At 66.6% G+C, this 102,685-nt stretch carries 73 protein-coding genes and 1 pseudogene; 45 read left to right on the forward strand and 29 right to left on the reverse strand.

Annotated features, from left to right (window positions below):
- Positions 1–180: 180 nt before the first annotated feature.
- From RUU78_RS05360 to RUU78_RS05375, 4 genes are all read left to right on the forward strand, one after another.
- Entirely contained in the window at positions 181–630 is a 450-nt protein-coding gene (locus RUU78_RS05360; RefSeq protein WP_313914436.1) for an AraC family transcriptional regulator, read from the forward strand.
- 37 nt (positions 631–667) lie between these two features.
- Positions 668–1,075 carry a VOC family protein gene (locus RUU78_RS05365; protein ID WP_313914438.1) on the forward strand — a complete coding sequence of 136 codons (408 nt, stop codon included), beginning with the start codon at positions 668–670 and terminating at the stop codon, positions 1,073–1,075.
- 142 nt (positions 1,076–1,217) lie between these two features.
- On the forward strand, positions 1,218–1,445 hold the full coding sequence (locus RUU78_RS05370; RefSeq protein WP_313914440.1) for a hypothetical protein: 228 nt from the start codon (positions 1,218–1,220) through the stop codon (positions 1,443–1,445).
- Positions 1,446–1,516: 71 nt separating this feature from the next.
- Complete coding sequence (locus RUU78_RS05375; RefSeq protein ID WP_313914442.1) at positions 1,517–3,904, forward strand: excinuclease ABC subunit UvrA; 2,388 nt, start codon at positions 1,517–1,519, stop codon at positions 3,902–3,904.
- Between the two features lie 151 nt (positions 3,905–4,055).
- On the opposite strand, the gene RUU78_RS05380 is transcribed toward RUU78_RS05375, so the two are convergent.
- Positions 4,056–10,340, reverse strand: coding sequence for a pectinesterase family protein (locus tag RUU78_RS05380; RefSeq protein WP_313914443.1), 6,285 nt, complete (start codon positions 10,338–10,340; stop codon positions 4,056–4,058).
- Between the two features lie 634 nt (positions 10,341–10,974).
- On the opposite strand from RUU78_RS05380, the gene RUU78_RS05385 reads away from it, so the two are divergent.
- The 11 genes from RUU78_RS05385 (at position 10,975) to RUU78_RS05435 (ending at position 19,622) form a co-directional block, all read left to right on the forward strand.
- Positions 10,975–12,501, forward strand: coding sequence for a phospholipid carrier-dependent glycosyltransferase (locus tag RUU78_RS05385; RefSeq protein ID WP_313914445.1), 1,527 nt, complete (start codon positions 10,975–10,977; stop codon positions 12,499–12,501).
- A gap of 1 nt (position 12,502) precedes the next feature.
- Entirely contained in the window at positions 12,503–13,075 is a 573-nt protein-coding gene (locus RUU78_RS05390) for a hypothetical protein (RefSeq protein WP_313914447.1), read from the forward strand.
- Between the two features lie 354 nt (positions 13,076–13,429).
- Positions 13,430–14,713, forward strand: a complete 1,284-nt coding sequence (locus RUU78_RS05395) for a trypsin-like serine protease (RefSeq protein WP_313914449.1) — start codon at positions 13,430–13,432, stop codon at positions 14,711–14,713.
- A gap of 139 nt (positions 14,714–14,852) precedes the next feature.
- Positions 14,853–15,605, forward strand: coding sequence for a hypothetical protein (locus RUU78_RS05400; protein ID WP_313914451.1), 753 nt, complete (start codon positions 14,853–14,855; stop codon positions 15,603–15,605).
- Between the two features lie 43 nt (positions 15,606–15,648).
- Positions 15,649–15,984: a hypothetical protein gene (locus tag RUU78_RS05405; RefSeq protein ID WP_313914453.1), complete on the forward strand. Its 336-nt coding sequence runs from the start codon at positions 15,649–15,651 to the stop codon at positions 15,982–15,984.
- Positions 15,985–16,217: 233 nt separating this feature from the next.
- A complete protein-coding gene (locus RUU78_RS05410) occupies positions 16,218–16,850 on the forward strand; it encodes a hypothetical protein (protein WP_313914455.1) in 633 nt (210 codons plus the stop codon).
- A 237-nt stretch (positions 16,851–17,087) separates the two neighbouring features.
- Positions 17,088–17,591, forward strand: a complete 504-nt coding sequence (locus tag RUU78_RS05415; protein ID WP_313914457.1) for a hypothetical protein — start codon at positions 17,088–17,090, stop codon at positions 17,589–17,591.
- Between the two features lie 158 nt (positions 17,592–17,749).
- Entirely contained in the window at positions 17,750–18,130 is a 381-nt protein-coding gene (locus RUU78_RS05420; RefSeq protein ID WP_313914460.1) for a hypothetical protein, read from the forward strand.
- A 95-nt stretch (positions 18,131–18,225) separates the two neighbouring features.
- A complete protein-coding gene (locus RUU78_RS05425) occupies positions 18,226–18,603 on the forward strand; it encodes a VOC family protein (protein ID WP_313914462.1) in 378 nt (125 codons plus the stop codon).
- 3 nt (positions 18,604–18,606) lie between these two features.
- A complete protein-coding gene (locus tag RUU78_RS05430; protein ID WP_313914464.1) occupies positions 18,607–19,035 on the forward strand; it encodes an HD domain-containing protein in 429 nt (142 codons plus the stop codon).
- A gap of 41 nt (positions 19,036–19,076) precedes the next feature.
- Entirely contained in the window at positions 19,077–19,622 is a 546-nt protein-coding gene (locus RUU78_RS05435; RefSeq protein ID WP_313914466.1) for a hypothetical protein, read from the forward strand.
- Positions 19,623–20,051: 429 nt separating this feature from the next.
- On the opposite strand, the gene RUU78_RS05440 is transcribed toward RUU78_RS05435, so the two are convergent.
- Complete coding sequence (locus tag RUU78_RS05440; protein WP_313914468.1) at positions 20,052–20,294, reverse strand: hypothetical protein; 243 nt, start codon at positions 20,292–20,294, stop codon at positions 20,052–20,054.
- A gap of 222 nt (positions 20,295–20,516) precedes the next feature.
- On the opposite strand from RUU78_RS05440, the gene RUU78_RS05445 reads away from it, so the two are divergent.
- The 3 genes from RUU78_RS05445 (at position 20,517) to RUU78_RS05455 (ending at position 23,274) form a co-directional block, all read left to right on the forward strand.
- Positions 20,517–22,217 carry a hypothetical protein gene (locus RUU78_RS05445; protein ID WP_313914470.1) on the forward strand — a complete coding sequence of 567 codons (1,701 nt, stop codon included), beginning with the start codon at positions 20,517–20,519 and terminating at the stop codon, positions 22,215–22,217.
- Between the two features lie 63 nt (positions 22,218–22,280).
- A complete protein-coding gene (locus RUU78_RS05450) occupies positions 22,281–22,652 on the forward strand; it encodes a DUF5329 domain-containing protein (RefSeq protein ID WP_313914472.1) in 372 nt (123 codons plus the stop codon).
- 148 nt (positions 22,653–22,800) lie between these two features.
- On the forward strand, positions 22,801–23,274 hold the full coding sequence (locus RUU78_RS05455; protein WP_313914474.1) for a zinc-ribbon domain containing protein: 474 nt from the start codon (positions 22,801–22,803) through the stop codon (positions 23,272–23,274).
- A gap of 759 nt (positions 23,275–24,033) precedes the next feature.
- On the opposite strand, the gene RUU78_RS05460 is transcribed toward RUU78_RS05455, so the two are convergent.
- Positions 24,034–24,792, reverse strand: coding sequence for an SDR family oxidoreductase (locus RUU78_RS05460; RefSeq protein WP_313914476.1), 759 nt, complete (start codon positions 24,790–24,792; stop codon positions 24,034–24,036).
- A gap of 128 nt (positions 24,793–24,920) precedes the next feature.
- Between RUU78_RS05460 and RUU78_RS05465 the strand changes: the two genes are divergently transcribed.
- A complete protein-coding gene (locus RUU78_RS05465; RefSeq protein ID WP_313914478.1) occupies positions 24,921–25,823 on the forward strand; it encodes a LysR family transcriptional regulator in 903 nt (300 codons plus the stop codon).
- An 82-nt stretch (positions 25,824–25,905) separates the two neighbouring features.
- On the opposite strand, the gene RUU78_RS05470 is transcribed toward RUU78_RS05465, so the two are convergent.
- From RUU78_RS05470 to RUU78_RS05485, 4 genes are all read right to left on the reverse strand, one after another.
- The gene (locus RUU78_RS05470; protein WP_313914480.1) at positions 25,906–27,066 is read right to left on the reverse strand and encodes a GGDEF domain-containing protein; all 1,161 of its coding nucleotides are present in this window, start codon (positions 27,064–27,066) and stop codon (positions 25,906–25,908) included.
- Positions 27,067–27,270: 204 nt separating this feature from the next.
- On the reverse strand, positions 27,271–27,822 hold the full coding sequence (locus tag RUU78_RS05475) for a lipocalin family protein (RefSeq protein WP_313914481.1): 552 nt from the start codon (positions 27,820–27,822) through the stop codon (positions 27,271–27,273).
- Between the two features lie 10 nt (positions 27,823–27,832).
- Positions 27,833–28,306: a hypothetical protein gene (locus RUU78_RS05480; protein WP_313914484.1), complete on the reverse strand. Its 474-nt coding sequence runs from the start codon at positions 28,304–28,306 to the stop codon at positions 27,833–27,835.
- 275 nt (positions 28,307–28,581) lie between these two features.
- Positions 28,582–30,459: an ATP-binding cassette domain-containing protein gene (locus RUU78_RS05485; RefSeq protein ID WP_313914486.1), complete on the reverse strand. Its 1,878-nt coding sequence runs from the start codon at positions 30,457–30,459 to the stop codon at positions 28,582–28,584.
- Between the two features lie 319 nt (positions 30,460–30,778).
- On the opposite strand from RUU78_RS05485, the gene RUU78_RS05490 reads away from it, so the two are divergent.
- From RUU78_RS05490 to RUU78_RS05500, 3 genes are all read left to right on the forward strand, one after another.
- Positions 30,779–35,998 (forward strand): proprotein convertase P-domain-containing protein, encoded by a 5,220-nt coding sequence (locus RUU78_RS05490; RefSeq protein WP_313914488.1) that lies wholly within the window; start codon positions 30,779–30,781, stop codon positions 35,996–35,998.
- A 157-nt stretch (positions 35,999–36,155) separates the two neighbouring features.
- Positions 36,156–38,588 (forward strand): zinc-dependent metalloprotease, encoded by a 2,433-nt coding sequence (locus tag RUU78_RS05495; protein ID WP_313914490.1) that lies wholly within the window; start codon positions 36,156–36,158, stop codon positions 38,586–38,588.
- 164 nt (positions 38,589–38,752) lie between these two features.
- Positions 38,753–40,438 (forward strand): hypothetical protein, encoded by a 1,686-nt coding sequence (locus tag RUU78_RS05500; protein ID WP_313914492.1) that lies wholly within the window; start codon positions 38,753–38,755, stop codon positions 40,436–40,438.
- 314 nt (positions 40,439–40,752) lie between these two features.
- On the opposite strand, the gene RUU78_RS05505 is transcribed toward RUU78_RS05500, so the two are convergent.
- Positions 40,753–41,238, reverse strand: a complete 486-nt coding sequence (locus RUU78_RS05505) for an 8-oxo-dGTP diphosphatase (RefSeq protein ID WP_313914494.1) — start codon at positions 41,236–41,238, stop codon at positions 40,753–40,755.
- Between the two features lie 36 nt (positions 41,239–41,274).
- Positions 41,275–42,132, reverse strand: coding sequence for a DMT family transporter (locus RUU78_RS05510; RefSeq protein WP_313914495.1), 858 nt, complete (start codon positions 42,130–42,132; stop codon positions 41,275–41,277).
- 248 nt (positions 42,133–42,380) lie between these two features.
- Between RUU78_RS05510 and RUU78_RS05515 the strand changes: the two genes are divergently transcribed.
- The 5 genes from RUU78_RS05515 (at position 42,381) to RUU78_RS05535 (ending at position 45,267) form a co-directional block, all read left to right on the forward strand.
- A complete protein-coding gene (locus RUU78_RS05515; protein ID WP_313914496.1) occupies positions 42,381–43,073 on the forward strand; it encodes a PDZ domain-containing protein in 693 nt (230 codons plus the stop codon).
- Between the two features lie 199 nt (positions 43,074–43,272).
- The gene (locus RUU78_RS05520) at positions 43,273–43,647 is read left to right on the forward strand and encodes a hypothetical protein (RefSeq protein ID WP_313914498.1); all 375 of its coding nucleotides are present in this window, start codon (positions 43,273–43,275) and stop codon (positions 43,645–43,647) included.
- Positions 43,648–43,657: 10 nt separating this feature from the next.
- Positions 43,658–43,963, forward strand: coding sequence for a hypothetical protein (locus tag RUU78_RS05525; protein WP_313914500.1), 306 nt, complete (start codon positions 43,658–43,660; stop codon positions 43,961–43,963).
- A 32-nt stretch (positions 43,964–43,995) separates the two neighbouring features.
- Positions 43,996–44,364: a DUF4398 domain-containing protein gene (locus RUU78_RS05530; protein ID WP_313914502.1), complete on the forward strand. Its 369-nt coding sequence runs from the start codon at positions 43,996–43,998 to the stop codon at positions 44,362–44,364.
- A gap of 3 nt (positions 44,365–44,367) precedes the next feature.
- Positions 44,368–45,267 (forward strand): OmpA family protein, encoded by a 900-nt coding sequence (locus tag RUU78_RS05535; protein ID WP_313914504.1) that lies wholly within the window; start codon positions 44,368–44,370, stop codon positions 45,265–45,267.
- 276 nt (positions 45,268–45,543) lie between these two features.
- Here the strand turns inward: RUU78_RS05535 and RUU78_RS05540 are convergent, their stop codons facing one another.
- Positions 45,544–47,592 (reverse strand): multicopper oxidase family protein, encoded by a 2,049-nt coding sequence (locus RUU78_RS05540; RefSeq protein ID WP_313914506.1) that lies wholly within the window; start codon positions 47,590–47,592, stop codon positions 45,544–45,546.
- Between the two features lie 149 nt (positions 47,593–47,741).
- A complete protein-coding gene (locus tag RUU78_RS05545; RefSeq protein ID WP_313914507.1) occupies positions 47,742–48,176 on the reverse strand; it encodes an Lrp/AsnC family transcriptional regulator in 435 nt (144 codons plus the stop codon).
- Between the two features lie 446 nt (positions 48,177–48,622).
- On the opposite strand from RUU78_RS05545, the gene RUU78_RS05550 reads away from it, so the two are divergent.
- On the forward strand, positions 48,623–51,475 hold the full coding sequence (locus RUU78_RS05550; protein WP_313914509.1) for a collagenase: 2,853 nt from the start codon (positions 48,623–48,625) through the stop codon (positions 51,473–51,475).
- Between the two features lie 42 nt (positions 51,476–51,517).
- Here RUU78_RS05550 and RUU78_RS05555 read toward each other — a convergent pair whose 3' ends face one another.
- A complete protein-coding gene (locus tag RUU78_RS05555) occupies positions 51,518–52,303 on the reverse strand; it encodes a hypothetical protein (protein WP_313914510.1) in 786 nt (261 codons plus the stop codon).
- Between the two features lie 128 nt (positions 52,304–52,431).
- Here RUU78_RS05555 and RUU78_RS05560 point away from each other — a divergent pair, with 128 nt between their 5' ends.
- Together RUU78_RS05560 and RUU78_RS05565 are read left to right on the forward strand one after the other, a co-directional pair.
- Entirely contained in the window at positions 52,432–53,700 is a 1,269-nt protein-coding gene (locus tag RUU78_RS05560; RefSeq protein ID WP_313914512.1) for a TIGR03862 family flavoprotein, read from the forward strand.
- A gap of 807 nt (positions 53,701–54,507) precedes the next feature.
- Positions 54,508–56,556: a glycosyl hydrolase family 18 protein gene (locus RUU78_RS05565; protein ID WP_313914515.1), complete on the forward strand. Its 2,049-nt coding sequence runs from the start codon at positions 54,508–54,510 to the stop codon at positions 56,554–56,556.
- 140 nt (positions 56,557–56,696) lie between these two features.
- On the opposite strand, the gene RUU78_RS05570 is transcribed toward RUU78_RS05565, so the two are convergent.
- Together RUU78_RS05570 and RUU78_RS05575 are read right to left on the reverse strand one after the other, a co-directional pair.
- Positions 56,697–57,974, reverse strand: coding sequence for a DUF5074 domain-containing protein (locus RUU78_RS05570; protein WP_313914517.1), 1,278 nt, complete (start codon positions 57,972–57,974; stop codon positions 56,697–56,699).
- A gap of 255 nt (positions 57,975–58,229) precedes the next feature.
- Positions 58,230–58,727, reverse strand: a complete 498-nt coding sequence (locus tag RUU78_RS05575; RefSeq protein WP_313914519.1) for a hypothetical protein — start codon at positions 58,725–58,727, stop codon at positions 58,230–58,232.
- A 359-nt stretch (positions 58,728–59,086) separates the two neighbouring features.
- Here RUU78_RS05575 and RUU78_RS05580 point away from each other — a divergent pair.
- Positions 59,087–59,284: pseudogene (locus tag RUU78_RS05580) on the forward strand (transposase domain-containing protein); the annotation flags it as partial.
- Between the two features lie 346 nt (positions 59,285–59,630).
- Here RUU78_RS05580 and RUU78_RS05585 read toward each other — a convergent pair.
- Both RUU78_RS05585 and RUU78_RS05590 read right to left on the reverse strand, forming a co-directional pair.
- Positions 59,631–59,915, reverse strand: a complete 285-nt coding sequence (locus RUU78_RS05585; RefSeq protein WP_313914521.1) for an immunity 53 family protein — start codon at positions 59,913–59,915, stop codon at positions 59,631–59,633.
- A 471-nt stretch (positions 59,916–60,386) separates the two neighbouring features.
- The gene (locus RUU78_RS05590; RefSeq protein WP_313914523.1) at positions 60,387–69,491 is read right to left on the reverse strand and encodes an RHS repeat-associated core domain-containing protein; all 9,105 of its coding nucleotides are present in this window, start codon (positions 69,489–69,491) and stop codon (positions 60,387–60,389) included.
- A gap of 661 nt (positions 69,492–70,152) precedes the next feature.
- Here RUU78_RS05590 and RUU78_RS05595 point away from each other — a divergent pair.
- Complete coding sequence (locus tag RUU78_RS05595; RefSeq protein ID WP_313914575.1) at positions 70,153–71,019, forward strand: DMT family transporter; 867 nt, start codon at positions 70,153–70,155, stop codon at positions 71,017–71,019.
- A gap of 24 nt (positions 71,020–71,043) precedes the next feature.
- Here RUU78_RS05595 and RUU78_RS05600 read toward each other — a convergent pair whose 3' ends face one another.
- Both RUU78_RS05600 and RUU78_RS05605 read right to left on the reverse strand, forming a co-directional pair.
- Positions 71,044–71,748 (reverse strand): pseudouridine synthase, encoded by a 705-nt coding sequence (locus tag RUU78_RS05600; RefSeq protein ID WP_313914525.1) that lies wholly within the window; start codon positions 71,746–71,748, stop codon positions 71,044–71,046.
- Positions 71,745–72,794, reverse strand: a complete 1,050-nt coding sequence (locus RUU78_RS05605; RefSeq protein ID WP_313914527.1) for a methyltransferase — start codon at positions 72,792–72,794, stop codon at positions 71,745–71,747. The genes RUU78_RS05600 and RUU78_RS05605 overlap by 4 nt, the downstream gene beginning before the upstream one ends.
- A gap of 142 nt (positions 72,795–72,936) precedes the next feature.
- Between RUU78_RS05605 and RUU78_RS05610 the strand changes: the two genes are divergently transcribed.
- On the forward strand, positions 72,937–74,115 hold the full coding sequence (locus RUU78_RS05610) for a hypothetical protein (protein WP_313914529.1): 1,179 nt from the start codon (positions 72,937–72,939) through the stop codon (positions 74,113–74,115).
- 58 nt (positions 74,116–74,173) lie between these two features.
- Here the strand turns inward: RUU78_RS05610 and RUU78_RS05615 are convergent, their stop codons facing one another.
- Positions 74,174–74,593, reverse strand: coding sequence for a DUF1801 domain-containing protein (locus tag RUU78_RS05615; RefSeq protein ID WP_313914532.1), 420 nt, complete (start codon positions 74,591–74,593; stop codon positions 74,174–74,176).
- Positions 74,594–74,848: 255 nt separating this feature from the next.
- Here RUU78_RS05615 and RUU78_RS05620 point away from each other — a divergent pair, with 255 nt between their 5' ends.
- Positions 74,849–75,634: a hypothetical protein gene (locus RUU78_RS05620; protein ID WP_313914534.1), complete on the forward strand. Its 786-nt coding sequence runs from the start codon at positions 74,849–74,851 to the stop codon at positions 75,632–75,634.
- A gap of 9 nt (positions 75,635–75,643) precedes the next feature.
- On the opposite strand, the gene RUU78_RS05625 is transcribed toward RUU78_RS05620, so the two are convergent.
- Positions 75,644–76,162: a DUF1697 domain-containing protein gene (locus RUU78_RS05625; protein ID WP_313914536.1), complete on the reverse strand. Its 519-nt coding sequence runs from the start codon at positions 76,160–76,162 to the stop codon at positions 75,644–75,646.
- A 119-nt stretch (positions 76,163–76,281) separates the two neighbouring features.
- On the opposite strand from RUU78_RS05625, the gene RUU78_RS05630 reads away from it, so the two are divergent.
- Complete coding sequence (locus RUU78_RS05630; protein ID WP_313914538.1) at positions 76,282–76,950, forward strand: hypothetical protein; 669 nt, start codon at positions 76,282–76,284, stop codon at positions 76,948–76,950.
- Between the two features lie 109 nt (positions 76,951–77,059).
- On the opposite strand, the gene RUU78_RS05635 is transcribed toward RUU78_RS05630, so the two are convergent.
- Positions 77,060–77,647, reverse strand: coding sequence for a hypothetical protein (locus RUU78_RS05635; RefSeq protein WP_313914539.1), 588 nt, complete (start codon positions 77,645–77,647; stop codon positions 77,060–77,062).
- 342 nt (positions 77,648–77,989) lie between these two features.
- Here RUU78_RS05635 and RUU78_RS05640 point away from each other — a divergent pair, with 342 nt between their 5' ends.
- Positions 77,990–79,678, forward strand: a complete 1,689-nt coding sequence (locus RUU78_RS05640) for a PHB depolymerase family esterase (protein WP_313914541.1) — start codon at positions 77,990–77,992, stop codon at positions 79,676–79,678.
- Between the two features lie 293 nt (positions 79,679–79,971).
- On the opposite strand, the gene RUU78_RS05645 is transcribed toward RUU78_RS05640, so the two are convergent.
- Positions 79,972–80,565 (reverse strand): hypothetical protein, encoded by a 594-nt coding sequence (locus RUU78_RS05645; RefSeq protein ID WP_313914542.1) that lies wholly within the window; start codon positions 80,563–80,565, stop codon positions 79,972–79,974.
- Positions 80,566–80,771: 206 nt separating this feature from the next.
- Here RUU78_RS05645 and RUU78_RS05650 point away from each other — a divergent pair, with 206 nt between their 5' ends.
- The 3 genes from RUU78_RS05650 to RUU78_RS05660 all read left to right on the forward strand — a co-directional run bounded on the left by RUU78_RS05650 (position 80,772) and on the right by RUU78_RS05660 (position 82,577).
- The gene (locus tag RUU78_RS05650; RefSeq protein WP_313914544.1) at positions 80,772–81,077 is read left to right on the forward strand and encodes a putative quinol monooxygenase; all 306 of its coding nucleotides are present in this window, start codon (positions 80,772–80,774) and stop codon (positions 81,075–81,077) included.
- A gap of 349 nt (positions 81,078–81,426) precedes the next feature.
- Positions 81,427–81,840 (forward strand): hypothetical protein, encoded by a 414-nt coding sequence (locus RUU78_RS05655; protein ID WP_313914547.1) that lies wholly within the window; start codon positions 81,427–81,429, stop codon positions 81,838–81,840.
- A 284-nt stretch (positions 81,841–82,124) separates the two neighbouring features.
- Entirely contained in the window at positions 82,125–82,577 is a 453-nt protein-coding gene (locus RUU78_RS05660) for a hypothetical protein (RefSeq protein WP_313914548.1), read from the forward strand.
- Between the two features lie 160 nt (positions 82,578–82,737).
- On the opposite strand, the gene RUU78_RS05665 is transcribed toward RUU78_RS05660, so the two are convergent.
- From RUU78_RS05665 to RUU78_RS05675, 3 genes are all read right to left on the reverse strand, one after another.
- The gene (locus RUU78_RS05665) at positions 82,738–83,433 is read right to left on the reverse strand and encodes a hypothetical protein (protein ID WP_313914550.1); all 696 of its coding nucleotides are present in this window, start codon (positions 83,431–83,433) and stop codon (positions 82,738–82,740) included.
- A gap of 93 nt (positions 83,434–83,526) precedes the next feature.
- Complete coding sequence (locus RUU78_RS05670; protein ID WP_313914552.1) at positions 83,527–84,927, reverse strand: pectin acetylesterase-family hydrolase; 1,401 nt, start codon at positions 84,925–84,927, stop codon at positions 83,527–83,529.
- A gap of 291 nt (positions 84,928–85,218) precedes the next feature.
- Positions 85,219–86,259: an AraC family transcriptional regulator gene (locus RUU78_RS05675; RefSeq protein ID WP_313914554.1), complete on the reverse strand. Its 1,041-nt coding sequence runs from the start codon at positions 86,257–86,259 to the stop codon at positions 85,219–85,221.
- Positions 86,260–86,371: 112 nt separating this feature from the next.
- On the opposite strand from RUU78_RS05675, the gene RUU78_RS05680 reads away from it, so the two are divergent.
- From RUU78_RS05680 to RUU78_RS05690, 3 genes are all read left to right on the forward strand, one after another.
- On the forward strand, positions 86,372–87,592 hold the full coding sequence (locus tag RUU78_RS05680; protein WP_313914556.1) for a parallel beta-helix domain-containing protein: 1,221 nt from the start codon (positions 86,372–86,374) through the stop codon (positions 87,590–87,592).
- 5 nt (positions 87,593–87,597) lie between these two features.
- On the forward strand, positions 87,598–88,737 hold the full coding sequence (locus tag RUU78_RS05685; protein WP_313914558.1) for an SO2930 family diheme c-type cytochrome: 1,140 nt from the start codon (positions 87,598–87,600) through the stop codon (positions 88,735–88,737).
- Positions 88,738–88,853: 116 nt separating this feature from the next.
- A complete protein-coding gene (locus RUU78_RS05690) occupies positions 88,854–91,271 on the forward strand; it encodes a TonB-dependent receptor (RefSeq protein WP_313914560.1) in 2,418 nt (805 codons plus the stop codon).
- A 171-nt stretch (positions 91,272–91,442) separates the two neighbouring features.
- On the opposite strand, the gene RUU78_RS05695 is transcribed toward RUU78_RS05690, so the two are convergent.
- Positions 91,443–96,800 (reverse strand): proprotein convertase P-domain-containing protein, encoded by a 5,358-nt coding sequence (locus RUU78_RS05695; protein WP_313914562.1) that lies wholly within the window; start codon positions 96,798–96,800, stop codon positions 91,443–91,445.
- Positions 96,801–97,151: 351 nt separating this feature from the next.
- On the opposite strand from RUU78_RS05695, the gene RUU78_RS05700 reads away from it, so the two are divergent.
- Positions 97,152–98,090, forward strand: a complete 939-nt coding sequence (locus RUU78_RS05700) for a hypothetical protein (RefSeq protein WP_313914564.1) — start codon at positions 97,152–97,154, stop codon at positions 98,088–98,090.
- Positions 98,091–98,331: 241 nt separating this feature from the next.
- A complete protein-coding gene (locus RUU78_RS05705; RefSeq protein WP_313914566.1) occupies positions 98,332–99,207 on the forward strand; it encodes a YihY/virulence factor BrkB family protein in 876 nt (291 codons plus the stop codon).
- 19 nt (positions 99,208–99,226) lie between these two features.
- Here RUU78_RS05705 and RUU78_RS05710 read toward each other — a convergent pair whose 3' ends face one another.
- The 3 genes from RUU78_RS05710 to RUU78_RS05720 all read right to left on the reverse strand — a co-directional run bounded on the left by RUU78_RS05710 (position 99,227) and on the right by RUU78_RS05720 (position 101,601).
- Positions 99,227–99,490: a hypothetical protein gene (locus tag RUU78_RS05710; RefSeq protein WP_313914568.1), complete on the reverse strand. Its 264-nt coding sequence runs from the start codon at positions 99,488–99,490 to the stop codon at positions 99,227–99,229.
- 264 nt (positions 99,491–99,754) lie between these two features.
- A complete protein-coding gene (locus RUU78_RS05715) occupies positions 99,755–100,495 on the reverse strand; it encodes a response regulator (RefSeq protein WP_313914570.1) in 741 nt (246 codons plus the stop codon).
- On the reverse strand, positions 100,492–101,601 hold the full coding sequence (locus tag RUU78_RS05720) for a histidine kinase (protein WP_313914571.1): 1,110 nt from the start codon (positions 101,599–101,601) through the stop codon (positions 100,492–100,494). The genes RUU78_RS05715 and RUU78_RS05720 overlap by 4 nt, the downstream gene beginning before the upstream one ends.
- Positions 101,602–101,746: 145 nt before the next feature.
- Between RUU78_RS05720 and RUU78_RS05725 the strand changes: the two genes are divergently transcribed.
- Positions 101,747–102,484 (forward strand): hypothetical protein, encoded by a 738-nt coding sequence (locus RUU78_RS05725; RefSeq protein WP_313914573.1) that lies wholly within the window; start codon positions 101,747–101,749, stop codon positions 102,482–102,484.
- The last annotated feature ends 201 nt before the right edge of the window (positions 102,485–102,685 follow it).

Genomic DNA, 102,685 nt, shown 5'->3' on the forward strand with positions numbered 1-102,685 from the left:
CCCAACGGGCCGGACGAAGAGTGATCGCTCAGAACCGCAGGTTCTGATCACTCTGCACGCCCAACGGGCCGGGCGGCCAAACGCGCAGCGTTTGGCGGATTTGTGAGGATCAGGTGTAGATCATCGCAACGACACTGACAGGCTTGAGCGCCGCCAACGTGAGATGGCACGATCGTGCCGATGACCAGCAAACCAACGCCGGCGCAGACCCAGCGCGACCTCGCCCGCCTGCGCCGCGTGCGCGACCGGATCGACCGCGAATATGCGCAGCCGCTCGACGTCGAGGCGCTGGCCCGCGGCGTGGCCATGTCGGCCGGGCATCTGAGCCGCCAGTTCCGCCTCGCCTACGGCGAATCGCCGTATTCCTACCTGATGACGCGACGCATCGAGCGCGCGATGGCGCTGCTGCGTTGCGGCGACCTCAGCGTCACCGAGGTCTGCTTCGGGGTCGGCTGTTCGTCGCTGGGCACGTTCAGCACGCGCTTCACCGAACTGGTCGGCGTGTCGCCGAGCGCGTATCGGCGTGACCGCGCGGACGAAACCGCCGGGATTCCGCCGTGCGTGGAGAAACAGGTCACGCGACCGATCAGGAATCGAGAAGCAACCAGCGGCGAGCCGCCACTAGACTGATCGCCGTGGACTTCTCCACTTGATCAGGACCAACCCCATGGGCATCCGCATTCACTCGACTTTCCTGCCGCACGATGATCCGGAGGCCGCGCTGGCGTTCTATCGCGATGTCCTCGGCTTCGAGGTGCGCAAGGACGTCGCCTACGGCGGCCTGCGCTGGATCACGGTGGGTCCGCCTGGGCAACCCGACACGTCCATCGTCCTGCAGCCACCGACGGCCAATCCCGGCATCACCGACGACGAGCGCCGCACCATCGCCGAGATGATGGCCAAGGGCACGTACGGCATGATCATCCTGGCCAGCAAGGATCTCGACCGCACCTTCGAGCGGATCCAGGCCACCGGCGCCGAAGTCATCCAGGAACCGACGAAGCAGCCCTACGGCGTGCGCGACTGCGCCTTCCGTGATCCTGCGGGCAACCACGTCCGCATCAACGAGGAATGACGCGGGGCCGGCCCCGCGGGCCGGCGCCGCATCGATGGCGGCGTGAACGATGTGCGCGCACCTCGGCGCGCGTCGCCGAGTCGCCACCGCAACGACCCGCGCTTCCGCTGTACGGCGGCGCGCCTTCCGACCGGAGAATGCCGTGAACACGAATCACTGGATTCGGCAATTCCACCGCTGGGTGGCCATTGCCTTTACGCTGAGCGTCATCGTCACGTCCGTCGCGCTGGCGCAGGAGGAACCCGTCGCCTGGGTGTCCTACCTGCCGCTGCTGCCGCTGCTGCCGCTCGCGCTGCTCGCGCTGACCGGGCTGTATCTGTTCGCGCTGCCGTATTTCGGCAAGGGACGAGACGCCGCCAGCGGACACTGACGCGGCATGACGTGAATCGCATCCGCGGGCGCAGGTCGCGCCGGCTGCAGCGCCACAACCCGGGAGACACGATGAGCAAGGCCCCGAAGAAGGACCCACCGACGTCCGCACCGCGCGTCGCCGACCGCCATGATCTGATCCGCGTCCAGGGCGCGCGCGTGAACAACCTCAAGGACGTCAGCGTCGAGATCCCGAAGCGCCGGCTGACCGTGTTCACCGGCGTTTCCGGCTCGGGCAAGAGCTCGCTGGTGTTCGGCACCATTGCCGCGGAATCGCAGCGGCTGATCAACGAGACCTACAGCGCGTTCGTGCAGGGCTTCATGCCGACGCTGGCGCGGCCCGAGGTCGATGTGCTCGATGGCCTGACGACGGCGATCATCGTCGACCAGGAACGCATGGGCGCCGATCCACGCTCCACGGTCGGCACCGCCACCGACGCCAACGCGATGCTGCGCATCGTCTTCAGCCGCCTCGGCAAGCCGCAGATCGGGCCGCCGAGCGCCTTCGCCTTCAACGTTCCGTCGGTCCGCGCCAGCGGCGCGATCACGGTCGAGCGCGGCGGCGGCAAGACGGTGAAGCAGAGCTTCACCCGCACCGGCGGCATGTGTCCGCGCTGCGAAGGCCGCGGCGCGGTGACGGACTTCGACCTGACCGCGTTCTACGACGACAGCAAGTCGCTCAACGAAGGCGCGTTGACCATCCCCGGCTTCAGTACCGAAGGCTGGTACGGCCGCATATTCAACGGCTGCGGTTTCCTCGACCCGGACAAGCCGATCCGCAAATTCACGAAGAAGGAGCTGCACGACCTGCTGCACAAAGAGCCGACCAAGATCAAGGTCGACGGCATCAACCTCACCTACGAGGGTCTGATCCCGCGCGTGCAGAAGTCGTTCCTGGCCAAGGACGTCGACGCGATGCAGCCGCATATCCGCGCGTTCGTCGAGCGGGCGGTGACTTTTTCCACCTGTCCCGACTGCGACGGCACGCGCCTGAGCGAAGCGGCACGGTCGTCGAAGATCGGGAAGATCAACATCGCCGACGCTTGCGCGATGCAGATCAGCGATCTGGCCGCGTGGGTGCGCGGCCTCGACGCGCCCTCGGTGGCGCCGCTGCTGAGCAAGCTCGCGCAGTCGCTCGATTCGTTCGTGGAGATCGGGCTGGGCTATCTCTCGCTGTCGCGGCCGGCCGGCACGCTGTCGGGCGGCGAGGCGCAGCGCGTCAAGATGATCCGCCATCTCGGCTCCTCGCTCACCGACGTCACGTATGTCTTCGACGAGCCCACCATCGGCCTGCACCCGCACGACATCCAACGCATGAACGAGCTGCTGCTGCGTCTGCGCGACAAGGGCAACACGGTACTGGTGGTGGAGCACAAGCCCGAGACGATCGTGATCGCCGACCATGTCGTCGACCTCGGTCCGGGCGCGGGCACGGCCGGCGGCACGATCTGCTATGAAGGAAGCGTCGACGGGCTGCGCGGCAGCGGCACCGTCACCGGGCGGCATTTCGACGACCGGGCCGCGCTGAAGACCGCTGTGCGCAAGCCCGCCGACACGCTGAAGATCCGCGGCGCGACCGCGAACAACCTGCGCAAAATCGACGTCGACATTCCGCTCGGCGTGCTCGTCGCCGTCACCGGCGTGGCCGGTTCCGGAAAAAGTTCACTCGTACACGGTTCCATCCCCGCGGGCGCGGCGGTGGTGTCGATCGACCAGACGGCGATCCGCGGCTCGCGGCGCAGCAGTCCGGCCACGTATACCGGCCTGCTCGACCCGATCCGCAACGCATTCGCGAAGGCCAACGGCGTGAAGCCGGCGCTGTTCAGCGCCAACTCCGACGGCGCCTGCCCGACCTGCAACGGCGCGGGCGTGATCTACACCGATCTGGCGCTGATGGCCGGCGTCGCCACGACCTGCGAGGACTGCGAGGGCAAGCGCTTCCACGCCTCGGTGCTGGAGTACCGGCTCGGCGGCCGCAACATCAGCGAGGTGCTCGCCATGCCGGTGACCGAGGCAACCGCGTTCTTCGCCGACGGCGAGGCCAGGACGACCGCCGCGCACGCGATCCTTGCGCGGCTCGCGGACGTGGGCCTGGGCTACCTCAGCCTCGGCCAGCCGCTCACGACGCTGTCCGGCGGCGAGCGGCAGCGGCTCAAGCTCGCCACCCAGATGGCCGGGAAAGGCGGCGTCTACGTACTCGACGAACCGACGACGGGCCTGCACCTCGCCGACGTCGCCCAGCTGCTCGGCCTGCTCGACCGGCTCGTCGACGCGGGCAAGTCGGTCATCGTCATCGAGCACCACCAGGCCGTCATGGTCCATGCGGACTGGATCATCGACCTCGGTCCCGGCGCCGGCCACGACGGCGGCCGCGTGGTCTTCGAAGGCACGCCGGCCGATCTCGTCAAGGCGCATTCGACGCTGACCGGCAAGCACCTGGCGGCTTATCTGGGTCAGTAGTGTGCCGTGTGACGCCTGCGGGAACGACTGACGCGTCGTCGATGCGCGGACCCGGCCGTTGCGCATTCGTCGGAGACAGCAATGGCGCTGAGCACGCCGTGAAAACGTGCGCGCCATCCCTGGCGCGCGCGGCGGGAAACCTTTCGCTATCTCAGGGCAGCTTGCCTGCCCCCGCCGTGGCCGGAATGCCACTGCCGAGCAATGGCGGATCGGAACTCAGCGTGTACGCGTAGGGCGGCTGCCAGTTGCCGAGCGGCAAGCCGTCGCAGCCGGCGAGGTAAGCGTCGACGAGCTGCGGTGTGAGCGCCGAGGCATGATCGCTCTGGAACCACAGGTTTTCGCCGCGGAAGCCGCTGCCGCCGCCATGGTTCATCACGAGCTTGCCGCAGATCTCGTTGCTCGAATTGATCTTCACGCCGAGCACGTGGAAGAAATTGCCCTGCGCGAGTATGTCGCCCAGCGTACCCACGGCCATGCCGCTGCCCCATTTCTGATTGGGCACCGAAGCGGTGCTGCCCTGGTAGAAATTGTTGTAAAGGTGCACTTTTCCATAACGAACCCGTGGCATGCGCGACTGGTTGAAGTACCAGTGGTTGCCGGTCATGGTCACCTTGAGCCGGCCCTGGTCGCTCCAGGCGCGGCCGCTGTCGCCGTTGCCGATCAGGTTGGTCTTGTCGCTGGTCTCGAAGCGGCTGTTGGCCACGGTGACGTAGTTCGACGCGCGCACGATGTCGAGCGAACCGTCGCGCCGTGTCGCGGTGTAGGTGCCGTTGTACTGGCCGGGTCCGACGCTGACGTGATCGACCCAGACCTGCTGCGCCCACGACACGACGATGCCATCGAACTCCGAATCGGCCGAGCCCGGGTTCACGTCCCAGGGATTCTCGATCTGCAGGTTGCGCACGATCACGTTGCGCGTCCAGCCCGGGTATTCCTCGGCCAGTCCGCCATGACTGATCCAGGCTTCATAGTTGGACTTGGGCTCGGGTGCCGCGGGCGAGTTCGCGTGCGGCGGCGAGAATTCGCGGCCGATCGCGATCTGCGTGCCGGCAAAGCGCGCCGGCGAACCGTCGGCACCGTTGATGCCGACCAGCGTGGTGTTGGAGGGAATCACGACCGTGCCGCCCTGATGCTGGTCGGCGAAGCTGGTGTATTCCTGGTACACGCCGTTGGTGAAGCGGAAGTCGATCACGCCGACGACGCGGATGATCTTGGGCTGGTTGCCGGCCTCCTGCAGTGCGGCGATCAGCTGTTCCTTGGTGAACACGGTATAGACGCGATTCGCCGCGGCGGCCGAGCCGCCGGTGACGACGACGGCGCCGTATTCCGACCAGGCATGCCAGCCGTTCGCCGGCGCCGTGTCGCGCTCGAAACTGAGCACGCCGGCGGTCGGATCGCTCGGCAGGTTCTGATAGTGGTTCACGTGCACGGGCGTAGGCGGCGTGGCGACGAAGGACAGGTTCGTCGTCGGCGCCGCATAGGTGCGCACGCCCATCGCCGGCGGCAGCACGTTGCCGACCGGCAGCAGTGCCGCATCGATCGGATTGCCGCTCGATGAGCTGGAGCTGCTCGAGGAACTCGAACTCGACGAGCTGGAGCTGGACGAACTGCTGGAACTCGACGAACTGGAGCTGGACGAGCTGGAACTCGACGACGAACCGCCGCCGGCGCAGGTGGCGCTGCCGGTGGCGCCGTAGTCCACGCGCAGATTGTCGAGCGTCACGTTCGCGCTGCTCTCCGTGCGCAGATGGAAGTACGAGGCCGCGGTGCCGACGGTCGAGGTCACCGACTCGACGCTGCCGGCCACCAGAGCGCTCACCGCCTTGGTGTAGATGCGCGATGCGGAACCCAGCGGTGAGGTCGCGCCGCTCGTCGTGGTGTTGTCCACCATGAGCTGCAGACTGCCGCTGCCCGAGGCCGCGCGCACGCAGAACGACACGGTGTACTGCTGGCCCAGGTCGAAGATGCCGGGCGGCGAGGTCGTGGTCGTGGACTGCACGCCGGGCTGAGTGCTGCCGATCGAGAAGCGCGCGCCGGCCAGGCCCAGGCTGCCGTCGGCGATCGTGATGTTGCTGCCACCGCCGAGCGCGTAATACATCTCGACCGCCGGCTGGCCCGGCAGGGAGCGGTAGGCCGCGGTGCGGAAGGTCGCCGTCGTCGCTGCATCGAAATCCTCGGCGAACGGAATGACCGCGCCGGCGGAACTGCTGGAGCTGGACGAGCTGCTGGAACTACTCGACGAACTGCTGGAGCTGGACGAGCTGCTGGAGCTCGATGAGCTACTCGATGAACTGCTCGAGCTGCTCGAACTCGACGAACTGCCGCCCGGCTGCGGCAGGCACGCGTCGATCTTGCCGGTACCGGCATTGGCGATCACATGCGCGCGCACCTCGGCACCCGGCACGGTCGAGTAGGCATACGGCGGCGTGTAGCTGACCGTCGAGGCGATCTGGCCGCCGTTCTGCACCGTGCCCGGCGTATTGCCCCAGGCGCAGGGATTGCTCGTGCAGTTCGGCGTGGGCAGCTCGGTCCAGGTGACATTCTGGAAAACGTTGTCGCCGTTCGTGTCCCAGAAGCCGATCTGGCTGCTGTCCTGCGAGATCACCACGTTGGTGGAATCATCGAAGTGCGAGCTGTCGATGCGGATCTTCGCGCCCATGCGCGAATTGACAGCCGTGCGCTGGACGTTGTGGTAGTAGTTGTTGAGCACATGGGCTTCGCCGTAGCGGAACAGCGGCAGACGCGACATGACGTTGTCCCAACGGTTGCCGACGAAGCTGATGTGGCGGTTGAAACTGTCGCTGTCGCTGGAGCCCCACAGCGAGGTCTTCCAGCTGTCGTGCAGGTAGTTGTACGAGACGGTGATGTTGTCGATGCTGCCCTTGCCGCTGACCAGTTCGTCGTAGAAGTCCTGGTCCACCGCCAGCGAGTTGTACAGCTCGTTGTGGTCGATCCAGATATTGGACGCAGGCCCGTCGATGCTGATGTGGTCCTTGTCGCCGATGTTGACGTAGCGCATCGTCACATTACGCACGATGACATTGTTCGCGCGCCAGATCTTGATGCCGATGCCGTCGAACAGCGAACCGGGCAGGCCGATGAGGGACACGTTGTCCATGTCCTTGACGTCGAACTTGCTCACGCTGCCGCTGTTGGCCGGGGTGATGATGCCGCCGATGAAGATCGTCAGCGGTTGCGGATTGCCGACCTGATTGGCGAGTTCGGTCACGAGCTGCTCGCCCGTCGTCACGGTGACCACGCGTCCACCGGCACCGCCCGTGGTTCCTGTACCCAGCGATGCGAAGCCGGGCACGGTGTTGGCGACCTCGCAGGTCAGCGTGCCGGGCGTGCTGCTCGACGACGAGCTGGAACTGCTCGACGAACTGCTGCTGGAGGAACTTGAGCTGCTGGAACTCGAGGAACTGGACGAGCTGCTGGAGCTGGAGCTGCCGGCCCCCTTGCAGGTGGCGCCGGCAACCGTGCCGCGGTCGATGCGCAGGTTGTCCATCACCAGCGTCGTGCCGCTGTTCGTGCGCAGTTGCAGGAACGACGCCGCCGTTCCTACGTTGCCGGTCACCGAGAACACCGTGCCGGGCACCATGTCCGCGACCGCGAATTCGCCGAGCCGCGACGCCGCGCCGAGCGGCGAGTTCGCCGAGGATGTGGTGTTGTTGTCGATGTAGACGTAGAAGAAGCCGGTGGCGGAACGCGACATCACGCAGAACGAGACGGTATACGGCTGGTCGAGGCCGAACACGCCGGGCGGCGCGGTGGTCGCGTCGCTGGCCTGGGTCGGTATGGTGTTGCCGATCGTGAAGCGCGCGCCGGTCAGCGACAGGGTCTTTTCCGGCGTGACGAGCAGGCCGCTGCCGCCGCCGGCCATCGTGTACATCGACACGCCGGGCTGGCCCGGTAGTGCACGATAGGCCGCCGACCAGAAGCTGCTGATGCTGCCGCCGCTGCCCGCGCCGACGGTCGCGTCGGCGAAGTTCTCGGTCAATGGCAGGTTGCTGTCCGGTCCGGCCGCCGGATCGAATCCGGCGGCGAACAGACGGTCGGCGGGCGCGCCATCGCCGAGCGGATCCCAGCCGGCACCGCCGCCGTACGCCGAGAATATCTGTGCACGAGTGGAGAACTCGGCAGCGACCTCGGCCGGCTGCAACGTGTAGCCACCGACGCGGCCGGACAGGTCGAGCGGTGTGCCGGAAAGATCGGTGCTGCCGTATTCGCGCCAGCCGCTGGTCGCGGTCGGCACGGCGGGATTCGAAGCGGGCTGTCCGTTCACACCAGCCGCAGCCCAGCCGAGGCTCGCGACATGCGCGTCCATGCGCGTGTTGATGAAGACCACGTTATCGAAATACGCGGCGCTGCCGCCGCTGCGTGCCAGGTACGTGGTCCCCGCCGGCACGTCGCCCGCGAGCGGACCGGGTCCCGGTCCGTGCGTCAGCGCGCTGTTGAGGAACACGAAACCCTTGTCGCCGGCGGCGACGCTGCGCGCCTGCAGCACATAGCCACCCTGCCCCGGGTTCTGCGTATCGCCGACCGAGCGGATCTCACTTTCCTCGAACAGGCTGACCCGGTTGGCGCCCCAGATGAAATCGACGTTGCCTTCGACGAGACTGCGATAGATCCAGGCATAGGACTTCAGCTGCAGCGTGTCCTGCTCGCTCTGGAAGCGCACGTATTTCGCGATCAGGCGCTGCGTGCCGTCGCCGTTGAAGTACAACGTCTCGGCCTGGCTCGCCGCGGCGGAACGTAGCGTGGTGTTGCGCAGGGTGAGGTTTTCCAGCGTCAGCAGGTCGGCGTTCTCGATCAGGAAGACGCTGCGCCCGCCGTTGGCCGCGCCCGGGCCCGGCGCGCGGCTCGTGCCGGTGCCCGCGTTGATCGCCTCGGAGTTGCGATAGTTCAGCACTACGCCGTCGCGGGTCTCGCCGATCAGCGACAGACGGGGCTTGCCGCGCAGATAGAGCAGCTCGCGGTAGTTGCCGTTGCCGATATGGATATCCACCGGCGTGTTGCCCGGAAACTGTTGCACCGCGAAATCAATGGCGGCCTGCACCGTACGGAAATCGGCGAGTCCGTCGTCATCGACCATGAGGTTCGCCGAAACCGCAGGCGCGCTGCGCGTGGTGAAGTGCCAGCCGGCGTTCGCGCCGATGCCGTCGAACGCCGTGCCGTGCAGCGTCGCGCCGGTGATCACGCCGTTGTCGATGAGCACGCGATATTCGGTGTCGTAGGCCAGCGCATGGCTGTGCGGCGCGATCGTCACCACGCTGCCCGCCACGCTGATCGACTCGCGCCGCACCACGCGCACGCGGTCCTGCCCCGGATGACCCAGCGCGTCCACATCGCCGCTCAGCGGAATCGTGTCGACGAGCGCACCGTCGCTGACGCGATGGATGCGCACGCTGCCGGCGCTGCCCAGGGCTGGCGGCGCATCGAACTGCAGGCGCAGGCGAGTGTCCGCATGCACGCCGGTGGACAGCGCGGCGGGCGAAACCACACCACTGAGATCGTAGACCGTCGTCGATTCGGCGAGGACGGTGACCGCAATGGTCTTCTGCACCGACGCGTCCGACCCGCTCGTGAAGGTGATCGTGGAGGTGCCCGCGGCGATCGGGCTCAGCGTCACGGCATTGCCTTTGGCAACCACGCCGACTGCGGCCGGGTTGCTCGACACCACACTGAACGTGTCCGCGGTACCGGCGGCAGTCACCGCCGTCACGGTCACGACGCGCCCGGCGCTTCCGGCGGGTGCGGTCCAGCTCGTGTCGGCCGGATCGAGGGTGAGTTGTGCCTCGCCTGGCGGCGGACAGGTCGCGCTGCTATTCGCGCCATAGTCGATGCGCAGGTCGTCGAGTACGACCAGCGCGCTGCTCTCGGCCCGCAACTGCAGGAATGCGGTCGGCGAGCCGGCGGTCGAAGTCACCGAATACACGGTCGCCGGCGTCAGGCCGGTGACCGCGAGATTCGCGATGCGCGAGGCATTGCCGAGCGGCGAATTGGCCGCGCCGGTCGTGTTGTTGTTGACGTAGATCTGGAAATTTCCCGCGCCGGAAGCCGATACGACGCAGAACGACACGGTGTATTGCTGGCTGAGGTCGAAGATCCCCGGCGGCGCGATCGCCGCGGTCGACGTGACGGCGGTATCGGTGTTTCCGATCGTGAAGCGGCCGTTGGTCAGGCTGAGCTGCCCGTCCGGCGTGATCGTGATGTTGCTGCCGCCGCCGGTCGCGAAATACATCGGTTTCGCCGGATCGCCCGGCAACGCGCGATAGCCCGCGGTGAGGAAGGTCGCGGTCGTGGCCGCATCGAAGTTTTCCGCAAACGGCACATTCGCCTGCGCGCCGACGACAGCAGGCGCAGCGGCGAACAGCAGGGCGATCGACAGTGCTGCCGCACGGGCGGCGCGTCGCAGTGTGTTCACAACCATCATGGAGGTCCCCGGACAAGAGTGAGTGACAGGAGGTGGTCACCACGGCGAGCGACCTTCGGACGATGTGACGAATGGATCACTGAATCGCAGAGACGCAGGTCCGGCCTTTCATCGGTTTGCCGCGTGCCGCCACGGCGCACGCCAGCACCGCGTAGCTCCGCGCGTGGCGCGCGGATGCACGCGGGAAGAATTCGCCGGGAGGCAGGTTCGGTCAGAGGCCTCTACGTCTCAGCGACATCGCCATCGGTGTCGCGCCGGAAGCGCGATGACACCGGTATCATTTTTCGACAGACTTTTTCGCGGCGAGGCCGGCGAAGCGACTGGCCGCAGTGGCGACGATGTGGACGAGCGCAGATGTTTCGCAACCGCACGAACACCGGAAGCGACATTGCCGCTTGCAGCAGTTCTGCCGTATCCCATGCAGTTTCGCTGGAATCTTGATCGGATCATGTCAGCCCTCCCAGACTGCACGAAACCCGGGATCCCGACGCGCGGAATCCGTGGCGGCGGCGACGTTGACGACTTCTGGCACCGGTGTCAATCTGCACTGCAGCGAAGTGGAAAAACCCGCCGCGTTGTCCACGCAAGTGCACACGACAAAGCGCCGAGCGGGCCCAGGACCTTCGGGGGAAGCATGACGGCAGCCAGCGGCAGCACGGCGGATCCATCACGATCGGCAGCGGAAACGCGCGCACTGCGATGGATCGCACCGCTGGTGCTGCTTGGCCTGTCCATCCTCAGCATCGGCACGCGCTACTGGGTGCCGACTTCGCTGTTCTGGGACGAGAACTACCACGTCACCTCAGCGCAGAAACACATTGCCGGCGTGATGTACATGGAATCGCATCCGCCACTCGGAAAGATGCTGATCGCGCTGGGCGAGGCCACGTTGGCGCGCAACGCGGAACTCGACACGAGCGCGCTGCTGCGCGCCGATCGCGTAGAACAGGCACAGCTGCCGCCAGGCTATTCCTTTGCCGGCGTGCGACTGGCTTCCGTCGTGTCGATGATCGCGGCGGTGATGCTGCTCTACGCCACCCTGGTCCTGATCACGGGGAGACGACTGCTCGGTTTCGTGTTTGCCGCACTGCCGGCGCTCGACAACGCGCTGGTCGTGCATGCGCGCTCGGCGATGCTCGAAGGCATCCAGCTGGCCTTCGCGCTGGGTGCGATCTGTCTGCTGGCTTTCGCCCTGCGCAGCGGCGGCCGCGTGCGACTGCGTCATTACATCGGGCTGGGCACGCTGGTCGGCCTGACGATCGCGGTGAAGCTCAATGGCGCCGTGCTGCTGCTGTTGCCGGTGGCGCTGTTCGTGGCCGAACAGTGGCCGGCGCTGCGCGAATCACGCTGGCGGGGCGTGGCAAAGCGCCTGTCCGCAGCCGTACCGGCATTCGGTCTGCCGCTGCTGATCGTCTTCTTCGGCAGCTTCTACGTCTTCATCGCCACGTCGACCGAGGTCATTCCCGGACGCACCTACAAGGCGTCCGCGGAGTACCTGCAGCATCTGCGCGAGCATACGACCTGGACCGCTTCCGGATTCCGCGCCGGGCTGCGCGATCACCTGCGCTACATGGCCGAATATTCCGACGGCGTGCCGCGCCTGGACGTGTGCAAGCCCGGCGAGAACGGCAGCCATGCCACGCAGTGGCCGCTCGGCGGCAAGACCATCAACTACCGCTGGAACCGCGAGATCGTCAAAGGCGTGAGCCATGTCGAGTACACCTACCTCGTGTCCAATCCACTGGTGTGGCTCGCCGTGCTCGGCGGGATCGTGCTGTCGTTCACGCTGATGGTCGGGCATGTGGTGTTCGGGCACGCCGTAACGCGTCCGCGCGACTATCACTGGCTGGTGCTGTTCACGTGCCTGTATCTGGCCTACTTCGCGGCGATCCTGCAGATCGGACGCGTCATGTACCTCTATCACTACCTGCTGCCGCTGATGTTCGGCATCGCAAACCTGGCCGTACTGTGGAACTACCTGTTCGGCGACGGCCTCGCGGCGGGACGCTGGCATCCGCGCATCAACCTGCTGCTGCTCCTGCTGCTTGTCGCGGCAGGCTTCGCCTGGTTCGCCCCGCTGACCTATGGCTGGCCGCTGAGCACCTCGCAGATGGAGCAGCGCATGTGGTTCGATGTCTGGCGCCTGGAACCGGTGCGCTGACATGGAACTGGCGCGCAAAGACACGGTGGCGAGCGTACTGCTGCTGATCGTCGGTGGCTTGCTCGCGCACACCATGTGGCCCGTGCGCATCACGCCGGTGCTGCGATTGACACTGGAACGCAACGCGAGCCCGATCGGCCATCTCGACCAGAAGCGCACGATCGTCGAATCACGCGAGCTGTTCGTCGATCGTCTCGACCTCTCGCACGGCGGACGCCTGCGCCACGCCGAACTCGGCGACATCGGCTATCCGGAGAACCTGTTTCTCGGCGTACGCAAACACTTCAGCGTGCTTGCGGAAGGCGACTATCGGTTTCTCGTCGGCAGCGACGACGGTTTCTCGCTGCGCATCGACAACCGCCCGCTGTGTGCGGATCCCCGGCCACGCGCGCTGTCGGTGCAGACCTGCGGCATCCGCCTCGCCGCTGGAACGCACGAGTTCGCGCTCGACTACTTCCAGGGTTCCGGCCCGTCCGGCCTGACGGTGCGCTACGGACGGCAGGACCAGAGCGCGAATTTCTGGTTCGGCGAGAATTCCGCGCATTTCCACTTCGAACCGGAAACGCGGCAGTAAACGGGTTGCGGCGTATCCGCCCAGGGCAACAACGCGCCCGCATCGGGGCGCGTCAGCTTCGAGCGGGAACGCGCGCCGTGCGCGGCGAGTCGCATGCAAGCAGGTGATTCGCAGGCTCGCATGGCCATTTGCAACATAGTTCCCATGTAAACACCGGGCATGGCATGACGGGAGTCGGGCGGCAGGCATTCCACGGTGCACGGCTCACCCTGGCATCCCGATGCCGTGCGTGCGCCCAACGCGACCTCGCGCCGCACCGCTTTGCACCCCGTGATCCCTCCGCTGCGCTTCTGCGTATGTGTCCTCGACACCGCCGGAACAGCCGGCACTTATCAACCCAAGGGAGAGAGGATCATGAAATTCAATTCGATTCGCGCAGCGCTGCTGCTGATGCTGGGCATGGGGTGCGTCGACGGCGCGTTCGCCGCCGGCGGCCGCACGACGGACGCGTCTCAGCTCGGTTCCGACCTCGTCGTCGACGTCACGGCGGGGCTGCCGGGCGCGAAGGGATTCACGCAGGAAATCTGGCGCCGCGACGGCACCGCGCGCTTCGCCGACACCGACACCCAGTCTGCCGAAGCCGCCTGGGGCGAACGTGCCGCCAGCAGCAACGGTGACGCGAAGAGCAGTAGCGACGACAAGACGGTATCGACCGGCGACCAGTACTGGACCGCAGTCAACGCGAAGACCGGCGCGAAGTACCGCGTCGAGATGCCGCGCGAACTGGCGCACGAACTGCATCGCCTGGCGCTGCAGTCGGGCGTCGCCTCGGGCGACACCAAGGGCGATACGAAGGGTGCCGCCGATGTGCTCGCCGACGCGATTGGCGAAGGCCTCAAGGGCTGGAGCGACGGCGATGACACACGGACGCGTCGCTACGACAACACCGCGTTTCCGAATCGCGCCTTCGGCCAGCTCGGCGGCGGCGAGAAATCCGGCTGCTCCGGCACGCTGGTCGGCCGCCGGCATGTGCTGACCGCAGCGCACTGCCTGTACGACCGCAAGGACGACGAGTGGATCTCGATCGCCGGCACGCGCTTCCGTCCGGGTCGCGAAGGCACCTGCAGCGGCGACGCCTGCCAGCCCTACGGCGCGCACGACGCGACCTGGTACTTCACGCCCGAAGCCTTCCGCGACAGCGACACCGACTGGACCTACGACTACGCAATCATGGTGCTCGAAACCGCACCGGGCAATGAAACCGGCTGGCTCGGCTACGTCGCGATCAGCGAAGACAGTCTGCGCGACCATTGCGACGCGAATGCCTTCAGCAACGGCACCTGCTTCAACCGCGGCTATCCGGCCTGCGGCCTGTCCAATGCACCGGTGCGCTATGAAACCTGCAAGCAGGGCTGGGCCTACCAGGATCCCAAGCCGTGCAACATCGGTGGCTTCTACAGCACCGGCACCGACGGCTGGAAGTCGCGCTTCACGACCAACTGCGACCTGTCCGGCGGCCACTCGGGCTCGGCCATCTACACGAACCGCTGGTCCGGTGCCAACAACGTCGTCGTCGGCGTGGTCAGCACGCAGAGCTGCACCACTTGCACCGCCGCGGACGACTATCCCAACGGCATCCGCCGCCTGACCCCGGACGTGCTCGACGCGATCAGCTACTTCAAATCCGCCATGCCGTAAGCGCTCAACGCACCAATCATTGCTGAACCGCAAGCCGGGCGCCTGTCGCCCGGCTTCGCCTTTTGGGCGGATGGGACGTTGTCGCCAACGATGGTCGGCCGCAGAATGCCGCGGTCGCCCGCTCGCCCTTCGCCCACGCATGAATTCATGTCGCTTCATCGCACTGACCGCATCGATCGCACTTGCCACTGCGGCCAGCGCCGCCTCGCCACCGCGCGTACAGGTGCTCGTCGACGACGCGCACCATCGGCGCACCCCGCTCGCGATCTATACGCCCTCCACGCACGCGCACTGCACCCCGCAGGCGCCCTGCCCCGTCGCGCTGCTGAGTCCCGGCTACGGTGCCGAACACACCGCCTACGGCTTCATCGCCGGACCGCTCGCCGACGCGGGCTTTCTCGTCGTCGCGCTGCAGCCCGTGCTGCCGGATGATCCCAAGCCCGGCACTAGCGGTAACCTGTTCGCAGATCGCCTGCCGATGTGGCAGCGCGGCGCAGACACGCTGCGGCTGGCGCGCGAAACGCTCGCGCGGCAATTCCCCGGCTACGACTGGGCGCATCTCGTGCTGATCGGTCATTCCAACGGCGGCGACCTGTCGGCGCTCGCACTGCAACAGACGCCGGGGCTAGCCACGACGCTGATCACGCTCGACAACCGGCGCCATCCGCTGCCGCGGTCTCCGGGACTCAAGTTGCTGTCGTTGCGCGGCAGCGATTTCGCGGCGGATCCCGGCGTGTTGCCGACGCCGGAGCAGATGGCCACCGGTCAATGCGTCGTGCCGATCGCCCACGCGCGGCACAACGATATGCTCGACGCCGGACCCGACTGGCTCAAGGCGCGGATCGTCGCGCTCGTGCGCGGGTTCCTCGCCGATGGGCGCTGCCCGGAATAGGCCGGCCGCGTCATTCTCAGTACCACACGTGCGGAGACCAGCCATGACCCGAACCTTGCTGCTGTTGCTTCTGCTGCTCGCGCTGGCCGGCTGCAGCACGCCGCTGCCGGCCGAGCGCGCGGACTACGCCGGCCTCTGGCGCACGGCCGATACGCGCCTGCTGATCACGCCGCAGGGACGCGTCGAATTCGTACAGAGCCGCGGCAACGGATTCCAGAAGTCGCTCAAGGCGCCGCTGAAGCGCTTCGACGGCGACAACTTCGTCGTCGGCCTCGGCCCGATTTCAACGACCTTCGTCGTCTCGCGCAGACCGCAGCGCGGGACCGACGGCCGCTGGACGATGACGGTCGACGGCGTCGAGTACGCACGCGAAGACTGAGCGGAGCGTACAAAGCGGCGCATGCGCGCCATCGCGCGCGTGGCACGGCATGTGCGGGAATACGCGCAGGCACACGACCCGACGCCCGCCGCATGATGCGCGCGGCCGCCATACGCCGCTTGCGTAGGACGCGGCGCACGTTCCGGCAGCGTTCGGGAACGTCTCGCCGGGCGGACCATACTCCGCGGCCCGGTGCACCACTGTCCACACCTCCACGACAAAAAGGGAAACCCATGACCCAGCGCCAGATAACCCTCGTCAACAATTCCACCTCGCCGACCTCGCTCGCGCTGCTGCAGAACGCGAGCGAGCAAGGCAACGTCGTGGCCTGGCTGGCCAAGTACGCGTATCCGGGCACACAGGTGCGCTTCACCTGGGACGACACCGACCTGTGCTTCGTCTGGGCCGGTACCAGCCAGCTCTCGCCGGGCGTCGTGCTGGACGTCTCACAGGTCGTCCCTGCAGGCGCCAACGCGAACAACGCGATCGACTTTTCCTATGACGCAGCCAATCGCACCTTCTACCTGCACAACCTGAGGGACGGCAACCGCCCGAACACGATGACCGTGACGGCCGACAACACGCTGCCGGTCAACGCCGTGGCCGTCGGCATCGGCATGGCGGGCAAGCCCACCCTCGTGCTGCAGGCGCAGCCCAACATGAACTATCAGTTCACGCCGCAACCGACGTATTTCCTCGCCTTCGGCAACATCACGCAGAGTGCCGTGGTCGACGCCGATGCCGTGAACTCCCAGAAGGTCGAGTTCCCGCCTAACGTCTTCGCGCTGACCGCAACACTGGGCGCCGACAACAACTGGACCGTCGTGTCGGACATTCTCGCCATGGCGCAGACCGACGACGAGTGATGCCGGTGCGCGCGGCATCGGTCCGATGCCGCGCGTTTCGCCGCACGTACAGTGCCTGCCGATGGCGGCCGCCTGCGCAACCCGACGGCGCGCACCAAAGTGCAGGCACGGTGTCGAGCACGCCCATCGCAAGCGCCACTCCGTAACGGCCTCTGCCGCGCAATCAGCCCGCGGTCACTTCGCGTTCGCGTCGCACTGCGGACACTGCGCCGCCCGCGCTGATCACGGAGAAGATCCATGCCACGTCTCGCCATCCCTGCCCTCATCGCCACGCTGTGCCTGTCGCTGCCTGCCATGGCCGCGGTCGAACTCGCCGACGGCATCAAGGACCTCGCGCCGGAGATCCGCCAATACCTCGAAAAGACGGCTGCCGGCGACAGCGGCGAAGCCGTCGTTCCCTATGTCAGCGAGGCCATCCGCGGCGACATCGACGGCGACGGCAAGCAGGACACCTTTGTCGCGTTCTCGATGCCGAATCCCGATGGCGGTAACTTCACATCGCTGCACCAGGCGCTGTTCATCGATACAAGCGGCAAGCAGGTATTGCGCGCCGAGCGCGCGAACGGCAGCACCGGCACGGCGCAAGGCATCTCTTTCGTACCGCAGCGCATCGAAGCCGGCCGCATCGCCGGCATCTACATGGGCTATGCGCCCGACGACGGCGCGTGCTGCCCGAGCAGGAAATGGCCGGGGCAGATCCTGTTTCGCGACGGCAAGCTGATCGAAGAAGGAGCACCGTAGCGACGCGACATTGCGATGCCGGCGCGGCGTAGCGGCAATACTACCGCCGCAGCCGCAACGCGATGCGGCCGGCACCGGATTCGCCGGCGCTTGCCGACTATCCGTCCGCACCGCCAGACTCCGGCCCGGGCGTTCCGCCTCCCACCGGACCAGCCGGCATGCGCTATCTCGTTTCGGCACTGCTCGTCGTCGTCGGCGCCATCCACCTGCTGCCGCTCAGTGGACTGGCCGGTGCGGCGCAATTGAACACGCTCTACGGACTGGATTTCAGCGAGCCGAATCTGGCCCTGCTCATGCGCCATCGCGCCGTGCTGTTCGGACTCGTGGGCGCGCTCTGCCTGTTCGCCGCGGTGCGTTCGCGCCTGCAACCGCTCGCGCTGATGGCTGCAGCGATCAGCGTCGTGTCATTCCTGCTGCTGGCCTGGGATACCGGCCCGTACAACGCATCGCTTGCGCGCGTGGTCGCGGCCGATCTCGTCGCGCTGGCCTGCCTCATCGTGGCGGCCGGGCTGCGAGCCTACGAGCACCGGCAGCGATGAGATCTCCGGGTATTCATCGACTCCTGTCAACCCGCTGTGCATCCGTGCCGATGCACGCCGCCGCCCGCCGCCGCACCGAGCGAGGAACCTGAGCCATGCAAGCCAACGAGATCAAAGCCTTCGTACCCGCACGCGATCTCGCGCTGTCGCTGCGCTTCTACGCCGACCTCGGCTTCCACATTCCGTGGCAATCCGACGACATGGCCTACCTGCACGTCGGCAACTGCAGTTTCCTGCTGCAGCGCTTCTACGTGAAAGAGCACGCCGAGAATTTCATGATGCATCTGCTGGTGCCGGACGTCGAAGCCTGGTGGCAGCACGTGGTCGCACAGGACCTCGCTGCGCGTTATGGCGTGCTGGCTGAACCGCCGGAGGACCGGCCCTGGGCTATCCGTGACTTCGTGCTCGGCGATCCGACCGGCGTGCTCTGGCGCATAGGCCAGAACATCGACGGCGTCAAGGCCGCGGAGTAGTTGATGAGCACGATCGAGAAAGCCATTGAGATCGCCGCGCGCGCGCATGCAGGCCAGGTCGACAAGGCCGGCGCGCCGTACATCTTCCATCCGCTGCGCCTGATGCTGGCCGTGAACGGCGAGCACGAACGCATGGCCGCCGTGCTGCACGACGTGGTCGAGGACACGCTGCTGACCTTCGACGATCTGGCGCGCGAGGGCTTTCCGGCTGAAGTCGTCGATGCCGTGCGCGCCTTGACCAAGCATGAAGGCGAAAGCCGCATCGATGCCGCGCATCGCGCCGCAGCGAATCCGCTCGCACGCGCGGTCAAGCTCGCCGACGTCGGCGACAATATGGACCTCAGCCGCATCGCGTCGCCGACCGACAAGGACTACGCGCGTCTGCGCGAGTACGAACAGGTCCGCGCGATTCTGCTGGCGGCGGACGCGTGAAGCGCGCTGTCACGGTGACATCCGCAACGAGGGGTACGACGATGAAACTCCGAACGCTGGTGCTGCTCGGGCTGGCGTGGCCCGGCAGCGGCCTTGCCGGACGGGCTGTGCACGAATCGCTCGACAGCGTACTGGCCCGCACGGACCGTGCCGTCGTCGTTCGCGTGCTGTCCGTGCGCAAGGCAGCAGACCGCTTCGCACGCGAGATCGAAATCGAGGCGACGCCGCAGGAAATGCTGATTGGCCAACTGCCAAACGATGCGACGCTGTACTGCCGCTACGCCGAAGGCGTCGTGCATCGCCGCGGCGACGCGACGGTGTCGCCGCTGGTCAGCGGCTCGGGCGAGGAATTCGACTTACGCCGTGGCGACCAGGTGATCCTGCTGCTCTCGCCGACAATGCCGGCAGAGTCTCCCGCAGGGCCGCGCGAGGCCGTCACTGTCGATCCGACTACGGGCAACGGTGAGGATGCATCGGCGAACACCGACGTTGCCGAAGGCACCGAAGACGAAACACAACCGTGCGACATCCTGCGGATCGAGCCGGTGCAGAACCGGCGTCTGATCGCGCGGCGCAGGCAGCCGTGAGCGGAATGAAAAGCCCTCGGTGGTGCCAACCTGACGATGCAACACCATCCCCACCCAGCCCTCCCCTTGAAGGGGAGGGCTCAAAGCTGTCGAGCCGTTGATTTACCCCTCCCCTGAAGGCGGAGGGCTCCAAGCTGTCGAGCCGTTGATTTAGCCCTCCCCTTCAAGGGGAGGGTTGGGTGGGGATGGGGTTAATGTTGCTCCGTCCGGGATGTTGCTCCGTCCGGAACGAAAGCCCAGTGCCGCGGCGAATACAGCGTTTTACGCCCTGCCCCTATGTGACGCGAACACCACTCCCAAACCCTCCGACCCGTCGGGCGACAGAACGATGGGAGCCTGCGATTCTGAGCCATCGTTCACCCCCCGAGGAAGCGCTTTCAACGATCTTTTCGACTTGGCTTGACATCTTTTCAGACGCTTCAGGACAACTCATGCCACTCGTCGTATGCGCGTCAGAAAAATCTCGGATAGTAGAATCATGCAAACCGCGCCGAGCGGCATCAGCCAAAGCGCCATCGCATCGAAGTCAAAACTGCATAGTCGTGCGCCCGGTTGTATGCGCCGTATTTCAGCGAGCGTGATGAAGTAGTGCAGCCGCGTAAGACCGTACATCGCCATGCCGCCGGTCAACGCGGCGACGGCGGAAGATAAGCACCTGATCAATGCATCCATGAGCAACCTCACCTGGGTCTGCTGCTGACACGATCAGGCCGCGAGAGTTCGTCTATCGCGGCAATCACCGGTTTCTCGTGCCGTAGCGATGACAATTGCGGCCATAGCTTTGGAACGCCGCAGCCGATCTGTGCACCCGATCGCCATCGTGGCGGACACGGCGCGTTAGGGTACGGGCTGACTTGCCACCGCCCTGGCGGCAACATTATCTGGATGACTCCGATGTCGTTTGTCCGTTCAATCGCGTGTGTTCTGAGCTGGATAGCGCTGCTCGTCGCCCAGCCCGCCAGCGCCTTCGACACGATCTGGCGCAACGGCTTCGACTTCCCCTCCAACCACGCCTCGCCGCTGGGCACGAACCTCGACGGCGTCGTCGACTACTCGACCAGCTACAACTCCACCGATGCCATGAAGCAGTCGCGCAGCTGGATCACGGCGAACACCAGCGGTGCCGGCGTATTCGATACCGGCGAAGCGGCCTGCCTGGATCTCGACGCCGACGGCTACGTTCGGTCGCTGACGCCGCTGACCGCCAATCCGGGCTGCAGCACGCCGTCCTACAACGCCGTGGCAACACTGTTGTTCTTCGGCGACTACGCCGGCCACTATCCGGGCGGCCGCTATGTCGTGACGTATGACGGCCAGGGCGACATCAGCTACCACTTCGCCGCGGTGAAGAATGTCGCCTTGTCCAGGCCAGGGCGCGACGTGCTCGACGTCAACGCGGCCAGCGGCGGCTGGATGCTGCGCATCAATTCCGTCGCGGCCGGCAACCATCTGCGCAATATCCATATCTGGATGCCGGGCTACGACGAGCACTCGGGACCGTCGCAACTGTTCCACCCGGACTTCCTGTCGCTGATCCGTCGCAACAAGGTACTGCGCTTCATGGACTGGATGGGCACGAACAATTCGGCCCAGCAGGACTACGCCGATCGCCCGCGCATGGCCGACGTGCGCTGGACCGAGGGCAACATGCCGCTCGAGATCATGGTCGAACTGGCCAACCGCACCGATGCGAATCCGTGGTTCACCCTGCCGCACCGGGCGAGCGACGACTACATGACGCAATTCGCGCTCGCCGTGAAACGGCTGCTGCGGCCGGACCTCGAGGTCTACGTCGAATACTCCAACGAAGTCTGGAACGGCCAGTTTCAGCAGGGCGTCTATGTCGAGGCACAGGGCACGGCCGCCTACGGCAACCAAGGCTCGGGCTTCGACCGGCGCCTGAACTGGTACGGCCAGCGTTCGGCGCAACTGTGCGACCTGTGGAAAACTGCATTCGGCGCGCAGGCGGCGCGCGTGACCTGCGTGCTTGGTGCGCAGGCGGCGAATGCGTATACGCAGACCCAGGCCGCTGACTGCCCGCTGTGGATCGCCGGACGTCCGTGCCACGGCCACCAGATCGGCGCCGTTGCGATCGCGCCGTACTTCGGCGGCTATCTCGGTGGTCCGTCGACCGAAGCGACCGTGGCCAGCTGGAGCCTCGCCACGCTGTTCGCCGAGTTCAACGCCGGCGGCCAGCTACCGAACAGCCCTTCCGGCGGCAGCCTGGCCGAAGTGCAGTCGTGGATCACATCGCACCGGGCCGCGGCGATTCCGCGCGCGCTGCGTCTGATCAGCTACGAAGGCGGTCAGCATCTGGCCGGCATCCTCGGCGTGGAGAACAACACCGCCGTCACCGCCTTGTTCAACGGTGCCAACCGCGACGCGCGCATGGGCAGCGCATATACACAGCACCTGGATTTCTGGAAGGCCAGCGGCGGCGAATTGTTCATGCACTTCACCGCGTCGAGCGGTTATGGCAAGTTCGGCAGCTGGGGCGCGGTCGAGCATCTCGACGCGCAGAACACGCCCAAGCACACGGCACTCATGAACTTCATCAGCGCGAACCGATGCTGGTGGAGCGGCTGCACGGATTGAGTGGCATCAACGGATGGCTGCCGATTGACTGGTTCCGATCGGCACCTGACGAGGAGTTTCGGGATGATGTACCTGCGCCGCCTGATCGGACTGTCGCTGCCGTTCACCGCCGCCTGCGTCGCGGCACCGCCTGCCGCCGCGGTGCGTGTCGAAATCGACGCGTTGCTTGCGGCACTCAGCGATTCCGGCTGCCGCTTCGACCGCAACGGCGACTGGCATGAGGCCGCCGAGGCACGCGCCCATCTGCAACGCAAGCTCGACCATCTGCTCAAGCGCGACGCGATCGGGACGGCCGAGGAATTCATCGAGCGCGCCGCGAGCCGCAGCAGCATCAGCGGCGACGCATATCAGGTGAAATGTGGCGGTGACGCGCCGGTCGCGAGCAGGGACTGGTTGTCGGGGAGACTGGCTGAGCTGCGCAAGGCCCACGACTGAACGCATCGCCTGGCCGGACCTGCGAATGCGCGTGTCCCCACAGGGAGCGGAACGCGCATCAGCAGAGTGTCGGTCTACCTGTTCGGCAGCGGATTCGGCAAACTCGCGCTTCAGCAGACTCTTCTGGTACCTCGTCAGAGGCAATGCCATGCACACGCGCAAATACCGCGACCGGATCATGACCGACGGCAAGATGATGCCGCCGCCCGCCCCGGCGAGCATTGCGCGGCGGCGCCTGCGCCCTCGGCCCGCCGTATTTGGCCTTACGCTGCCCGTCGACGTAACGCGACTGGGGCGCAACCACAGCGCCTATGACATCCCCGCATTCGTCCAGCGGGGCTATTACGTCGATATCACGTTCGCATGCAAGGACTGCGGAATCGCAGGTGTCTGGGCCACGGGCCGACAGAAGTGGTGGTACGAAATCGCCAAAGGCGACATGTGGACAACCGCGACACGCTGTCCGCGCTGCCGCCGTCTCGAACGCGAGCGTGTCGCGGCGGCGCGTCTCGCACACGCCGAAGGCGAACGCAGCAATGCATCGCTCGATGCCGTTGCCGAACGCTGGCTACACGTCGATCCGAGCGCGACACGGCGGCCGGGCAGGAAACGGCCGGGCTAGACATTGCGGTACGGTTCGCCGGCATTCGATCGTCCGCGGCACAAGTCATCTTGGATGACCTCAGATTGTCTCGGAGTCCTCCTCAGCGCGCTCAGCCTTTGCGGTTTGGGTGCCTGACATTTCGTTCGAGCCGGCCCCGCCCCGGGGCGGCTCAGCTCAGGGGCGTCATGCATCTCATACCGCTACGGCTCCTCAACTTCGTCGCCCAAATACGCGCTTCTGCGGCCGTCGGCAGGGTTTCGCGACTCCGCGCGAATGGCAGGTTGCACGAAGCGCTCGCTGAGGCTCAACGAGGCTTGGCGCTCTTGAGCCCCTCCTATATCGATCGCGCTGCCTTGGCCGGCGCTTCGTTGGCAACCCTGGTCGTTGACGTCGAGCGCCTTGCTGAAGAGTTGTCCGTTGCTGGCGCCCCATCCGATGACCTACGGGATTCCATTGCTTTCCTGAAGAGTCTCAAGGGCGACCCTGACCCGCGGCTCGCATCATGCCTCGCAGTGATCCCCTGGCTTGAAGCGCGGTACCGTCTTAAGTCGCCCACCGCATAACCCGGCGTTCACGCGGACCACCGAGGAACTCAGGACGATCACACGAGAAATCTGCCGCGCCGACGCATGCGGACCCGCGGACGTGCAGGCACTCTTGCGTTCTTCCGAAACTGCGATTGCGGATATGCGGCGATTGACCCAGGGTTGCCCGGCTGACCGCGCAGCCGCCCCTAGCGCCCAGCACCGGACACGAGGTCCGGTGCAGGCAGCGCGTTTACAGAAACATCCCACCCGAAGCCTCGATACGCTGCGCATTGATCCAGGCATTGTCAGCCGACAGCAGCGAGGCGATGACGCCGCCGATGTCGTCGGGCTGGCCGACGCGGCCGAGCGCGGTCTGCGCGGCGATGAAACGGTTCAGGTCGGCGTCGTCGCGCAGGCGGCCGCCGCCGAAGTCGGTCTCGATCGCGCCGGGCGCGACCACGTTGGCGGCAATGCCGCGCGGGCCGAGTTCCTTGGCCAGGTAGCGCGTCAGTACTTCGATCGCACCTTTCATCGCAGCGTAGGCGGAATAGCCCGGGATCGAGAAGCGCGTCAGGCCGGTGGACAGGTTCACGATGCGGCCACCGTCGGCGATCAGCGGCAGCAGGGCCTGGGTCAGGAAAAACACGCCCTTGAACTGGACGTTCATGAGCTCGTCGAACTGTGCTTCGTTGATCTGGGCGAACGGTGCGTTGATGCCGATGCCGGCGTTGTTGACGAGAAAATCGAAGGTGTCGCGCTGCCAGATGCGTTGCAGTTCGCTGCGCAGCGCGTCGGCGAAGGCGGCGAAGTTGCGGCTGTCGGCAACGTCCAGCGCGAGCGCGACGGCGCGGCCGCCCTGGGCCTGGATGTCGGCGACGACGGCATCGGCCTCCTCGCGACGGGTGCGCCAGGTCAGCACGACGTCGACGCCGTGCGCGGCGAGCCTGAGCGCGGTACTGCGGCCAAGGCCGCGGCTGCCACCGGTAACGAGTGCGATCTTGCGGGTCATGGACTGCTCCTGTCGGGATGGGCGGCACCGGGAGCGGCGCCGTGGCGACAGTGTCATTGAGTCGGAATGCGGCATAAATCCGCCGGCTCCGTTTAGACTGTTCGGAAATTACGAACGACGGCGACGCCATGGATCTGCTCGATGCCACCCGGACTTTCCTGCGCGTCGCCGAACTCGCGAGCTTCACCCAGGCCGCCGACCGGCTCGGTGTGCCCAAGGCCAGCGTCTCGACGGCGGTGCAGCAGCTCGAGAACCATCTCGGCACGCGGCTGCTGCACCGGACCACGCGCCGGGTGCAGCTGACCCAGGACGGCCAGGCCTACTACGAACGCGCGCTGGACCTGCTCGCCGACGCCGACGAACTGCAGAGCATGTTCCAGCTCGGCGACGCCGCGTATACGGGGCGCCTGCGCGTGGACATGTCGATCGGCATGGCGCGCCACCTCGTCGTGCCGCGGCTGGCGGAATTCCTCGCCGCGCATCCGGGCATCACCCTGGAACTCGGCAGCACCGACCGGCGCGTCGACCTCGTGCGCGAAGGCTTCGACTGCGTGCTGCGCGTCGGTACATTGGCGGATTCGAGCCTCGTGGCGCGTCCTCTCGGCCGTTTCCGCGTGCTGACCGTCGCGAGCCCGGCCTACCTCGAGCGCCACGGCGTGCCGCAATCCCCCGAGGATCTGGACACCCATCGTCTGGTCGGCTACGCCCCGGTGCTCGGCGCGCGACCCGAGGATTTCGAATACATCGACCGCGACGGCACGCTGCGCACGCGCGCGGTGCCGTTCGCGCTCGTGGTCAACAATTCGGAGGCGTACCAGGCGGCCTGCCTCGCCGGACTTGGTCTGATCCAGGCGCCGGACAGTGGACTGCGCGCGCCGGTCGACGACGGCCGCCTGATCGAAGTGCTGCCCGGGTTTCGTGCAGAACCGATGCCGGTATCGCTGCTGTACGCGAACCGGCGTCATCTGCCAAAGCGCGTGCAGGCATTCATGCGTTGGCTAGAAGAAGTGCTGCGGCCGCACCTGATCTGAGCGGCACGGGCCCCGAGCCTCACCTGGTCAGAGCCTCACCAGATCAGGGACGCAACTGGTCTGAAATGCACCGCGCGGCGATTCAGGCCGCGGCGCTTTCCACCCGGTCGCGCCCGCCGCGCTTGGCCGCGTACAGCGCCGCGTCGGCGCGGCGCAGCAGGTCATCGAGGCTGCGGTCCGGCTCGCGCCGCAGGGCCAGGCCGATGGAAACCGTGATCGTCAGCACTTCGTCGCCGTGGCGGAACGGGTGTGCGCGCACGGCCTGGCGCAACTGCTCGGCGACGACGCGGGCCTGGGCCTCGCTGTCCAGCGCGAGCACCGCAACGAACTCCTCGCCGCCGTGCCGTGCGAGCAGATGGCGTTCGCCACACACGCCCTGCAGGCATTGCGCGACATGCACCAGCGCGAGATCGCCGGCGTCGTGGCCAAGCCGGTCGTTGATCGTCTTGAAATGGTCGATGTCGAGCAGGGCGATCGCGAACGCGCGGCCATCGCGTGCGGCCTGCTGCAACCGCTCGGCGCCGGCGGCGGCGAGCGTGCGCCGGTTGGCCAGGCCGGTCAGGTAATCCGTCGATGCCGCTCGCTCCCATTGCCGCCGGATGCGGTCGGAACACAGCAGCAGGAAGCCCGTCGTGCCGATCACCGGCAGCACCGACGCGAGAATCGGCGTGATCACATTCATCCAGCTGCGCCCATCCATGATGTTGCTTGCGGCGTGCGGGGACAGGACGAAATAGACGCCGCGCACGAGCATGAACACCGCGAGCACACCGAAGATGCCCGCTAGCACGCGCGCACTCAGCACCGGCTCGCGGCGCGTCGCCGCGAGCACCGTCCACGCCGCACCGATCAGCATCACCGCCCAGGCCAGCGACGCGATGACGATGCGAGCGACCAGATCGGGCTGCGGGCCCGCAAACCACCAGATGCCGAACGTCCCGAGCAGGGCGGGCAGCAGAAGAAGAACATTCTCGCGCTGGCCGTAGAACTGCCGCATGGCACGCCAGCAACCGGCAATCCCGAGCATGATCATGCCGTTTGCCAGCGGCAGGCCGAACGCGGGCGGCAGGAAGGACTGTACGGCGAGCAGGATGCAGCCGCAGGCCTGCAGCAAGGTGCCGACGCGCCAGCTGATCGCGCTCGGACGCACGTCCTGCGGCAGATCGCGGTGAATAAGGCCCAGCACGCCGCCGTTGAGCAGCATCATCAGCGCGACGATAAAGAAGGCGGTCAGCGGATCCATGCGGGCCGAGTGTAAGGCGTTGCCGGTTCGCCGGCGCAGCGCAGGCGGCGACAATGCGCCGGGGAAGAAAAAGCGCCGCGACGCCTCAGGAACGTCGCGGCGCCGCCGCGGTCGGCACGATCAGGGGCGAGTGGTTCGCCGCCGTGCATGCCGGCACGGCACACTCAGTGTTCCACGCCACTGCCTCGGTAGTCGGCTGCCGCCTCAGTGCGTGCTGCTGAACTGCAGCCCGGTCGTGTCATAGCCAAGCGCGCGGGCGCGGTCGACCAGCTGCTCACGCTGTTCGGAATCGACGTTCTGTGCGCGCGTCAGCACCCACAGGTACTGGCGATTCTTGCCGCCGACGATGCTCCACTGGTAGTCGTCATCCAGCGCCACGACGCGATATTCCGCGTGAGTGAACGGCAGCCAGCGCAGCCCTATCGGCATGAACGTCACCTGGAGCAGGCCGGGTTGCGCAGGGTCGGCGACTTCCGCCTTGCCCGTGGCCGACGCGGTCGTCCCGTTTTCCCGCAGACAGCTGTTGACCACCGTGACTGAACCATCCGGCTGCGGCGTATAGGTCGCAGACACGCTGCGATGGCATTGGCGCTGGAACCGGTTCGGAAGGCGTGCCTGCTCGTACCACGTGCCGGCGTAGCGGTTCAGATCGACCGCGGGGACCGTCGCCACGTCGTCGGTGCCTTCCGTAGGCGCCAAGCCGGCAAGCGAGAGCACCGCAATGCCGGCGATCTTGGTCAGAGGCGAGAGATCCATGACGACGGACTCAGGCGACGTCGCGCAGGGCCAGTCGACGCGTCGCGTCTCCGGCACGCTGGATCGACAGCACATGCTGCTTCAGGGCCGCGCGTACGCGCATGTCGGGATAGATCGCAAACAGCGCTTCGACACGCTGCAGCAGCGTCGCATCCAGTGCGTGCAGCTCGCTGGCCGAGGCCTGCGGGCGGCTCCCGTCGAACATGCCGGCGACCTCGGCGAATTCGGACACGGCGCGCGACGGCTGCGATGAAAGCGCATCGACGGCCTGCGACTGCTGGGCCGCCGGGGCGGCCGTGTAGAGCGACTGCAGCAACGCGGCATGGGCTTCCGACGAGAAGGCGAACGCGTCACGGATTTCACGATCGACCACGGAACGCGAAGCCTGCAGGTAGAACTCGCGCGCATCGTTCAGATGCTTCAGCGTTTCCTGCAGCAGCTGCGGCGCGTCGGTGCGGCGGAAGTTCGGTCGAGTGGCGTTCATGGCGATTCCTGCGGTGAGAGACACGACAGAACACCATCAGGCTCCGTGCCAGCCGCTCACTCAGCTCGAATTCCCTTGTTGATCAACGGACTGGGCCATCGCCGGACGAAACGGCGAGGTCACAATGCAAGGCGCACGCGAGGGCGCGATGCAGCCTGCACGCTTGTCCTCCGAACCGCCGCGGCGGCGCGCGCGTGAATGCGCCGAGCCGGCGCTGCTGACTCGACGACGCCTGCGCGCACCGGCGCGCAGGCGTCGAGCCCATGTCGCAGACCTCAGCCGTCGAGTTCGGCCCAGCGCGCGTAGGCTTTGTCGAGCTCCGCCTGCGTTTCGGCGATACGCTGGTTTGCCGCCACGATGGCATTCGGCGGCTGTTGAAAAAACGCTGCGTCGTTCATCGCCGCGGTCTGTTGCGCGATCGCGGTTTCCAGCTGTTCGATGCGTGCCGGCAGCAGTTCCAGCTCGCGCTGGTCCTTGAAGCTGAGCTTGCGCTTCGGCGGCGGTGCCGCTTCGGCCGCCGCGGCCGCGGACTTGGCCGGGGTCAGTCCAGCCTTGCCGGCGCGCGACGTCGGCCGCTGGCGCACCCAGTCGCTGTAGCCGCCGACGAACTCGGCGATGCGACCCTCGCCTTCCAGCACCATCGTGCTGGTCACCACGTTGTCGATGAAGGCACGGTCGTGCGAGACCAGCAGCAACGTGCCGGAGTAGTCGGCCAGCAGATCCTCGAGCAGTTCCAGCGTTTCCACGTCGAGGTCATTGGTCGGTTCGTCCATGATCAGCAGGTTCGATGGCTTGGCGAACAGTTTTGCCAGCAACAGACGATTGCGTTCGCCGCCCGACAGCGCCGTGATCGGCGCGCGCGCGCGATCGGGCGTGAACAGGAAATCCTGCAGGTAGCCGACGATGTGCTTGCGCGAGCCGTTCAATTCGATGAATTCGCGCCCTTCGGACACGTTGTCCAGCGCGTTGAGATCGTCGCGCAGCTGCAGCCGGTGCTGGTCGAAGTAGGCGATCTCGAGATTGGTGCCGAGCTGGATCTCGCCGCGGTCCGGCGCAAGTTGGCCGAGCAGCAGGTTGATCAGCGTAGTTTTGCCCGAACCATTCGGACCGATGATGCCGATGCGGTCGCCGCGCTGTATCGCGGTGGAGAAATTGACCACCATCGGCCGGCGATCGAACGCGAAATAGACGTCCTTCGCCTCGACCACGCGCTTGCCCGAGCGCGCCGCGTCGGCCAGCTCCATGCGCGCATTGCCGCCGAGTTCGCGCCGCTGCGCGCGTTCCGAACGCATCAGCTTGAGGCGCTTGACGCGGCCTTCGTCGCGCACGCGCCGGGCCTTGATGCCCTGGCGGATCCAGACTTCCTCCTGCGCCAGCAACTTGTCGAAGCGCGCGTTTTCCTGCGATTCGGCATGCAGGCGCTCCTCGCGCCGGCGCAGGTAGTTGTCGTAGTCGCCGGGCCAGCTGGTCAGCTTGCCGCGGTCGATCTCGACGATGCGTGTGGCCAGCGCGCGCAGGAAGCTGCGGTCATGGGTCACGAACACGATGCTGCCGCGGAACTGGCGCAGGAACTCTTCCATCCAGGCGATGGATTCGATGTCGAGATGGTTGGTCGGCTCGTCGAGCAGCAGCACATCGGGGGCCTGCACCAGGGCCTGCGCCAGCAGCACGCGGCGCTTCATGCCACCGGACAGCGCGGCGAAGTCGTCGTCTTCGGGCAGGTCCAGGCGCTGCAGCACGTCGCCTACACGGCGGTCGAGATCCCAGCCGTGCACGCTTTCGATGCGCGACTGCACCTCGGACATGGCATCGGTATTGCCCGGCACGTCCAGGTGATGGCTCAGGTGGTGGAACTGGGCGAGCCAGGTGCCGAGCTGGCCCAGCCCCTGGGCGACGACCTCGAACACCGTGCCGCTCGTGTTCTGCGGAACCTCCTGCGCCAGCCGCGCGATGCGCGTGCCGCCTTCGACCTGGACCGCGCCATCGTCGGGCTTGATCTCGCCGGCGATGAGTTTCATGAGGGTGGATTTGCCGGCGCCGTTGCGGCCGACGATGCAGACGCGCTCGTTGGCGTCCAGCGCGAACTCGACCTGTTCGAGCAGCAGGGGGCCGCCGACGCTGTAGTCGAGCTGGCGAAGTTGAAGCAGGGGCATTGCGGATACCGCGCGATTCCGGGGGGCGCGAAGGATACCGCGCGACGCCGCGGTTTCCGCGGATTCCGGATTGCATGCGGCGTCTGCCGCCGCGGACTGGTGACTTTCTGCCGTCGCGGACCGCTACCCCGCTGATAGGCCTGGCAGGCGTTGCGCGCTTGCGACAGGCGAGCGTCCTGCCGCGGCCGGTGCATGGACGCCATGCGGCAGCGAAGTTATAACGTGACACAGGTCACGGACCCGCCCCGGGGACAGGGCATCCGTGCGCAGGGCCGGCACCTCGTAGCGTGGCGGCAATCGCGTTCTTGGGGAGATCGACGTGCGACCGATCAGCGCCATCCGCGCCAGCGTCCTGCTGGCCTCCGTGTTCGTCACTCTGCTGTGCGGCATTGCCAGCGCCGATACGCCGGCCTATACCGTCGAGGCCGCGAACGTGTCGCGCAGCGACCGCGGGCCGGCAACCGTACCGGACAAGACCGGATTCAACGCCGCGCTGAACCGGGGTTCGGCCGCGCCCCAGGCCTGGACGTCGAGCCAGTACCCGATCGAGGTCGAACCCAACGGCACCTTCGCGACGGCCACGCCCCTGAGCGGCGCGGCCAGTGCGCGCGAAGGCAATATCTACGTGAATGGCGACATCGACTTCTGGTCGTTCACGGCTGCCGCCGGCGACCGCGTCTACGCGGCGACGATGACGAGCCTGAGTGGCAATGCCTCGGTGGATTCGACGCTGCAGCTGATCGGCACCGACGGCACCACGGTGATCGAGACAGACACGGATGATGGCACCTTCGGCGCGACCTCCTCGACCATCGCCGGCGCCACACTGCCCGCGGCCGGTACCTACTACCTGCGCGTGAGTCACGCCGTGGCCACGAGCCAGTTGCGGCCGTACCGCCTGTTCTTCCAGTTGCGCAGCGGCACGCCGACCGCTGAAACCGAACCGAACGACACCTTCCCGGGCCAGGCGCTTCCCGCGGGTGGCTGGGTTAGCGGCAACACCTCGGCGACGACCGACGCGGATTTCTATTCGCTCAACCTCAACGCGGGCGACACCGTTTTCATCAGCGCCGACCTCGATCCCGAACGCGATACGACGGAATGGAACGCACAGGTCGGCCTGGGCTCCTTCGGTGTCCCGCCGTTGGTGCTGGTCGCCAACGACGCCGGTACCGCGACCCCGGATTCCGAAGCCTTCTTCACGACCGTCAACGCCGCCGGAACCTACGGCGTCTTCGTCGGCGTGCCGACCGGCGGCACGACCTTCGGCACCTATCACCTCAACGTGACGGTGTTCCCGAAGGTCGACGACGGCGTCAACTGCACCACGTACACCTCGACCAACGTGCCGGTCACGATCGCCGACGGCCCGAGCATCCAGACCTCGACACTGACCATCCCGGGCAATCCGCGCATCGAGGACCTCGATGTCGAGATCAACCTCACCCACAACTTCATGGCCGACCTCGACGTGCAGCTGACGGCACCGGGCGGCAACACGGTTGGCCTGTTCAGCGACATCGGTTCAGTCACTGTCGGCGCGCAGACAACGATGAACACCACGTTTGATGACGAGGCGGCCATCCCCTCGCTGTTCACCGTCATCAACGGCAACCGCGTCGCGCCGGAACTCAACTACCGCCTCTCGTGGTTCGACGGTCAGCCAGCCGGGGGCACCTGGACGCTGACGATGCGCGACGACGCGACTGGCGACGGCGGCACGCTCAACGGCTGGAGCCTGCGCGTCTGCGAAGTACCGCCTCCACCAGCGTGCGCGCCGGGCTTCGAGCCCGTCACCGTGCTGTCCACCGATTTCGAGTCCGGCGCCGCGGGCTTCACCCACAGCGGCACGCTGGATGAGTGGGAACTCGGCAATCCGACCTTCGCCCCCGTGACCGGCTGCAACAGCGGCACGAACTGCTGGAAGACCGACCTCGACAACACCTATGACGCCAGCTCCAACCAGGAACTGCTGTCGCCGGCGATCAATCTGGCTGGGCTGAGCCCGCCGGTCGTTGTCAACTGGGCGCACAAGTACCAGCTAGAAGCTGCGCAGTTCGATACCTTCGCCGTCGAGCTGCGTCCGGTCGGGGTGCCGGCCAGTGCCGTCAACCTGTTCCAGCACCTGGGTGCCGACATGCAGGAAAACGTCGGCAATCCGGCCGTTGTGGTCGCCGAAGCCGCCGGCTGGGGACAGGTCCGCGCGCGCGCCGATGCACTCGCCGGGCAAAACGTCGAATTCGCCGTGCGCATGAACAGCGACACCACGGTGCAGCGCGCCGGTGTGGCGATAGATGACTTCAGCATCACCGCGTGCCGCGTGGCCGAGGCGGATCTGGCGATCACCAAGACCGACGGCGTGACCACGGCGACGCCGGGCGGCTCGGTCACGTACACGATCACCGCGAGCAATGCCGGCCCCGCCACGGCGACCGGCGCCACCGTCGCCGACACCTTCCCAGCGCCGCTGACCTGCACCTGGACCTGCGTCGGCGCTGGCGGCGGCACCTGCACGGCGGCGGGCAGCGGCAACATCAACGACGCAGTCAATCTGCCCAGCGGTGGCAGCGTCACGTATACGGCGAGCTGCGCCATCTCCCCATCCGCAGCCGGCACCTTGACGAACACCGCGACCGTCACGGCACCGGCGAGCGTCACCGATCCGACCCCTGGCAACAACTCGGCGAGCGACAGCGACACGCTGACCCCCAGCGCCGACCTGTCCATCACCAAGACCGATGGCGTGACGACGGCAACGCCGGGCGGCTCGACGACCTACACCATCACCACGAGCAACGCAGGACCAAGCAACGTGGTCAGCGTAAACGTGGACGACACCTTCCCGGCCAGTCTGACCTGTACCTGGACCTGCGCAGGTACGGGCGGCGGCACGTGCACGGCGTCCGGCTCAGGCAACATCCTGACGCCGGTCAATCTGCCCGCGGGTGCCAGCGTAACGCACACGGCGACCTGCGCGATCAGCAGCAGTGCGACGGGCACACTGACGAACACGGCCACCGTGTTCGTTCCTGCCGGCGCGACTGACCCGGCCCCGGGCAACAACACGGCCACGGACACGGACACGCTGACCCCCAGCGCCGACCTTTCCATCACCAAGACCGATGGCGTGACGACGGTATTCCCAGGGAGCTCCACGACCTACACGATCACGACCAGCAACGCCGGGCCGAGCAACGTCACTGGCGCGACCGTGACCGATAACTTCCCGTCGCCCCTGATTTCCTGCGGCTGGACCTGCACGGGTGCGGGTGGCGGAGCCTGTCCCGCGTCGGGCGTCGGCAATATCAACTCGACGGTCAACCTGCCAGCCGGTGGGAGCGTCACGCACAGCGCCACCTGCACGGTTGCTCCCAGCGCATCGATATTCGACCCTATCTCCAATACCGCAACGGTCACGGCACCCGGCGGCGTGAGCGATCCCACACCCGGCAACAACTCAGCGACCGACAGCACCGGCGTGCAGGCCAGCTCCGATCTGATCGTCTCCAAGACCGACAACGCCACTATGGTCGCAGCGGGCGGCACCCTGACCTACCTCATTAACGTGTTCAACGCCGGACCGAGCAACACGACCACGACAATCAGCGACACCTTCCCGGCCGGCTTGACCTGCAACTGGGTCTGCAGCGGCAGTTTGCCTTGCACGCCCGCATCCGGCTCGGGCAGCTTCGCCATTCCGGCCGGCATTGCGACAGACACTAGCGTCATCATCTCGGCTACCTGCAGCGTCAGCAGCGGCCTCGCCCCAGGCACGGTGATTACCAACACCGCGACCGCGCCGAGCTTGCTCGGCGTGGACCCCAATCCCGCCAATAACAGCGCCACCGACACGACGACGGTGATCGCGGCGGGCGACCTCTCGATCACGAAGACCGACGGCGTCGCAACGGTCGTGGCCGGCGGTTCGACGACCTATACCATCGTCGCGCGCAATGGCGGCCCGTCCTCCGCAACCGGCGCCACCGTTGCCGACACCTTCCCCGCGGCACTCACTTGCACCTGGACCTGCTCCGGCACGGGCGGCGCCACGTGCACCGCGGCGGGCAGCGGCAACATCAGCGACACCGTGAACCTGCCCGGCGGCGGCATCGCCACCTACACCGCGGCCTGCAGTGTCAGCGGAACGGCCAGCGGCAGCATCGTGAACACCGCGACGGTAACCGCACCGGCCAGCTTTACCGATCCGAATCCGGCCAACAACAGCGCCACCGACACCGACGGCGTCGGCAGCGCGGCGGATCTGTCGATCACCAAGACCGACGGCGTCAGCAACGTTACGCCGGGCGGCAGTACGACGTACACGATCGTCGCCAGCAACGCCGGTCCGAGCACGGCCAGCGGCGTCAGCGTCACCGACACCTTCCCTGCGGGGCTGACCTGCACCTGGAGCTGCACCGCCGCTGGTGGTGGATCGTGTACAGCTGCGGGCGCGGGGAACATCGCCGACGTCATCATCCTGCCCACGGGCGGCAGCGCGACGTATACGGCGGTCTGCGCGATCGCGACGAGTGTCAGCGGCACCCTGGCCAATACGGCGACGGTGTCGTCCGCCGTCACCGATCCGGATCCGGCCAACAACAGCGCCACGGATACGGACACGGTCGATCCGTCCGCCGACCTGACCATCAGCAAGACCGACGGCGTCGCGGCCGTCGCTCCGGGCGGCACGCTGAGCTACGTGATCGTGGTCGGTAACGATGGCCCGAGCCCGGTCACCGCCGCGACGGTGAGCGACACCTTCCCGGCGAACTGCGTCAGCGTGACCTGGACCTGCGCCAGCACCGGCGGCGGCACCTGTCCGGCGAGCGGCAGCGGCAACATCGCGGCGAGCGTGGACTTGCCGGCCGCGGCGACCGCGACGTTCACGGCGCTGTGCAGCGTCGACGCGGCGAGCCTCAACGGTGTCGTCATCAGCAACACCGCCAGCATCACGGCACCGGGCGGCGTGATCGAACTCGACCCGGCCGACAACAGCGCTACCGACACGACCACCGTCAACGCGACCGGCGCGATCGTGACTGCGACCAAGACCGTCTCGGGCAGCCAGGCCCAGGGCCGCGATGTGAGCTACACCATCGTGCTGACGAACAGCGGCACGGCGCAGAACGACAATCCGGGCGACGAGTTCGCCGACCTGCTGCCGCCGCAGCTGACCCTCGTGTCGGCCACGGCCAGCAGCGGCACCGCACTCGCGAACGTGGGTACGAACAGCGTGACCTGGAATGGCGCGATCGCGGCCGGCGGCAGCGTGACGATCACGATCGCCGCACAGGTCTCGATCAGCGCGACCGGCTCGGTCAGCAACCAGGGCACGGTGAACTACGACGGCGATGCCGACGGCACCAACGAAAGCACCAGCCTCACCGACGATCCTTCCGTCAGCGGTGCGGGCAATGCCACCGTGTTCGGCATCCAGCTCATCGTGCCGGTACCGGGCCTGACCCTGCCGGGCCTGCTGCTGCTCGCGCTGGGCCTGTGGTTCATCGCGGCGCGCACACGGCGCGTCATGCGCCGGTAGGCGCATCGGCAAGAGCGCTACCGCCGCCGTACGCAGTTGCGTACGGCGGCGGTTTCCGCAGTACGGCGGATATCGTCGTAAGCACGGGACTTTCTTCATTTACCGCCGCGGTCGCGGCCGGGTAAGGTCGGTGCTGGTTCCGACTCAAGACACCGACATGACCGTTTCGCTGCGCAGGTTCGCCGCCGTAACGCTGAGCATCGCCTGCTTTGCCGCTGTAGCCGCCGAGCGCACGCCCGACGCGCTCGAGGGACTGCAGCGCAAGGACGGATTCTTCGAAGTCTGGAGCGACCCGGCCAAGGGCCGCGTGCTGCTCGGGCTCGAGCGCCTCGACACGCCGCTACTGCTCGTGACCTCGCTGCCGCACGGCCTGGGTTCCAACGACGTGGGCCTGGATCGTGGACAACCCGGCGCGGTGCGCGAAGTGGAATTCCGCCGCGCCGGACCGCGCGTGCTGCTGGTCGAGCGCAACACGCGCTATCAGGCCAGCGCACAGAACACAGCGGAACGCGCCAGCGCGCACGAGGCGTTTGCCGAATCCGTGCTCTGGGCCGGCGATGCGCTGCAGTCCACACGCAGCGAACGCGTGCTGGTCGATTTCTCCTCGTTCCTGCTGTCGGACCGCCACGGCGTCGCCGAACGTCTCGACCAGGCCAAACAGGGCAAGTACGGCATCGACGAGAAGCGCAGCGCGGTGCTGCTCGACGAAGCGCGCAGCTTTCCGGACAACACCGAACTCGAAGCGCTGCTGACGTTCCAGGGCGCCGGCGAAGGCGAGTTCGTGCGCCAGGTCAGCATGGACCCGACCGCGCTGAGCCTGCGCCAACATCTGAGCCTCGTACGCCTGCCACCCGAGGGATTTCGCCCGCGCCGCTACCACCCGGCCTCGGGTGGCTTCAGCCAGGGCGTGATCGATTTCTCGCAGCCGCTCGCGGCCAGCCTCGACGTGCGCGTGCAGCCGCGCTTCCGTCTGGAAAAGACCGATCCCACCGCCGCATCGAGCCCGGTGAAAAAGCCCATCGTGTTCTACCTCGATCCGGGCACGCCCGAACCGGTGCGCTCGGCCCTGCTCGACGGCGCGAACTGGTGGAAGCGCGCGTTCGAGCAGGCCGGCTATCAGGATGCCTTCCGTGCCGAGCTGCTGCCCGAAGGCGTGGATGCGATGGACATCCGCTACAACACCATCCTGTGGGTGCATCGTGCGACGCGCGGCTGGTCCTACGGCGCAGCACTGACCGATCCGCGCACCGGCGAGATCATCAAGGGCGCCGTCACGCTGGGCTCGCAGCGCGTGCGCCAGGACATCCTCATCGCCGAAGCATTGCTCGCGCCCTACGCGCGCCACGACGGCGCACCGCTGGCACAGCGGGCTCAGGACATGGCGCTCGCGCGCCTGCGCCAGCTCGCGGCACACGAGGTCGGCCATGCGCTCGGCTTCGCGCACAACTTCGCCGCTAGCCGCGACGACAGCGGCAACGGCTCGGTACTCGACTATCCGCATCCGATGCTGGAGCTGATCGACGGCCAGGGACATCTCGCGCTGCAGAATGCCTATGGCGACCGCATCGGCGCCTGGGACGAATTCCTCGTCAAGCATGCCTACGGCGAATTTCCCGCGGAACAGGAAGACGCCGCGCTGGCCGAGTTGCGACGCAAGGCGGCCGCGGCCGGCCTCCACTACGTCAGCGACGCCGACGCGCGCAGCCCGGGCGCGGCGCATCCGGACGGCCTGCTGTGGGACTACGGCCCCTCGTCGCTGCAGACCTTCGACCAGTTGCTGAAGCTGCGCCGCCGCGCGCTCGAACGCTTCGACCGCGGCGTACTGCCGCCGGAGCGGCAGCTCGGCGAGTACGAGGCGCGCCTTGTACCCATTTACCTTTTGCATCGCTACCAGACCGAAGCGGTCGCGCGCCTGCTCGGCGGCGCCAGCTACCGCTACGGCCTGGCCGGCGATACGACGCCCGGCGCGGCACCCGTCGTCGCCGCCGACCAGCGTGCTGCGCTCGAACGCCTGCTGCGCACCCTGAGCGCGACCGAGCTGACCCTGCCGGCCAACGTGCTCGATCTGCTGACCCCGCCCGGCAACGACTACGAACGCACGCGCGAATACTTCGCCACGCGCAGCGGACCCGTGTTCGATCCGCTGGCCGCCGCGGCAGCAGCCAGCGCGCAGACGCTGCAGTTCCTGTTCGATCCGGCGCGCCTGAACCGCTTGGCCTGGCAGCGCGCGCGCGATGCGACCCAGCCCGGTGTCGCCGACGTGCTCAGCGGCGCATTCCGCGCGACGTGGCAGCGCGATACCGCGGCCGACACGCTGCCGGCCGCCGCCGCCGTGCAGCTCAGCGCGAACTGGACCACGCTCGACGCAGCGCTGAACCTGCTCGAGACCGGCCAGCTGCACGCCCAGGTCGACGCCGACGTGCGTGCCGAACTCAAGCGCTGGCAGCAGTGGCTGGCACAGAACACCGCCGCTGCAGGCACCGCCGCGAGCCGGCGCGAAGCGGCGGCTCTGATCGGCCGCTATCTCGCCGATCCGAAGTCGGTGAAGCTACGGCCACTGCCGCCGATTCCGCCGGGGGCGCCGATCTGAATCGAAATAACAGGCGGCCGTGAGCGAAACCCTGCAACATCGAGATCATGTCCGCCGCGAAAATCCGATAGGGTCATCAGACCGCGTAAACGCGGCCAACTGAACGACGATTGCTTGCGTACGTCACGCATCGTGGTTCACGCTCCATGCAACAGGAGATCGCCATGAAAAAGCTGCCGCCGCGCCTGCACCGCACTGTACCGTTCATGTCGGCGATGGCGTCCTTGCTGTTTGCGGCCGCGGCCAGCGCGGGCCAGGGCGACCTATCGATACGCATCGACGACGATCTCACCCACGCAACACCGGGCCGGCCGATCACCTATTCGGTGACGACACACAACGCCGGGCCGGATGCGGTCGAGGGCCTGCTGATCGCGGCGACAGTGCCGGCCGCATCGTGTACCTGGACTTGCGGCAGCGCAGCCGGGCAATGCCAGACCACGCCGGCACTCGGCGCGAACCTGCCCGCCGGCGCCGAGTCGCGCCATGTGGCGACCTGCACCGTCCCGGCCAGCGCGACGGGCAGCTGGACCGCACACGCAGCCCTGCAGCCACCCGACGACTTTACCGATCTCGATTCGACCAATGACGAGTCCAGTGACACAACGCAGATCACGCCGCGCGGCATACTCACCGTCGCACTCAGCGACGGCCTGAGCCATCTGACTGCCGGCGATCCTATTGCCTATGCGTTGAGCGTCAGCAACGCCGGGCCCGATGCGATCGACGGCGCACACGTCGCGGCGGTAATTCCGCCGCAATACACGGATTGCACCTGGACCTGCAGCGGCACCGGCGGCGCGACGTGTGCAGGCTCCGGCAGCGGCACTATCGCGGACAGCACGGCTTATCTGCCAGCGAACCACAGCGTGAACTATGTTCTTAGCTGCACAGTTGCACATGGCCCAACCGGACTCGCGACGACCCGCGCAACGGTGCGGCCGCCACTCGGCAGCGTGAACATCAATCCGGTACCCGGCGCCGGCAGCGAATACAGCGACAGCAACAGCGTCGTTACCGGACCCATCACCGACACTGCGATCGAACTCGTAGCCCCGGCCCGGATCGAGAACCCCGGGGGCAACTGGGATGTGTCCTACGGCATTTCCGTGATCAATCGGGGCGCCACCGCTGCACCAGTGCTGCTTTCCGGAGACTTCGGAATGACCGTCCAATGGGTGTGCGAGACGCCGAATTGTCCGATAGCGAGCGGATCGGGAACGTTACTACGGCAGAACGTCGTCCTGCCTCCTCGCTCCCGTTTGGAGCTCACGGCGGGCGGCGTCGGATTCGGCTACGGCCTCTTCGGCGTAACCGCATCCGTGACGGCACCGCCGAATGATCCGGCGCCAGAAAACAACAGCGCCGCGGCTTGGACACAGGTACCCCTCTCCCCTCCACCGCCGCCGCCAGGCGATGGCAGCATCGCGGCGATTTCACTGCCACCGCCGCGAGTGGCGCTCGGCGACGCCGTGTACTACCGGTTCCGCCTGAACGCACCCACCCAGGCAGACTTCTACGCGACGATCGTCCTCCCACCTTATGTGGACGAGGCCGTACCAACGTGCGTCAACACGACCGGCAGTGTCACCTGCACGGTCTTCAGCCCTTCTCCGCTACTGACCGAGGGGAAGTTCACCTACATGTATCACATCAAGGTGATTGCCGGCGGAACCGCAGACATTGCCCTGAACGCTCGCATCAGCCGGCGGCCCTTCGCTGACTATTGGAGCGAGGCGCTGAGAGTTACTGGCAGCACGAACATTCTTTTTGACATGAATCCGATCGACAACAGCGTCAATGTCGATACCGCGCTATCACTGTTCCGCGGCTCGTTCGATGTCCCATAGCGCCGTCCACGACACCACACTCCAGCCTGCATACTTCAGAGCAATTGCGGAGTTGACGAATGCCAGCGGCCGGGTGATGGCGATCGCCCTACCACAGGAGGATTGAGCCGCGGCGGCAATGGTCAGTGTGAACTCGACGCTGACACGGCATGACCGGCGAACCGCGCGATCAGACCTACGCAGACAAAGTACGAGGTGTCGTACAAGTCGTCGGCGAAAAAAAGAACGCGCTGTCGCAAATCCCGTGAATGGGCATCCGGTGTCGTTACCTCGCCAGGGTGCGGGGCGGAGCCTCTATCGTTCGCGCAACTTCCCTAACGCGAAAACTTCCACGACACCATGCGCCCGTCCCGGTACGGCATCACGCCGTGGAACGGACGCGGGTCGTCATCGAACACGAGCGGCAGGAACTCGCGGTCGCCTTCCCACATCGGCAGCTCGTGCAGACGGTCGATATCCACCCACTCCAGCGCGCCTTCGGCGTTGCTTTCGAGCGGTATGCCCTCGTAGCACGTGATCACGAACACGAAGCCGAGCCAGTCTTCGCAGTGCTTGCCGAAGCCAGGCCAGCTGATCGTGCCGCGGAAGGTCAGCGCGGTGCAGTCGATGCCGGCTTCCTCGTGGATTTCGCGGCGCATGCCGGCGAGCACGTCCTCGTCGGGTTCGATCTTGCCGCCAAGGCCGTTGTATTTGCCGAGTTGGTGATCGTCCGCGCGCGCGTTGCGGTGGACCATGAGCACGCGGCGTGCGTCGGCGGACAGCACATAGCCCAGCGTGGCGACTATCGGTGTGTAGGGCATGGGTGGTCACAGATCAGAAGTTGATAACGACAAGAATCACGAAACATGGCTCTGGCGCCGGATCAGGTACAGGCCGCTGGCGACGATGATGGCGGCGCCGAGCAGGGTGACCGCGTCGGGAAAGGTGCGCCAGAGCAGCCAGTCCAGGCCCAGCGCCCAGATCAGCGCGGTGTATTCCAGCGGCGCGACGAGCGACGCGGGCGTGTCGCGGAAGGCTTCGGTGACGGCGTACTGGCCGATCGCGCCGCTGGCGCCGACACCGGCGAGCAGCCAGGCATCCGCGCCGCGCACGCTGCGCCATTCGGGCCAGGCCAGCAGCGTCGCGAACACGCTGAGCAGGGTCAGCATCCAGAACACCATCGCCTGCGTCGTATCGGTCTTTCCCAGCAGACGCACGCTGATGGCGCTGATCGCGTAGGCCAGCGCCGCGCCGAGCACGGCCAGTCCGCTCAGCGACAGCATGCCCTGCCCCGTCGGCCGCAGGATCACGACGGTGCCGAACAGACCGACGCCGATCGCGCACCAGCGGCGCCAGCCGACATGCTCGCCAAGCAAGGGCACCGCCAGCGCCGTGATCAGCAGCGGCGCGACGAAGAACAGGGCATAGGCTTCGGCGAGCGGCAATTGCTTGAGCGCGAACGCGAAGGCCGCGAGCATCGCCACCGCCAGCACGCCACGCAGCAGGTGCAGCGGCCAGCGCACCTGGATCAGCTGTCGCGGCCCACCGGCCAGCAGCACCCAGACGACGATGAACGGCCACGACGCCAGCCCGCGCAGTGCCGCGACCTGGGTCGCCGGATAGTGCGCCGCCAGCAGCTTCATGCCGGTATCCATGAGCGCGAAGGTGGCGACGGCGGCGAGCATGCACAGGATGCCGCGCAGGTGGGAAGTCATCGGAACGCTTCGTGGGGAGCGCGCCAGTATAGGCGATCGTCGGCGTGACGCAGGCGAACAAAACGGTGCTCCGCCGCGGCACTCCGACGTCCTTCCGCAACTCGTCCTTCTGCACGGCTCCATCATCATGACGCGCTGAGTGACGACACGACCGGCGTCAGCGCGCACAGGCAGACGGCGACGCCGTTCAACGTGTCCATAACGTCCGCACAGGCATGCTCGCCGGCCGTATCCCCTGCGAGAACGCCATGAACCTTCGTCCTGTCGCGCTGCTGCTGTGTGCCGTGCTCGCGGGCTGCGCGACGACACGCGTGTCGCGCGAGCCGGAATCACCGGGCCTGGCGGCCGATGCGGACAATCGCTACGAGGCGATCGCCGGACGCGAGCCGGCCGTGATCGATCCGCTGCGCGCAGCGCCCGCCGCAACGGCGGAAATGCTACCGGGCAAGGCGCTCGCGACCGACCAGGAAGCGCTGACGCCGCAGGCCTATGTACTGCTCGGCATCAGCCATCACCGGCAGGACGACGAACGCGCACGCGCGTGGATCACCGAGCAGGGCCAGTTGCTCGGCGCCGACAAGATCCGCTGGTATGCGCAGGCCGACGCAGGCGGACTCAGTGCCGCCTATTTCGTGCGCGTGCGCCTGGTATTCGGCGCGACGTTCCGCGATCTCAACGCGCAGGAGCGCAAGTCCTTCCCGGCCGGCGGCGTACGTCTGGGCGACGTGGTTGGCGAAAGCCCGGCCTCGCGCGCCAATCTGCGCCCGGGCGACATCATCACCGCGCTCGGCGACTCAGCGGTGAAAGATCGTGCGAATTTTCAATCGCTGCTGCGTGAAAACATGGGGCGTACGGTCGAACTCAATCTCGCCCGCGGCACCGAAACGGTGCAGCGCAAGGTCCAGCTCGGCCGAACCTTTGCCGGGACGCAGCCGCAGTAGACGCAGTCGGGTGCCCGACGCTCGCGGCCTCCACCGCGCCGGGCAGGCTGCACGAAACCCGTGCGGCAATCGGCGTTCTGCCTGAAAAAGCCGCGTTCGCCTCGAACAAATTCGCCGCATCGCCAGTGACTTAGGCCTTGCGGCGCAGCTGGCACAAAAACTGTTGTGACTGGCTCGACTATCACAGAGGAGTCGGGTCATGGCGCGTAAGACAACGTCGAACGGAACGGTGGCCACGAAGGCCGCTACGAGCAAGTCGCCCACCGCACGAAAGACCACGCGAACCAAGGCCGCCGCCGCTACCGGTGCGGTCGCAAAGAAGTCCACCGAGATCAAGGCGCGGCGCGCGGGCACGATGTCCGAAACCGCGAAGAAGCTGCGCTCTGCCAAGGTACTGGTGCCGCTGGCGGTGGCCGTCGGCGTCGGTCTGGCCGCCGTACGCAAGGTGCTCTCGAATTCGAGCGCCGACAAGAAGGTCTTGCCGCGCATCGCCAAGGAAGTGTCCCCACGCTTCAGCGAAGCGGTCCATGCGCTGGCCGAGCTCGGGCGCGAGCTGCGCGCCAAGATCCGCTGAGAGATCTGCCATGAAGACACTACTAGCCATCATCCTGTGCTGCGGCACCGCCGCCGCGTCAGCCCAGACCGGATCGTCGGACGGCTTGCGTCAGGTCGAATACCCCAGCCCGCGCGGCAATCTCGTCGTGCGCTACGGCCAGCCCGCAGCAGAGCCAGCTGAGGCCAGGCCGGCGTTTGCCCAACTAGACCGCAACGGCAACGGCAGCATCGACGAGAACGAAGCTGTCGCCTATCGCACGCTCGCCAATGATTTCGAGTTCGCCGACAAGAACCGCGACATGCGCATCTCCCCGCGCGAATTCGAGCGCTGGTGAGCGCCGTCCGAAACCACCGCAGGAACTCCGTCATGAAAATCATCAGAACCTGGATCTTGATCGCAGCACTCGCACTGCCGGGCATGGCCGCCGCCGCCAACCGCCACGATGCGGAACTCGCGATGACCGCCGCGCAAAGCGCACTGGACGCGGCCGAACGCGCCGGTGCGGCGCAGTTCGCGATGTCTGACCTCACCACGGCGCGCAGCGGCATGGCTCACGCGCAGGGCCTCGCCAACGACCGCGACTGGACCGACAGCATGCTCGCGTCGGAAAAGACCCGCGCGGACGCCATTCTCGCCGAAGCACGCAGCCGCCAGGCCCGCGCCGAGGCAACTACCGAAGAAGTCGAAGCGGCAGTGCGCACGCTGCGCATCGAACTCGGCCGCGCAGGAGGCTAAGCCATGAAAATTCGCCATCTCGTATTCGCCGTTTCATCCACCCTCCTGCTCGGCGCCTGCGCCAGCACCCCGCGCGGTCCGGCACCGGAAATCGTGCGTCTGCAGTCCGAACTGCAGCGCCTGCACAACGACCAGCGCATCGCCTCGACGGCCCAGGTCGAGCTGAGCAAGGCCGACGATGCGGTCTCGACGCTGGTGCGTGACGGACGCCGGCTCGATCGCGACCTGTTCGACCACGGTGTCTACATCGCCGACCGCCTCGTCAAGACTGCCGAAGCCGAAGGCCTGGCGCGCTTCGCCGAGCAGCATGCCCAGAATCTCGGCCGCGAACGCGAACAACTGCTGTCGGAAGCACGCTCACGCGACCTGGCCATCGCTCGCGCCGACATCTCCGCGGCACGTGCCGATGTCTCGGCGGCAACCGCCGCCGCGCAATCGGCCGAGCAGCGCGCCAACGACGAGCGCATCGCCGCGACCGAAGCGCGCATGGATGCGCAGGCAGCGCGCGCCCAGTTGGCCGAATTGCAGGCCAAGGAAACCCAGCGCGGCATGGTCGTGACGCTCGGTGACGTTCTGTTCGAAACCGACCGCGCCGAACTCAAGCCCGGCGCCGCGCGCAGTCTCGACCAGCTGGCGCTAGCGTTGCGCAGCGACGATCGCGGCAGCGTCGCGATCGAAGGCCATACCGACTCGACCGGTTCGCGCGAGCACAACGTCGACCTCTCGCTGCGCCGTGCGCAGTCGGTACAGAGCTATCTCGTCGGCCACGGCGTCAGCCCGGCGCGCATCACCGTACGTGGCATGGGCCCGGACTTCCCGGTCGCCGACAACGGCAGCACCGGCGGTCGACTGCAGAATCGGCGCGTCGAAGTGATCGTGCAGAACACTGTCGCGATTCGTTAGTTTTCACTGCATCGCAAAAACAAACGGCGCCGGAAAGGGCGCCATTTGTTTTTGCTTTGAACCAACGCGATCAGAACGTACGAAAGTCACCAGCCTTGCTTTTGGAGCCCCCTTGAGTCAAGGGGGTGAAGAGTGATCGCTCAGAACCGCAGGTTCTGATCGCTCTTAGCGCCCTACGGGCCGGATCGGCCAACGCAACGCGTTGGCCAGGGTTGTGGAGATCTGGTGTAAGGCGACGAAGCCGTGGTCTGGAGTCTGGCGACCTCGTTCAGTGACTCAGTGATGCCCGTACGTACCGCCGCCCTTTCCGTCCGGCAGCACCACGCGCACGTTCTGCATCATGCCCTGGTCCTCGTGATCGAGGATGTGGCAATGCAGTACGTATTCGCCGATGTAACGCTCGTAGCGCGTGCGCACGTAGACGTCGAACCCGGCCTTGATCCACAAGGTGTCTTTCCAGGTGCCCTTGAGGCCGTCGTAGGACGTGTCGCCGCTGCCGGGCACACTGACGTCCCTGTTGCCGTTCTTCGTATCGATGACGCGATCGATCTGGAACGGATTCACGTGGATATGGAACGGGTGGCTGCCGCTGATCGAGGTCAGCTTCCATTCCTCCACGCGACCGAGTACCAGCTGGCGCGCTTCTTTCGGGTTGTACGGCGCATTGTCGACCTGGAAGTTCGTGACCTTCTTCGTCGGGTCCGCCGGATCGGGCACCGACACGATGCTGAACTGCATTTCCTGCGCCGGCTTGCCGTCGCGATTGGTCAGCTCGCTGTCCGGAATCGTCGGATGCGGCACGAAGGCGTCGAGGTGCAGGCCATTGGCGAGATCGCTCTTGACCTTGGCCACGACGGAAGGATCCTGCGTCGCGTCGGCCATCGCGCTCAGCGTCTTGATCACGTACGGCTGCGGGTCGCCGGCCACATCGCTTCCACCCTTGCCCACCACGACCTTGCCGAGCAGCTGGCGGCTTTCGGCGGTCCAGCTCACGGAGGAATCGGCCGTCGCGTCGGCGTCGATGACGCAGTAGTCGCCGGCTTGCGGGAACACGACGAGCACGTCGCTGCGATAGCCCGGCTGCAGCACGTTGCTGCTCTTGCGGATGGCCTGAGTGTGGGTCAGTCCGTCGCTCGCAATCTCGAACTGCGGCAACGCGTCGCCGGTGCAGTTTGCGTCGATCCAGCTCTGCTGCTCGGCGACGGCAAGCCGGTCGAACGCCTTGGCATCGCCCTTCATCTTCTTGAATTGCAGATTGACGCTGTTGCGCACGCCGGCGTGCACGACACGCCAGCGCTCGATCGCACCGGCCCTGGCGTCGGTGAAGGTCGGCAGCACCTGGCCGTTGATGCTGGTATAGCGGCCCGATTCGATCCAGCTGGTCTGACCGAACTGGTCGTCGTAGCGCGTGATCTGGCCGATGTCGCCTTCATCGCAGACCCAGGCGACAACGACCTGCTTGCCGTCCTTCTCGACCGTGCGCGTCTTGATCTTGTCGGTTTCCTTGTCGCGGCAGGCGTACTGCACCTGCTGCAGCTGCACCACGCGTTCGGTGATGCGCTCGCCCTTCTCCACCAGCAGCGTGTCGATGTCGCCGTTATGCTGGTCGGTCGGTCGGCGGTTGCCACGCACGATCAGCGTACCGGCCATGCCGCTGGCGACCTGCAGCGCGGTGGAGCCGTGCATGTGCGGGTGATACCAGAACGTGCCGGACGGATGGTCCGCTGGAATGTTGTACTCGTATTCGAATTGCACGCCCGGCAGCAGCGCGATCAGCACGTTGTCGCTGTTGCCCGAGGGGCTGACCCAGAGGCCGTGCGAATGCAGGTTCGTGCTGTTGAAGCAGTGCGGCGTGTTGATGCTCGGGATGTTCCTGGCGCAGTCGGGTTCTTTCGGCAGCTTGTTGTTGAGCGCGATGCGCACGGTCTCGCCGGGCTGGATCTCGATCAGCGGCGCGACGAACGGAATCTTCGGGTCGGTGCCGGGGCTGCGGTAGGAACGCAGCTTCACGCGGTCGTCCTTGCCGGTGGCCGGATTGAAGATGGTCGACTCGGTGAAGTCGATGTCGAGCGCGAGCTTCGCCTCGTGCGGCGCGACCGCCGGCAGGCGCATGCCGTGCAGGCTCTCTACGCTTTCCGCGGCGCCCTTGCGCACCATCTCCGCCGCGCGCTTGATCTGCGCCGCCACCGGTGGCGCGTCGACGCGATCGGCGGCCTGAGCCGTCACGGCTACCGCCAGCAGCACTGCAGGCAACGCGTAGCGCACCCGCCCACAATTCACCCGCGCAGCACTGCGCTGCGTACCAAACGCACCGGTCGATCTCATCTGGATTTTCCCCTTGAAACGATTCGAATCCGGCGTCCGGCAGATTGCCCGGTGACGCCACCGCTTTCGCTGTTCGACGCTAACACAATCGTGATTTTGCGACAAAAGCTATCAGCGCCCGTTGTCGTCTCCGGAACCGACGCGCGCTATCAGCGCCGGAATTCCTCGTTGAGCACGATCGAGGTCGACACCGACGCGACCTCCTCCTGGCCTGCCAGCCAGTCGCGCAGTGCGTTGAGCGCCGCGATCGAACCGGCGCTCGCGCTCAGGACCAGGTCGACCTCGCCGCCGAGCGAGCAACAGCGCTCCAGTTCCGGTCGATCGCGCAGGCGACGGATCAGGCCGGTTGCCGGCGTCTGACGCAGGCGCAGGCAGAGGTAGGCCTGGATCGACGTCTCCGGCTGCGGCCAGGCCACGTCGGCGCGGTAGCCACGGATCACACCGCTGCTCTCCAGACGCGCGACGCGCTCGCGCACCGAGCTGCGCGCCAGGCCCACGCGCGCCGCGATCGTCTTCAGCGGCAGGCGCGCATTGCGATACAGCAGTTCGAGCAGCAGTCGGTCTTTGGTGTCGATGGCGTGCATGGCGGGTCTACGGCTGAAGTGGCGGCGTCCAGGGCCGAATGGGCGGCGGCGGTCGCGTCCGCAATCGCGTCCAATGGCACCGGCCCCCATGACTGTCGCGCGGGCGGCGGGCGCTGTCATGCCGTAACCGGCGCAGCGCGCGGCGATTTCGGTATGAGACGTCAGGTTTGTGACACAGGCGACGGGATTATCCGGCGCGGATATCGGGCGAGGGCCGCCGACCATTTGGCATTGCGCGCCGCAGCGCAGGACGGCGCATTTTCTTCTCACTTTTATTCATTTTTCTATCATTTACTTTTTAAAGCGAAGCATACCCATTCGCGCGGGTTTCGCCGCGAATATGACAATACGGCGACGGCGCCGACTCCTAAATTTTCCGCCGCACGGGCGAATGCCGTCACGAGCCGGCCCGGCACGGGGAATCCGCACATCTGGGAGGGAATGTCATGTTTCGTAATGCACGTCATCGATCCATCGTTTTTGGCGCGGCGCTGCTCGCCGCGATCCTGCTGCCGCCTCTGAGCCACGCCGACGATGCCGCAGCGCCACCGGGGGGCACGACAAAATCAGCGTCGGTCGAAGCCATTGCCGCCGCGCCGCATCGGCATCGCGAACAGAAAATCAGCGCTGCTCAACGCCCACCGGCTTCCGCGCTGCGCGAACTGCACCGCTCCGACTACGACCTGCCTGACGCCGCGGCGCTGCAACTGTCGCGACCGTCTTCGCCCGACAGGGAACTCAAGGCCGCCTGCAACAGCGCGCAGTTCGCGAGCCTCAGCGGTACCGCGCTCGTCAATGCGGTCAAGGCCGCCGACAGCGAATGCATCAACAGCCTGTTCACCTTGTCCGGCAACACCGCGTATTCGACGTTCCGCGAAGCACAGATGGCCAGCATCGCGACCGCGCTGCAAGGTACCGCGGCGAACTACAACGGTAGCAACAGCGGCAGCGCGCTACAGCTGATCTTGTTCCTGCGCGCCGGCTACTACGTGCAGTACTACGATCCGGCCACGATCGGCAGCTACGGCACGACGCTGCGCAATGCGGTGCGGCCAGCCCTCGACGCTTTCGCCGCCAACGCGAATTTCGGTCTCGTCAACGATGCGCACGGCGAAGTGCTGGCCGAGTACATGACGCTGATCGACAGCGCTGGTGAAAACGCGCGCTACCTGTCCGTCGTCAAGCGCGTGCTCGGCAGCTACAACCCGACGACGTATGCGCCCTACTTCTGGATGAAGTCCGCGACGAACAACGCGTTCATCGTGCTGTTCCGCGGCCACTACGACGCGAGCTTCGTCAGCCTCGTGCAGTCCGACCCCTCCATCGTCGATACGCTGTATTCCTTCGCCAATACCCACTTCGCGCGCCTCGGCCAGGACGACAGCTATCTCGTCGCCAACGCCGGCCGCGAACTCGGCCGCTTCCTGCAATACGGTGGCAACCTGCAGACGCTCGCACGATCGCGTGCGAAGACCCTGCTCGACCGCAGCGCCGTGACGGGCACGACCGCGCCGCTGTGGGTCGCGCTCGGCGAGATGGTCGACTATTACGACAAACCGAACTGCAGCTACTACGCCTTGTGCGATTTCCAGCAGCGCCTGTCCGCCGCCGTGCTACCGATCAGCCATTCGTGCAGCGCCACGCTGCGCCTGCGCGCGCAGTCCATGAGCCAGGCCGAGATCGCCAGTGCCTGTACCACCGTCGCCGGGCAGGAGAACTACTTCCACCAGCAGGTAGCGAGCAACCGCGTGCCCGTTGCCAACGACAACAACAGTGCGCTGGAAATGGTCGTGTTCGACAGCAGCGACGACTACGGCACCTACGCCGGCGCGCTGTTCGGCATCGACACCAACAACGGCGGCATGTACCTCGAAGGTGATCCGTCCGTCGCCGGCAACCAGGCGCGTTTCATCGCCTATGAAGCCGAATGGGTACGGCCGACGTTCGAGATCTGGAACCTGACCCACGAATACGTGCACTACCTCGACGGGCGCTTCGACATGTACGGCGATTTCTCCGCCGCCATGGCGCAGAAGACCGTCTGGTGGGTCGAAGGCTTCGCCGAGTACATGTCCTACGGCTACCGCAACCTCGCCTACAGCGCCGCGGTCAGCGAGGCCGCCGCCGGCACCTATGCGCTGAGCACCGTATTCCAGAACGACTACAACAGCGGCACCAACCGCGTCTATCGCTGGGGCTATCTCGCCGTGCGCTTCCTGTTCGAGAAACACCGGGGCGACGTGAGCTCGATCCTCGGCTACTTCCGCCTCGGCAACTACAGCGGCTACGCGAGCTTCATGGCCGGGATCGGCACGCGCTACGACACCGAGTTCCGCGGCTTCCTCGCCTGCGTCGCGAACCCGAGCGGCAGCGGCTGCGGCGGCAACACGAACCAGCCGCCGACGGCAAGTTTCAGCTTTGTCGCGAACGGTCTCGTCGTGAACTTCAGCGACGGCTCGAGCGACAGTGACGGCAGCATCGTGGCACGCAGCTGGAACTTCGGCGACGGCAGCAGTTCGACCGCGGCCAGTCCGGCCAAGACCTATGCGACTGCCGGCAGCTACAGCGTCGTGCTCACCGTGACTGACGACGACGGCGCCACGCACAGCGTCACGCGCAGTGTCGCAGTCACCGCACCGGCCGGTGGCGGCGAATTGAGCAACGGCGTGGCCCGTACCAATCTTTCCGCAGCACAGAGCGCCAGTCTGGCCTTCACGATCGACGTGCCGGCCGGCTCGACCAACCTGCGCATCGCCCTGAGCGGCGGCGGCGGCGACGCCGACCTGTATGTGCGCTTCGGCAGTGCGCCGACGACGAGCGCGTACGACTGCCGCCCCTACCTCGGTGGCAACGCGGAAACCTGCACCGTCGCCACACCGCAGGCTGGCCGCTATCACGTGATGCTCAACGCGTACAGCGCGTTTTCGGGTGCGACGCTCGTGGCGAGCTTCACGCCACCGGCCGGTCTGCCTGAATGCGCCGGCGGCGACGTGCGCGTACTCGGCAAGAACTGCCAGCGCAGCAACATGGCCGCGACCCAGGGCAACACTGCGTATTTCTACCTGCAGATCCCGGCCGGCACGAGCCAGCTGCGCATCCGCAGCAGCGGCGGCAGCGGCGATGCCAACCTCTACGCGAACGCGGCGACCTGGGCCACGACGGGCAGCTACCAGCAACGTTCGGTCAATGCCGGAAACGGCGAAACCCTGACGATCGCGAATCCGCCGGCGGGGTATTACTACGTCAGCCTGCATGCGGCAACGGGGTTCAGCGGGGTGACGATCAGTACGGAGTTCTGAGCGCAAGAGATTCGGGCCAGGGACGGCCCACCGCCTCGCGCCTTACCGTTTCTGTCTGACACTCGCTTCGAACGCCTGCCCCGCCTCGCGCGCGACAGCCGGGTCGCCCGCGTGCAGCAAGCCCTCACGCAGCGCCGAACCGAGCGCGGCTCGCGGCGCGACGACGACTTCAGCGGTCTGGTCCTCGCTGACCAGCAGCAGCATGCGCCGATCGCTGCCGCGATCACGCAGCAGCGCATTGCCCAGGCGCAACATCGCGTCGACGTCGTACCAGTCGCCGTAATTTTCCGCGTTGACGCTCCAGCGCTTGCCGTCGGTGTAGGCGTTCAGCACGTAGCGTCCGCCGTCATCGGTTTCTTCGGGCGGGATCTCCTCGAACACCACGCCGGCCAGATCGCCCGCGGCGGCCGTGGCAAGCTCGCGCAACCGGCCATCGTGCTGATTCGGGAACGTGCCGGTTTCCACGTCGAACCAGACCAGCAGTCCGGCCGCGCGCAGGACCGATTCCGGCCGCAGGCCGTCTTCGTCGATGTCGCTCCAGTCGCTACCGGCCAGCGAACCGAAGCCGGCTTGTTCGAGCTTCGCGCGCATCGCCTCGATGGCTGGCGATGGCGGCGCTGCCGCCGGTTCCGGCGCGATCGCCGCAGGCACTGCGGGAACCGCTTTCAGGTGCTCAGGCAAGGCCTTCGCTTGCACGCGCACGCCCGGCACGACCTTTTTCGGCCGGCTCGTGCCCGCTGCGGCATCGCCAGAACCCGACGGCGACGCGGGTTCGCGATCGCACCCACCGAGCAAAAACACACCGAGAATCAGCACATATCGACGCATGGACCGCTCCATCTACAGAACGCGCATAGGCTAACGGCTTTGCGCACCGGCGGCCTCGCGAATCCGTCAACCGCGGCACCCCTGCGAAGGCTCGCGTATGATGCGCGCCCCTTCGCGCGGCGGCGGCCATGTCCTCAGTTCCCGTCACCCCGGAAAGCCTCGTCGTCATCGGCGGTGGACCGGCCGGCCTCATGGCCGCTGAAACCGCCTGCGCCGCCGGCGTGCCGGTGCATCTGTTCGACGCGATGGGTTCGGTCGGGCGCAAGTTCCTGATCGCCGGAAAGGGCGGACTCAATCTCACCCATTCGGAGCCCTTTGTGGATTTTGTTGCGCGCTTCGGCGCGCGCGCCGGCGCGGTACAGGAATGGCTGCATAAGTTCGACGCCGATGCGCTGCGCGCCTGGGCGCGAGGCCTCGGCGTCGAGACCTTCGTCGGCAGTTCGGGCCGAGTATTCCCGCAGGATCTGAAAGCCGCGCCGTTGTTGCGCGGCTGGGTACGCCGCCTGCGCGAGCACGGCGTGCAGTTTCACGTACAGCAGCGATTCGTCGGCTGGGACGCGAACGGCCAACTGCGCCTGCGCGATCGCGAAGGCATGGAACACACCGTCGCGGCCGGTGCCTGCGTGCTCGCGCTAGGCGGCGCGAGCTGGCCGGTGCTCGGGTCCGACGGCGCCTGGGTCGCCCCGCTGGCGGCGCGCGGCATCGACATCGCGCCGCTCCAGCCGGCGAACTGCGGGTTCGACGTGGACTGGTCAGCGCATTTCACGAGCCGTTTCGCCGGCGCGCCGGTCAAGCCGGTCACGCTGCGCTGGACGGATACGGACGGCCGCGCGACGACGCGCCAGGGTGAGTTCGTCATCACCGGCGGCGGCATCGAAGGCAGCCTGATCTACGCGGCCTCGGCCGACCTGCGCGAGACGATCAACCGCGACGGCGTTGCTGGGATCTCGCTCGACCTCGCGCCGGCACAGACGCAGGCACAGCTGCAGCGCGATCTGGGCAAGCCGCGCGGCAGCCGCTCGGCCAGCGAGCATCTGCGCCGCCAGGCCCGCCTCGCTGGCGTCAAGGCGGGACTGCTCTACGAAGTGCTCGGCAAGCACGCGCTCGACGACACTGAACGGCTCGCCGCGACGATCAAGTCACTGCCGTTGCGCCTGCGCAGCCCACGGCCGGTCGCCGAAGCGATCAGCACGGCCGGCGGCGTGCGCCTCGAGGCGCTGGACGAGCACCTGATGTTGCGCGCCCTGCCCGGCGTTTTCTGCGCCGGCGAAATGCTCGACTGGGAAGCGCCGACCGGCGGCTACCTGCTCACGGCGAGCATGGCCAGCGGCCGCATCGCCGGGCTCGGCGCGGCGCGCTGGCTGCGCGACCAGACCGCAGGTCCCTCTGCCGCATAAGTCTGCGCTGTGCGGCTACGGCTCACGTTGTCATTTTCTGTTGCCCGCGGTCGCGCCGGCGATGAATCACGTTTGTTGCGCCGCGAACACGTTGCGCCTTGTCGGCAGAACCGGAAAAATTTCAATCAAATGGCGCACTAACATGAGGATAAGGCTTACCTGAAGCGGGCTCCCGCCCAACCCAGGGCCTGGTTTTCACGCTGCGGCGCAACAAGTTCACCGTAGTGTGATGACGCTCGCAAGTCCCGAAAGAGAACTTGTTGACAACGTTGTCAACGACGCGCACTGTAGGCCCCGCGTCGGGCTGGCGGCATCTGCCGTCGACAGGGAAGTCGCCGCGAAATGCGGCGGATGCTGGCGGGGATCGCCGGCCTGGATGAAGCCACGACGCTGCGGCGAAGACCGCGCATCCGGCGTTGCGCCGCGTTACGGCACAGCGCACCACGGAAGGAACCGCCGACCGCAGCACAGCTGCGGCGAGCGGAAGAACCGGGCCTGGCCGGGTTCGATCGCGGCAGTGCGGGGGCACTGGCCGTACGGATACGGATGCAGCAGTGGATCTGTCGCCGCAGACGATGTGTCCGGGGAGGGCATGTCGGTACTGCCATCGCGCCCGGAATCGTTCCGGACCGGCGATGGCGGCAGCTGCTGTCGCGCGGCCTTCCCGCACGGGAATCGTCGCCGGCGTGCGCGTGGTCCCTGAAGCCGCCCGCACGAAGCCAGCCCCTGCCGCTGCCGTCTGCGTTGTCGCAGCCTCGCTGCTCCCCGGTTTCGCTCTCCGCACTCACTCGCAACGGAGTCAAGGACATGCGCTTCCGATCAGCTTTTGCCAATCTTGTTTTTGCAGCACTTTCCACAACCGCGTGGACCGCGTCCGCGCAGACAGCCAACTGCAGCGGCGTCGCCGCCTGGAGCCAGTCGGCGATCTACAATGCCGGCGACAGGATGGTCTACCAGAACCGTCTGTATCAGGCCAACATCCCGATCTGGAACGCCCCACCGACGCACTGCCCCAGCTGCGGCTGGTATGCGGACCTCGGCGCCTGCGGCACCGGACCGACCGACACCATCGCGCCGAGCGTGCCGGCCAATCTCAGCTCGCCGTCGCGTACCAGCAGCTCGATCTCACTGAGCTGGGCGGCCTCGACCGACAACGCCGGCGGCAGCGGCGTCGCCGGCTATGACGTCTATCGCGGCACCACGCTTGTCGGTAGCCCGACCGCGACCACGTATACCGACAGCGGCCTCGCCGCGAACACCAGCTACACCTACCGCGTCCGTGCCCGCGACGGCGCAACGAATGCCTCGGCACAGTCGTCCCCGCTGACCGTCACCACCAATCCCAACGGCGGCACCTGCACAACCGTGCCCTCGGTGCCGGCCGGACTGACCTCGCCGTCGCAGACCAGCAACAGCATCAGCCTCGGTTGGGGCAGCGTCGCCGCGGGTCCGAACTGCACGATCAGATACCGCGTCTTCCGCGGCGGCGCGCAGCAGGGCGAAGTGACGACGAACAGCTTCACCAACAGCGGGCTGAACCCCGACACCAACTACAGCTTCACCGTCGCCGCCGTCAGCGAGGCAGGCGCCTCGGCGCAGAGCGCGCCGGTTACGGCACGCACACGGCCCATCATCGTCGGCGGCGCGAAAACCGTACTCGGTTATTTCGTGCAGTGGGGAATCTACGGCCGCAACTATCGCGTCAAGAACATCGACACGAGCAACAGCGCGGCCAAGCTCACGCACATCAACTACGCCTTCGGCAACGTGCGCAACAACCGCTGCGAAGTGGGCCTGACGATTCCGTCGGATCCGAATACCGGCACCGGCGGCGATGCGTTCGCCGACTACACCAAGGCCTTCGCCGCGGGTGAAAGTGTGGACAATGTCGGAGACACCTGGGACCAGCCGCTGCGCGGCAACTGGAACCAGCTCAAGAAGCTCAAGGCCAAGTATCCCAACATCAAGGTACTGATCTCGCTCGGCGGCTGGACCTACTCGCGCGGCTTCTCCAGCGCGGCACGCCCGGAAAACCGCGTCGCCTTCGTCTCCTCGTGCATCGACGCCTATATCCGCGGCAACCTGCCGGTGACCGACGGCGCCGGTGGCGCGGGCGCGGCGGCCGGCGTGTTCGACGGCATCGATCTCGACTGGGAGTACCCGGTCGCCTGCGGACTGAGCTGCGGCTCGCCCGAGGACAACGCGAACTTCACCGCACTGCTGGCCGAGTTCCGCCGCCAGCTCAACGCGGTGCGTCCCGGCCTGCTGCTGACCGTCGCCGTCGGCGCCGGCATCGACAAGATCCGCGTGACCGATCCGGGCAACTACCACCAGTACCTGGATTTCATCAACGTGATGACGTACGACTTCCACGGTGCATTCGATCCGATCACCAACCATCACTCGGCGCTATACGGCTCGCCGGCCGACCCGTCCACGGGCGACACGCGATCCTATAACTCCCACGATGCGATCCAGGCGTTCCGCAGCCGCGGCGTGCCAGCGTCGAAGCTCAACCTCGGCATCGGCTTCTACGGCCGCGGCTGGACCAATGTGTCGTCGACCAACAACGGCCTGTACCAGACCGGCACCGCCGCCCCGGCCACCTACGAGGCTGGCATCGAGGACTACAAGGTCATCAAGACCAAGTCCGGCAGCCACCACACCGACGCCACCGCACGTGCGCACTGGCTGCTCAGCGGAAACACCTTCTGGAGCTACGACGATCCGTCCATGGTGTTCGAGAAGATGCAGTACGTGAAGAATCAGAACCTCGGCGGTGCGTTCTTCTGGGAATTCAGCGGCGACGATGCGCAAGGTTCACTGGCGCAGGCGATCAAGGACGGCTTGCAGTAACACGCAGCCGGCGGTTGATACGGAAACGGCGCGGGCAACCGCGCCGTTTTTCCATGTGCGCCCCGCCGGGTTCAGGCCGCCAACGGGCAGTTCTTCGCTGGCGTAGTCATTGCGACGGCGCTGTCCTGCGCGCCCACGGGTCAGGGCGCCTGGAAACCATCGATGAAGATCGCGTCGGCAACCCCGGCGATCGCGTCCCGCGCATTGGAAAGCGGTCCGACGCCGATCGCATTTCTGGCAGAAACCGAGCACGAGTAAGTCGTCCCATTGTTCAGACCGGCAACAATCAGCGGCGACGCGGCTCCGATCGCACTGGATGCGCCGCAGGTCGCGGTGTATTCGATGATCGACGAACCGCCGTCCCGCGGCGCATCGAAATCGAGCTGGACCGCGCGGTGCCGTCCGCTGGCCGCGAGCAACGCGGGCGGGTGAGGCATGATCGGCGGCCCGACGAAATTGCCGAGCGAGAAGGCACCGCCGGCCAAAGGAATCGTCGCGGCTACCGAACCCAGCGCCGTGTCGATCACCGAAACCGAATGACCATTCGTGTTGACCACATACGCACGGGCACCGTCGCGGCTGATGGAAACGCCATAGGCGGTTTCCCCCGTCGGAATGGTCGTCGCCACCGTATTCGTCCCGGGATTCACGATCGACACGCTGTCGTCATGACTCACGTAGACGCGGCCGTCCGGCGCGACAGCGACGCCGCGCGCTTCCCCGACCGGAATCGAGGTAATGATCGCGTCGGTGGCCGTATCGACTACGAACAGACCGCCTGCCGCTCCGGCACCGGACACAGCGACGTAGACGCGCGTGCCCGCAGGATTGGCTGCGGTGGCGAGTGCGAATCCGCCGGTCTGCAACGTCCGGGTCACACTGTTGTCCTGCGTGTCGATGACCGACACGCTCGATCCGTTCTGGTTGGCGACGTACGCCTTGCCCCCATCCGGCGTGAAGGCGATGGCGCGCGGCGTCATGCCGACATTAATGGTGTCCACGACGGTGAAGCTCTGCGCATCGACGACGGCGATCGCGTCCATGCCGGACAAGGTCACATAGATTTGCGATCCATCCGGCGTGACCGCGAGACCGAAGGGATCGGACGCAAGCGCGAGCGTCCCGACCACGGCATCGGTCAAGGCATCGATCACGATCATGGAGTGCGCATTCTGGCTCGCGACGTAGACGCGCAAGCCATCAGGACTGACCGCGACGCCGATGGGTCCCTCCCCCGCCGGAACATCATGGACCACGGTATTGGTCGCGGTATCGATCACCGACACGGTGTAGCTGCTCGCTACCGGCACATAGGCATACGGTCCGGCGATCGCGAATCCTGTCCGCGCCAGCGCATACAACGAGCAGATGGCGATAGCGGCGCAGGCGGACAAACGACGTGCAGTTACGGAGTTCATCGAACAGCCCCTGTGTAGGGCGGCGCAGAAAAAGGTGACGACGGCCGCCGCCCTGACTCATTGCGCAAATCGGCATATGAAACTGTCGCCGGGGCGCGCAAGGCATCCTTGCAGTAACTCGGGACACCGGCCAGGATGCAGCGCCAATCGAAATTCTCCAGCGACAGCCGCCCGTTGATGCCAGCGACCTGCGGCACACGCGCTTCCACGTTCTCGAAGCGCCCGGTCAGCGGGATCTGGTGGAACGTAGTGACACTATCCTGCCTGCGAACGGATTTGTTGCAGGAAGCTGTCCGTCAGCGAGGGACCATTTGCCCCGAGGACCGATCCGGCGCGGACACAGGCAAGCACTCGCGGAACGTCGGCCCGCATTACAGAATGCTCTGCCGATGGTTCATTCAGATCGTGTGCTTCGACCAGCCGCCAAGTTTCCGATCGAGTTGCAGCGTGTGCGATTTCACTCCAGCCCTTCTTGGTGCCCGGCGTAGCGGACGGCGGCCCAGGCAACCAAAATGGCGACTTCCTCGACTCGGTCTTCTCGAGCTCAAGCACAAGCTGCTCTGCAAGTGACAACTCGACGGCCGTACTTGCGAAGACTCGTTGCCACTGCTCGTCGTCCCACGCAACCACTCGGAACCATACCGCTACGCCGTCAATGGCACGTTCCCCTATCCCCACCGTCGCGCCGTCGTAGTAGTCACTGGCGATGATCCAGCGGAGATAGCCTCTGGCATCTGATTTGCGTGTGCTCATGGGATCGCCTGGAATATTGCGTTGAACTGTTCGGCGAACTTTCTGGTCACCGTGACACCCGGTCGAGGAAAATATTGGGACCGTGCGGACCGGGGCCGACTACGGGCGGACCAACACGAGTGTCGCTCATGCAAGTATCCCCCGGCAAAGCCGGGTGCTTTACAGGGTCGTTGGTGGCGTTGGCACCTGCCCTCATGTAGTCGCTGAGCGACGGCGGCGTGGCACGATGCACGCCATCCACCGGAACGGAGTACTCCCTGATGCCGTGCGCTCCCTGGTCCGCCGGTTCCGCCTGCTGGTTGGCCGCACCGCCCGCGCCATTCGCGCCCTGCCCGCCGCCCGCACCGTTGCGCAGAACCAAGCGCGTGGGCATCGTGCAGAGCCTGTTGATCACCTGCCGCCTGCACGGCGTCGCCCCCTATACCTACCTCGTTGACGTGCTGCAGCGCGTTGCCGAACACCCCCAGTCGCGCGTCGCAGAGCTCACGCCGCGACTGTGGAAAGAATGTTTCGCCGAGAATCCGCTACGGTCCCATCTCTTGGGGGCGTCGGTTTAGCAAGTACGGCGCTGAGGCGGCGCTTACCGTGCAAAAGCAACCAGGACCATCGAGCATTGGCTCGCCCGATACTGGGGCTGGTCGGCTGATATTGCTCTGGATATAGCGCGTCTGGTGCTGCTTCACCCCTAGGCGGATGGCAAGTCACTGCCCAAGGGGTAACTGCGCCTCGAGCCGGTGTCGATGGGTAGGTGAATCCAAAAAGCGCTTGCGGTAGCGCGGGCGAAGCAGTCTCTTCATCTGGCAGCTCGCTTTTGGCAGGCAGGTAACGACGGCACTGGCGTGAAAAACACGCACACCGGCCTGGGAAAATCGATGTGGACAGTGTGGACGGGACAGCAGGAAACTATTCAGCCCAGGCAAGGAAGCTCACAATCATATCGTCAAGATTTTTTGGCCCACCGAAAGATTCGAAAATCTCACCCCTCTTGCGAGCGACGAACCAATCACAATCAGATTTCTCAACTTTAACATCTTGAAAGACTTCTTTTTCTAGCGCCGTCCCTCGGAGATCAACTTTTAGCGACCAACCCGGATTATCCAATGTGTCGATTTTGATTCCGTGGTCTTCATGCCAATCATCGACGCATTGGCGTTCAAACCAAGCGCAGAGCCTTGAGATGGTACTCATCAGTTACCTCGCCGTTCGATGACCTTTCGCGCCGTACGAATGTCATCCATCGTCGCTGATCTTGTAGTGCCGGGACTTCGACATCATCGACTGACCGCAGCTAAACGAAATTCGCCCAAAACTTCAATTCCAAGGTAGTTCAGCATTAGATTTAACGATGCACGAAGGATTTTTTATAGAGCGCGGGATGGATAGATGGGCAAATGTCCAAAAAAGTTACATAATAAATTAAATTGATTTTTACATTATTGTAATAAGAGAAGCAATTCCGGAGGACGGATCAACCAACACCCAAACATCGGGCGGGTCAACCACGACATCAGGGTTGAGTGCTTCGGGGATCATGAATATCACCTCGACGAGACCGTCAGGTCTTGGACTAGCCTTTCCCGGCTCAACAAAAGGAATTCCATTCCTCAGTAAGAAGGATGCCGCGATCGCGATTGCTTCACTAGTTTCCATTCGTTTTTCTCACTCCGCGCGCCGAAGGCGCTCCACATAGTTGATTGAGAAATTTTGCTCCGCACTATTCAACGCAGGCCAAATCCGATTGTTTTGAAGCCTTTGCAATACAGCCGCTTCGCGGCCTGCCCGACCCAGATTTCTATATGCGTCGTAGCCCATGTTCCTGAAGTCCAGATAGTGTGACAGCTCATGCTTAACTTGAAGGGCAGTTGGACTAGCTGGGATCTCCATCATCCCCGAACCGTCCGCACGCGCAGTAAATCTTGGATTTCTTTCGGTTCCATAAACAGAAACGCCACGTCGTTCGAGATACGCAACAAGCTGACGAAGCTTGTCGGGAGAGTACAGCGCTCCGCCGAATGCAGCATCTGTAGAGCCTGACGTGATGGATCTTATCGCTCCACCCCGCCCACCCAACCCGATCAGCGAGAAGAAGATGTTTTGCCCAATGGCCGAGGTTCGCTCTTCGCGATTCATATGATCGCCGGTGTACGGATTGATCCCGTTACCGAAGCCACCCGTGACAGCGGTGTAGAGCTCCGCGCCACTGGTCAAGGCCCCCTCGGCAAGTCTTGCCACCGGATCATTGGTGGCGTTGGCACCTGCCCTGAGGTAGTCGCTCAGCGACGGCGGCGTGGCCCGATGCACGCCATCCACCGGAACGGCATACTCCCTGTTGCCCTGCGCTCCCTGGTCCGCCGGCTCCGCCTGCTGGTTGGCCGCACCGCCCGCGCCATTCGCGCCCTGCCCGCCGTCCGCACCGTTACGCAGAACCCCGGTACTGAACGCCGCGGTCCGATCGACCGCCATCTGCGTAAGCTGGCTCAGCGTGGGCCGAGAGACGGTCATCGCGCTCATCGCGGCTAGGCCGTCGGTGCCCAGCACGGCGCCGCACACGCCTGCGCCGCGTGCACAGATCGAACCGGCGTCGACTGACGCATACCCACTCGGATCCATCCCACTCAGCGGATTGTTGAACACATACGAATACGGATTCAGGCTCTGGCTATTGCCCGGCGCCTGCACGATCGGATCGACACTCAGGAAGCGTCCGCTGCGGTAGTCGAACGCGCGCCCGTTCATATGGATCAGGCGCGAGCCGTCGAGATGTTCGTGGCCGGTGAAGCCGCGCCAGTTCATCGGGCTGTAGGGGTGCCAGCGCAGTTCGGGCATTTGCGTGTTGCGCGTGAAGTTGGGCTCCGAAGGCGCGCCGAACGGGTCGTAGAACCGCCGCTGATGGCCATCGGCATTGCCCGTGTCGAAGATCACGCCAGGGTCGGTCCCATTGAAGTCGCCCCAGCGGTCGGCCATCCCGATCGTGGAACCCAGCCGGTCGCGCAGCAGATACGCGACCTGGGCCGGTGCGGCGATCGCGGGCGCACCGCCCTGACCTTCCGTGACGACCCGCGTGTAGAGGACTGGCCCCAGGTCGATGCGGTGCAGCGTCTGGTTGTGGCTGATCTGCTGGTCGTAGCCATCGGCACCGTAGTGGATGACGAGGCCAGAGCTCTCGGTACGCCGATAGCGCGCGTTGTCCGGGCCGTAGGCGAAACTCACATGGCCGCCAAAACTGTTGGCGGTTGGCCACGGATCGGTATGGTCGATCTTCGTCGGCAGGTTAGCGCCGTCGAAGACCAATGCGCGCGTGCCGAGCCGGTCACCCGTCATCGTCTCGCCGACCTGGTTGCCGTTGTTGTCGCAGCGATAGTCGCGCGTGAGATTGCTCCCGGTGTCCACGGTCCGCCACAGCGCGTTGGGGCCACACGCGCCGCCCTGGGTTGGCGTCCCGCCCGTGCCCACAGCCCCCGGCGTCGCCGCCGTGCCGTAGGTGTAGCTGTCGGCAAAATCCGACTTCGACCTGATGTTCCCCACCGCGTCGTACTGGTAGTTGATTGTCGTCGTCGGTCCGTACGGAAACGGATTGGCCTCGGCCGTGCTCGTACCCGTCGCGCGATCAACGCTGAGCAACCGCTGCAGGCCGTCGTAGCGATAGGTTTCCTTCGACGCGCCCAGGTAGTTGGACATGCCCGTGTCCAGCAGGACATTGGCGTAGCCACGGCCCACGTCATAGCGCCGCCATTTGCGTTCCTGGCTCACCAGATTGCCCAGCACGTCGTAGCCGTACCCGATCGTCTCCACATTGCCCGGGAACGTCGGCCGGTCGAACGGCACCCAGCCCTGCGTCAGCATCTGACCCGTCGAACGGCTATAGGTCGTCGTGCCGCTCAGCGCATAGCCGAACTGCTCCTGCGTCGGCTTGCCGTACGCGTCCGCCTGGCTCATCGACCACAGCGGCGTCATCATCCGCGCGTCCACCAGACCTGACAGTGCGCCATAGCGGGTATAGCGTTTCCACACCGTCAGCGGCTGCGGTGCGTTCGGATACGTCACCGCGCTCAGATACCCGTAGTACCCGTCGTACGCGTAGGTGTGCGTCAACGGCACGAGTGGCCCGCCCTGCGAAGACGTCGTGCGCGTGTACAGCCGGCCGCTGTCGAGCCGGTAGCCGTAGCTTTCCTGCCAGGCCACCGGCGTCTGCGCGCTGAAGTTCTCGTGACTCTTGACCGTCTGACGCTGCACCTGCGCCAGCGCGCCCTTGATGCCCGCGCTGTCGTAGGTCCAGCGGTCCAGCACCTTCTCGTCGGTCAGCGGACCGTTCACCACGAACGGCAGCGTCGGCTCGCGCTGCTGCTGAAGCACGCGGCCCAGTGCGTCACGCTGCACCACGCTCGTCCTCACACCGCGCGCGTCGGTCTGCGTCAGCAATCCGCCCAGCGCGTCATACGTGAAGCTCCAGTTGCCCTGGTTCGGATCGCTCGAGGTCAGGCGATGCCCAAAGCTGGTGTAGCTGGCGAGCGTCGCCTTGCCGTTCGCATCGCGCAGCGCCGCCGCACTGCCCATCGGATCGAACCAGTAGTCGGTGCGGCCGGCGTGCGCGTCGGTCGTGCGCATGAGCTGGCCCAGCGCATTGTGCTGGCGCGACATCGTCAGGCACAGGTTCGGACTCGATTCGCAAGCCGTGGTCCCGTTGACAGGACTGACCTGGATGCGCGTTTCGAGCCCGTCGTAGGTGTACGTCGTCACGACGTCGCCTTGAACCGGATTGAGTTCCGCCACCGGCGCGCGCTTGCTCTTCATGCGGCCCAGGCGGTCGTAGGTGATCTGCGTATACAGGGGCGTCTCGCCGGTGAAGTACGGCGCCGAGATCTGGCTGGCGGTGCCGCCCGTGTCGTAGCGCGTCGACACGTTGACCCAGCGCCCGTCAAAGCCGCGCGTCGCACGTTTGACCTCGCGCCCGAGCAGGTCGAACCAGATCCGCTGGCTCGGCGCGCCATCGGCAACCACGGACTGGTAATAGGTCGCAAAGTTTTCGTCGGCGGCCGAACACGGATACGTCGTGCCGCACGGCTTGAGGCTGACTTCGCTCGCTGGCGCGAGCGCCAGACCGCTGTTGCCGTAGGTGCGGCTATGGATCAGACGACCGAACGCGTCGTACTGATTTCGCGTCTCGATGCCGTTCGCGTCGGTCGTGGTGATGGGCTGACCGTCGCTCGCGCGCACCTGGGCCGTGGACGTGTGGTTCAGCGACGGCGTCGCCGCGCTGATCACGGCCGTGGTCGACACCGGGAAATAGCCGTCGTCGCTGTAGCCCGCGCGCGTAACCCGTACGGGCGAGATCCCGGTGTCGCTGACGGTGGTGGAGTCCGGCAATCCCAGGCTCGGCGTCGGATAGGTGTATGCGGTCCGCACGTAGGTATTCGACAGCGGATCCGTCACGGTCGACGCACTCAACATGCGGTCGGCCGTGTCCCACTCGAACTGCTTGAGGATTTCCTTTGGCGCCAGGGAAATTCCGTCCGGCGCGGTGCGCCCGTGGTAGCTCACCGTGGCCTGGACCCGGCTGTCGATCTGCTTGTTGAGCCACCACTCATCAATTCGCGCTGTCGACGTGTCGAAGGTGTTGATCGTGGACGTGATATGCGTGGCGAGGTAGTAGCGCTCGCCGTTGGCCACGCCGGAACCATCGCGCGTGGTCACCTGCTGGTCGGTCAGGTTGCCGTAGGCGTCCCATCCGGACAACAGACCCGACGACTTGGCATTGAGCGTGATCGTGGACGACACCGGCAGCGCAACGGAGCCCGCTTCGGCGGCGGCCAGGTCGTACGTCTCCTTGACGCTACTGCTGAGGAAGGGCCAGTAGATCTGGTCCGGTGTCAGTGCTGCGCCGTTCTGCCCAGGGCAGCCCTGCAGCCGGTGGGCGCGGTTGCAGCGCCAGGCGAAATTCTCCAGCGACACCACCCCGTTGGGTCCCACAACCTGCGGCACGCGCGATTCCACTCGCTCGATGCGCCCGGTAAGCGGGAATTTCTGGTGGAAGGTCGTGACGGTACGGATAGTGCGGTCAGGCGCACCCATCGTTTCACTGGCAATCGTGCGGAAGCCCTGAAAACCTCGGCCTTCGCTGTGGTACATCGCACCGCCGTAGGCATAGCGCACGCTGCGCGTACCAGCCGCCGGCACGCCGCTCGCGCCGCCTGTCGCCGCATGCGAACGCGCCAACACCGACACGACGGGCATCGACGACTGGAACAGGAAGTGGCGGGCGTCGACGTAGTCGCCGTCGATCTGGTACAGCGGGAAATCCGTGCCGCTGCGGCCGGCCGCACTCGACAAAGGGTAATAGTCCCATTGCGCGCGCTCCTTGAACGCGTTGACCGCGGTGACCATCAGATCAGGGAACATCGGCGAAGCACCGCTGCGCGCGCCGTCGCCCTGATTTTCGTTGATCAGCAGGTTGATATTCGACGAACTGACGATATCGCTCATGCGGATCGTCTGGGCGCTGTCGATGAAGCTGCTGCCGTCGGGCAGGCCTGGTCCGGCCATGCCACCGGCGGCCAGCGAGCAGGTGTTCAGCGCAAACAGCGCGTTCGGGCGCAGCGGACAGGTGACGTCGGAGACCACATCGGCCAGCCCGTCGCCGAAATAGTCGTCGATGCGGCCGGCCTGATTGCCAAGCACCGAGGTCGCGGCGATGACCGGCGTTTCGTCGATCTGCAGGCGGAACGCGTTGGCGCCGGTCTGCACGAAACGGATCGCGTTGAAGCGATAGACGCTGGGGTCGAAGGCGCCAAGGCCACTGCGGAAGGCATCGGCGGCGCCGATCTTTGCGCCACTGGGATGTTCATCCCAGGTATCGCCGTCCTCGGGCGGAGGGGCAGCGCAGACGTCGGCTTCGCAGGTCGCGCCGTGCCCTTGCTGCACAGGACAATCCTTGGCCGGACGCGGCGCGAGAAACCGGCTGTGCGGCAGGTAAGCGCCGAAGCACAGGCGCGCCGCGAAGCGCGCCGGGTACAGCAGGTCGCCGCGGCCGTCGGCATCGATGTCCGAGGACAGCAGCTTGCCGAAATAGCGCAGTGTCGGCGTGCTGCTGCCACGCACGGAGCCAAAGCGCAGTCCCGCGGTGGTGGAACCGGTCAGCATCGCCGCATCCCGCAGCTTGCCGCCGTTGTTGATCTGAAGTTTCCAGAAACCCAGGCACTGGCCTTCTCGCTCGCAGGCAGCGACCGAGTCAGGCAGCAGCACGCTCAACGCATCATCGAGACCGTCGCCGTTGACGTCGAGCCAGCGCAGGTTGCTCGTGTCGCCGCTGAAACCGGCATCGGACAAGCTGAGTTCGATGCTGCCGAGGACGCTTCCGCTCTGCGTCGTGCGCAGGACTCGCGTAACACCGCTCGGGCGCGCAATCACTGCGTCGGTCAGGCCGTCGCCATCGAAGTCGGTCAGGTGCTGCACCGATTCGGCCAGCCCGCCGTAGTTCGACATTGTGCCGATCATCGCTTTGAGCGTGAACGCGAAGCTCGCTGTGTTCGTCGTTATTGCGCCCGGCCGGGTGTTCAGATGGACGTACAGCGGCGTGCAGCCGCTCGGCAGTTCACCGTCTGCGCCTTGTGGCGCGATGCTGGAAACCGGACACGGGTTCAGCGGAGCGGCGTGCATGAGGATGTCCGGCGCGCCATCGCCGTTAAAGTCGGCAATGCCTTCGACGCTGTCGAGGCTGCCAGCCGGCAGATTCGTCGCGACGATGGTGAAACGGCTGGCAGCGGTCACGGTACAGGTCGCGGCGCCGCCGTCGCACAGCGGCGCGCCGCGCCCATGTTTCCATTTGTATATCGTCGTGCCGCTGAGCAGCTCGGCGATGCCGTCGCCGTCGAGATCCGCGGTGCGCGCGAAGGGCGGGAGGTCGGTGATCGTTGCCACGCCCTGCGTGACGCGGTCGGCATTGACCTTCGCAAGCTGCACCTGTGTACGCCACATGCCGTCGTACCACGTTTTGGTGATCCACCACTCGCGCGAACCATCGCCGTCGAGATCGCCGGTCGCCTCGATGCGGTTGCGACGGTACTCCGGTACGTAGTGCTCTTCCTCACCGGCAGGTGGAGGTGTCGTCGGCGCGGTCTGCTGTACGCCCGGCGCGGATACGGCGAAGCGGCGGTTCTCGTACATCCAGTTGCCGTCCGACCAGCTGAATTCCGTCGGCAACAGGCAGGTTCTGGTGCCTCTGCTGTCGTAGGCGCACTCCGTTATCCGGCGCAGCAGGCTGCGTCCGCTGGTATAGCTGTATTGCAGGCCGGACACTGCTATGTCCTTGTAGTCCAGCTCGTATACCCGCAGCGGCAACTCCGAATCTGGCGAATAAGTGCGTATCTCGGTCAGGCGCCTGGACTGCTGAAGGCCGCCGCCGGCGATCCACGACGAACTGCGGTCATTGCCGCGCCAATCTGTCGGCCGCGCGAGATAGTCGAAGACGACCGAGCGCGTCGGCGTGGCTACCGACACAGTCGCACCGCCCAGCGTCGAGCCGGTGTAGGCGATCTTCTTGAGCAGCACCTCGCTCGTGTCCGCGCCGCTCTCGTAGCAGAACTCCATCGTATTGCCGCTGCGGTCCTCCACTCGGCTGAGCAACCAGGACAGTTCGACGCTCTTTTCGCTCGGACGTACGCGTGGCGGCACGCCACCTGCACAGACGTGCTGGTTCGGCGGCATGCAGCCATAGGTCAGGATGCGGCCATCCTTCTGCTGCACCGTGAAGCAGACATCGCCGAGCGCCAGGCTGCCGCTCTGAACGACCTGCGCGAAGCTGTCGATTTCGGTGCGGTAGCGCGCGTTAGGCGTTCCGTAGATTCCACCGTTCGGTGCCGACATGAGACGCTGCCCGTCGAGACAAAGCCGATCCTCGGCGTCGAGCCGCACGCCGCGTGGCGCGCCGTCCTGCGCCTGCGTACGTGGGCAGCGATGGATGCTGCTGCCCGCACCGAGGCTCCAGCCCAGTCCGGCGACGCCATTTCCGCCGCGACTGCTGTAGCTCAGCGACACCGACGGCTGCATGCCATTGCGGCCGGGCGGCACGGCGATCGGCACGGTATAACTGGCAGCGCCGCCGCTGACGTCGGCGCTGCCGGCGACGGCACCGACCGTCGCGACATGCGCGCCGAGATCTTCCTGGTTGGATATCGGATCGGCGTCCGGCACCGTGATGGCACCGGGATTTGCCGAATCCAGCAGCACGCCGCGGATTTCCGGCGCCTTGTCGAGCATTACGGCACCCGGTGCGCCCGGCACGCCCGACCACAGTTCCAGCTGGAAGCGGTCGCCCGCTCTCATCTTGACCGATTCGATGCCGACGTCGGCCGTGCTGATCGGCGCTGCGTCATAGCGCAACGCGCCGAGGTCGCGCTTCCACGGCTTGCCAACGTTATTGCCTGACCAGCTGACAAAAATGTCGCAAGTCGGCGGCGGGTTCGGCGGCACGGTGGCCGCAAGGCCGCAGACATAGCGATTGACTGAAATGTCCTGCAGGCGCGTCGTGCGGTGGTGGATCGACGACTGCGTGCTCGGCTGACCGCCAACCGGCGGAAACTGACTGCGCAGCTTCACCGCGGGCCTGCCACCATTGGACACGGTGACGTAGCCGGCAGAGTCCACGCCGTTGAGCGTGTACTTGACGCTCACGGTGCGGTAGTTGCTGTCGGTACGGAACGTACGCTCGTAGGTGCCGATAGGGATGTTGCTGACGCAGCTCGTCACATCGTTGCCCGGCGCCGGGCAATCGACCGTCGGGAATCCGGGATAGCCGGACTGCGAGTAATGGAAAAACAGCTCGAACGAATCGGTCTCGAACGGCAGCGAGGGGCGCAAATTCCGGCGTTGTGCCTGCATGAAGACCGGGCGCTTCGTCGACACGCCGTTGATGACCTCGGGCGTTTCGTTATAGGTGAGCCAGACCGCTGCTTCGCCGAGCTTGCCTTCGTCGTTGCCGAGCGAGGTCTGCATGATCGTCATGACCACGCCGGGTATGGCCTCGATGTTGTTGGTATCCGACCAGTAGCCTGAAAACGTCTGGTTGAGACCGGACGTGAGCGATGGCGAAAACAACTGCTTGGTCTCGAGCGCTGCGGCGGTGCCCGTGTAGTACGTCGGGTTCAGCCGTGTCAGATCGTTGAGACATTCCTCGAAGTAGCTGGTGCCGGGTGGCATCGGAATATCCCGCCAGTGCCACCGCATCGCGATGCGCGACGGATCGTCGCGGAAGAAGCGGAAATACACGTCGCCGACATCGTTGTTCATGTCGATGACGCCGGTCGCCGCATTCTTGGTGTACTCGTAGAGATCGGCGCGCCAGAAATCGCCGGTCGCCTCGTCGATCCGGATCATCTTCGACGCGAGCCAGACCGGATGGCCGTTCGCGTTGTACGTGTACAGGAACACCTTGAGCTGCTTCCGGTCGTCGCTGTAGACCAGGTCCCAGCCGGTTCCGTAGCGCTTGGGATTCCACCAGCGGCCCGGCTGCGCGAGCGCAACACCCGACTGCCAGGCCGCAGTATTGGCGCTGCGGCAGACCCCTTGCGCCTCGCCCAGACCCATGAAGCCCAGATCCACGTTTTCCGGCGCTGCGCACAGCGGACCGGCCACTGCTATCAGCAGGGCGATGCGCAGGAGTCCGCGAAAAATACCCCGCCCCCATGTCAGCGCGCCGCGGCTGGCCGAAGACCCGACAAAAGACGCGCCGGCGGTGCCGCGCGGCGATCGGAAGAACCTGCTGAAACCCATGGAAACCCCTCTTGAAAACCAAGACCCGACGATTGGATACCGCCCGCAAGCGGACACCTACATCGGTATTCACGACATATCGGACAAAAGATGATCACGCTCACCGCCGGACGCCGTCTGCCGCGTAGGCACAGGCTCATGCCGTTGACGGAAAACGGAGCGATCGCGACCGTCTGCACTGGGCCTTCCCGGCGCCGTGGTGCGCGACGTCTCCCGACCCACCGCCCCGTCACTCGCACGTCTTCGGAATTGAGCACGACGCACAAGCAATTGCTGCGACCGACACCGGATGTGGTCGCTGCAACAGAGAAAGAGACGGGATTTGCGACTGGACGACGATGCGCAGCGCGGCGCCTGCATCGGCCAGAAAGTATACGTATCGACTATCGGTGCTGCAAAGGCATGACGGCTGCGACGCGCAAACCTTGCGCCCGCTACTCGGCCACGGACACCGGCGCTGGCGCATGACGGCAGCACCTTGCAGACACATCGCGCCGACCGCGCCCGTCATGGCCCCGCCCCACCCCCGACCTTTGGCCCTGTCGGCGCTTCACGCGTCCGCGCTACCCTGCCCGCTTCGCTCTGCCGCGGTACCGCCGTGAATGCTCCTGCCGAAGCGGCGCCCGCCGCTTCCTCCCCGCTTGCCAGGGCCGCTTTGCTGATGGTCGCGAGCGCCGTGCTGTTCGGCTTCATGACGGTCACGATCCGCCTCGCTTCCAAGCAGCTGCATGCGTTCGAGATCGCGTTTTTCCGCAGCCTGTTCGGTTTCCTCTTCGCCCTGCCGCTGCTGCTGCGCCACGGCCCCGGCTTTCTGCGCACGAATAAGTGGGGCTTCTACGTGCTGCGCTGTTGCATCGGCATCGTCTCGATGCTGGCCGGCTTCTGGGCCGTGGTGCATCTGCCGCTGGCGCAGGCGATCTCGCTGTCCTACGCCACGCCGCTGTTCGTGACCATCGGTGCCGTGCTGTTCCTCGGCGAAGTCGTACGCCTGCGACGCTGGACCGCCGTGCTCCTGGGCTTCATCGGCGTGCTCGTGATCGTACGGCCAGGCGCGGCGGATTTCAGCGCGGTCAGCCTGGTGGCGCTGCTCGCCGCGGCACTAAGCGGCACCGTCGCGATCAGCATCAAGTATCTTTCGCGCACCGAGCATCCCGACGCCATCGTGCTGATCACGACCGGGTTGTGGGTGCTGCTAGCGCTGCCGGCAGCGCTTCCCGTATGGCAGTGGCCGAATGCGGAATCCTGGTTGTGGGTGATACTGGCCGGCGGTTTCGGCACGGTCGCGCACCTGCTGTGGACGCGCGCGCTCAAGCTCGGCGAAGTGTCGGCGCTGACGCCGCTGAGCTTCCTGCAACTGCCGGTCGTGATCGTGTTCGGCTATTTCCTGTTCGCCGAAAAGCTCGACCTCTGGACCGTCGTCGGCGCGGCCATCATCGTCGGCAGCAACATCTACATCGCGCACCGCGAGACGCGCCTGGCCCGCCGCGTCATCACCGACAAGGGTGTCGCGAGCGAAACCGCAGTCTGAGTCCGCGCCGCGCCCCGGCCCCCCTCACGCGCGGCCGAACAGGCGATCGATGTCGGTCGCGTCGAGCGCGCGCCACTGTCCCGCGGGCAAGTCATCGAGTGCCAGATTGCCGACCTGGAAGCGATGCAGCGCCGCGACGTGGTTGCCGACGGCGGCGAACATGCGGCGTACCTGGTGGTAGCGGCCTTCGTGCAGGGTCAGGCGCGCCAGCCGCGGCTGCAGCGTCTCCATCGGCGCCGGCAGCAGCGGCGTCTTCTCCGATTCCAGCAGCAGGCCGCCGCTGGCGAAGACGGCAGCCTCGTCGCCGCGCAGATCCTGCGCCAATGTCGCTTCGTAGCATTTGGAAATATGAGACTTCGGCGAAATGATCCGGTGCAGCAGGCCGCCATCGTCGGTCAGCAGCAGCAGGCCCGAGGTATCGCGATCGAGCCGCCCGACCGGCGACAGCAGCGGATCGCGATAGCGGTAGCGGCGCGGCAGCAGATCGTAGATCAACCGCCCCGGGTCCTTGGTCGAGCAGGTATAGCCCACCGGCTTGTGCAGCATCAGCACCAGCCCCGGCGGCGGATCCAGCGGCTCTCCGTCGATGCGCACCTGCGCCGGATCCACGCGCGTTTCTTCGTCCAGCACCGCGCCGTTCGCATCGGTGATGCGGCCGTCGAGGAACCAGCCGGCGATCTCGCGGCGGCTGCCGTAGCCGAGATTGGCGATGAGGCGTAGCAGTTTCATGGGCGTGGTCCCTGTGCCTGGATGACTTTGAATCCCTGCGCGTCGGCGAGCACCTGCGATCGCGTGAACTGTCGCTGCAACTCCTGCTCGTAGGGCAGGTGCCGGTTCGCGACCAGCAGCAGCCGGCCATCCTCGGCCAGCGCCCTGGCCGCGGCGCGGATGAACGCGCGGCCGAGTTCGGGCTGGTCCGCTCGCCCCTGGTGGAACGGCGGATTGGTCACGATGAAGTCGTAGCGCTGCGGCAGGCCGCGAGCGACGTCGTGCCAGAAAAATTGCGGCGTCGGCGCGGCCACCAGGTCCGCCGCACAGCGCGCCACATTCTCGCGCGCCAGTTCCAGCGCGCGCGCCTCGGCTTCATACAGGTGAATTTCTGAAACCTGTGGACAACGCCGCATCACTTCGCAGGACAGATAGCCGTAGCCCGCACCGAGGTCGGCGCCGCGGCCGGCGAGATCCGGTGGCAGGTGCGCGGCGAGCAGGGCGGATGCCGCATCGATGCGGTCCCACGCAAAGAGCCCGGGACGGCTCTGGAAACGCCCGTCGGCGATGAGCCGCGGCGCTTCCTCATCCTTCCAGCGCTGCGCCAGCGCGCTATCGATGCGCGCCGCGTCGACGTGCAGCCAGAACACACGGCATTTGTGCTTGGACAGCTGCGCCACGGGACCGGCCAGCGCTTCGAGATCCGCCTGGATCGCGCGCGCACCTTCATTGTTCGCGACGCTCGCCAGCACCAGTCCACCCGGCGTGGCATGTTCGAGCGCGCGCACCAGCAGCGCGCGCGCCTCGCCGCGCTGGCGCGGCGGCAGCAGCAGCACCGCGTCGAAGCGCCCGACCGCCTGGGCGGTCACCTCCACGCCGTGCAGCGGCAAGGCATCGGCGAACGGACGGAAGCTCTGCTCGGCGACGATGGCCACAGCCGAATGCAACGAGCGAAACTGCTGCAGTCCCTGCCCGTTACGCGCACGCAGGAACAACAGCCGGGCCGGCGGCCTCAGCGCGCCGTCAAGAAACGGTAGAAACAACGCCTGCAAGGCCGAATCGTCCACGGCTCCCCTGATCGATGCGCGCGCAGTCGGTGGCGCGGGCGCGTAGGTTAACCGGGATCACGCCGGGCAGGCTTCAGCTCAGGCTAAGCTCCAGCCTAGTGGACTGCGCTGCCCAGTGCAGCCACCTGTCAGGGAGTGATCGATGTCTTCTCGTCTTCTGCGTGTGCTGCCGGCCCTGCTCGTCATTGCCGGCTGCAGCCCGGCGCAACCGCCCGTAGCCACTGCCTCCGCCGTTCCTCCCAACGCTCCCGTGAGCTGCCTCTCCACGCTGCCCGCGCCAGCGCTGATCGCGCCAGCGGCCTCGCTGTACACCCAGGAATTCGCCGCGGCACCGCTCGACGCGACCGGGCTGCGTTGCATCGCCAGTGTCCTGGGAAATACGCGTTTCGCCTCGCCGGACGTCTACGACAGCCGCTATGCCGCAGTCCAGGCGGCGCTCGGCGACGACAAGGACCTGCGCTGGTCCACGGTTGCGCACGGACGCGTGCAGTTGCTGCGCATTGCCCAGGGCACCGCAGCGACCACCTGGCTGCTGCGCATCGACACGGATCTTGCGCCGGAAGGCCGTCGCCATGACCTGATCTTCACTACCGATACGCACGGCGCACTGCGCGACCAGATGCTGGTCGGCGGCGAAAGCGTGCAGTACCGGCGCAACGTCGATCTGCGCAGTCCGGCCCAGTTCACCGTGCTCCAAAGCAGCGACCGCGTGCCTCAGACCCGGCCCGACTACAACGCCGCGTTCCGCATCGACGACAGCGGACGCATCTCGCACGACGCGAACGGCACGACCGCCGCGCTCGATCCGGCTGCCGTCAACAGTTCAGCCGCGGCCGACGACGGTGCCGACTCCGAACCCAGCGAAAGCGCGACCTCGATCGAAGCGGTGGACGGCGCGCCGGGCGACACCGAGGCAGTACGCCGCCTGCTGTTCTCCGATTCCGGCGTCATCGAGGAAGTCGTGCAGACACAGACGCTTGCCGACGGCAGCCTGGCCGTGCTCGCGGTCGGTCGCAACGACATTGCCGGGCTGGTGCTGTACATCTTCCGCCCGCACGCCGTGAGCGCGAACCGGCGCACCGAGTACTACGTCTCGAGCATGACCTTTCCGGAACCGCGTCGGGCGCTCGGCGGCGAACTCGGCGCCGTGAGCTGGAAAGCCGCCAAGGACAGCGTGGCCATCGCGCTGTCGATGCGCTACGAATTTCCGCGAGAGGGCGGCAGTGAGGAAACCGGCGAGCCCGCGAGCCGTACCGTCGACCGGCAACTGCATGCGCGCCTCGACCTGACGAGCGGCGATCTGCAACGCACCAACGAGTGATGCGGCGCGCCGTCGTACCGTCAGTGGTCAGACCGTGGCGCCGTGACGCGGCAGCAAACTACCGCACGCGCTGGGGTTCCATCGCCTCGACGCTACGCTCGATCAACTGTGCGAGCACGGCCAAGTCGATGCCAGCCAGGGACTTGATGTACAGGCAGGACTTGCCCGTCTTGTGCTTGCCGAGCGCGGCGAGCAGATCCTCGCGCGTGTCGAAGCCCGGCATGATGTAGAGCGTCAGGTCGTTCTTGCGCGGCGCGAATCCGACGATGGGCCAGTCGCCTTCCTGGCCGCTGGCGTAGCGATAGCGATAGCGCCCGAAGCCGACGATGCTGCTGCCCCAGATGACGGCTTTCTCGCCGGTCGCCTGCTGCATCAGCGTGGCTACCGTTGCGCAATCCGCGCGGCGCACGGGATCGGCCACGCCGGCGAGAAATTCCTTCAGGGTCGTCTTCGTCGGCTGGGTCTTGGCTTCGGACATGGCAGCTCCGGTGTTTGGACTGGGTTGCACAGGACGATACGGCGCAACCCTACGCGCGGCTTCGCTCCGGCCGCAAGCTCGGTACGCGGTGCCGGCCCCGAAGCGCCCGCGTTCCCGGGCGCGTCAGCAGTCGCGAAGGCAAAAACAGGTGCGGCAGTGGCCTGTCAAACGCCACGAAAAAGCCACGATTCCTGCTGTTTACGGCCCGGATTGCGCGCGAGTCTGAGTGCCGCTCCGTTGCCGGCGATCGACAGCATGACCCACGCGCACCGTTCGCCTGCGCCGACACCGGCGCGGCGCCGCTTTCTCGCCGAGGCCGGCGGCCTCGGACTCCTGTTCGCCTGCGCGCCCTTGCTCCGCGCCGAGCCGCGCGTGGCCGCCGCCGGCGACGTGCGGCACTGGCTGGACCAGGTCGAAACCCTGTCTCGCCGTCTGCGCGAGAACACGCTGACCAGCCTGCAATGGCGCAGCGAGATCGATGCCGTGAACACGGCAGCACCGCTGGCCGAGTACCTGCCGCAGCTGCAGTTCGATCGCGCGCTACAGGCCATGCAGCGCGCGGGCAAGGATCCGGCGAAGACCTTCATCCGCCTCGGCGACATCGACGGCGGCCCGGCACAGGCCGCGTTCGCCGCCGCGTACTTCGTGTTCGCCAAGGGCCAGGTCATCACGCCGCATGGCCATCGCGGCATGGTGTCGGCGCATGCCGTGGTCAGCGGCCGGCTGCACGCGCGCACCTACGACCGGCTCGGCCGCGACGGCGATGCGCTGCTGCTACGGCCGCGGCTGGATACGCGGGCGCAGCCCGGCTTCAGTGCCGCGATCAGCGCGATCGAAGGCAACGTGCACTGGTTCGTCGCCGAACGCGATGCGTCGGCGACGCTCGACGTGATCGTGCAGGACGTCGACGCGAACGGCCGCGAGTTCGCGATCGAACTCGTCGATCCGCTTGCCGCGAAACCCGACGCGGACGGCACGATCCGCGCGCCGCTGATCAGCTGGGAAGAATCGTCGCGGCGCTACCAGGGCGCGGCCGGCTGAGCGTCGCCGTCACGAGGCCAATGCCTTGGCCATCGCCGCAAGCTTCGCCACTGTGTTCATGTTGCGCGCGGTGCCGGCGTTCGCGGCCGGGACCTTCAGTTTGGAATCGGCCATGCCGTCGCCGTAGTGAATATAGATTTCGCGTGCGCCGAGTGCCATTTGCTCATCCTTGACGTGGCTGGCGCTGGCCAGGCAGTCACGCGGTGGCGGCGTGTCGAGGAATACCGCGACGACGCGGTTCGGCCTGGCCTCGGGAAACGGATTCGCGGCGAGCACCGCGGCCATCTCCCCGGCCGTGCGCACGAACACGCCGACTGGCTTGCCGGCATAGGCTTCGAGTGCCGCGGCCAATGCGTCGCGCACCGCAGCCTCGCTCTTGCGCGACGTGAACACCACGTTGCCGCTCGCGATATAGGTCCTGATGCCGGCAAACCCGCAGGCCTCGCACATCGCCGCGAGTTCGGCCATCGGCAGTTTGCCGGTGCCGCCGACGTTGACGGCGCGCAACAGTGCAACGAAGGCGGGCATGACGAACTCCGGATCGGGACGGGCGCCATCTTAGGCCGCGCGCCGCGACGGCGGCCAGCCTGCACCGAGGCGGGCGCAGGCATTTCGACACGCCGCCTGCGCAACGGCACAATCGCGCCATGTCGAGTCCCTCCGCCGCCGCCATCACACGCCATCACACCGATCCGACCGAGAGCAACGCGGCATTCCTGCAGCGCCATGCGGCACCGGCACGTATTGGCCTGGCCGGCGGCAGCGCGCTGATCGACCGCGGCATCCGCAAGGCGCAGCGCCTGATCACCCACGATGTCGCCGGCAGTGCCTGGTCGCACGCCTTCCTGTTCGGCGAGCAGCGCAGCGACGGCCACTGGTGGGTGCTGGAATCCGACCTGGACCTGCGCCACAAGCAGATACGTCTTGGCGCGCAGGAAAATCGGCTCGCGAAATATTCCGATACGGCCGAATGGCCCAATCTCGCCGTGCTGGATTTCGGCCTCGATGCGGACGCGAGCCGCCGCGTGGTTGCCGCGGCACTGGACCTGCTCGCCGACGCGACGCGCTACTCGCTGCGCGAAATCGTCGGCACGCTGCTCGCGCTCGCACGCCCGACCCTGCGCGAGCGCGACAACCTGCTCGCACGCGAGAACTCGCTGTACTGTTCGGCCTTCGTGCAGCACTGCTATGCACGCGCCGGAATCAGCTTCGTCGCCGGCCTCAGCATCAAGAACACGACACCGCACGACATCGCGCGTACCGCGCTGCCGCATCGCGCGCACTATCTGCTGCGCCAGTCCGGCGCGAGCGCCTGAACCGCAGACCGCGATGGCTGCCCTGGCCGGCCACAAGCGCAAGTAGCGAGTGGAGAGAAGTGAGAAGCGAGCAAGCGCGAAGCCGCGTCTCCTTGCCCGCTTCTCACTGCTATAGACTGTTTTCTGCCTCCAACGGACATCGCTCCACAATCTCGTGCACGCCGCGGCCTATGACGCTGCGGATCAGCACGAATTCCTGTGCCTGCCAGGCCACGGTGTCCAGCGCGATCTCCACGGCCAGAGGTCGCGTCACATGGCGCAGCATCACGTGCGCTTCGAAGCGCGACACCGCCGGCCGGCTGAGGCCGTGCGCGTGCTGGGCACGCCCGATCATCGTACGCAGAATGCGCAGTGCGGAGCCGGTCGCCGAGCTGCCGCGCAGCACCAGTGCGTGGTGGTCGCCGCCGAGGCGGAGATTCGCGAGACGATCGAAACCGACATCGACCGCCGCCGCGCGCACGGCCCGCGCCGCGCGCTGCAACGCGGGCAACACCGGCTCCCGCAGCCGTTCTGTGCGGCCAATTCCGCACAGCGCGACGTGCAGGTCGCCGAACTTGACCGAGCGCCCGTCCAGCCCGTGCTCGCGCACGACGCGATCGAGCTGCTCAACCATGACTGCGCGCGCCGTCAATGGTGGCTGCAGCGCGAAGAAATAATGCTCGCGCTCGTTGACGTGTTTCGAAATATAAGTGTTCATTTCACCAACCTTCCGTCGCGCCGCGCACGAGGGAAGTTCATGGTACCGATGCCATGCCCGTGTTCCGCGACTGCGGCGTTGCGCTACTTGCGCAAATCGTGTCCGATCATCGCCGAGCGCCGCAGATTTGGTTATGCGCGTGTGCGAGAGGCGAGAATTGGACATTGTGGTCGCGGCGAACTGTCGCGCGCGGCTACCGCGGCGTGTCGCCCCCCGAACCCGGCCATCCTGCAGCGCCGCAGCGCGGCGCCTATGCTGCAGCGCAGCTTTCCCCTTCGGACACTGTGCGCGCGCAGGGCGCTATGGCCCACTGCGCACGCCTTCCTGCCCTGAGGTGTGGCCATGTCCGTGTCCGTCTGCTCGTCTGCCAGGCCGCGCTGCCTGGCGCTGCTGCTGTCGCTGTCTGCCGTTGTCCCGTCCGCGCCGCTGCTGGCCCAGACTGAAGTCACCGGCTTCGGTACCAATCCCGGCAATCTGCGCATGTTCAAATATGTACCGCCCGGCCTGCCGGCCGGCGCGCCGCTGGTCGTGGCCATGCACGGCTGTTCGCAGAGCGCAGCGAGCTACGATGCAGAGACCGGCTGGCAGTTGCTCGCCAACCGCTGGCATTTCGCGCTGCTGCTGCCGCAGCAGCAGAGCGCGAACAATTCCAGCACCTGCTTCAACTGGTTCGAGAGCGCCGACACCGCGCGCGGCCAAGGCGAGACACTGTCGATCAAGCAGATGGTCGATCGCATGAAAGCCGACCACGGCAGCGCCAGCGACCGCGTCTATGCGACCGGGCTTTCGGCCGGCGGCGCGATGACGGCGGTGATGCTCGCGACGTACCCGGACGTGTTCGCCGGCGGCGCGATCCTGTCGGGCCTGCCCTACCGCTGCGCAACGAGCCAGACCAATGCGTTTTCCTGCATGAATCCCGGCACCGACCTGAGCCCGGCCCAGTGGGGCGACAAGGTCCGCGCGGCGAGCAGCTGGGGCGGCCCGTGGCCGGTGGTATCGATCTGGCACGGCGATGCGGACTACGTCGTGCGCCCGGCCAACCAGGCCGAACTGATGCAGCAGTGGACCAACGTGCATGGTATCGACCAGAGCGCCGACGTGTCCGACACCGTAGCCGGATTTCCGCACAAGGTATACAGCGATACTTCAGGCCGCCCGCGCGTGGAAACCTATGCCATCACCGGCATGGGCCACGGCACGCCGGTCGACCCAGGCAGCGGCGAGACCCAGTGCGGCACGGCCGGCGCCTACATCCTCGATGTGAACATCTGCTCGAGCTATCACATCGGGCGCTTCTGGGGCCTGGATGATCTCGACGGCAGTGCACCGAGCGTCACGCTGACCGCGCCGGCCGATGCGAGCACCGTCAGCGGCACCGTCACGCTGAGCGCGAACGCGAGCGACGACGTGGGGCTGGATCGCGTCGACTTCCTGCTCGACGGCAACCTGCTCGGCAGCGATGCGTCCGCGCCGTATTCGCTGAGCTGGAACGCAGCCACCGCAAGCAACGGCGCGCATGTGCTGCTGGCGCAGGCCTACGATCTCGCTGGTAACGTCGGCAACTCGGCCGCAGTCAACGTGACAGTTAGCGGTGGCACCAGTGGTGGCGGCGGCACGCCAGTGAAGGTCGTCCTCAACAACGAAGACGCCAACGACGGCTACGTCAAGGCCAATGCAAGCGGTGGCAGCGCCGCGGTCGGCACGCTGGAATCGATCTACGGGCTTGCGATCGGCCGCGGCACCGACGGCCTGTTCAATCGCAGCCTGCTGTCCTTCGACACCTCGGCCATCCCCGACGATGCGACCGTCACTGCGGTCACGCTCGTCGTGGCGTACCGCAGTGCGTCGGGCAACCCATGGACGAATCCGGCCGGAACACCCTGCTCGTCGATGCGCAGAGCGGCTGCCTGGTCGGGTGCGCGATCGAGGCGACAGACTGGTCGGCGGCAACGACAGCCAGCGGCGTCGCTCAGATCGCCGCATTCACCGGCGGCAGCCAGACCAGCACGCTGTTCTCGGCCGCGGGCCTGAGCGCGATCAACCGGACCGGACGCACCCAGCTGCGGTTGCGCTTCAGCGCGAATCCGACCACGACGAACTATGTCTGGATCGACAAGGGCGCCGCGGCGAAGCTCAACGTGACCTACCAGCCCTAGCCCTGCCGACGGCCGGCGATGCGCGCATCGCTGGCCGTCGTTCCGGCCGTTAGCGCAGGATGCTTCGCCGATCGATCTCTCGGCAGCGACCGAATGCGTGGCGGACCTGGTCGCTGCGCAGGGGCGTCACAAGCGCCAGCAGATGCGCCGTGACGCGACCGGACACGCTCAGCCCGCAATCAATGCCAGCGCCGAGCCCGAGAACGCGACCACGGCGGAATAGTCCTTCGGCGTCTGCGCCGCCGGCAGCGGGGCGGCCGCAGCGGTGCCGAACTGCGTCACGCCCTTGCCGATCTGGTGGCGCAGGTCGTAGCGGCGGCCGGCGAACTCGAACGGCTCGCTGATCAGCAGTCGGGCGGAAAATACGTTGGAAGAAATCAACGGCTGCGCCGGGCTGGCGCTGCTGTCGACAGTCGTGCCGACGACGACGCTGACGCGCCGGAACGTGGCGATGCGCTGGCCCCGGGCGAAGCTCGATGGTTCATCGAAATCACCCGCGGGATCGGTCTGCAGATAGACCGAAAAATCGCCGACCGGATCGAGCGCAAGGCTCAGGCTGCCGTTGCTGACGCCGGTGCCCGTGAACGGCTCCGCGGCGAAGGTGAAATGCGCCGTCGCTTCACCGGGACTGCCCCGGAACAGGCTGGCCTCGATGCCGGCCAGATGCAGGAAATAGCCGTAATCGGCCAGGCTGCCATCAGGGCGTGCGTAAAAACGGCCGGTGACGTACCAGGCCAGTTCGCCGGGCAGGAGCAGGGACATGACAACCTCACGTGTAGGGAAGCAGACGCGGCAATGTCAGGTAATCGCCGCGATGGCGCAAGATGGCAGCCTCGACATTGCGTGATGCGTGGCGGTCTGCATCGCCGAGACGACCGCGCGCGGCCGAGATGGGCCAGGACGCCGCCCTATTTGAAAACGGTCTGCGGACCGGACGAAGATGGCGACCCGACTTTGCGGAGCCCGCCATGTATGGACTGATCGGAAATTTCGTCGCCGTTCCGGGCCAGCGCGATGCGCTGGTGGCCTTGCTGCTCGACTGCACCGACGACATGCCGGGCTGCCTGAGCTATGTCGTCGCCACCGACCCCAAGCAGGCCGATACGGTCTGGATAACCGAAGTCTGGACCGACGAAGCCAGCCACAAGGCCTCGCTCGCGCTGCCGGCCGTGCAGGCGGCGATCAAGCAGGCCATGCCGTTGATCGCGAGTTTCGGCGAAGGCACGCAGACGGTGCCCGTCGGTGGCTACGGCCTGGGCCGCGGCGCGGGTTGATCCGACGCGTGGCTGATGGCCTCGGGCGAGCCGCTGGCGGCCTGGGGCGCGTCGTGGGCTGAACGCGTGCGCCGGTGGCGGTCGCTGGCGGCGCGGCCACGGCCGGCCTCGCCCTCGCGGGCTGCCGGCGCCGCAGCAACTCCATGACGCGTTCGTCGGCCTGCGCATCCGGCGGATCGAGCCCTTGCTGGCGGCGCCAGGCGCGAAGGATCTCGACCGTGTCGGCGTCGAGCGTGATGGTGATCCCGACCGACTGGGCGCGGGCGCCTGCCGGCACCGCACACAACAGCGTCATGGAGAGCGCCAATGCCGCGGCGGACAGGGCGCCTGCCGTCATTCGGAAGGGCTGATGCATACGACCTCCTGCGCGTCCGCGCGAGCCGTCCGGCCCGCCACGATCGGCGATTGCCGTTCGATGAAATTGGATCCTGCCGCGGGAAAAACAATCGTGAAAATTTCACCGATCGACGATTTGGCTTCTGAACATGACGCGCACGACCGGTCGACGCCGTCATGCACTGCAGCATCGGCGGAAATCGGTGGCCGCCTGGACATGAAGCGCACTCAAGCGCAGAAGACCGCGCCCAGGGACGGGTTAATCACGGCGACTTCAGCCGGCAGGGCGGCTTGCGTGAGCGGCCGTGAACGTGAGGTTCGTACAGACCCGCCGCACTACCGCGGGAATCTTTGCGCGTTGCAGCACAAGCTGAAAGTATTTATACACTTATTTCACAAAGCACCAGTGGTTCCTCCCAGCATGTAGTGATGGAAATGCGCAGAGCGACAATGCCGCGCCACACCAACCCTTACGCCTCGCCGACGACCGCTGCAGGACCCGCCGACCGGAATCACAGCGCCGGCCCGACAGAGCGCGCCGACCGTCACTGCCGACTCCCCGTAGATGTTGCCCACCGCCGCCTTTGCGCGAAGCGGGGCGACCGCTGCCTGTCGCATCGGCCCGGGAACCGCGTTTCCGTGACGTGCCTCCACCGCGGCTGCGCCAGCCTGCGGCAGACTGGCAGCCACTCTGCGCTTCCGGAAATCCGCATGGACCTGCAACGCCGCGCTGCCCTGCTCGAGCGCCTTCGCGACTACGGCCTCGACGCCTCGCCGCCGCGCGCCGGCATGGCCTTGCCGCTGATCGATCTGGACGCGTTCTTCGTAGGCAATGACGATGCGCGCAGCATCGGCCCGCAGATTTCAGGCGCGCATCCGGGAATTCCCGCGCTGCAGGCGACGCTGCGCGACATCGCGGCGCGCGAGGATGTCAGCCACGTCCTCGTCGAAGCGCAGGACGCGCAATGGGCCTACGACTCCGATGACGAATGGGTCGTCGCGACGCGCGTGGTGATCGTCACTTCCGCCGACGCGGCGGACATCGACGGCTGGAAGCAGCAGCTCCACGTCACCGCCGCCGCGAAAGGATTTCCCCAGCCCATCGCACCGAACGCACCTGCAGTGCCGGTCGGGCACACGGCCTGGCATCTGGTGTGGACCTGAACCCGGGCCAGCGGTCCCTCGCCGTGCCGTCGTTCAGGCCGGCGCTCCGGTGTTCGTGCGGGGTGAGCCGCCCGCATTCCTGCGCGCCTCAGCCAGAATCGGATCGGCTCGCCGCAACCAGCGCGCGTGTGCGCATACGCAGGCCGCGCCGCGGACGCGATCAGCGCATCGCGGCGATGCGTTCGGCTTCGAGACGACGACGCAGGTACTCGTCGCGGCTCAGGCCGTCGGGAATCCGCGCCATCGCCATGACCTCGGCAACGATGACCTGCTCACGGGATTTGTACTGTACGAATGCCGCGTCGCTGCGCTGCTGCGCGACCCACTGCGCTTCGCGGCGTTCGCCATCGCGTCCATACGCCGTCACGATGGCCGCCATCCGCTCGGCACGTTCCGCGTCGGACAGCCCACTGGCCTCGATGAGGCCCAGACGCAGGTTCATGGCCTCGCCGGCCGACATGTGGCGCTCACGCTCATAGCGCCCGATCTCGGCCTCGATCCACTGCGCTTCGCGAGGGTCCGCCGGAGCGTCGCTGTGCGTGGCGTCAGCGAAGAAGCGCCGCGCGCGGTCGTTGAACTGTTCGCGCTCCAGATAGGCGCGGGCTTCCGGCGTATCGAGCAACGCCGCGTCGACGGTGACGGACGCCTGTGCCGGCAGCGCCGCGGCGCCCTCGACACCTGCGCGCGATGCAACCGGCGCCACGCCACTGGCCACGACGTCCGGCGATCTTCCGTGCGACGGCGGTCCGTCGGCACGCCACAGTGGCCGCAGCGCAGTGCCGGTAATCAGCACTGCGCCCGCCACCACGACGATACGCGCGAGGCCTCGCCGCCGCTGGCGGCGGGCGGTAATCATCGGTGGTTCTCCCCTGCGCTCACGAGCCCCTCCATCCGTCGAAGCCGCAGGCAGCCGGAATGCGCGAAGCACGCATCCCGGCTGCCACGTCCGTCACAGCAGCTGATCGACAGTCCAGTACAGCAGGTTGAAGGGCTTGGCGCGGTCGGCCGTGTCGTTCGCCTCGCTCGCATCGAGCACGACGCCGCTGCCGTCCAGCACGCTGTCGATGAAGTTCTTCAGCTGCAGGCCGCGCTCCTGCACGTCGCCGTTCTTGAAATCGACGATGGTCGTGCAGTGGCTTTCGTTGAGCGCGCGGTACTGCGGGAAATAGCCGCCGAAGTTCACCAGTCCGTCCAGCGTCGTGCGCAACCGGCCGGTATCAATGTCCCATTTCGCATGGACCAGTGCTTCCTTGGCCGCCTGGTTCGGCGCGTTGGCGATCTCCGGATAAAAGCGCTCGTACGAATAGCCCGAGAAATTCAGGTCCTTCCAGAAATGCGTATGGCCGAGGCGATCGTTCGGAAAACGCGCCGACAGCGCCGGATACAGCGTGCCGAGGTTCGTCGTGTTCAACAGCGGCAGATTGGCCGCAAGGTAGGACACCGGACCGCCCGGAGCGTCGAGGCCCCAGACGCTGCGGATCAGCGTCGCCAGCGGCACCGACGGGTACTGGGCCGGGTTGCCGCCGACTGGCGAGGCGAAGATCGGCCCGGAATCATTGATGAGGTAGCCGCGGTCCGGCGCGAGGTCGCGGCGCAACGCCGGATAGTTGGTCAGACTGCCGGCACCGCCGGCGCTGCAGCCAGTGGACAGCATCTGCGTCGGCCGCGGCAGGTTGTCCTTGAGCCAGGCCACGACCGCGCGCGTGTTGCGCACGCCGTTGTGGTGCCAGATCAGCGACGGATTGACCCCGCTCGGGTCGGTGTAGACGGCCACCTTGTCGCCGCTGTAGATATCGCCGGTGCAATAAGGGACATAGACCATGTTCCAGTTCTGCGTCTTCACCCCATCGAATGGGCTCACGCGCGTCACGAACGGACTGACCAGGCTCGCACCCGGATTCATCAGCGACATATAGTCGTCAGGTATGCCATTGGGGTTGCGCGCGCCGCGCACGCCGGTCTGGCCGGTGCAGCTCGCGTAGTCCCAACAGGCGCCGCCGCCTTCCATATAGACGATGGTGTTGCGCGTATTGGCCACGCGATTGACGAAGAACTTGTAGCCCGAGCCATTGCCGCAGACCGCGCCGGTCTGTGGCGCGAGCTGGATGGTCTGCCACTCGCCGTAGGCGCCGGGGCGGAAGCCGTCGGCGAAACCGGCCGGATTGGACTGCAGCGGGTACTGACCCGTGCGCTGAGCCGGCGTGACCGGATTGTCGGCGCGCGGCGGCGACACGAGGTTGGCGAGGGTCTGCCAGAACGAATAATCGCCGAGCTCGGCGCGAGCCGGTGCAGCCGCGGCGGCGGCAACGAAGCCGCCGACGACGGCGGCCAGGACGTGATGCTTGAGCATGCCACTGCCTCCAGGGAAAGGACATTGACGACATTGGGAACTTCGGATGCCGACCGTCGCGAGCCGATGGCCGGGCCGGGCGAGTCTTTGCTTGTGCCGCGGCGACAGCGAGGGTCGCAGCGGCTATACAAGGGGGGAAAAACGGCCAAGCCACGTTGTGGACAATGCTGCGAGGCAGCATGGGCGACCGCGCGTGAGCCGGCGCCTGGCCCCCATGTGTGCGGCAGTGCCGACACGATGATGGTCGCGGTCTGCGCAGCTGCGACGCGCAAGCCTGCGCGGGTCGCGCGGTCAGGCTCCGCGCTGCTGCGTCGGCGTGCGTCCGGTCCAGCGCTTGAACGCGCGACGGAATTCGCGTACGTCGCCGAAGCCGACTTCGCTGCCGATCTGCGCGATGGTCAGGCGCCGGTCGCGCAGCAGTTCCAGCGCGCGCGCGCAGCGTACGCGATCGTGGATCACGGTGAAGCTCGCGCCTTCGTCGGCGAGCTGGCGCCGCAGGGTGCGCTCGCTGCGGTACAGCGATATCGCCACTTCGGGCAGACGCGGGTTCTGGCTCACGCGCAGGCGCAGCTGGCGCTCGACCGCGGCGACCGTCTCGCTATGCAGGGCCGGCGCGTCCTGCAGCTCGCGCAGCAGCGCGGCCAACGCCTGGCGCGAGGTGACGGGATTGTAGTTCGCGAATGGCTGGTCGAGCGCCTGCGCGTCGACGACGAGTCGGTTGTGCGCAGCGTCGAAATGCAGCGCGCAGCCGAACAGCGCGCGGTAGTCGTCGACATGCGGCGGTGCGGCATACGCCAGTTCGAGCCGCAGCGGCCGCAGCGCCGGCCCGACCAGCTCGCGCGCGACGGCGAGCACGCTCGCGAACATTTCCTCGCAGAGAAACGGCAGCACCACGGGATCGTGCAGCGGCGCGCGCGCATGCAGCGCGATCTCGCCGGGGGCGTGTTGCTCGATATGAAGTTCCAGCAGCGCGCCGGTCGCGCGCTGGTGGGTGATGCCGATCGTTACGGCGTCGACGAAGCTGCGCGCGGTCTTCATGGCCAGACCGAGCAGGCCGAAGCTGCCGATGTCCTGGCGCCGTCCAAGCTGCAGACCGAGGTCGGGATCCGGCAGGCTGCGCAGCGCGCGCCGGATGATGCTGACCGCCTGGCGGTACGACACTCTCGCACTCGGGTCGCAGACGTCGCCAGGACTCAGGGCGAAGCCGGCGAACCAGCCGCTCGCATCGATGCCGCGTTCCTGCGCAAGCTGCACGAGGCTGCAGAGCATGTTCGTCGGCAGCACTGCTGCGGTCAGTCGTGGATCGTCGATCGCGTTGCTTGCCTGCACCATCGTGCGTTTCTGCCGCTTGGCCGCTTTGCCCCCCTTAGTATGCCGTTCGCGCCCTTACTTGTGATGCGGCGACCGCACAAGACTGCGTCGATACCCGGCGGCGGAGTTTCCCATGCGTCATTGCCTGACTGTCTTCGCAATCGCGCTGGCGCTTGCCGGCTGCGGCGAATCCACGCCGCCCGCGCCCGCGGGCGATGCGAGCTATGCACCCAAGCTGCAGCAGCAGCTGCTCGACGCAAAGCCCGGCGACGTCATCGAGATTCCCGCGGGCCGCTTCGCCTTCGACCGCAGCCTCACCCTGCGCGCAAGCGGCATCACCATTCGCGGCGCCGGCATGGACAAGAGCGTGCTGAGCTTCAAGGGACAGAAAGCCGGCGCCGAAGGCCTGCTCGTCAACGGCGACGATTTTCTCATCGAACACCTGACGATCGAGGATTCCAAAGGCGACGGCCTCAAGATCAGCGAATCGAAGAACGTCACGATGCGCGGCGTCAAGGTGCAGTGGACCGGCGGACCGAGCACGAGCAACGGCGCCTACGGCCTGTATCCGGTCAAGACCACGAACGTGCTGATCGAGGACTGCGTCGCGATCGCCGCATCCGACGCGGGCATCTACGTCGGCCAGTCCAGGGACGTGGTCGTGCGGCGCAGCCGCGCCGAGTCCAACGTCGCCGGCATCGAGATCGAGAACACCATCAACGCGGACGTCTACGACAACGTCGCGACCAACAACACCGGCGGCATCCTCGTATTCAACATGCCCGCGCTATCGCAGCAGGGCGGGCAGATCCGCATCTACAGGAACAGGATCATCGCCAACAACACCGGCAATTTCGGCGCCAAGGGCACGCCCGTCGCGAGCGTGCCGGCCGGTTCGGGCATGGTCATCAACTCCAACGACGACGTCGAAATCTTCGACAACGACATCGCCGACAACGCGACCGCCAACATCATCGTGTCCAGCGTCTACTCCACCGGCTACAAGGACAGCAGCATGGCCGACGGTTTCGATCCGTATCCGGAGCGCATCTACATCTACGGCAACCGGCTCAAGGGCGGCGGCGATTCGCCCGACGGCCTGGATCTCAAGGCGCTCAAGGTCGCCGCGATGGGTTTCTCCGGCCGTTTTCCGGATGTGCTCTGGGACGGCTACTACAACAAGGATCGCAAAGTGGACGGACAGCCGGCGAGCGGGCCGCAGATCTGCCTCGAAGACGTCTCCGGCGTCATCAATGCCGACGGCCCGAACGGCTACGACGATCCGAACACCGACATGACACCGTTCCGCTGCAGTCTGCCCAAGTTGCCGGCCATCGACCTCGGCCGGGGCTGACGGGCATGCGTACGACGGCGCGGCTCGGCGCGCTGCTGGTGCTGACGTTGCTCGCCGCCTGCGCGCGCGAAATGCCACCCGTGTCCTTCCACGCGAGTGGCATGCCGCAGAAGCTGTCGGAATGGCATCTGCTCGCCAGCGACGGGCGCACGCTCGCGCTCAACAGTGGCGTGCTGCCGTACGACCTCAACACCCCATTGTTCAGCGACTACGCGCACAAGCTGCGCACGCTGTGGATGCCCCCCGGCGCGAGCGCGCGCTATACGAGCGAAGCCGCGTTCGATTTTCCGGTCGGCACCGTGATCAGCAAGACCTTCTACTTTCCGCTGCCGGCGGGCGGCTGGGACGGAAAGACCGTGCAGCGCGGCGATCCCGCACAGAGCCTCGCCACCGGCGAAACGATCGACCTGCGTCGTGTCCGCCTGATCGAGACACGCCTGCTCGTGCGCCGCGACGACGGCTGGGTCGCCCTGCCCTACGTGTGGGACGCAGACCAGCGCGACGCGACCTTGCAGCGCATCGGCGCGCTCGTGTCGCTGGACCTGGCCGCGGCCGACGGCACGCGCGAGGAACTTGCCTACCAGGTGCCCGACCAGAACCAGTGCGCGAGCTGCCACAACACCGACAACCTCGCGCGCGTGCTGCAGCCGATCGGACTGAAGGCGCGACATGTGAACCGCGACTTCGACTATCGCGGCGGCGCGGCGAACCAGCTCGTTGCGATGAAGGCCGCCGGCTATCTCGCCGAGGCGCCGCCTCCGGCCGCGGCCCCGCGCGCGGCCGACGCGCGCGATGCCAGGACCGATCTCGCGGCGCGCGCGCGCGCCTACCTCGATATCAACTGCGGCCACTGCCACAGCGCGAAGGGACCGGCCAATACGTCGGGACTGTTCCTCGACACGGCGACCGAGCCCGGCATTCACTTCGGTTTCTGCAAACAGCCGGTCGCCGCCGGCAAGGGCACCGGCAACCGCCTCTACGATATCAAGCCCGGCGATGCCGCCGGATCGGTACTGCTGTACCGCATGGAAAGCACCGATCCCGCGGTGATGATGCCGGAGCTCGGCCGCTCCGTCGTGCATCGCGAAGGCGCGCAGCTCGTCAGCGACTGGGTGAATGCGCAGCGCGGGGACTGCAACCGGTGAGGTGCCGCGGGAGCCACGTTCGCGCATGGCCTCGCAAGACACCGGCATGACACGAGCGAAAAACTGAAAACGAAAAAAGCAACACCAGAAGACCAGCCAACCCCGGGGAGCGGACCATGCAACCGATTCGTCGCCATCTCGTCGTCAGCCTGCGCCAGGCGTTCGTCACCACCCTGGCCATCGCCAGCGCGCCACTCCATGCGCAGGAGGAGGCAACACTCGAGAGGATCGTCGTCACCGCGCAGAGCCGCGAACAGGAGCTGCAGGACGTGCCGATCGCGATCCAGGTCGTCGACGACAAGCTCATCGGTCAGACCACGGCCTACGACCTGCAGGACATCGACAATTTCGTGCCGGGCCTCGTCGTCAGCGGGCAGAAGACGCAGCCCTACTTCGCGATCCGCGGCATCAGCACGGGCGATTTCGGCATCGGCACGGACCCCGCGGTCGGCGTCTATATCGATGGCGTGTATTCGGCGCGTTCCGGCGGTGCGGTGCTCGCGTTCAACGACGTGGAGCGCATCGAGATCCTCAAGGGTCCGCAGGGCACGCTGTTCGGCCGCAACAGCGCGGCCGGTGCGGTCTCGCTGATCACCAAACAGCCCGGTCGCGCGTTCGAAGGCCGCGCGACGACGCGCTTCGGCAGCGACGGCCAGCGCTATCTCGATGCGCTGCTCAATACGCCACTCGGCGAGACCATGGCGCTGCGCGTCAGCGCGCTGCGCAATCAATCCGACGGCTGGCTGCGTGATGCGGCCACGGGCCGCGACCTCAACGGCGAGGACAACGGGGCCGCGCGCGCCGCGTTCCGCTGGGACCTTGCGCCATCGACGAACGCGGTGCTGAGCTGGGACCACGAGCGCCTCGACCAGCTCGCCCGCCCGGCCATCGGCATCGTGCCGCTGCCGCCGTCGCCCGAGCGTCCGACGTCGCCGCCCGACCCGCGCACGTATCTGGATCCGCGCGAAGCACCCGTGTTCAACGACGTCGAAGGCAACGAGGAATCGCGCACCTTCGACGGCGCGACGCTGGCAATCAATCATGACGCCGACTGGGGACATTTCACCTCGACGTCGGCCTGGCGCGAGTTCGACACGATCAACCGCGAGGATGAGGACGGCACGAACCGGCGCGAGCTGTATCTGGATACCGCGAACATCGAGGACAACCGCAGCTTCTATCAGGAGTTCAAGTTCTCCGGCGACACCGGCACGCTGAACTGGGTCGCCGGGGCGAGCTATTACCGCGAAAAGGCGGCGCAGACCTCACAGGTCAACGTGTTCACCGACAGCCTCGACACGCTGATCCTCAACCAGGGTCTCGCGCCGACGCCGACCGGCACGCTGTTCGGCTATTTCAGCGACGTGCTCGGCTCGTTCGATGTGCCGCTGAGTCTTCGCGACCATCGCTGGCGCGAGGAAATGATCAACGGTGCCGACTCGCGCGCCTACGCCGTGTTCGGAGACACCATCTGGAAACTCGGCGAGCGCAGCAACTTCACCGTCGGCCTGCGCTACACGCGCGACGAGAAGAAGTTCAGCTGGCTCAACGGCGCACGCAGCGCGCCGACGCTCGACAGCACCATTGCGCAGCTACTGCCGTTCGTCGCGCAGCTGCCGCCGGAGCTGCAGGAACAGGCGCTGTTCGCGCTCGCCGTCGCCGGCGGCGACATCGTGTTCGCCAACGGCGACCTGGAAGGCGTGACCGTGCGCGACAACGATGCGTGGAGCGACATCAGTCCACGCTTCGTGTTCGACTTCCATGCCACGCCCGACACGCTGTTGTTCGCGTCGCTGGCCAAGGGCTACAAGGCGGGCGGCTACAACAGCCTCGACATCGGCGCGAAGTTCGACAACGAAGACGTCTGGAACCTCGAAGCCGGCATCAAGCAGGTCGTACCCGAGTCCAACCTGCAATGGAACGCGTCGATCTATCACTACGTGTATTCCGACCGCCAGGCCATCCGCCTCGATCCGAACAGTGCCGGCAGCGGCGTGCCGCGCTACCTCGTGGACACCAGTGACGAGAAGGCCTGGGGCCTGGACGCCGGCCTGCAATGGCAGCCGACCGCCGCACTCACGCTCGACGCGAATGCGGCCTTCATCGATGCGACCTACAAGGACAAGGTTGCCGCGAGCGGCGCGGATCTCTCCGGCCAGGCTACCGGCGAGCCCTACCTGTCGTTCTCGCTCGGCGGCCAGTACCGCTGGGACTTCGCCGACGCCGGCGACCTCGTGCTGTCGCTGCGCCACGCCTATCGCGGCAAGAGCCGCTGCAACGCCGATTCGCAGCTGCAGGGCGACTGCAGCGTGAGTCCTAACTTCGACGTCGGCGCCGCGCAGCAGCGTACCGACCTGCGCCTGGGCTGGACCGATGAGAGCCGGCACTGGCGCGTGGCCGCGTTCGCGACCAACCTGTTCGACAAGCGCTATGTGGAGAATGTCGGAAACTATACGACCGACGTGTTCGGCACCACGTACGCGACCATCAGCGCACCGCGCATGTACGGCGTAGAGCTGGGCTACGACTTCTAGTAGTGGCGACGTTCCGGGGTGAGCGCGGGCTCACCCCGACCTCGATGTCCGGGGTGCGCTTGCGCTTTCCCCTATCTGCGCCAATTCCGGTACCGGCAGCCGTGACCGATTCCGTACGCGACCCGCGACGCCGGGCGGAGCGTTCATCGCTCCGCCCGGCCTCGTCCGTCTTCAGCTGCGCCGCGCGGCTAGTCGCGGTGCACCGAGCAGGAGCAGGCCCAGCATCATCAGCAGCATGCCGAACGTGCCGAGCGACGGCACCGGCTGGATCGCGACGGGCGGTGCGCCCGCGACCGTGAACACGGTCGGATCGCTCGTGCCGCCGACGGCCGGGTCGTCACTGACTGCGCTGGACTCGTTGGTCCCGTTCGCATCGGCGTCGAAGGACAGGCTGGCCTGGTTGCCAATGACGCCACTGCTGCCGGCGTCGATGGTCGCGACGATCGTGATGACGAGACTGCCGCCACCGGCGATGGCTCCGTTCCAGGTGACCGTGTTGGTGCCGATGTTCGCGACTGCCGTGCCGCCGCCGGCCGCGTTCGCCGACACCAGGGTCAACTGCGCCGGCAGTACGTCGGTGAACTCGTCACCGGGATTGTCGGGCTGGAAGCCGCCGTTGTTGACCAGCAGCACGGTGTAGGTGACGGTGCCGCCGACCACATACGTGCCGCTGACGCTCTTGCTCGCGGCGAGGCTCGCGCCGGCAATCACGCCGGTCGTGTCGGTCGCGACGTTGTCGGACGGATCCGGATCGCCGGCACCGGCCGGCACGGCAATACTCGCCGTGTTGCTGATCGTCGTGCCCGCCGCCGTGGCGGCGGCAACCGGACAGGTCACCGTGAACGTCGCCGTGCCACCGACCGGCAGGTCGACGCTCTGGGCGATGTCACCGCTGCCGCTGGCGGTGCAGATTGCGCCGCCCGCAGCGGCGCAGGTCCAGGTCGGAGCCACGCATTGTGCCGGCATCGTGTCGGTGACGCTCGCTCCGGTGACCGCGCTCGGGCCGCCGTTGCTTGCGACGACCGTATAGGTCAGCGTGCCGCCGGCCAACACCTGGGTCACGCCGTCGGTCTTCGTGATCGACAGATCGGCCGATGCGCCGCCGATCGTGAATGTCGTCGCGTCACTGCCGCCGCCGACGGCCGGATCGTCCGTCACGGCCGAGGCATCGTTAGTGCCGTTCGCGTCGCTGTCGTAGGACACGGCGCCCTGGTTGCTGACGGTGCCGGTAGCCGACGGCTGGATCGTCGCGACGATCGTGATCGTGACGCTGCCGCCACTGCCGGCGATCGCCCCGTTCCAGGTCACCGTGTTCGTGCCGACATTCGCGACCGCCGTGCCGCTGGTCGCGGTTGCCGACACCAGGGTCAGCTGCGCCGGAAGGACGTCGGTGAATTCGTTGCCCGGATTGTCGGCCTGTGCACCGCCGCTGTTGCTCAGCGTGATGGCGTAGGTCACGTTGTTGCCCGGTACGAAGCTGCCGCCGGCGGTCTTGGTCGCCGACACGTTCGCGCCTTGCGGATTGACGGTGTCGCTGTCGGTCGCGCTGTTGTTGCCCGGCACCGGATCGTTGACGCCGGCCGGTACCGTCACGGTCGCCGTGTTGCTCAGCGTGCCGCTGGCCGCACCGCTGATCGCGCAGACTGCCGTATACGTGACGCTGCCGCCGCTGGGCAGATTGACCGTGTCGCTGAGATTGCCCGAACCCGCCGCGGTACAGGTGCCGCCGCCCGCGCCGATGCACGTCCACGTGCAGGTCAGCGATGCCGGGAAGGTATCGGTCACGGTTGCGCCGCTCGCGTTGCTCGGCCCCGCGTTCGCGGCGGTGATCACATACGTGGTGCTTCCGCCCGCGGTGACGCTCGCGACGCCGTCGGTCTTGGTGATGGCCAGATCGGCCAGCGCGCCGCCCACGGTGAACGTGGTCGGATCATTGGCTGCGCCGGTACCCGGGTCGTCGGTCACGCGGCTCGCGTCGTTGCTGCCGTTCGCGTCGCTGTCGTAGGCGATGGAGCCCTGATTGCTGACACTGCCGCTGGCACCCGGGAGCAGTGTCGCCGTGATCGTGATCGTCACGCTGCCGCCGCTGCCGGCGAGCGCCCCGTTCCAGGTCACCGTGTTCGTGCCGACATTCGCGACCGCCGTGCCGCCGGTCGCGGTCGCCGACACCAGGGTCAGCTGCGCGGGCAGCACATCGGTGAATTCGTTGCCGGGATTGTCCGCCTGCGCGCCGCCGCTGTTGTTCAGCGTGACGGTATAGGTGACGGGATTGCCGGGCACGAAGCTTCCACTGACGGTCTTGGTGCCGGACACGTTCGCGCCCTGCGGGTTGATCGTGTCGCTGTCGGTCGCGCTGTTGTTGCCCGGCGTCGGATCCGTGACACCCGCAGGCGCGGTAACCGTCGCGGTGTTACTCAGCGTGCCGCTGGCGGCGCCACTGATCGCGCAGATCGCCGTATACGTGACGCTGCCGCCGCTGGGCAGGTTGACCGTGTCGTTGATGTTGCCGGAGCCCGCCGCCGTACACGTACCGCCGCCGGCACCGGCGCAGGTCCAGGTGCAGGTCAGCGAGGCCGGGAAGGTATCCGCAACGGTCGCACCGCTCGCGTTGCTCGGACCCGCATTCGACGCGGTGATCGTGTAGGTCGTGCTGCCGCCGGCCGTGACGGTCGTGACGCCGTCGGTCTTGGTGATGGACAGGTCGGCCGAGGCGCCGATGGTGTCGCTGTCGGTTGCGCTGTTGTTGCCCGGCGTCGGATCGGTCACGCCGGGCGGCGCCGTCACGGTCGCCGTGTTGCTCAGCGTACCGGTCGCCGAGGCGCTGATCGCGCAGCTCGCCGTATACGTGACGCTGCCGCCGGTGGGCAGGTTGACCGTGTCGTTGATGTTGCCGGAGCCCGCCGCCGTACACGTACCGCCGCCAGCGCCGGCGCAGGTCCAGGTGCAGGTCAGCGAGGCCGGAAAGGTATCCGCAACGGTCGCGCCGCTCGCGTTGCTCGGACCGGCGTTCGACGCGGTGATCGTGTACGTCGCACTGCCGCCGGCCGTGACGGTCGTGACGCCGTCGGTCTTGGTGATGGACAGATCCGCCTGCGGCGTCAGCGTGTCGGTATCGGTCGCCGAATTGTTGGCCGGGTTCGGGTCGGTGATGCTCGACGACACGGTCGCCGTGTTGCTCAGCGTGCCCGTGGCCGACGAGTTGATCGCGCAGCTCGCCGTGTACGTGACGCTGCCGCCCGCAGGCAGATTCGCGCTGTCGTTGATGTTGCCTGCGCCCGCCGCCGTGCAGGTGCCGCCGCCGGCGCCGACGCAGGTCCAGGTACAGGTTTCGATCGCCGGGAACGTATCGGCGACGGTCGCACCGGTGACGGCGTCGGCACCGCTGTTGCTCGCGGTGATGGTGTACGTGACGCTGCCGCCGGGCACGGCCGTGGTCACGCCATCGGTCTTGGTGATCGACAGATCGGCGCTCGCCGCACGGCAGGCCGTCACCGTGACGTCGTCGATGGCGGCACCACCGAGGTTGACGGTGGTGTCGCTGTCGAGATGGAAACGCAGTTCGCTGTTGAGGCCGGCCAGTGAGTCCGCGCGCGCTTCGAACACGCCCCAGCCGGCGCTCGCGCCGATGTTGACGGTGGGATTGCCTGGTGCATCGGTCATCGTGGCGCCGGTCCATTCGTACAGGCGCACGGGCGTGGCACCGCCGACCTGCTGCGCGTCCACGGAGTAATGATCGAAGCTGGCACTCTCCATCTGGTAGCGCTGTGCCCAGCGCACGACGATCGGCGGGGACAGGCCGGCCAGATTGATAGCCGGCGACAGCAGGTCCTGGGTGCTGCTGGCGTTGTAGGTGCTGTCGAGATCGGTCTTCCAGCAGCTCACGCCGCTGTTGCAGGTCGTGAAGTCGGCAATCGGGTTGGTCGTGGTCGTGGCCAGCGTCGCCGGCAGGCCCAGTTCCCATTCGTCGGCGGTGCCGCTGTGAATGAAGCCGTCAGCGCCGGACTCAAAATCGGTGCTGTAGACCGTGGTCGGCACGAAGCCCGCGGCGCAGGCCGGTGGCGGCGGTGCTTCGCAGATGCGCAGGCTCCAGCTTGTCAGCGCACCGCCGTTGGCGCCGGCGGTGTCGTCACGCAGGTCGAGCGTCCAGGTGCCGCCGGCGTTCTCGCCGTCCAGCCAGTTGAGGCGGTAGGGGGTTTCCGGCTTGACGCGCAGCCCTTTGAGGACCGTGAACGTCGGCGTCGCAGCGGCTTCATCGTCGAACACAATGTCCATCTGTGCCTGGCCGCCCGTCGCCGCGGCACCGATGTCGGTGAACAGGCCGATGTCGTTGCCAGCCGGCGAACGCAGGTGCGCGTCGATGTCCTGCATCAGCGCGTGGTTGAGCACGATGTCGACGTCGACGTCGCTGATGCGCGGATTGCCGGGTACGGTAATGACCGAGCTGACCAGGCCGATGCCTGGGCCCAGCGTCTTCGGCACGTCGGTACTCGTATACGTGGTGCAGGTCGGCAGCGGTGTCGGCGGACCCTGTACGCTGACACTCAGGTTGTAGGTCGCGGTCGGCCCGCCCACGGCGGCACTGGCCGAATCCACGAACGCGAAATAGGTACCGCTGGTCTTGACCGAATAGACCGCCGCCTCGGACAGCGGATTCGCCACCGATCCCGTGCTCGCGTCGTTGACGACGAGGATCTGGTTGCCCGCATCGCCGAACAGCGCGAGGCCGATGCGCGCATCCCACTGCACGTTGTCGCGTTCGGGATCGGCGTCCAGGCTCAGGAAAACCGTGTCGCCGGCATTGGCCGTGAAGCTGTACCAGTCCTGCTCGGTCGCTGCGGCCGGATTGCGCGTGCCGCTGACATGGCCGCTGGCCGGCAAGACGTTGGCCGTGGCCGGCGTGTCGTTGGCTTCGGCCTCGGGCTGGGGCGCTGCGCTCTGCAGGCGAAAATGCACGAAGTAGGGACGCATCGTGTTGTTGCTGTTGAATTGGTTGACGCGCAGGTAATACGTGCCGGCCGCGGGAATCACGCGCCCGGCGATTGCCGAGGACGTGCCGGACAGGCTGCCATCGTCTTCGTCGAGTTCAAGGACGGTGACGCCGTCGGTGTCGAGCAGGTTGAGCTGGCTGTCCGAGCTCGCGCTCGTAGTGGCCGAGGTGATGAGCGCGGCATAGACGCGGTCGCCGGCATTCGCGGTGAAGCTGAAGAAATCGACGTCAGTGATCGGCAGGATCTGGGCCTGCATCTGCACGGAGGTAGCGGCGCCGAGCGGCGTTGCCGTCGCGAACGTGCCGTTGGGCTCGACCTCGGACGGGAATTCGCTGGAGAACGCGAACAGCGCGTTGCCGCTGGCCGGTGCCGAAGAGGCTACCAGCGGCGCCTGCCGCTCGGTCGTCGCCGACGGCGCGGCCATGACGGATATCTCGGTCGTCGCCGGCGGCGATTCCGCCTGTGCCGCGCCAATCGCGATCACGCCCACCATCATCCACAACGCAAGGCCTGCACGCAGGCTTCCGCTTCGCTTGAACACGTTGGTTTCCCCTAAAAGTCGATGCGCCGCCGGCGCGTCCCCACTGCTTGACTCGTGGCCCGCGCCTATCCCCGACAGGAGCCCCGCGCCGACGATACGCGCGTGACCCGACAACGTCCATGCAGGCGCCAGTCGAGGCTGCTGCAGCGCCTGGCAGCGGCGCCGCACAGCCGCCGATGGGGTGCGCCCGCTCGATTTCGTGCGCTACGCAAGCCGTTGCCGCTACAGCATGCAATTCGCGGCGCGATTGAGCCCTCGTAGGGCTACCGTCCCCAGGCATGGCGTTGGCACGGCTCCTGCGAAGACGAACGCACACCACAACCACCCGCCATCGCAGGAGCGTCACACATCATGGAACCCGTCACTTATCCCAATCATCCCGTCGCTGGCACCGCCACGGTCACCGGCAACTCGGCGTCCGCCGTCGCCTGGGGCGCCGTGCTTGCGGGTGCGGCCGCCGCGGGCGCGCTCTCGCTGATCCTCGCCTTCCTCGGCTTCGGCTTGGGCATGAGCGCGATCTCTCCGTGGGCCGGCGACGGCGTCGGCGCGACGACACTCGGTATCGGCTCCATCGTCTGGATCACACTGACCCAGATAGCCGCGGCCAGCGTCGGCGGTTATCTCGCCGGCCGTCTGCGCACGCGCTGGATCGATGCACAACGCGACGAAGTGTACTTTCGCGACACGGCGCACGGCCTGCTCGCCTGGGCCGTCGCGACGCTGGTCGTCGCCACGTGCCTGGGCATGACCCTGGGCCGTATCGGCAAGGCCGGCGCCGAAATCGGTGCGCAAGCGATGGCGACCACCGCTGGCGCCGCCGTCGCAACCGGTGCCTCCCTGTCGCGTGATGGCGAAGATGCCGGCATGGGCTATGTGATCGATGGCCTGCTGCGCCAGCCGGCGACGGCAGCGGCAACGCCCGATTCCGCGGGCATGGACGCGGCGCCCGGTGCAGCCGACCCCAACCGCGGCGCCGCCCCTGGCCGTCGCGCCGAAGTCGCGCGCATCTTCGCCAACGCCGCACGCACCGGAGCCCTGCCCGACTCCGACACCCAGTACCTCGCGCAGATGATCGCGCAGCGCACCGGCGTCAGCGCGACCGAAGCCGAAGCCCAGGTACGCCGCGCCCAGGCGCAGTTGCAGCAGGCCGCGACCGAGGCCAAGGAGGCCGCCGACAAGGCGCGTAAGGCTGCCGCCTACGCGTCGCTGTGGCTGTTCATCGCCCTTCTTGGCGGCGCGTTCTTCGCGAGCCTCAGCGCCACCTTCGGCGGACGCCAGCGCGATCTGTAAGAACCGTGCGGGCCGCTTGCGCTGGCAATCGATTCGCCAGCGCAACCTACCCTGCCTACCCCGGTTTCATCCACCTGCCATTGGAGACTGACATGCGATCCATTCTTCTGCTGCTGCTCGGCATTCCGCTGCCCATCGTGATCCTGATCGCGCTGTTCATGCGCTGACCGCCCCCCCTCCGCCACGGCCTCCGCGCCGTGGCGGAGGGTTTTGAGGAACCCTTCCCCATCGATCCGCACTGATGCCCACCGCCGATACCGCTGCTGCAGATCGCGAGAAGACGTCCGCGACATCACCAGCGACTTCCGCCGAACCTGTCTCGCTACGCGCGAACGCCATCGCCTTCTACGACGCCGACCCGATGACGCTGGCCGCGTCGATCGCGTTCTACAGCGCGCTGTCGTTCGCGCCCATCGTGGTGCTCAGCCTCAGCGTCGCTGCAGAATTCTGGCCCGGTTCCGAGATGCGCCTCGTGCGCCAGCTCGGCGCGCTGCTCGGGCCGCAGGTCCGCGAAGTCGCCGAACTCGTCATCACGAGCGGCACGGGGCCGCGCTTCGCCTTCAGCCTGTCGGGCCTCGTCAGCCTGATCGCGCTGCTCGTCTCCGCGTCGACGGCGCTGGCCCAGCTGCAGGACGCGATCAACCGGATCTGGTCGTTCGTCCCGCGCACGAACGGCGCCGTGTGGACCTGGGTGCGCCGCCGCCTGCTGTCGTTCGGCATGATCGCGGTGATCGGCTTCTTCCTCATCATCACGCTGGTCGTCAGCACCTTGCTGTCGGCCGCGCTCGTGCGCGAAGGCTGGGCCTGGGCAGTGCTCAACGAAGTGATCGCGCTGCTCGTGTTCGCAGCCGCGTTCGCGGCCCTGTTCCGTTTCGTGCCGGACCGGCGCGCGCCGTGGTCCGCACTGCTGAAGGGCGCTTTCATCACCGCCGTGATGTTCGACGCCGGTAAATGGGCGCTCGGCGCCTACCTCGCCAACAGTGGTTCCGCCGACGCCTACGGCACCGCGGGTTCGGTCGTGCTGTTGCTGGTGTGGGTCTACTACAGCTCGCTGATCGTGCTGATCGGAGCCGCCGCGACACGCTGGCTCGCACTGCGCCGCGGCGCTTTCGCCTGATCGTCGGCGAGTCCCCGCACTAACGGCGCGCGCGCCGGCGACCGGGCATCGCCATGGGCTTAACGCGCGACGCGCGCTTATGTTTCCTTTCGCGCAGATACAGCACGCCGCGCAGCAGCAGATACAGCAGCGTGCACAGGCAGAACATGACCCACCAGTACGCGCGCAGCCATACGAGAACGGGGCTATCCGACGCGCGGGTCGACGCAGCGATGCCCATCGCGATCAGCGGCAGCACGAGGATCAGCGACAGCCATGCTTTCTTTACCGCAGACGATGCCATGCGCGCTCCCCGGCAAGGTGTAGTGGGACAGGGGCAAGCGGAGCCTGCGGACCTTCTCCGGAATCGACCGCCTGTGCGATCGGCTCACGCGCGATCGTTACTGGATCGCGCCATCGGGCTGTTTTCGACAGCCCGACAGTCGAGCGTGCGAGGGTAATGCGGCCGGCGGTGGCCGAAACGAGGCGTCGTCCCCAGAACCGTGCATGCGCTGCACCGGTCGGAAGCGCGGCGCGCGCCGGCGCCGCGTCGATACTGGCGGTGCAACTACGACGCCAGCGCGCGTCGCAGCGCGTCGCTGTAGGTGCGGCTGACTTTCAGTGTGGTGCCATCCGCGAGCCGCGCGACCGCATCGCGATTGGTCGCCGCGCGCAGCTCGGCGATGCGCGCGACACGCACGATCGCCGAACGGTGTATGCGCTGGAACTGCGCCGGATCGAGCTGGCGCTCCAGCACCTGCAGCGGCTCGCGCACCAGGTGCACGCGGCCGATCGCATGCAGGCCGCAGTAGTCGCCGATCGCTTCGATCCAGTCGATGTCGGCGACATGCACGCCCACGACGCGGCGGCCGACGCGCGCCGAAAAGCGCTGCGGGAACGCGGCCGTCTGCGCCTGCGTCGCAGCCGCCGCGAGCTGCAAGGTCCGGCGCGCGGCGCGTACGCGCTCCAGCGCGCGATCGAAGCGTTCGTCGTCGATGGGTTTGAGCAGATAGTCGACCGCCTGCGCATCGAACGCGCGCAGCGCGAAGCGCTCGTACGCAGTCACGAACACGACGTGCGGCCGCCGCGCGCCCGGCAGCTCGCCCAGCAGTTCGAATCCGTCGAGACCCGGCAGGCGCACGTCGAGGAACATCAGGTCGGGCGCGAGCCGCTGCACCGCCTCGATCGCGGCGGCGGCGGCGGCGCATTCACCGACCACATCGACGTCGGCGTGCCGCGCAAGCCGCGCAATCACGCCCTGCCGCGCGAGCGGCTCGTCGTCGACCACGAGTACGCGCAGCCGGCTCATGCGCGGCTGGCCCACGACCGCGCCGGCATGTCGACGACAGCTTCGCAACCGCCCTCGGGCGGCCGATGCAGGCGCAGACTGCAGTCGTCGCCGTAGAGGAAGCGCAGGCGCGCAGCGATATTGGCCAGGCCCACGCCGAAGTGGTCCGCATCGAATCCGGGCGACAGGTCGATGCCGTCGTTGCGCACGCGCAGGTGCAGGCGCGCGGTACTGCGCGTCACGCCGATCTCGAGCATGGCCGCGGCTTCCTGCGGCGCGATGCCGTGACGGATCGCGTTCTCCACCAGCGGCTGCAGTAGCAACGGCGGCACGGCCAGATCCAGCGCCGCCGCATCCACGACTTGACGCAGTTGCAGGCGATCGCCGAGGCGCACGCGCTCGATCTCCAGGTACGCCAGAGTCAGCTGCAGCTCCTCGGCGACGCGTACCTCGCGCGAGGCGTCCGCATCCAGCGTCATGCGCAGGAAATCGCCGAAGCGCGCGAGCATGCGCGTGGCGTCGTCGTTGCGCCGCGTATAGACCAACGTCGAGATCGCATTGAGCGTGTTGAACATGAAGTGCGGCTGGATCTGGTAATGCAGCGCACGCAGTTCCGCTTCGCGCGCCAGCGCCGTCGCGGTGGCGAGACGCTCGCCCGCCGCGCGTTCGGCCCAATGATAGCGATAGCCGAAATACAGCACGGCCCAGGCACACAGCAACGCCCACGGCGCGATCGCGCCGGTCAGCGCGGCGAACCAGACCGACGCCGCTGGCAGCGGGCCGGCCGGCGCGAAGCTGCGCATGAGTCCTTCCGCACCGACCGCGCAGGCGTAGGCCAGTGCATAGGCGCTGAGCGCCACTGCGAGCGCCGTCCGCGCGATGCTCGCGCGGCGCCAGAGGCGGCGGCACAACGCCATCAGCGGCAGCGTGCAGAGCAGGCAGGCGAGGGTGACGAACGCGCGATACAGCACGTACGACGGATAGTCGAGATTCGGCAGCGTTCCCAGCGCCGACACGGCGACGCAGGCAGCCCAGCCGGCCATCTGCAGGCTGCGAAAGCCGCGTTCCGACGCCGCATCCGGATACGCAACCGGCGCGGAGTCGTCAGGTGTCGCCGTCGTCGTCATGCCGGCAAGACTACCCGCTGCGGTGGCGACTACGCACCGGTCCGCCGCGCGCACGGCACGGGTCGACCGGTCTGCGCCGGCTCACGCTTGTGGAAGCGCCCCACGTGCCTTCCGATACGCCGCATCGCTACTGCCGGAGCCTTCCATGCGTACCGCGTTCGCCTTCGCCGCCTTCCTCGTCACGCTCGCCGCGCCGGCCGCGGAAGACGCACGCAGCCGCGTCTTCGTCGTCGGTAGCCTGTACCAGGGCCACGAGAGCGTGGCGGCCTACGATCTTGCGTCACTGCAGCGCGTACTCGACGCGATCCGGCCCGACGTGCTGGTGCTCGACGTCAGTCCGACCGAACTGAAGCAGCAGAAAGTCTGGCCCGGCAAGGTCGAATATACGAAAGTCATTTTTCCCTATATGAACAAACGCGGCCTCACGGCCTACGCCGGAGAACCGGACGAGCCGCTGTTCAGCCGCATTTCCGGCGGCGTCGGCAAGGCGCGCAAGCAGATGGCCCTGGACCACCCGTCCCGCGCGCAGGCGATGGAGCAATACCGCAAGGCGACCTATGCCGCGTTGAAGGTGTACTGGCAAGGCCCGGCCGAGGTGCACGACGACGATACGGAACAGATGATCGCGGGCCTCAAAAGCTATGAAGCCGCGCTCGTCGGACCTGTCGAACGCCAAGGCAGCCACGACTGGGACGCCTACGCCGCCGCGATGACGCGCAAGGCCGTGCGCGCGCATCCGGGCAAGCGCGTGCTGCAGATCACCGGCATCGAGAACCTGCCACGGGTCCGCGCCGAGCTGCGCCAGGCCGACGATATCGAGCTCGTCGACATGGCTGCGTGGCTGCGTGCGCACGACGTGCGAGAAATCAGGGCAGATGAATGAGAGACGCGTAGAGCAACGGGGAAGCGATCTGCGCTTCCACGCGTCTCTCAAACCTCCACACTCTCTACTGTCGTCTCCAAAAATTACCTTGCAACAATAGCCGTCGCGGCTCGCACAACCGCCTGAAGAATCGCACCAGCGGACTTGTGGATATTCCGCCCATGAGAAGCCAGCGTTCCGGCTGATGGGAAGCCACGGTTC

It is taken from the genome of Tahibacter sp. (assembly GCF_032229445.1).
GTDB lineage: Bacteria > Pseudomonadota > Gammaproteobacteria > Xanthomonadales > Rhodanobacteraceae > Tahibacter.

Coding starts and splice junctions, on each gene's coding strand:
- RUU78_RS05360 (WP_313914436.1), top strand. CDS start 181: ATGACCAGCAAACCAACGCCGGCGCAGACCCAGCGCGACCTCGCCCGC.
- RUU78_RS05365 (WP_313914438.1), top strand. CDS start 668: ATGGGCATCCGCATTCACTCGACTTTCCTGCCGCACGATGATCCGGAG.
- RUU78_RS05375 (WP_313914442.1), top strand. CDS start 1,517: ATGAGCAAGGCCCCGAAGAAGGACCCACCGACGTCCGCACCGCGCGTC.
- RUU78_RS05380 (WP_313914443.1), bottom strand. CDS start 10,340: ATGATGGTTGTGAACACACTGCGACGCGCCGCCCGTGCGGCAGCACTG.
- RUU78_RS05385 (WP_313914445.1), top strand. CDS start 10,975: ATGACGGCAGCCAGCGGCAGCACGGCGGATCCATCACGATCGGCAGCG.
- RUU78_RS05390 (WP_313914447.1), top strand. CDS start 12,503: ATGGAACTGGCGCGCAAAGACACGGTGGCGAGCGTACTGCTGCTGATC.
- RUU78_RS05395 (WP_313914449.1), top strand. CDS start 13,430: ATGAAATTCAATTCGATTCGCGCAGCGCTGCTGCTGATGCTGGGCATG.
- RUU78_RS05400 (WP_313914451.1), top strand. CDS start 14,853: ATGAATTCATGTCGCTTCATCGCACTGACCGCATCGATCGCACTTGCC.
- RUU78_RS05405 (WP_313914453.1), top strand. CDS start 15,649: ATGACCCGAACCTTGCTGCTGTTGCTTCTGCTGCTCGCGCTGGCCGGC.
- RUU78_RS05410 (WP_313914455.1), top strand. CDS start 16,218: ATGACCCAGCGCCAGATAACCCTCGTCAACAATTCCACCTCGCCGACC.
- RUU78_RS05415 (WP_313914457.1), top strand. CDS start 17,088: ATGCCACGTCTCGCCATCCCTGCCCTCATCGCCACGCTGTGCCTGTCG.
- RUU78_RS05420 (WP_313914460.1), top strand. CDS start 17,750: ATGCGCTATCTCGTTTCGGCACTGCTCGTCGTCGTCGGCGCCATCCAC.
- RUU78_RS05425 (WP_313914462.1), top strand. CDS start 18,226: ATGCAAGCCAACGAGATCAAAGCCTTCGTACCCGCACGCGATCTCGCG.
- RUU78_RS05430 (WP_313914464.1), top strand. CDS start 18,607: ATGAGCACGATCGAGAAAGCCATTGAGATCGCCGCGCGCGCGCATGCA.
- RUU78_RS05435 (WP_313914466.1), top strand. CDS start 19,077: ATGAAACTCCGAACGCTGGTGCTGCTCGGGCTGGCGTGGCCCGGCAGC.
- RUU78_RS05440 (WP_313914468.1), bottom strand. CDS start 20,294: ATGGATGCATTGATCAGGTGCTTATCTTCCGCCGTCGCCGCGTTGACC.
- RUU78_RS05445 (WP_313914470.1), top strand. CDS start 20,517: ATGTCGTTTGTCCGTTCAATCGCGTGTGTTCTGAGCTGGATAGCGCTG.
- RUU78_RS05450 (WP_313914472.1), top strand. CDS start 22,281: ATGATGTACCTGCGCCGCCTGATCGGACTGTCGCTGCCGTTCACCGCC.
- RUU78_RS05455 (WP_313914474.1), top strand. CDS start 22,801: ATGCACACGCGCAAATACCGCGACCGGATCATGACCGACGGCAAGATG.
- RUU78_RS05460 (WP_313914476.1), bottom strand. CDS start 24,792: ATGACCCGCAAGATCGCACTCGTTACCGGTGGCAGCCGCGGCCTTGGC.
- RUU78_RS05465 (WP_313914478.1), top strand. CDS start 24,921: ATGGATCTGCTCGATGCCACCCGGACTTTCCTGCGCGTCGCCGAACTC.
- RUU78_RS05470 (WP_313914480.1), bottom strand. CDS start 27,066: ATGGATCCGCTGACCGCCTTCTTTATCGTCGCGCTGATGATGCTGCTC.
- RUU78_RS05475 (WP_313914481.1), bottom strand. CDS start 27,822: ATGGATCTCTCGCCTCTGACCAAGATCGCCGGCATTGCGGTGCTCTCG.
- RUU78_RS05480 (WP_313914484.1), bottom strand. CDS start 28,306: ATGAACGCCACTCGACCGAACTTCCGCCGCACCGACGCGCCGCAGCTG.
- RUU78_RS05485 (WP_313914486.1), bottom strand. CDS start 30,459: ATGCCCCTGCTTCAACTTCGCCAGCTCGACTACAGCGTCGGCGGCCCC.
- RUU78_RS05495 (WP_313914490.1), top strand. CDS start 36,156: ATGACCGTTTCGCTGCGCAGGTTCGCCGCCGTAACGCTGAGCATCGCC.
- RUU78_RS05500 (WP_313914492.1), top strand. CDS start 38,753: ATGAAAAAGCTGCCGCCGCGCCTGCACCGCACTGTACCGTTCATGTCG.
- RUU78_RS05505 (WP_313914494.1), bottom strand. CDS start 41,238: ATGCCCTACACACCGATAGTCGCCACGCTGGGCTATGTGCTGTCCGCC.
- RUU78_RS05510 (WP_313914495.1), bottom strand. CDS start 42,132: ATGACTTCCCACCTGCGCGGCATCCTGTGCATGCTCGCCGCCGTCGCC.
- RUU78_RS05515 (WP_313914496.1), top strand. CDS start 42,381: ATGAACCTTCGTCCTGTCGCGCTGCTGCTGTGTGCCGTGCTCGCGGGC.
- RUU78_RS05520 (WP_313914498.1), top strand. CDS start 43,273: ATGGCGCGTAAGACAACGTCGAACGGAACGGTGGCCACGAAGGCCGCT.
- RUU78_RS05525 (WP_313914500.1), top strand. CDS start 43,658: ATGAAGACACTACTAGCCATCATCCTGTGCTGCGGCACCGCCGCCGCG.
- RUU78_RS05530 (WP_313914502.1), top strand. CDS start 43,996: ATGAAAATCATCAGAACCTGGATCTTGATCGCAGCACTCGCACTGCCG.
- RUU78_RS05535 (WP_313914504.1), top strand. CDS start 44,368: ATGAAAATTCGCCATCTCGTATTCGCCGTTTCATCCACCCTCCTGCTC.
- RUU78_RS05540 (WP_313914506.1), bottom strand. CDS start 47,592: ATGAGATCGACCGGTGCGTTTGGTACGCAGCGCAGTGCTGCGCGGGTG.
- RUU78_RS05545 (WP_313914507.1), bottom strand. CDS start 48,176: ATGCACGCCATCGACACCAAAGACCGACTGCTGCTCGAACTGCTGTAT.
- RUU78_RS05550 (WP_313914509.1), top strand. CDS start 48,623: ATGTTTCGTAATGCACGTCATCGATCCATCGTTTTTGGCGCGGCGCTG.
- RUU78_RS05555 (WP_313914510.1), bottom strand. CDS start 52,303: ATGCGTCGATATGTGCTGATTCTCGGTGTGTTTTTGCTCGGTGGGTGC.
- RUU78_RS05560 (WP_313914512.1), top strand. CDS start 52,432: ATGTCCTCAGTTCCCGTCACCCCGGAAAGCCTCGTCGTCATCGGCGGT.
- RUU78_RS05565 (WP_313914515.1), top strand. CDS start 54,508: ATGCGCTTCCGATCAGCTTTTGCCAATCTTGTTTTTGCAGCACTTTCC.
- RUU78_RS05570 (WP_313914517.1), bottom strand. CDS start 57,974: ATGAACTCCGTAACTGCACGTCGTTTGTCCGCCTGCGCCGCTATCGCC.
- RUU78_RS05575 (WP_313914519.1), bottom strand. CDS start 58,727: ATGAGCACACGCAAATCAGATGCCAGAGGCTATCTCCGCTGGATCATC.
- RUU78_RS05585 (WP_313914521.1), bottom strand. CDS start 59,915: ATGAGTACCATCTCAAGGCTCTGCGCTTGGTTTGAACGCCAATGCGTC.
- RUU78_RS05590 (WP_313914523.1), bottom strand. CDS start 69,491: ATGGGTTTCAGCAGGTTCTTCCGATCGCCGCGCGGCACCGCCGGCGCG.
- RUU78_RS05595 (WP_313914575.1), top strand. CDS start 70,153: ATGGTCGCGAGCGCCGTGCTGTTCGGCTTCATGACGGTCACGATCCGC.
- RUU78_RS05600 (WP_313914525.1), bottom strand. CDS start 71,748: ATGAAACTGCTACGCCTCATCGCCAATCTCGGCTACGGCAGCCGCCGC.
- RUU78_RS05610 (WP_313914529.1), top strand. CDS start 72,937: ATGTCTTCTCGTCTTCTGCGTGTGCTGCCGGCCCTGCTCGTCATTGCC.
- RUU78_RS05615 (WP_313914532.1), bottom strand. CDS start 74,593: ATGTCCGAAGCCAAGACCCAGCCGACGAAGACGACCCTGAAGGAATTT.
- RUU78_RS05620 (WP_313914534.1), top strand. CDS start 74,849: ATGACCCACGCGCACCGTTCGCCTGCGCCGACACCGGCGCGGCGCCGC.
- RUU78_RS05625 (WP_313914536.1), bottom strand. CDS start 76,162: ATGCCCGCCTTCGTTGCACTGTTGCGCGCCGTCAACGTCGGCGGCACC.
- RUU78_RS05630 (WP_313914538.1), top strand. CDS start 76,282: ATGTCGAGTCCCTCCGCCGCCGCCATCACACGCCATCACACCGATCCG.
- RUU78_RS05635 (WP_313914539.1), bottom strand. CDS start 77,647: ATGAACACTTATATTTCGAAACACGTCAACGAGCGCGAGCATTATTTC.
- RUU78_RS05640 (WP_313914541.1), top strand. CDS start 77,990: ATGTCCGTGTCCGTCTGCTCGTCTGCCAGGCCGCGCTGCCTGGCGCTG.
- RUU78_RS05645 (WP_313914542.1), bottom strand. CDS start 80,565: ATGTCCCTGCTCCTGCCCGGCGAACTGGCCTGGTACGTCACCGGCCGT.
- RUU78_RS05650 (WP_313914544.1), top strand. CDS start 80,772: ATGTATGGACTGATCGGAAATTTCGTCGCCGTTCCGGGCCAGCGCGAT.
- RUU78_RS05655 (WP_313914547.1), top strand. CDS start 81,427: ATGCATACGACCTCCTGCGCGTCCGCGCGAGCCGTCCGGCCCGCCACG.
- RUU78_RS05660 (WP_313914548.1), top strand. CDS start 82,125: ATGGACCTGCAACGCCGCGCTGCCCTGCTCGAGCGCCTTCGCGACTAC.
- RUU78_RS05665 (WP_313914550.1), bottom strand. CDS start 83,433: ATGATTACCGCCCGCCGCCAGCGGCGGCGAGGCCTCGCGCGTATCGTC.
- RUU78_RS05670 (WP_313914552.1), bottom strand. CDS start 84,927: ATGCTCAAGCATCACGTCCTGGCCGCCGTCGTCGGCGGCTTCGTTGCC.
- RUU78_RS05675 (WP_313914554.1), bottom strand. CDS start 86,259: ATGGTGCAGGCAAGCAACGCGATCGACGATCCACGACTGACCGCAGCA.
- RUU78_RS05680 (WP_313914556.1), top strand. CDS start 86,372: ATGCGTCATTGCCTGACTGTCTTCGCAATCGCGCTGGCGCTTGCCGGC.
- RUU78_RS05685 (WP_313914558.1), top strand. CDS start 87,598: ATGCGTACGACGGCGCGGCTCGGCGCGCTGCTGGTGCTGACGTTGCTC.
- RUU78_RS05690 (WP_313914560.1), top strand. CDS start 88,854: ATGCAACCGATTCGTCGCCATCTCGTCGTCAGCCTGCGCCAGGCGTTC.
- RUU78_RS05700 (WP_313914564.1), top strand. CDS start 97,152: ATGGAACCCGTCACTTATCCCAATCATCCCGTCGCTGGCACCGCCACG.
- RUU78_RS05705 (WP_313914566.1), top strand. CDS start 98,332: ATGCCCACCGCCGATACCGCTGCTGCAGATCGCGAGAAGACGTCCGCG.
- RUU78_RS05710 (WP_313914568.1), bottom strand. CDS start 99,490: ATGGCATCGTCTGCGGTAAAGAAAGCATGGCTGTCGCTGATCCTCGTG.
- RUU78_RS05715 (WP_313914570.1), bottom strand. CDS start 100,495: ATGAGCCGGCTGCGCGTACTCGTGGTCGACGACGAGCCGCTCGCGCGG.
- RUU78_RS05720 (WP_313914571.1), bottom strand. CDS start 101,601: ATGACGACGACGGCGACACCTGACGACTCCGCGCCGGTTGCGTATCCG.
- RUU78_RS05725 (WP_313914573.1), top strand. CDS start 101,747: ATGCGTACCGCGTTCGCCTTCGCCGCCTTCCTCGTCACGCTCGCCGCG.